Origin of the sequence: Bacillus sp. CDB3, assembly GCF_002081505.1 — a bacterium.
In the GTDB taxonomy this organism is placed as follows: Bacteria; Bacillota; Bacilli; order Bacillales; family Bacillaceae_G; genus Bacillus_A; species Bacillus_A cereus_AT.
In genome coordinates, this window is the sequence record NZ_ALBR01000097.1 from 173,015 (window position 1) to 288,357 (window position 115,343).

Genomic DNA, 115,343 nt, shown 5'->3' on the forward strand with positions numbered 1-115,343 from the left:
ACGATGATCTAAGAAATGAAAACCGTTCGGTTTTCCATCTCTCATTAAAAATCCACTATCTGGATCCGTAGTGCTTATACGAGTTTTTTTAGTAGGGGTATCACTTTCCTTTCTAGGTTTTAATTCTTTTTTCCGTGTACCTCACGATCTTCGATTACCGCAGCTTCTAGTTCATCTATATAAAACTTTGCCTTTTCTTTTTTATATTTATGTACAAATTTATTTTTATTAGCATTGGCCTTAATATGTGTAGAATCTGTCATCAGTGCACGTCCTCCCACCATCCGGTTCTCCGTCGCTTGCCTCACAATCTCATCAAAAATTTCTTCGAAAATATTTGTATGAATAAAACGGGTACGGCGATTCCAACTGATTGTAGAATGATCTGGAATAGTATCTGATAGAGAAAACCCTAAAAACCAACGGTAGGCGATATTCGTTTTAATCTCCTTTTCCAATTGACGCTCAGAACGAATACCATAAAAATATCCAATAAACATCATTTTGAATAAAACGATAGGATGGATTGACGGACGTCCATTGTTTTCACAGTAATAAGGGCGTAACTTCTCCTCAATAAAATCAAAACGAATTGTCGCTTCAATCGCACGAAGGAAATGATCTTGTGGAACTAACTCTTCTACAGAAACAGATACACGTTCATCGCGATGATTTTTTAAAGCACCCATCATAAGAAATCTCTCCTTTTCCTCTTTTTTATCAGTGTTGACACATAAAAAGAGGTTCAGACACAAAAACAGGCTGTGGAGAAGACTTTCTCCACAGCCTGAAAAAAAGCATCTGTTAAGATGCTTTTTTTATTTATTCACAATGTTATTGTAGGATTTTACTGTCAGTATATAGTAAGCGAAATAAATCAATGTATATGCGAAAATGGTGGTTAAAACTGGAATGAAAATATCTATGCCGAGTATATTAGAAAGTGCATTTAAAACGATGATACTATGCAAGCAACCGATAGTAAGTGGCAAAACGAATATGAAAGCTATTTGTTTTGCAATCGATTTAAAAATGTTTTGCTTACTTACACCTAATTTACGTAAGATGATATATTTATCTTGATCTATAGTTGCTTCTGTTAATTGTTTAAAGTAAATGATGCTTCCAGTTGCGGCTAAAAAGACAAGCCCTAAAAATACACCAGCGAAGATGACTAATCCTGTGGCTTCCACAACACCTGTATAAGCGCTGTATTTAGATATTAAATTGATGTCTTTAGGAAGGAGTATTTGCAGTGCTTTTGTTAATTCCTTAGTATTTTTGTCATCGGATACTTTATATGCTTGTAGCATATAGGGTTCTTGTTTTTTTGTAATATCAGAAAAAACTTTGTCGGTCACTACGATAGTGAATTCATGTAATGAGTCATTTAGTATATTATCTTGAATTTTCCCTACAAATTGCAATGAATAATCATTACCTGAAAGATGCAGTTTTACTTTGCCATTTTTATATTCAGTTTGAAACGTATTACTTTTATTTGCATCAAGAGCAACCACTTCTACATTTTGAAGGGATACTTTTATATCCTTATTAGTTTTATCGGCTAGGGTATTGAATGTACTCTCCGATAATAAATTTAACTCTTTAGGATTTCTTTCAAAATCGACTGGCAAGATGCCATTCACCTGTAAGTCTGCTTTTATTTTTATTAAAGGGATAGCAATTTTCTCTTTTATTGTATGATTAGAGTTTCTTATTGTATTTTCAATTTGCTGATCTATATGTGAATCTGTTTTTACATACATAAAACTAAACGGTTCGGTTTTATCAATCATTACCTTATTTTTATAATACATACTATAAGAAGCACCGATTCCACACAGTGTGACTGCGCTTAATAGTGCAATGGCAGTTAGTGTTTTTGCGTTTGATTGAATGCGTGCTAATAGTTGAGATACACTAACCACATTAATCCCACGGTAATAGCGTGTTTTATTCTTCTGTAAGCCAAGTAATAAAAAAACGGTAAAAGAACGAAATATGAAATATGTACCGATTATAGAACCACCTAAAATAATACACATATTCCGTATCTTATGATCCAGCCAGATAGAAGAGAAGATAGGTTGAAGTGCGAACCAGTAAGAAGAGATAACAAAAATAATTCCTAATAAAGCAGTCCATATGGATCCTTTTGGAATGAGCTCGCCTTGTCTTTCAGCCTGAAGTAATTCAATCAATTTGAACTTATAAATTATGCTATAACCGTGAAAAGATGTTATTAAAATAATAACGGTAAATACGAGTATGGTATGCATTATTGCTTCTAGAGAAATAGAAAACGAAATAGCAGTTGATAATTGCATTACTTTTAAAAGTAACATTGAAAACACCTTTGAGAGTAAAGCTCCGATGCTCATTCCTATAATGAGTGCAATAATTCCTATGGTGAGATTTTCATAAAATAACATGGCACCAATTTGACGTTTTGGAACACCTAGTAAGGAATATAATGCAATTTCTTTTTTTCTTTTCTTTGTGAAAAATGAATTTGAATACCCAATGAATATTGCTACAAAAATGATTAGAATAACAGAAGAGGCTTTAAAAACATCTGCAATCCCTTTGGCTGTACTCGTTTGTTCTACGATATAGTCGTTATATTGTAAGGATACAAAAATAAAATAAATGATAATACTAAGTATCATAGATGCAAAGTATAGTACATAATTTTTAAGATTTCTTTGCAAGTTTTTTTGGATGATGCTAAATGGTGTCATGCCCGCTACCTCCAAGAGCAGAAAGAATACGTAATAGTTTTTGGGAAAACTCTTCTTGTGGCATCTCGCCCTTTACAAGTTCTGTGAAAAGTTTTCCATCTTTAATAAAGAGGATGCGTTTGCAATAACTTGCTACAAAGGGATCATGCGTAACCATCAAAATGGTGGCAAGTTGTTTTTTATTTAACGCTTGTAGGCTGTGTAGTAAATCAGCTGCTGATTTAGAGTCTAGTGCACCTGTAGGTTCATCAGCTAAAATTAATTTTGGTTTTCCTATAATAGCTCTCGCTGCTGCAGTACGCTGCTGTTGTCCACCAGAAATTTGATACGGATATTTATTTAGCAGTTCTTGAATGCCAAACATTGTTGCAACTTCATCTACACGTGCATCGATTTCTTGTGCATTCATATTTCTTAAAGCAAGTGGTAGAAGTATATTATCCTTTATCGTTAACGTATCAAGTAAATTGTAGTCCTGAAAAATAAAGCCTAATGTGTCACTACGGAATGCAGTAAGTTGTTCATCTTTCATTTTTATAATATTTTTTCCAGCAACAATAATTTCTCCTGTGGTTGGTATATCAATTGTCGATAATATATTTAATAAAGTAGATTTTCCAGATCCAGATGGACCCATTATGCCAACGAATTCACCTTCAAAAATTGTGAGATCAATATCATGGAGGGCAGTAAATATGCTACCTCTATTACTAAAGACCTTCCTTACGTGTTTTGCTTGTAATACGGGGTTCAATATGGATCCTCCTCTATTGTATGATAAGCTTATTGTATGGTAATTTTATACCCTAAACCATAGGACAACCTTACAAATTATAATTCAAACCTTACAAACTTGTAAGGTTAAAATAGTGCTAGGAGGCAAACTTTTTATGAAAGTTTTATTAGTTGAAGATGAACCAACCATTCGTGAAACAGTGGCCGATGAGTTAGGGAAATGGGGATTTGAAGTATGGGCGAGTACAAACTTTGAACATATTCTAAACGATTTTTTGGCTCAATCTCCGCAACTTGTTTTACTTGATATTAACCTTCCTTATTTTGATGGATTTTATTGGTGTAGAAAAATTCGTGAAGTATCGAAAGTACCAATTATTTTCTTGTCATCTCGTGATAATCCTATGGATATGGTAATGGCCATGAATATGGGGGGAGATGATTTTGTACAGAAACCATTTTATACAGATGTTTTAGTTGCTAAAATTCAGGCTCTTATGAGACGTACATATTCTTATACACAAACTGAAACAAATGTTGTTGAATATGAAGGTGTCCTATTAAATTTACAGAGCGGAGAAGTAACCTATCATAATCAAATATTGGAATTAACAAAAAATGAGTTTAAAATTTTACAGATATTAATGCAGAATATAGGATCGATTGTAAGTCGTGATAATATCATGCGTAAACTCTGGGAAAATGAAAGTTTTGTTGATGATAATACATTAACAGTAAACGTTGCTCGTGTAAGGAAGAAGCTTGCTGAACTTGGAAAAGAGGAATTTATACATACGAAGAAAGGGCAAGGTTACATTATTACATGAGTATTTTTCGTTACATAAAAGAACGTCGTTATTTTATGCTTCTGTACTTTTTGATTATGTTATTTATTTCGACCATGATTTATTTAAGTGAGGGATTAAGTAATACAAAAGCAAATCTTTTGTATATCAATGTTGTAAGTGCAATTTTTATTCTTATCTACCTTATAATCGGGTATTTTTATCATAAAAGATTTTATAAAGAACTTCATATTGCTCTTCATTTAGAGCAGGATACAGTTATTGCAATCCCAAGCCCACATACATATGAACAGGAACTATATACAGATATATTAAAAAAACTGTACTTAGAGCAACAGGAGCAAATGTACGTATTGCATGAGGAAAAAAAAGAATATCATGATTTTATTATGTCGTGGATTCATGAAGTTAAAATACCGATTGCTGCTAGTCAACTATTGATGCGCAGTGGCAAACCGGCGGATATTTTAATTGATAAATTAGAGGATGAGTTAGGAAAAATAGATCACTTTGTTGAACAAGCTTTATATTATTCACGGCTTGATTCCTTCTCAAAAGATTATTTCATTCAAGAAGTTTCTCTAGAGGCGATTACGGGAGCTAGTATGAAAAAATATGCTAAGGCATTTATTTCAAAGCGAATTCAATTTGAACGAACAAACTTGCAACTTCTAGTAGAGAGTGATACAAAATGGCTATCTTTTATTGTTGATCAGATTGTAGCAAATGCATTGAAGTATACTGATTCGCATGGAGAAATTAAGTTTATTGGAGAGGAAAGCGAAAATGAAAAGCGCCTCATTATTCAAGATAATGGTATTGGTATTAAGCTAGAGGATATTGGGCGTGTATTTGAGCGTGGTTTTACAGGAGCGAATGGGAGAGTTCATACGAAATCAACAGGATTAGGATTATATTTAGCGAAACGTCTGTCTCGCAAATTAGGGCATAATATTTCTATCGAATCGAAAGAGAATGAATATACAAAAGTGACAATACACTTTCCTAAAGGGAATCAATATCATACAATCGCGAAAGCATAACAAAAGCACTTATCCATAGAATAAGTGCTTTCTTTTATTTAGTATGAGCAAAGGTTAATATGGAACTTTGTGCAAAGTTATGGTTCTAAAAATAGAATGTATCTAATTCTTCGGTTCTTTCAATTCCATTCTCAATACATCTTGTGTGTTATCCCCTAACGATCACAATTTTATCTAAAATAAACAACAACAAAATGACTTCTACACAAGTATTTATAAGTAGAAAAATAGAAAGACTACCGTTTTTTATTTTGTGGTTTTATAAAATGCTTAAGTTGATGGGGATGGCGCGGTACCCCTGAGACAGAAAATGAAGAAATAGTTATTGATGATAAGCAGGTAGATACTATAGCTGCCCCTTAATGATTAAATAATATTTATTTAAATCTTCATATATTTTGTGTTTTTATCCATATCTATTGTAAGATTATATAGAGTTCGCCTAATAAGCTGTTATAATGGCTTTTTTTAGGGATTTAATATTTATAAATCTTAAATTATTTTTTGGGGATAATTTTTTATCTAACTAAGTTATATTGAAGTAGAGGTGAACCATCGGTGAAGCAGGTGTTAGTAATTAAGAATGAACGGTCTTTTGCAAAGAAAATCATAAGCGGTCTAACGCAAGAAGGCTATTTCATTTTAAAACTTCACAATGAAAACCAAGGTTTAAATATAATATATGAACAAGATTGGGATATTATCATATTGGATTGGGATTCATTAAGTATATCGGGACCAGAAATTTGCAGACAAATACGACTTGTTAAAACGACACCGATAATTATTGTGACCGACAATATTTCTAGCGAGGATTGCATAGCAGGGTTACAAGCAGGAGCAGATGATTATATAAGAAAACCATTTGTGAAAGAAGAATTAGTAGCAAGGGTTCAAGCGATTTTAAGGAGAAGTGACTGTATCCAGCAAAATGAGACAAACTTTTTTCAGTTTAAAGATCTTTTTGTTGATGCATCTAGCCATATTGTGAAAAAAGGTGGTAAAAATCTCTCGCTTACGAAGCGCGAGTACGATTTACTTGTATTTTTAATTAAGAATAAAAATACAATATTGAGCCGTGAAATGCTTTTGAATCAGGTTTGGGGATATAACGTAGTAGTCAATCCAAATGTAGTAGACTTATATATTGGGTATGTAAGAAAAAAGTTAAAGTGCGAGAAGAAAGACAGATATATTGAAACGATACATGGCAGAGGTTATTCAATGGTTGAATGATAAAAATAAGATAATAGGTAAAGTACAGTTTGTCATAATAGAAAAAACGAGTAAACTATTTCATACAGTTTTACTCGTTTTTTCTATTAAACCTGATAATCAAATAGTATCTGTGAAATATTAAAAGACGGAAACTATAAAAAGAAGATTGCTACCAGGCAATAGATTATGAAAAAATTAGCTATTAATGGGCATTTTTTTGCAGTAGAAATCATGGTTTATAAGGTGCCCAATCTATTGATTAGTACGTGTGGGGGATGATTCTGGTGCGCATTAGATGAGACTGTATCTAATTTATGTTTAATTTTATTAACTCACACCATTCACAAGATTTTCACATAATTAATGACTATACTTATTAACAGGATGTCCAAATGAAAATGATTATCAATAGCAATTTAGATGCATAAAGGTTACTATCTAATTTAATCTATGGACGTTATCATTTTCGAACTAAATTACATTATAAGGAGTATACGTATGAAAAAAACTATGCTTTTAAAATTAGTAAGTATTCTAGCAATTTTCACTTTAATGTTAGTAGCTTGCTCAGATTCAAGTAAGGAAACTTCGAAAGCTACTAAAGATAATAGTAGTGATAAGCCAAAAACGGTTGAAATCACTGATGCACATGGAACTGTTAAAGTCCCTGTAAATCCAAAGAATGTAGTTGCTTTGGATAATAGAACTTTTGAAACTTTATCTGATTGGGGAATTAAATTAGCGGCTGCTCCAAAGGATATCATGCCTGCAGATTCAGCATATAAAAAGGATGAAAAAGTTCAAAATATTGGAAATCACCGTGAACCAAATCTTGAAATTATTGCAGCGGCAAACCCAGATCTTGTAATCGTTGGTCAAAGATTTGCTGGTCATTACGAAGAAATCAAAAAATTAGTACCAAATGCAGCTGTTATTGATCTTAATGTTGATGTTTCTGAGAAAGCTACTAAGCCTGGCGAAAACTTAGTAAAAGGACTTAAAGATTCTACAATTTCTTTAGGAAAAATCTTTGATAAAGATAAAGAAGCTAAAAAATTAGTAGCTGATTTTGATAAATCTATTGAAAACGCAAAATCTGCTTATAACGGAAAAGATAAAGTTATGAGTGTTATCGTTACTGGTGGGAATATTGGTTTTGCTGCTCCACATTCTGGTCGTGTTTGGGGACCAATGTATGAAATTTTCGGTTGGGTTCCAGCATTAGAAGTTTCTAATTCTACTGCAGGTCATAAAGGTGACGACGTTTCTGTTGAAGCTATTGCACAAACAAATCCTGATTGGATTTTCGTATTAGATCGTGATGCTGCAACATCTGATGCAGCTACTTCAGCTCCAGCTAAGGATGTTATTTCTAAATCACCTGCTCTTCAAAACACAACGGCTGTTTCTAAAAACCAGGTTATTTATGCACCAGAAGATACTTACACAAATGAATCAATTCAAACTTATATAGAGTTATTTGGAAATATTGCAAAAACTTTAGCTAAGTAGTGTAAAGGAGTACGAAGCAGTGTCAAAAAATATAATTTCTAGGGTTGAGAATATTTCTCAACCCCAGTTTTATAATCACAATAAATTATGGACAAAACCTTTTATAATAGCGATTATAATTGTTATAATTTTAGGGATTATATCACTGTTTACTGGAGTTTATGATATACGTGGACAAGAGGACGGAATGGAGATGTTTTTCATAACTCGTGTTCCGAGAACAGTTGCATTAATGCTTACTGGAGCTGCAATGGCGATGGCAGGGCTCGTAATGCAACTCATTACACAGAATCGCTTTGTTGAACCTACTACAACAGGGACTATTGAATGGTCAGGCTTAGGCCTGCTTTTTGTATATTTACTATTTCCTGCCCCGACTTTAGTTCAAAGAATGACTGGTGCAATCATTTTTTCTTTTATAGGAACTATGATTTTCTTTCTATTTTTAAGAAGAGTTAAGCTTCGTTCGTCTTTAATCGTCCCGATTATTGGATTGATGCTTGGAGCAGTTATTTCTGCAGTGTCTACTTTTTTGGGACTCCTTTTTCAAAAGACGCAAAGTATTGAAACTTGGTTTGTAGGTTCATTTGCTAACGTTCAGGTTGGAAGATATGAATATTTATGGCTGATTGTTATCATTACTTTGCTTATTTTTATGTATGCGAATAGATTGACTTTAGCTGGACTAGGAGAAGATGTCGCAACAAGCCTTGGAGTTAATTACAATAGAATTGTTCTTTTTGGGACTGGCCTTATCTCTGTTGCAGTTGGAATTGTTGCAGCTGTTATTGGACACTTACCTTTCTTGGGATTAATTGTGCCAAATATCGTTTCAATGTTTAGAGGTGATGATCTTAGGAGTAATTTACCTTGGGTTTGTGTAATCGGAATGGGGACAATAACTGCCTGTGACATCATTTCTCGAACAATTATCAAGCCTTTTGAAGTACCTGTTTCTTTAATACTTGCAACAGTGGGAGCAGTCGTGTTTATTACTATTTTATTGAGGCAAAGAAAACCAAGGAGGCTACGATGATCACATTAGAATATAAAAATAAAGAAAATGTCGAAATCGATTCTAGCCTTCATAATGAAAATAGATCAGCTAGTGCTTTTCGTTCTAAGAAGGAAGCAAGACGTTATTGGATTTTACTGATAACATTGATTGCTTTAGGCCTTCTTTCTTCATATGGACTTTTAGTTTATAACAATCCAGTTCCGATAGATTCACCTTCTTTTATCCCAGTTGTTAAGAGAAGGATAGTAGCTATTGTTGCAATGATTATTGCTGCAGTTTGCCATAGCTTGTCGACAGTTGCTTTCCAATCTATTACGAATAATAAGATTATTACTCCTTCGCTTTTAGGTTTCGAATCACTTTATTCAGCAATTCAAACGAGTACAATATTCTTCTTTGGTGCTAGTGCATTGATAAATTTTAATGGAATTGGATCATTTTTATTTCAAGTCGTTGTTATGGTCTTTATGAGTTTGATACTTTATGGATGGTTACTTTCCGGTAAATACGGGAATTTACAACTTATGCTTTTAGTTGGAATTATTATTGGTACCGGGCTAAATTCTGTGTCAACTTTCATGAGGAAACTACTTGCACCTTCAGAATTTGATATTTTACAAGCGAGATTATTTGGTTCTGTTAATCATGCAGATTCTGCATATTTTCCTATTGTAATTCCTATGATCATAATTGTAGCAGTATTAATTTTTGCTCATTCTAAGAATTTGAATGTTTTGTCACTAGGAAAGGATGTTGCTACTTCTTTTGGAGTTAAATATCAACCTAGTGTAATTTATACGCTTGTATTAGTAGCTATTTTAATGTCCATCTCAACGGCTCTAATTGGGCCACTTACTTTCTACGGCTTTTTAGTAGCAACTTTGAGTTATCAGGCGGCGTCAACGTATGATCATAGATATATTTTTCCAATGGCTTTTGCAATAGGATTTTTAATAATGACGAGTGCATACTTTTTAATGTATCATGTATTCCATGCTCAAGGTGTGGTTTCAGTTATTATTGAATTATTTGGTGGAATAATATTCTTAACTATAGTTTTAAGGAAGAGGGCTTTATGATAAAAATTGATAATGTTAAAAAGTTCTATACTGACAAGGTAAAAATAGGACCTTTGGATATTGAAATACCAAAAGCAGGCTTTACTTCTTTAATTGGACCAAATGGCGCTGGAAAGTCAACGACACTTTTGATGATTGGAAGACTCCTAGATATGGATGAAGGTCAAATTCAGGTAGCAAATATGGATGTTTCTGAATCCAAATCAAAAGACTTAGCAAAAGTTTTGACTATATTGCGACAAGAAAATCATTTTGTAACTAGGCTTACTGTTAGACAATTAGTTGGATTTGGGCGCTTTCCTTATTCAAAGGGAAGATTAACTAAAGAGGATGAAGTTATTATTTCTAAATATATCGATTTTTTAGATTTAACTAATTTAGAGAATAGATATTTAGATGAGCTTTCTGGTGGTCAAAGACAAAGGGCATATGTAGCGATGGTATTGTGCCAAGAGACTGAATATGTACTTTTGGACGAGCCTCTGAACAACCTTGATGTTGCTCGTTCTGTTCAAATGATGGAGCATTTGAGACGTGCGGCTAATGAATTTGGAAGAACAATTCTGACTGTTATGCATGACATAAATTTTGCAGCCAAATACTCTGATAAAATTTGTGCTATGAAAGATGGACAAATTGCTGCTTTTGGAACAGTAGAAGAGGTTATGGACCCGAAAATTTTGACAGATATTTTTGAAACAAAAATAGAAATTATCAATGGTCCTTATGGTCCAATCGCTGTTTATTAGTTACAAAATGTAAAAAATGAGTATGCGAAAAAAATACTGTAGCTTGCGTAAATCATGCCAGCTACTCTAGTTGGAGTTGCTGTCTGTATTTTATAGGCGGCAGCTTTTTTTAATGCGATTGCCCATGATAACTCTTAATGTTTCTGGCTGTTGGTAACAGTCCCACAGGTATTTCATTACTTCAAGTTCTGCGACGCTTTGAACGCTCGGATGGTGACTGTAGGGGAATTATTATCTTTTGGTGGGGTTATCGCTCACAATCTAACACAATTATGTTAGACAAAGTAGGTTTCGTCCGTTCTCATATAAGAAATTGTGATGTAGCTGATGGTAATGATCTAATAGTGTTCAGAATATAAGGGTGGTATTGTTCGAATTGTAAAGCTATCTTTAAAGTGGCACATGAATTTGCTTTAAAAGATTATGCACTTCTTATTAGTGACACTTGTACAAATATGCAGTTGAAGAAATTTCTTCACGTTCAATCGAGTACGACTGTCAATAGACTCCTCCAAACAATGAGCATCCCCCACACTGGGGAAAACAAAGGACGAATATATGATTTAACTTCGTTTCAATTATAATTTTGCTATAATAAATAAGTATTTACGTGAAGGAGAGTGTGAAATGAAGTTTAATATTGATCATTATATAGCTAGCGTTTTACAGTGGATATTGAATATAGCGTTAATCATATTATCCATTGTTTTATCTATCTTTTTAATTAATGAGACGATTACTTTTATTCAATACATATTTTCAGCGAAGAAGTATACATCGTATAAATTAGTTGAAAGTATCATCGTCTATTTCTTGTACTTCGAGTTCATTGCATTAATTATTAAGTATTTTAAATCGAATTATCATTTCCCATTACGCTATTTTATTTATATCGGAATTACGGCTTTAATTCGATTAATTATTGTATCGCATGAGGAACCGATGGAGACTTTATTATATGCGGGATCTATTCTTGTTTTAGTTATTGCTTTATACATATCAAATATGAGAGATTTGAGAAAAGAGTAATAGTGCAGACATCAGTTTGCACTCCTTTTTCATCTTGACCTTCAAGTTACTTGAAAGTTTACAATGTAAATAGGGCGTTTGAAATCGAAAAAAATTGAGAAATTAAGTGAAGAGGTTATTTTACTTGGAGGTTATAGAAATGAGTCAGGAATTAAAGTTACGTCCTTTAGAACGGGAAGATTTAAAGTTTGTACACGAACTTAATAATAACGCACATATTATGTCTTATTGGTTTGAAGAGCCGTATGAGGCATTTGTAGAACTGCAGGATTTATACGACAAACATATACACGATCAAAGTGAACGCCGATTTATTGTGGAGAAAGATAATGAGATGGTTGGATTAGTTGAGTTAGTAGAAATCGATTATATTCATCGTAGAACGGAATTCCAAATTATTATTGATCCGAGTTATCAAGGGCACGGATATGCAGCTGATGCGACGCGCTTAGCGATGGATTATGCCTTTTCCGTATTAAATATGCATAAGATTTATTTAGTGGTTGATAAGGAAAATGAAAAAGCTGTACATGTTTATAAAAAGGTTGGATTTGTCGTTGAAGGTGAACTGCAAGATGAATTTTTCGTTGACGGTTCTTATCATAATGCGATAAGAATGTGTATGTTCCAAAAGACATACTTCGGAGTGAAAAGGTTATAGACGAAACAGTGTCTATAGCTTTTTTTGTGAGATAAACAATAATCTTTTATCGAAAAACGATAAAAGATTATTGACTTGTGATACTTTCGGGCGTATTATGATGGTAATGAGATTAGTGAAAAATAAGGATGGAATTGAAGGAGAATATACGATGAAAAATAAATATGTAGTGGCTATTTCTTTCATGATTTTAGCGATTATTTCTTTAACTATACATGCTTCAAACAGTAAAGTAGGAGCGAATGGATTTCTTGAAGAACCTTTCTTTTTCCTAGTACCGGTAAGTTATGTATTGTTCTTTAGTGGTATTGGTGTATTACTATTTGGGTTTATTACTTCAAAGCTGAAAAAAAGTAATAGATAAAGTGAAGTTCTAAAAAATGGGATGATGTTTGGCCCCCAGTCCTATACCAACCGGGACAAAACACTCACTATGAAATAGAAACATACCATATGGAAGAAAAATAAAAAGTGAGCTGAATAATGATGAACCATTATTTTTACTATGGAAGACAAGTAGGACCAGCTATTACATTGGCCGGGGCTCAGATGACGATTCAGGCAGTGCATCAGGCTATTCAAATGCAACAACAAGCACAAGTAGCGCAAATGATGCAGAGCCAGTATATGTCGTATTCACAGCTTCCTGTGCAAAGTATACATTATGATGTGTATCCAGCTGGTTTATTTTCAATTCCATATGGGGCAACATACTTTTTATGAAAGAAAGCGACCGATAAGAGTCGCTTTCTTTTTTATATTCCGCCTAATTTCATCCCAAGGAATGCGAATGTGATACCGATTATATAAGTAGCACTTAAGTATAGGAGTAGTATGCCGAATTTTTTATGCTTAAAAAGCTGAACAGATTCTAATTTAAACGTTGAAAATGTAGTGAAGGCCCCCATAAATCCTGTGCCTAATAATAGTTGCCAGCTTGTAGTTATCCCTGTTCCAATTATATATCCGAGTAAAAATGCTCCTGTTATATTAATGAGGAATGTAGCAATTGGAAATGAAGTTTTATTTCTTTCTTTAAACCAATTACTAATTGCAAATCGTGTAATAGCACCGAAGAAGCCTCCTGTTGCTACTAATAAAGCATTAATCATGATGGTTCACCTTCCTCAAGGTGTTTTTGTAGTAAAAAATCTCCAAGTTTATAGCCAAGCCCAGACATAATTAGACCGCCTAGCATACTGCATGATACATATAAAAATGCGGTACCAAAATGTGAATGATTAATTAATTGTATAGTTTCGACGCTGAATGTTGAAAAGGTTGTAAATGAACCGATAAACCCTGTTCCAATCCCTGTAATAACTTCGGAAGATAAGATGTTTAACCGGGCGATATAGGTGGTCAACAAAGCGAGTAAGAAACAGCCAATTAAGTTAATTGTTAATGTAGCAAGTGGTAATGAATGATGCCAAAGCGTATCGATAGTAAAACCTAAATAATAACGGGAAAGAGCTCCTAATATACCGGCTATGCCAACAATAATATATTTCAATTTCTTCACCTCTCTAATAGTTTACTCAAAAAAAATAGACTCCTACCAGTAGTTGTACTGGTAGGAGTCATTAGCTACATAGCAGTTATGGCGAACTCCATCGCCTATAAGTTCTATTTACAGTGTACTAAATATTATTTTGGATTACCAATAAATATGTTAATGAAAAGTTCAGAAAGTAGGATCTGTTATATTCTCTGAAGGTGTAATTTCTCTGTTGTGGGTTGTAATTACATTACAGTCTTGCTTTCGTAAATGTTATGATTGAATTTCAAGATAATTGCAGTGAGGGATACAACGATTATTTGTTAGCTAAATATAATGATAACAAGTTTTCTTTATGGTAAAATATTTCTTGTGTCTTTAATTTATCTTCATTTAACTGAAAATACAGAAAAATAAAACGTTATTTAATAAAAAGGGGTCATGTGTGTTGAAGAAATTTTTAAAAATAGTATTAATCTTTATTTTAATAATAGCTGGTATTCTAGGTGGCTTTTTAGCTTATATGACACTTACAAAAGAACAGCCAGCAAATGTTTTAGACGTAAAGGTTGAAAACAATAAAGAGCGTGTACTGCAGCCAGGAAATGAATTTAAAGTTACAACATTTAATATTGGATACGCTGGATTAGATAAGGACCAAGACTTCTTTATGGACGGAGGAAAGGGTTCGGGTTCGAGTAGTAAAGAACAGACTGAAGTAAACTTAAAGAAGATGCTTTCATTTTTACAAAATGAGAATAGTGATTTTACGCTATTGCAAGAAGTTGATATAAAATCCCACCGATCATTTGATGTAAATGAACATGAGTTTTTGAAAAAAGGATTACCTGATTATGCTTCGTCATTTGGGAAGAACTACGATACTAAGTGGGTTCCTGTCCCAGTCACAAAGCCGATGGGATATGCTGAGGGCGGATTAAGTACATTTTCTAAATACACAGTTCAAACAGCAACGCGGTTCCAACTACCAGGAATAGAGCCTTGGCCGAAGCGTTTATTCGATTTAGATCGTGCGATTGTTGAACATAAAATCCCTGTTGATAATGGGAAGTATGTTAGGCTCGTAAACATACATTTATCTGCTTATGATGAGGGCGGCAAAATTAGAAAGCAACAAGCAGAGTATTTAAAAGAATATATGAACAAGTGTTATCAAAACGGTGATTACGTAATATTAGGTGGAGATTGGAACCAGTTACTTTCTAATGTCCAACTAAGTAATCCTAAGTTTGTGAAAGAGCGTCCTGAATGGCTAGTAGAGTTACCGAAGGGCTTCGCAGATGGAGGATTCCAATGGGCTGTAGATCCATCTGTTATGACGGTAAGGGATGATGTGAAGAAATATGTGGAAGGTGAAAACTTTGTCACTATTATTGATGGCTTTATCGTTTCGCCGAATGTTGAAATTGTAAATGTACAAGGGAAAGACTTAAAGTTTGAAAACAGTGATCATAACCCAGTTAGTGCGGTATTTAAGTTGAAGTAATTGATACATGGGGCTTCATAGAATATCTTCTAACCGGTGAAGTTGTCGTTATAAGATATTCTAGAAAAATAATATCACCTAAAAAGAGCACAAATAATGTGCTCTTTTTATACTTGGTAGGAATTTAATTGCTTTTCTCCGCGTTTTCTGCCAAGCTTAAGGAGAAAAATACTTCGAAGAAAGAAATATATAGGTGACGCATATGATTGAAGTTAAGACTTCTGAACTTAGTGATGGAGAATTTAATAGAGGTGTATTTGCAACTCGTGATATTAAAAAGGGTGAGTTGATACACTCAGCACCAGTTATCTCTTATCCGAATGAACAGCATGAACACATTGAGAAAACGTTACTTGCTGACTACGCATTTGAGTATGGGGTAAATCATACGGCATTCCTTTTAGGATACGGCATGTTATTTAATCATTCATATAAGCCGAATGCAACGTATGATATTGTCTTTGAGAATCATACGTTTAACTTCTTTGCTTACAAAGATATAAAAGCGGGAGAAGAGATTCTAATCAATTATAATGGTGAAGTTGATGATGATGAGCTGTTATGGTTTGATAAGGAAAAAGAAGAGAACGAAAAATAAGTTAAAAAGTATAGAAAGGGCACATTCTGTTGGATGTGCTCTTTTGTATGGAATAAAAAGTATCGGGGATTATCTAATAAGTGAAGGGAGGGGGAAGGTGGACGAAATAAAATTAGTTAAAAAGGAAATGAAAGGGATGCTCTTACGTAGGTAAGAGCATCTTTTTTATTGAAGAAAATAAAGTAAAGATTACAAAAAAATACCACTTTATTTTCGTGTGGTATAGTAAGATATTGAAGGATATTACTTTGTAAAACCTATATATTTTACAAATTGTTGTCTATATGGTTACATGTCGAGTTTAGTAGTCCATTTGGGTTGCTTTATTATGCGATATATATTTTAATATGAGTGGCACCTCTTATAATTTAAGAGGTTTATAGGTGTCTCGAATTGATTTTAGGTACACTGTATCCACCACTTTAGTTTTTGATTTGTATTGTATTTTTTATGTGGGGATATTATGGGCCCGTTGCTAGCGGGATAAAAAGATTATAGAAATAGAGGAATCGTAAAATGAATATGCAAGAGGTTTATAAATATTTAAGTACGGTATTGCCTGAAGGTCATGTAAAGAAAGATGAAATGCTAAAAAATCATACGCACATTAAAGTGGGTGGGAAAGCAGATGTATTTGTTGCGCCTACTAATTATGATGAGATTCAAGAAGTGATAAAGTATGCTAACCAATATAATATTCCAGTTACGTTTTTAGGAAACGGATCGAATGTTATTATTAAAGACGGTGGTCTTCGCGGGATTACAGTAAGTTTAATTCATATTACAGGTGTTACTGTGACAGGAACGACGATTGTAGCTGGTTGTGGTGCAGCAATTATTGATGTGTCACGAATTGCGTTAGAACATGCTCTAACAGGACTTGAGTTTGCTTGTGGTATTCCAGGTTCAGTTGGTGGAGCGTTATATATGAATGCTGGTGCATATGGCGGTGAAGTAGCTTATGTATTAACAGAAGCAGTTGTAATGACAGGTGATGGAGAGCTATGCACTTTAACGAAAGACGAATTTGAATTTGGATATCGTAAGAGTGTGTTTGCGAACAATCATTATATTATTCTTGAAGCGAAGTTTGAACTTGAAGAAGGTGTACGTGAAGAGATTAAGGAAAAAATGGATGATTTAACGTTTAAGCGTGAATCAAAACAACCGTTAGAGTATCCTTCATGTGGTAGTGTATTTAAGCGACCACCAAATAATTTTGCAGGTAAGCTTATTCAAGAATCAGGACTGCAAGGTAAGCGAATTGGCGGAGTGGAAGTTTCTTTAAAACATGCTGGATTTATGGTGAATGTTGATAACGGGACTGCACAAGATTATATCGATTTAATTCATTTCGTACAAAAAACTGTTGAAGAAAAATTCGGTGTGAAATTAGAGCGAGAAGTAAGGATTATTGGAGAAGATCTACAATAATCTTTGAATAAAAAGCGTATAAAGTATGAATTATTTCGAAATAATATTTGGGTATTGTTGACATTTTGTTTTCAATTCAATATAATGGCTAATAATTTAACAAATAATATACGTTGAAAGAGCCCAGTAGCAGTTTGTCACTGTTATCAAAGAGAGCTAGGGGTTGCTGGAACCTAGCACAAACAAACTTGTGAATTACACTCTGGAGTATCTTAGGTAATGCTAAGCGGAGTAGCAATCGATATTATTGCTAAGAGTGGTATGAATAGCTATGCTATTTATGCAAACTGGGTGGTAACACGGTGAATAATCGTCCCTATGTCATAGACATAGGGACTTTTTGTTTTTTAAAAAATAAAGGGGATGACAAAAGATGAATATCATTGATGAATTAGAATGGCGCGGTGCTGTGAATCAACAGACAGATGAAGAAGGTTTACGTAAACTAGTAGAAGAGAAAAAGATTTCACTATACTGCGGAGTGGATCCGACTGGTGATAGTATGCATATCGGACATTTGATTCCGTTTATGATGATGAAGAGATTCCAATTAGCTGGTCATCATCCTGTTATTTTAATTGGCGGGGCAACAGGAACAATTGGTGATCCGAGTGGACGTCAATCAGAGCGTCAACTGCAAACGTTAGAAGTAGTCCAGCATAATGTGGATGCGTTAACAGCACAAATGAAAAAGCTATTTGATTTCGGCGGCAATAGCGAAGTGAAGATGGTAAATAACTATGACTGGACACATGAGATAAACATAATCGAATTTTTACGTGATTACGGCAAAAACTTTAGCATAAATAGCATGTTAGCAAAAGATATTGTAGCAAGTCGTTTAGATACTGGAATTTCTTTCACAGAGTTCACGTACCAAATCTTGCAAGCGATGGATTTCCATCATTTATACACAAAAGAAGATGTTCAACTGCAAATTGGTGGTAGTGACCAATGGGGAAATATTACGAGTGGTTTAGATTTAATTCGTAAGTTAGAAGGTCATGAAGCGAAAGTATTCGGATTAACGATTCCATTATTATTAAAATCAGATGGTACGAAGTTTGGTAAATCGGCAGGTGGTGCTGTTTGGCTTGATCCGGAAAAGACAACACCGTTTGAATTTTACCAGTTCTGGGTGAATACAGATGATCGTGATGTAATTAAATACTTAAAATACTTTACGTTCTTAATGAAAGAGCGCATTGATGAATTGGCAGTGAAGGTAGAAACAGAGCCTCATAAACGTGAAGCACAAAAAGTATTAGCGGAAGAAATGACGAAATTCGTTCACGGGGAAGAGGCATTTTCGCAAGCAGTGAAAATTACAGCAGCATTATTTAGCGGAGATATTAAATCGTTAACAGCTGATGAAATTGAGCAAGGCTTTAAAGAGATGCCGACATTTGAGTCTTCAAAAGAGACGAAAAATATCGTAGAGTGGCTAGTTGATTTAGGGATTGAACCATCTAGAAGACAAGCACGTGAAGACATTAATAATGGAGCTATATCTATGAATGGTGAAAAGGTAACGGATGTAGCTACGGATGTTACTGTAGAAAATTCATTTGATGGACGATTTATTATTATTCGTAAAGGGAAGAAGAACTACAGCTTAGTGAAATTTGGAAAATAGTTTTTGTGAAAGAGTGGAAGTAGGGAAGATATCTACTTACACTCTTTTCATATACACAATTTCGACATAAAAGAGTCAGTATATTTTGATAATTAAAGAGGGTTATATGATTCTTCTGCCGAATAAATAAATTAGAGAAAATTACGGATAAAGTTGAACCAATCGGGCGTTTACGAGCAGCCAGACTCCCACCTAACTTCTTTGCTCCAGCCGAAATTGTGAGGTGGGAGTTTTACTGCCCGCAAATAGCGGGATAAAAATAGCCCGAACCATGCAGGGCATGATTCGGGCTTATATTCAGATTAGTAAGCTAAGCTGAATAGACCTTTAATGTGTGATAAGTAACGAACGTTACTTGCTTCTTTCATTAATGATGCTGGTAGGCCTTTAAGCGGAGTATTGCTTGCTCCGATTGTAGCAACAGCATCTTTACGTCCTAGACTAGCAAGTGTTCCAGAGTTTACAGGTGCGAACTCCTCGAATGCTTTGCCTTCTAGTGCTGCGTATAAGTTGTATCCAATTAACTCACCCATTTGCCAAGCGATCTGTGCAGTTGGTGGGTATGGACGACCGTCTTCAGCAAAGACAACAGCGCTGTCTCCAGCAACGAATACGTCTTTGTGAGAAGTAGATTGTAGGTGTGCATCAACTGTTGCACGGCCACGGTTTACTTCAAGACCTGATTCACCGATTAATGGGTTACCTTGTACGCCGCCTGTCCAAACGAATGTGTTAGCAACAAGTTTTTGACCGTCTTTTAAGTCGATTTCATTGCCAGCAACATTTGTTACAGGAAGACCTGTTAAGAATGTAACACCGCGTGCTTCTAGGCTAGTAGTTGCACGTTCGATTAAGTGGTCTGGTAATACTGGAAGGATTTTTGGACCTGCTTCAACAAGAAGAAGTTTAACTTCTTTTGGATTTACGCCGTGGCTTTTTGCAAGTTTAGGCATAATGTCAGCAAGCTCACCAACTAGCTCAACGCCAGTTAATCCGCCACCACCGATTACGATTGTAGCATCAGCTTCGTTTTTCGTTTTAGCGTATTCACGAATACGGTCTTCAACGTGTTTGTAGATTTTGTTTGCATCAGCAGCAGATTTTAATACCATGCTGTTTTCTTCTAGTCCTGGAATACCAAAGTAAGCAGTTTTACTTCCTAAAGCAACTACAAGTGCATCGTAAGATAGAGTAGTGCCACCAGCTAGTTTGATTTCTTTGCTATCAACTGAGAATGACTCAACTGTTGCAATTTTAAGATCGATATCTTTACCTTTGAAAAGCTTTGTAAGTGGCATTGCAATTGCTTGCTCAGCTACGTTACCAGCTGCAAGGCGGTGTAGTTCAGTGATGATTTGGTGCGTTGGGTATTGGTTAATCACTGTAACTTGTGCTTCTGATTTGCTGTAATATTTACGTACGTTTAAAGCGGCAAGAAGACCGCCATAACCAGCGCCTAAGATGACAATTTGTTTTGACATAGTATGATATCCCCCGTCTTTACTAATTGTTGTTATAAGTTAAATTATTTATTGTTACGTTCTGCACTAATTTGAAGATATGCGTTCACAAAGCGGAACATTTTTTGTGCTTGTGGGTCTTTTAATAATTTTAACAGACCGAATAGGCCGATAACTTCGTTGCTTTCGTCAGCACGATCTTTCGCTTCGATTGCAGTTGCAGCCATGCTTTTCACTGTATCTTTTACAGGTTCTACAAGCTCTGTGATTGCACCAACAGTGTCGCTTTTTAATACTTCATCAGTAGCAACAGTTTGAGCGAAGTCATAAGACTTAGTTAAAATGTTAACAAGCTCAGTTAATTTTGGAAGCTGTTCTACTAGTGTTGTTAATGATTCTTGTACCTCAGGTTTTAACAACTGATCAAGTACATCAAGTTGTCCTTGGCTAGCAGAAATTTGTACAGTTTCTTGTTCTGGCTTTGTTTGAGTCATAGTTTCTGGCATCTCCAATTCTCCTTTACGATAGCAATACTCTTATTTTTTATAAGTAAGATAGTAAACGTTTACGAAACTTTATACAAAGTTTCACAAAACACAATAAAATGCCTTTAAATTTATGACAGCAAGTAAGCTGCAAACATAAATCTAAAACCATAACGTCTTACTTATTATTTATGAACTGTCCGATACATGGCTTGTCCGCATAATGGAAAAGCTCCGTTACCGGAAAGTGTATATAATATATATCCTATATTATATACTATATACACCTATGTTAACATAAAAATGATTCCTAATTATTTGATATTGAGCGTATAACCTAGTACTGACAAGGTATGAAAGCGTATAAAATATTTTGTTTCAGTTAGAAATGTACATATATATATAGAAAAAAAGGAAAAAATGAACAAATTCATGTTCATTTTTTCCTTTTTCCTATTATTCGCCTTCTGCAATTAACATCGATGTGTTACCGTCTTTTTCAAGATGGCATTCGCCCCAAGTGCAAAGAGAGTCAAGAATCGATTCTAAAGACCAACCGTAGTCGGTAAGAGAATATTCTACTTTTGGTGGGACTTGATTGTATACTTTTCTTTGAATAACCCCGTCGTCTTCTAATTCACGTAATTGCTGGGTTAACATTTTTTGTGTAATACCAGGCATTAAACGTTTTAGTTCACTCGTTCTTTTAGTACCTTTTTGTAAGTGGCAAAGAATCACGACTTTCCATTTTCCCCCGATAACCTCTAAAGTTGCCTCTACAGGAATATTGTATTTCTTCATATGAAACCCTCCTTTTGTGAGTAAAGTAAGCTAAATCATACAAATGTTACTTTTTAGTACCTATAGCACTTTAAAGTACGTACTTTTTATCATGTTAAATATGTTTCATAATAGCACATGTGAGAAGCAAATGAGTAGTACGGTACCGAAAAGTGACTATGTTACTTTTTAGTGCCTATCGTACTTTAAAGTGCGTTCTTCAAAAAAAGAATGAAACCATTCATAATAGCATTTGTAGAGATTAAATATATTTTTTAGAAGATAAAAGGGCCTTTTTATCGCACTATTATGATTGGATTTCTTGTAATAAGGAGGAATTCAATTGAGTTCATATACAGTACCATCTTCCGAAGTTCAGACGAATCGAAGAAGTATGTTTGCTTTATTAGCACTAGCAATTAGTGCGTTTGGAATTGGGACAACTGAGTTTATTAGTGTCGGTTTATTACCATCCATTTCAAAAGATTTAAATGTTTCGGTGACAACAGCGGGTTTAACTGTTTCCCTATATGCGTTAGGGGCAGCGGTAGGAGCTCCTGTCTTAACAGCGTTAACGGCTAGTATGTCGAGAAAGACATTATTAATGTGGATTATGGTTATTTTCATTATTGGTAATGGCATTGCGGCAGTAGCAACAAGTTTCACTATATTAATTATCGCAAGGATTGTATCTGCATTTGCACATGGTGTGTTTATGTCGATAGGATCTACAATTGCAGCAGCAATCGTACCAGAGAATAAACGTGCTAGCGCCATTGCGATTATGTTTACTGGATTAACAGTTGCGACTATTACAGGTGTGCCAATTGGAACGTTTATCGGTCAACAATTTGGCTGGAGAGCGTCATTTATGGTGATTGTTGTAATTGGAATTATTGCTTTTATCTCAAACAGCATACTGGTCCCATCTAATTTGAAAAATGGTGTACCTGTATCGTTTCGTGATCAATTTAAACTAATTAAAAATGGAAGACTGTTACTTGTTTTTATTATTACTGCACTAGGATACGGTGGAACATTCGTAACATTTACGTACTTATCACCGTTATTACAAGAAGTAACAGGATTTGAAGCAAGTACCGTTACCATCATTTTATTAGTGTATGGAATCGCCATTGCGATAGGGAATATGGTTGGCGGAAAATTATCGAATCATAATCCGATTCGAGCGCTATTTTACATGTTCTTTATCCAAGCGATTATATTATTTGTTTTAACATTTACAGCGCCATTTAAAGTAGCTGGATTAATCACAATTATTTTCATGGGACTATTCGCATTTATGAATGTTCCGGGGCTACAAGTATATGTAGTTATATTGGCAGAGCGCTTTGTTCCAAGTGCGGTTGATGTTGCTTCAGCAATTAACATTGCCGCATTTAATGCAGGGATTGCTCTAGGTTCTTATATAGGTGGCCTTGTAACGAATTCGTTAGGATTAATCCATACTGCTTGGGTAGGTGGCATTATGGTAGTAGGTGCTGTTATTTTAACAGCGTGGAGTATGACATTAGAAAAAAGAGATCAAGTAAAATAAAGTGAAACTTTAATCAGTGGGGGTGTTCTTCCACCAATGATTATTAGTTGAACCAATCGGGCGTTTACGGGCAGTTTATCTCCCACCTAACGTCTTTGCTTCAGCTGAATTTTAAAGTGGGAATTTTACTGCCCGTTAATGCGGGATAAAAGGAGAGAAAATAAAATGAAAAACTTACAAAGTAAAGCAGTATTAAATAATGGTGTAGAAATGCCTTGGTTCGGTTTAGGTGTATTTAAAGTAGAAGAAGGACCAGAACTTGTGGAAGCTGTGAAATCGGCGATTAAAGCAGGATACCGCAGTATCGATACAGCTGCTATTTACGGAAATGAAAAAGCTGTAGGTGAAGGAATTCGTGCAGGTATCGAAGCAACTGGTATTTCAAGAGAAGATTTATTCATCACTTCAAAAGTATGGAACGCAGACCAAGGATATGAAGCAACAATTGCTGCATACGAAGAAAGCTTAAAGAAATTAGAACTAGATTATTTAGATCTATATCTTGTTCACTGGCCTGTAGAAGGAAAATATAAAGATACATGGAGAGCGCTAGAAACACTTTATAAAGAAGAGCGCGTACGTGCAATTGGTGTAAGTAACTTCCAAATCCATCACTTACAAGATGTAATGAAGGATGCAGAAATTAAACCAATGATTAACCAAGTAGAATACCACCCTCGTTTAACGCAAAAAGAATTACAAGCTTTCTGTAAAGAACAAGGTATTCAAATGGAAGCATGGTCACCACTAATGCAAGGTCAATTATTAGATAACGAAACATTACAAGAAATTGCTAATAAATACGGTAAGACAACAGCTCAAGTTATTTTACGTTGGGATCTTCAAAATGAAGTTGTAACGATTCCGAAATCAACGAAAGAGCACCGAATTATTGCAAACGCTGATGTATTTAACTTTGAATTAACAAAAGAAGATATGGAAAAGATCGATGCATTAAACCAAAATCACCGCGTTGGTCCAGATCCTGATAACTTCGATTTCTAAGATTAAAGTAAAGAGGGAAGAGTGCAAACAGTTTGCACTCTTTTTTTTGTTTTGTTTATGCATAAAAAAAATTTCTAACTAAATAATAAACAGGAGTAAATTTGTTATTTTATAAGGGGTTGTAAAAATGAATATAAAGCAATCGTTTAAACTATTAGCTACTGTTTTGAGTGTTTTATTTGTATTTGCGAACTTATTATTCCCACTTCAAAAAGCATTCGCAGAAGTTATGGATCATACGAAGTATGAAATGGATTGGAGTTATAGTAGGTCGAAGAAGAAACCAATTCGAACTGAGCTTATTAAAACAGCGGATGGCAAAATTGCCTTTTGCTTAAATGTAGATTTGAAATCTCCAAGCGGTCAAGACTTACCGGAAATGGGGAAAGTGGATATTAACGTGTACCGTGTACTATTAAATGGATATCCACAAAAAAGCCCACAAGAATTGGGAGTAACTGATTGGAGAGATGCACATTACGCAACGCAGCTTGCGGTTTGGAATGCGTTAAAACAAATTGATATTAACGATTTAGATTTCCGTAATAAAAATGTAGAGAAGGTAACGAAAGATATAGTTGCAAAAGCAAGCGCTAGTGAGGAAATGCAAGAAATTACGATGAGTGTAACACCTACAGAAGAACAAGAAGCAGTATTAAAAGATGAGTTTTTTGAAACTGGTTTATATACAGTGCAAACAAACGCGAAAAGTGGAACATATAAAGTGCAGGCAACAGGTGCACCACAGGGCGTGAAGTTTGTAAATGAAAAAGGCGAAGCAAAAACTGAATTTAATGTAGGAGAAAAATTCCGCATTTTAATTCCGAAACAAACGCCATCGGGTGGATTTAGCTTTAAAGTATCAGGAAATTTAACGAAGTTACAAGGAATTGCACATAAAGGAACACCAACGATTCAAAATGCGGTTGTATTACTTGAGCGTAGTGAAGAAAAAACGAGTCCAGAGTTAGCGGTAAGTTGGAAAAAATCAGAAGGACCACAGACACCAAATAAACCGTATACTCCAAACGAACCACATAAGCCGAATCAATATAAAAGATAAGAAAAAGCATTGGTATTTTGAACTGTACCCCGAATCATGGATACTAAAACAAGCCCCATGATTCGGGGAGTTGTATTTTCTTATAATAAAACCAGCGATAGAAATGAGTGGAATTATTTTTAATAAAATCGAAATGAACTAACTAGAGAAAAGTAAAAAATATATTAAAAGAGTCCGAATGTTTGATTAGTGGTTCTGATGTAAAAACTACTAAATACGTGAATAACATTGTGGAACAAAATCATCTTTTTATTAAGAAATACGTAAGCTCTATGCTGAGGGACAAATATCATTCCAAACAGCAACCGCTATATTGAGAGGTGTGGAAGTCATGCATAGGAATCAATCGGCCCAAAATCTGAAAACATTCATTCGCCAAGTGTTTGGACTTATAACATAAAATACGATTCTGTTCGGAATCTACTATCATCTGTATTCCTATTCAGATATTTGCATTTTAATAGGATATTTAAAATTGATAGGGATTTTGAGGATAAAATATACTCCTACGCATATCACACATTATATGGACAAAGGATACTAAGGAAAATAGAAAAATAGAATAGATTAAGTCTATAGAACAGCGTAAAGGCAGTTAAGTTATAAGGAGTAAAAACCTTAATTTAACTGTTTTTTTTGTTAACTGTAAGTAATTTAAATTTCTAAATATTGATAGAACCTTGATTTTTAATTGATAAAATCTGTGTATGAAATAGAGAGGGAGTTGTTAGAAATGAAAAATCAAAGCATTTTACAAATTAATCAACTAACCAAAAAATATAAAAGGGATACTGTTTTAAATGAATTAACGATAAATGTACGTAGGAATACCATTTATGGTTTATTAGGACCTAATGGAGCAGGGAAATCTACTACACTAAAAATAATTTCAGGTCTAATTAATCCAACATCTGGGGAAGTAATTTTTGATGGGCATACATGGAGTAGGGATGATTTAGCTCATATAGGATCTTTAATAGAAAATGCCCCTCTATATGGAAATTTAACGGCAAAAGAAAATTTAGAGGTCTTAACAATTATTCTAGGCCTACCAAAAGAACGAATCCAAGAAGTTCTTGAGATTGTTGGTCTTACAAATACAGGAGATAAAAAAGTAAAGAATTTTTCTATGGGGATGAAGCAACGACTTGGTATTGCTTTAGCAATATTAAATAATCCTAAGTTATTAATATTAGACGAGCCTACAAATGGATTAGATCCTATTGGTATTCAGGAATTAAGACAACTTATCAGTTCTTTTCCTAAACAAGGTATTACAGTTCTATTATCTAGTCACATGTTATCTGAAGTAAAACATTTAGCTGATGATATAGGTATTATAAGTAATGGAATTTTAGGATATGAAGGAAAATGCGACTCGCATGAAGATTTAGAAATACTATTTACAGATATTGTGAGGAAAAATAGAAATCAATAGGGGGATTTTAAATGAATGTATATGTCAAATCGGAAATAATAAAAACAAAACGAACAAATGTAAGGAAAATGGTGTTAGTTATTCCTTTATTATGTTCCTTTATTGCAATTGCTTTTGGTTTCCTAGGAGGCCCTGATATTTTAAGGTTTAGCGTAGAAACAATTATTAATCATTGGGGAATATTATGGCTTTCAGTGTTCATCGCACTTACTGCAGGGCTTCTGGATAATCTAGAGAAAAAATCGACGAGATTTAAAACGATAATTGGCTCACCAATAGATTTGAAAAAAAAAGAAATGAGTAGAGTTTTATTTTTATCATGGTTAGCGTTCCTAGCTTCTGTTTGTTTAATAGTTATAATAAGCATTGCTAGTTTACTTATACAGACAAGTCCGTATTTAGTTTCATTGCTTTCTTGTACTTTGGCAGTATTATTGACATTAATAACTTCACTATGGCAAATTCCGTTTTGTTTATGGCTTTCACGCAAAACCAACCTTTTCTTAACCTTGCTTATTAATTGTATGCTTAATCTAAATTTAGGAACACTGTATGCACCAACTGAACATTGGTGGTTAGTTCCCTGGGCATGGCCTTTGAGGTTAGAGATGCCTTTAACTCATCTTCATTCAAATGGTATTCCTCTACCAGAAAACAGTGGATTATTGAGTAATTCTGTGATACCAATTGCTATCGTGTTAAGTCTTTTATTCTTTTGTTTCATTACATTTTTAACATCAAAATCTTTTGAGAAACAAGAGGTGAAATAAAATGTCCCAATATTTCAGATGTTTGTTGGCAGAATTTAAGAAAAGAAATCGGAGCTTATTTTTGTTGCTGCATCTAGTTATTCCTTTAACTTTATCAGGAATTTGGATGACGTATATATCAGCAAGAAAGGATCTAGTAAATCCGCAGTTTATTTATGTAACCTTCTTTGAATTACTTGGCATAGGAACACCACTTATCATATCAATTATTTGCGGAGTTGTTTCGGATTCTGAAGATGAAGCAGGGAACTTTCAAAATATGTTTGGATTAACCAAAAATAAAACTATCACTTTTATCAGTCAAATAAGTATGATGATCCTTTCTTATTTCTTTGCTATACTTTTAGCGATTTCGACCTATACGTTAGCTTTGAAGTATTTAGTTGGAGTGGATGAAATTAATTTTTCTCTCTACTTTTTGAATGGTCTTATATTCACTCTTTGTAGTATTTTCCTATATTTTTTCTATCAAGTTATTGGTTATAAATATGGGATAGGGATGTGTAGTATAGGTGGTTTTGCAGGATTAATTATAGCAGCGCTGTCTGTAACTTCAATAGGAGATAAAGTATGGATGTTTTTACCTTGGGCGTGGCCAAACCGTTTCAGCCTATATCTATTTGGTCATTCAGAAATTAGCCAATCAACAATAACAGATAACTATATAAATTCTACAAGTATATTAAAGGGATGTGTATCCTCAGTGATTTTTACCATTATAATAATAAGTATTTTTTGGTTTAAAAATTGGTATGGAAGAAAAGCTAATGATTAAAACGATGACAAATTAAATTTTAATATTGAGAAGGTGCTAGAGTATGGCTAAGATCTTAACTATTGATGATGATGTTGCGATCTTAAGGTTAATAAAAAAGCGTTAGAATTAAAGAAACACGAAGTTACAGCTCTTGAAAGTTTAAATGATATTACCTTAGAGGAAATAAATAAATTTAATCTTATCCTACTAGATGTAATGATGCCGGGAGAAGATGGCTTTCAAATATGTAAAAAATTAAGACCGTTGATTGACATACCAATCATATTTATGACAGCAAAAAGTGATGAAAGTTCAATTATCAAGGGGTTAGCTATTGGAGGGGATGATTACATCCTAAAACCCTTTAGTATCCATGAAGTTAATGCTCGTATTGAGGCACATTTACGTAGGGAAAGGCGACCAAGGAGAGATAGTAATAGTACATTTATTGATGGTGATATTTTAATCGATTTAGAAGCGAAAAAAATCATGGTTCAAGGGGAAGAAGTGAATTTTACAAAGACACAGTATAGTATATGTGAACTGTTGGCTTTCAACAAAGGCAAGACATTCTCAAAAGAATATATTTATGAATCAATTTATTCAATAGAAAGTGAATCTCAAATTTCAACTATTATTGAACATATTAGAGTAATTAGAAAAAAATTTGCTCAATTTAATGTATCTCCTATAAGTACAGTTTGGGGAGTAGGCTATATATGGGGATGAAAAAAACGTTATCCGTTTATTTTTTTAAATGGATTGTGAAAATAGTTTTTGTGGGTTTAATTATTATATTATTAAACGTAAATATTGTAACAATAGGGATTAATAATAATTTTTTTCTGCCTGCAAATGCGCCGATAAAACAATCAGAAAAAATCAAGAGCATAATTGAGAATTCAGAAAATATTAATCCTGATATTATCCCGCCGGAATTAGATTATGCAATTTTTAGTAAAAATACAAACGAAATTGTTAAAAGTAATTTGAGTCCTAGTAATATGGAAGAAGTAAAAAAAGTTTTTCGTTATACAGATAATGGGAAATCGAGCTCTTATTTAAGATATGATAGTAAAAATGAAATAATCCTGATACATTATACGTTAAAAGTTCAATTTACAAATTTAAAATTAAGAAAGTCAATTCCTAATCCAGGAGTGATATTATCAGTTTTGGCTATTATTTTATATTGTGTTTATTTTATTATCAATATTAGAAAGTTTAGCAGAGTGATTATCCAAGAAAATCAAAAACTTATAAGCGTAACTGAAAAAATAAAAGAAAGAGATCTTAATTTTGAATTTCCAGAAGTTAAATTTACTGAGTATAAGGATGTTATGGGAGCGATGCAGAGTTTATCTGAAGCTTTAGTAAAATCAGTACAAAGTGAAATCGAAAGTAAAAGGTCAAAGGCAGAGCAAATTAGTTATTTGATACATGATATAAAGATTCCGCTAACTATTGTAAAAGGTAATATTGAACTTTTAGAAATATCAATGAATGATGATTTAGAAGAAAATTTTTGTGATATTATGAGTGCTATAAAACAAATAGAATTATACATTCAGGAAGTAATAGATATAAATCTCAACAAGAAAGAAATACTATTAAGTAAAGAGGAAGTTTCTGTTATTGAATTTACAAGTTTAATTGAAGATGAAGTGAAATATTTCGTGAATAATAACATAAGCGTAGAAAATAAAACCGTGAAAGGGACAAGTCTTTTTTTAGATGTTCATTTAGTTATTAGAGCAATAAATAATATACTCATAAATGGGGTTGAAAGAACTCCCAAAAATGAGACAGTAAAATTTATAATTAAGCAAGAAAAAGAAACAATTCAATTTATCATAATTGATGGCGGACCAGGATTTTCAGAAGGAGCATTACAAAAGGGAACTGAATTATTTTATACAGAAAATTACGGACGTACTAATAATAGTCATTATGGGCTAGGGTTAACATTTACAGAAAAAGTTATAAAGCAGCATAATGGAAAGATTAAGCTTAGTAATAATAAAAATCATTCTGGAGAAGTGTTAATAGAATTACCTGTATTAAATAAAGCCTAACCTTTTTTAGAGGATATGGTACGCAGACTACTTTAGACATAGGATATATTGATCGTATTATTCTACAAAAGGTATGTAATCAGTATGAAACGTATATTTGATTAAGGAGAGCCTGTCACGAAAGAAAACTGTCTTTTGGAGACGGGTTTTTTACTTTAAAATAACATCAAATGATAAAAGTTGGACATTATAATATTAGGAGTAATCTTATAGAAATGTAATATTAACCTAAACGAAAAAATATGCATAATTCATTTATAAAGTTAAAGATTAAGTGAGGGATAATTAATTATTTTAAAATATTATATAAATGACAAAATCTTAACGTTGCGATTAATAGATTAAATTCACAAGATTGTAACATTCTTCTGATTGAAAAGGCTATCAAACAAAGTGTAAAGCGTGTACAATTCAGTTGGAAAAACTACCTATAGATGGTCATACATGAAGAAAATGTAAGATTCTATTGCTATTTTTATTTTGAGATGTATAGATGACAATACTGAAAGGTATCTTTTATTATTCTCTTTTTATGTACGAAGAGAACTCATCACAAGTAGAGAGAAGTGAGGAGGCAGAATACATAAAAATTTTACAATGTAAGAAAGCGAATACATGGGGAGAAATGCGGTAGTAATTGATATAGGTGAGCGAGGTGTTAGTCTATTCTTTAAATTTTTTTATAAAAATAATAGGATTTTACATTAAATGAATGTATAGGATGGTTTGTCTAAAAACAGGACAGGGGACACAGATTATGTCAAAGAAAAAGAGTAGGGTATTAGTAGCTGGTATATGCATATCTACACTATTATCGCCAGTAGCTTTCGGAGCATCGAAAGGATATGCGGCACCTTTGGAAGAGGTTAAAGGTGGGAAATTAGAAGAGGTTCAAGAGAATAAGTTTGAGCAGAGAGTATTTCAGTTGCCGGGGAAAGGTAGCGTAGATGCAGAACATGAGCGCTTAAGAGGAACTTGGAAATTTTCTGCCAATGAGCCGACTGGAATTTATGCGGCGCCAAATGAAGAGATTACAATTGATATAAAAGGAACGCAGTCTATTCAAGCTTTCATAGGAACGAGATCTTATGATGAAAAGGATCCAGAAGAGTTTGATTTAAAACCAGGGAAAAACGTTATTTCATCTCCAAGAGGCGGTATTTTATATTTTTATAATATGAATAATGAAGGGGAAGTAACAGCTTCAGTTACGAATGGTGGTAACCACTTTCCTTTGTTTATTTTAGGTAAGCATACGAAAAAAGATTGGGATGAAATGTTAAAAAAATATAAGGATCCTTATGCAGTTGAATTAAAAGGTGAGAGAAGCTTAATTACTACTACTTACAATTCTGTGCAGAAATATATGAAGAATACGGATCCAACAGATTTAATGAAATTGCATGATAAGATTATTCGTTTGGAAAATGCAGTGGCAGGATTATATGAGGACGGTGCTGGGGGGGCAAAATCTCCAACTCATTATGTTCAGTTTGTTGAAAAACGGAAGCCTGCTGAAGGGAACTTTATGTTTGCGACACATTATCATACAGGGTATATTCCAACTGCAATGAATAGAGTTTTAGATTTAGAAGTACTTGAGAAGGATGGCTGGGGACCGTGGCATGAAGTTGGTCATTTACATCAGCAAGAACCATGGAAATGGTCTAAGGTAAGGGAAGTAACGGTCAATATTTATTCTTTAGTGGTGCAAAAGGCATTAGGGAATGAATTAGAAATGGATGAGCACTATAAAAAGTCATTTGAGTATTTAGAGAGACCTATAGAAGAAAGAATAATTGATGAATTTGATCCTCTTACAATGTTTTGGCAATTGCATGTAGTTTACGGAGAACATTTTTATCCGAGATTGCATCAAGCTTATCGTATGTTACCTAAGGAGGAAGTGCCTACTTCTGATGAAGAGAAAAAGCAAATGTTTGTTTATATGACATCAAAAGTGGCAGGACAAAATTTAATTCCTTTCTTTGAAGAATGGGGATTGACTCCGAATGATGAGACTAGAGCAAAAATAGAAAAATTAAATTTACCTAAATTAGAAAAAGAAATATGGAAAGCTACAGATAGTAATGATATTCGTGAAAAGCAAGTTGCGCCGTATGAAATTCCATATGGTGAAGCATCTAATGTGGTGCAAGATCTTGTGGTAGGTACGGATTTTGATGAGAATTTAGCAAGTAAACTTGTTCAAAATTTAGGTGAGAATGTAAAAGTAACAGGTAAGATTATATGGCCTAAATTAGAAAATGGAAAACAGGAAGTATTAGTAGAGATTGAGGATAATAAAGGGATTAAGAATGTAATAACTGTTCCAGTCAATGCTCGTTATGGGGATGCTATGGTAGTTAAAGGTTTTGGTAATGAATTGAATTCTGTTATAACGCTTCTTCATAATGAAAAGAAAATTGATGTTGATTTCAGTGTTAATGCGTTCCATCATCGATTTAAAAATGAAAAATATGTAGAGATTACAGTATACGATAAAGAAGGTAATGAAAAGAAAAATATTTCTGTAGAGGGACAAGAAAGTTCAAAAAAAATTGCTACGCAATTGAAAGAGAGTGAATTCCAATATGGAGATATCGTGAAAGTATTTCATGCGGAACCGGATCGTTTTAGTTGGTATCAAAATGACAAGCTGGTAAATCCTGCAGAGAATAGAAATAAAAAAGAAAAGTTTTTCAAAATCACTCCACAAGGGTTTGAATTAAAAAATAGTTTGCACGAAGTAATAGCATTGCCACAAACAGTAGTAGTCGGAGCAGATGCTGAAAAATTAGATGCAAAAAACTTTGTCCAAGTAAAAGATGGAGAAGTGGTTGGATTTGTGGAGAAGCCAACTACAACGAAAATCGGAAAACAAACAGTAAAAGTAGAAACGAAAGATCGTTTTGGAAATAAGCAAGTAACAGAAGTACCATTAGAAGTGATTTATGGAGATAGTTTAGTATTTAAAGGACTTAATCACGGTACGGATATTAAATCGATTGTAACAATGCAACACGATCAGAAAAAGTTTAGTGCGACAGCTGATTCGAATCAAGCGCATTATTATTTTAAAGAAGAGACATATTTTGAATTTACATTATTAGATCAAGAGGGAAATGAGAAAAAGAAAGCAACTGTAAAAGGTGTTGAAAATGCGGAAGAATTCGCAAAATCGATTAATGGTTTAGAGTTCGAGTATGGTGACGTTGTTAAAGTATATCATGCAGAATCAAATCGCTTTAATTGGTACCAAAACAATAACTTTATTGATCAAGGTAAGGCGAAGGTAGAAAAAGAATTACTTTTCAAGGTAACAGAACAGGGATTTGAAAGAATGGAATCCTTACAAGAAGTAAAAGCGGTACCGCAAAAAGTAGTAATCGGAACAAACAGTGAGACATTAGATGCGAAAAAATTTGTTGAAGTAAAAGATGGAGAAGTAATTGGTTTTGTAGAAAAACCAGATACATCAAAAATCGGCGAACAAAAAGTAAAAGTAGAAACGAAAGACCGTTTTGGAAATAAAAAAGTGACGGAAGTTTCGTTAGCGGTAACGTATGGAGATAGTTTACTTGTATATGGATTGAACTATAACGATGGGAACCTGAAGTCGATCGTAACGCTACATCATGATACGAAAAAATTTAGTGCAACAGATACAAAGAATTTAATTCACGATTACTTTAAAGACGAGAAATATTTTGAATTCACACTGTACGATCAAGAAGGAAGAGAGAAGAAAAATGTAGCGGTAAAAGGCATGGAGAATACGAAAGCTTTTGCTAAGGAAGTAAATGGACTAGCATTTGAGTATGGAGATGTGGTGAAAGTATATCATGCAGAATCTTCTCGCTTACATTGGTATCAAAAAGATGTATATGTGGGAGAAGGGAAAAATAAAGAAATACAGGAACTAGTCTTCAAAATTACTGAAAACGGATTTGAAAGGTTAGAAGGGGAACAAACAATAAAAGTGAATCCGCAAAAAGTAGTAATCGGAACAAATAATGAAACATTAGATGCGAAGAAGTTTGTTGAAGTGAAAGATGGAGAAGTAATCGGTTTTGTAGAAAAACCAGATACATCAAAAATCGGTAAGCAAACAGTAAAAGTAGAAACGAAAGATCGTTTTGGGAATAAGAAAGTGACAGAAGTTCCGGTAGAAGTAACATATGGAGACAGTTTAGTATTTAAAGGGCTTAATCATGGTACGGATATTAAATCGATTGTAACAATACAACACAATCAGAAAAAGTTTAGTGCGACAGCTGATTTGAATCAAGTACATTATTATTTTAAAGAAGAGATGTATTTTGAGTTTACACTACTAGATCGAAATGGGATTGAGAAAAAGAAAGTTGCTGTAAAAGGTGTTGAAGATGCAGGAGAATTTGCAAAAGTGATTAATGGGTTAGGATTCGAGTACGGTGACGTTGTTAAGGTGTATCACGCAGAATCAGATCGCTTTAATTGGTATCAAAAGGATAACTTTATCGGTCAGGGTAAAGCGAAAATAGAGACAAATTTATTCTTCAACATAACAGAAAAAGGCTTTGAAAGAACAGAAGGTATGAAAGAAGTAAAAGCTTAAAAGTAATAAAAAGCTCGTAAAACATAACGTTTTACGAGCTTTTTTTATTATTCAGCTTCAGAAACAACTGTGAAGCGTTCGTTTACGTGTTTTGGATTTTCGATTTCATCAAGTGCTGCTACTGCGAAGTCTTCGTAACTTACGTAGCTATCACCTTTTGAGTTAACAAGAAGGTTGTCTTTGCCAGCTTTATAAGAGCCAGTGCGTTTTCCTAATGCGAATAGTGCAGAAGGGCTGATGAATGTCCAAGTGATATCGTTTGTTTGCTTTAGAATTTCTAAGTTTTTACCTTGATTTTGAGCTGTTGCAAGGTATTCGTTAGGGAAACCTGGTGTATCAAATACACGTGTTGTTTTCTCTTCGTCTACAAATAAGCTACCAGCTCCGCCAACTACAAGTAATTTTGTATTAGGTGCACCTTTCACAGCTTCAATAAGTACGTTTCCTGCATCTACGTGAAGATGTTCTTGACCTGCTGGAGCACCAAATGCATTTACAATTACATCAAATACTTGTAGGTCGTTAGATGTAAGAGCGAATACATCTTTCTCTAAAACTTTTACATTTTCTTCTGTAATTTTTGCAGCGTTTCTTACGATTGCAGTTACTTCATGTCCACGATCTAATGCTTCTTTTAAAATACGACTTCCAGCTTTACCAGTTGCTCCGATAATTCCGATTTTCATAATAAATCCCTCCAAAGTGTTTGTTAAAGTGTATATCTGAAATGAATGAATGTAATGTAATTGGGTTTGTTACAACCTGATGTAACCATTATAGTTACAGTTATATATTTTTGTCAATGGTGTTGTTTATGAAATTATTTTTTGTTTTAGTATGCACAGCTACTGAAAGTGGAGTCATAAAAGAACAATGTATTCATGTGAAGCGACCTAATATTTGGAAGTTGCTAGATGTCGAAAAATGTTGATTTTTGAATATTTTTTGAATATAATTCGGTTTATGGATAAAAGGAGGGGGATAATTGTATGAATATGTTAGAACAATTCGTTTCATCAACGAATACAATTCTTTGGTCATATATTCTTATTGCAATGTTAATTGGTTTAGGGCTTTATTTTTCTATTAAATTAAAATTTGTACAAATTACTCATTTAGGGGAAATGATTCGATTAATGAGTGATGGGTTAACTGGTAAGACACGTAAAAAAGGAAGTGTATCGTCATTCCAAGCGTTCTGTATGAGTTCAGCAGCTCGTATTGGTATCGGGAACTTAGCGGGGGTAGCGCTAGCTATTTCTATGGGAGGACCTGGAGCTGTATTTTGGATGTGGGTTATTGCGATTATTGGGGCGTCTTCAAGTTTCGTAGAAAGTACGCTTGCGCAAATTTATAAAATAAAAGATGGCAGTGGCTTCCGTGGTGGTCCTGCTTATTATATGGAAAAAGGTTTAAATAAACGTTGGATGGGAATTTGGTTCTCTATCCTTATTACAATTAGTTACGGTTTAATTTTCAACTCAGTACAAGCAAATACAGTTACATTAGCATTTAAAAATGCATTTGGTATTGAGCGTTATGTTGTAGGGATTGTACTTGCGGTATTAGTTGCGGTTATTATTTTTGGTGGTGTGAAAAGTATTGCGCGTATGTCAGAAATGATTGTTCCGCCGATGGCAATTGTTTATATTGCAGTAGCTATTTTCGTTGTTATTAAAAATTATTATTTAATACCGGATATGTTTACAGAAATCTTTAAAGGTGCATTCGGTTTAGATTCAGCTGTAGGTGGCGGTATTGGTGCTGCAATGAAGTTTGGTATTCAGCGCGGATTATTTGCGAATGAAGCAGGTATGGGTAGTGCACCGAATGCGGCTGCAACAGCGGATGTAACACATCCAGCTAAACAAGGATTTATTCAAACGATTGGAGTATTAGTAGATACATTTTTAGTATGTACATCAACAGCATTTATCGTACTATGTTCTGGTGCATATAAAGCAACGAATTTAGAAGGTATTGAATTAACACAAAATGCATTAAGTTCACAAATCGGTTCGTGGGCAAGTAGCTTCTTAGCGATTATCATTTTCCTATTTGCTTTCAGCTCACTTCTAGGAAACTACTATTATGGTGAAACGAATATTGAATTCATTAAACAAAGTAAAACTTGGTTAACAATTTACCGTATTGCGGTAGTGGGAATGGTATTATTCGGTTCTGTTGCGACGCTTCAAGTTGTATGGAATATGGCAGATTTATTTATGGGTCTAATGGTAATTACAAACTTAATTGCGATTACACTTCTTGGGCGATTCGCGTATGCAGCATTAGCGGACTATGTGAAACAAAAGAAACAAGGGAAAGATCCAGTATTCAGTGCAGATTCTATCCCTGGTTTAACGAACACAGAGTGTTGGGATAAGCCGGCGGTAACTGATAAAGAAAAAGCAGTATAATAAAAAACGAGCATCGAGACGAATTCGATGCTCGTTTTTTTGTTGTGATTAATGATATTAAGGCTAAAAGACGATTGATATAATGTCTATAAAAAATGCGGATGTTATAATTGTTAACATTACCATGTTATGAAACCTAACATGTTTTTGTCGAAAATTCTTGATTACTAAAAGTTTTTAGAATATAATTTTCTTATTGTTAGGAAGAGGGGGCAATACAAGTATGGATTTTTTAGCTAAGGTAATTGGGGATGTGAATAATGTCCTTTGGTCATATATCATTATTGCGATGTTAATTGGATTAGGACTTTACTTTTCGTTTCGTGTGAAATTTGTCCAAATTCGTTACTTCGGAGAAATGATTCGCCTACTTGGGGACGGGGCAAGTTCAAAGACAAGAAAAGCGCAAAAAGAAAAAAGTGGTGTATCATCATTCCAAGCATTTTGTATGAGTACAGCTTCTCGTGTAGGGACTGGTAACTTAGCTGGTGTAGCTATTGCAATCTCAGCGGGTGGTCCAGGTGCTGTATTTTGGATGTGGTTAATCGCGGTAATTGGGGGTGCCTCTGCATTTGTAGAGAGCACATTAGCGCAAATTTATAAAGTGAAAGATGGGAATGCATTCCGTGGTGGCCCAGCGTATTATATGGAAAAAGGATTGAAAAAACGTTGGCTAGGGGTTGTCTTCTCTGTTTTAATAACAGTGAGTTTCGGATTAATTTTCAATGCCGTGCAGTCAAACACAGTAGCGGCGGCTTTTGATGGAGCATTTAACACAGATGGTAAGTTTGTAGGTCTGTTTATGGCTGGTTTACTTGCAATCATTATTTTTGGTGGGGTTAAGCGAATTGCTCGTGCAGTTGAAATGATTGTTCCAGTAATGGCAATTATATATGTAGCAGTTGCATTATTCGTTGTTGTAACAAACATTACGGCAATTCCGTATGTATTTAAAGAAATTTTCTTACATGCTTTCGGAATTAAAGAAGTAGTAGGCGGGGGATTAGGAGCTGCGATTTTACTAGGGGTAAAACGTGGATTATTCTCAAATGAAGCTGGTATGGGTAGTGCGCCGAATGCAGCTGCGACTGCAAACGTAACGCACCCAGTTAAACAAGGTTTCATTCAAACTTTAGGGGTATTTACAGATACATTATTAATTTGTAGTTGTACAGCATTTATTATTTTATTATCAGATGTGCCTGGAGCGGCTGATTTAAACGGAATTCAATTAACTCAACAAGCATTAAGTCAACATATCGGACCGTGGGCTTCTATATTTGTAGCAGTTGCAATTTTCCTATTTGCATTTAGTTCATTAGTAGGTAACTACTACTATGGTGAAACAAATATTGAGTTTTTAAATGGAAGTAAAGTTTTACTAAATGTTTATCGTATTGCTGTACTTGGTATGGTTATGTTAGGTTCTGTAGCAACAATTCAAATTGTTTGGGACTTAGCAGATTTATTCATGGGTATTATGGCTGTCATTAACTTAATTGCGATTGTATTCCTTTCTAAGTATGCTTTTGCAGCATTATCAGATTACGTAAAGCAAAAGAAACAAGGAAAAGATCCAGTCTTTTATGCGGAGTCTATTCCAGGTTTAAACAATACAGAGTGCTGGGACAAGCCAGTAGTAGCAGACAAAGAAAAAGCTGTATAATAAAGTGAAACTTTAATCAGTGGAGTTTTACTGTTCGGCAAATAGCGGGATAAAAGGTTGAACGAGCATCAGAGAAATTTGATGCTCGTTTTTTTGTAGTAATAAATGAGGGGAAGAGGGAAAAGACGAACATTAACGAGGGTTTTATAATAAAATGTAATTTTTTTAAGAAAATTGCGGATGTGAGTTGTAATTTGTGTTAGAATGGAAAATGGCTTTGAGACAAGAGATTTTATGGTTTTTCATATCCGATGGAAGGTTTTGAAGGGGAAATGGAAAGTTCGGATTATTTCTTGTTTTAAGTAGTCAGACGTTCAACGTTAATGAAGAGTTAAATGGAGGATTTTATTAATGAAGTTTGTTATGTTTCTTGTAGGATTACTTGTTGTATTCGTACTCGGTTTTCTTATAAGTTCTGATCGTAAGAAGATTAAGTATAAACCAATCGCGATTATGCTTGTTATTCAGCTAGCGTTAACGTATTTCTTATTAAATACGCCAATTGGTTATATTTTAGTAAAAGGAATTTCAGATGGATTTGGAGCGCTTCTTGGATATGCGGAATCTGGAATCGTTTTCGTATTTGGTGGTCTTGTTAATAAAGGAGAGGTTTCATTCTTCTTAACAGCTTTATTACCAATCGTATTCTTTGCCGTTTTAATTGGAATTCTGCAACACTTTAAAATTTTACCGATATTTATTCGTGCCATTGGTACTTTGCTAAGTAAAGTAAATGGTTTAGGGAAATTAGAATCATATAATGCAGTAGCGGCTGCAATTGTTGGACAAGCAGAAGTATTTATTACAGTAAAAGATCAGTTAAGTAAAATCCCAAAACATCGTTTATATACACTATGTGCATCTTCAATGTCGACAGTATCGATGTCGATTGTTGGTTCTTATATGAAAATGATTGAGCCAAAATATGTAGTAACAGCACTTGTATTAAATTTATTTAGTGGTTTCATTATTATTCATATTATTAATCCGTACGATATTACGGAAGAAGAAGATACACTGAAGTTAGAAAATAAGAAAAAGCAGTCATTCTTTGAAATGTTAAGCGAATATATTATGCTTGGTTTCACGATTGCGATTACGGTAGCAGCAATGTTACTTGGTTTCGTAGCGTTAATTACAGCAATCAATAGCTTGTTTGATTCAATGTTCGGTATTACATTCCAAGCTATTTTAGGTTATATTTTCTCTCCATTAGCATTCGTAATGGGTATCCCGCAATCAGAAATGGTAACTGCGGGACAAATCATGGCAACAAAATTAGTATCGAACGAATTTGTTGCGATGCTTGATCTAGGAAAAGTAGCTGGTGAATTATCAGCTCGTACAGTAGGTATTCTTTCTGTATTCCTTGTATCATTTGCAAACTTCTCATCTATCGGAATTATCGCAGGTGCAACGAAAGGGATTGATGAAAACCAATCAAACGTTGTTTCATCATTCGGATTACGACTTGTATACGGTGCGACATTAGTAAGTCTTTTATCGGCGATTATCGTTGGTGTTATGTTATAAAGTGAAACTTTAATCAGTGGGGGACTTTATCCCCCGCTGATTATTAGTTGAACCAATCGGGTTTTTACGGGCAGTTAATCACCCACCTAACTTCTTTGGTTTCTCTGAATTTTAAGGTGGGGTCTTACTGCCCGTTAAAGCGGGGTAAAAAAGGATGGTCCTAGTTCATAGCTAGGGCTATTTTTTATGGTTAAATTACATAAAAAAACCAATTAATTAGGAATATATTAACATATAAAAATCTTTTAAAATTTATATTGCATTTCGCCTAGATAACGCTTACAATTTGATTTGTAGGTGGTATCAATTTCAGACTTTCAAGTATGGTAGGAGAGAAGAGGCTACCTTTTATAAATTGCAATTTATGTAAACGCTTACTGATTTTAGATAACAGTTGAATAATATTTAGGGGTTTTAAATTTTTTAACATCAATGGTCAGACGTCATTCGTTATACGTTATACGACCGATAACTCGTGGGAGAAGTGGAGGATTCACATATGAAAATAGTAATGTTTCTAGTCGGTTTACTTGTAGTGTTTGTACTAGGTTTCCTTATCAGTTCAGATCGTAAGAAAATTAAATATAAACCAATTGCACTTATGCTTGTCATTCAATTGGTACTTGCGTATTTCTTACTAAATACAAAGATCGGATTTGTATTAGTAAAAGGGATTGCAGATGGATTTGGCGCTATTTTAAAATTTGCGGAAGCAGGGGTTAATTTCGTATTTGGTGGTCTAGCAAATGATGGACAAGCACCATTCTTCTTAACAGTATTATTACCAATTATTTTCTTAGCAGTACTAATTGGGATCTTACAACACATTAAAGTTTTACCGATTATCATTCGTGCAGTCGGTTTCCTATTAAGTAAAATTAACGGCTTAGGAAAACTAGAATCATATAATGCAGTAGCAGCTGCAATTGTTGGTCAAGGTGAAGTATTCATTACGGTAAAAGATCAACTAAGCAAATTACCGAAAAATCGTTTATACACACTTTGTGCATCTTCAATGTCAACAGTATCGATGTCAATCGTTGGTTCTTATATGAAAATGATTGATCCAAAATATGTAGTAACAGCACTTGTACTAAACTTATTCAGTGGATTCATTATCGTTCATATCATTAATCCATATGATGTGAAAGAAGAAGACGATATTTTAGAATTACAAGAAGATAAAAAGCAAACATTCTTTGAAATGTTAGGCGAATATATTATGCTTGGTTTCTCTATCGCTGTAACAGTAGCGGCGATGTTAATCGGTTTCGTAGCATTAATTACAGCAATTAACGGTGTATTCGATTCAATTTTCGGAATCACATTCCAAAGTATTTTAGGATATGTCTTCTCACCATTAGCATTCGTAATGGGTATTCCAACATCAGAAATGCTAACAGCAGGACAAATTATGGCAACGAAATTAGTAACGAACGAGTTTGTTGCAATGCTTGACCTTGGAAAAGTAGCTGGTGAGTTATCAGCTCGTACAGTAGGTATTTTATCTATCTTCCTTGTATCATTTGCGAACTTCTCGTCTATCGGAATTATCGCAGGTGCAACGAAGAGTATCGATGGCAAACAAGCAAACGTTGTATCTTCATTCGGATTAAAACTTGTATACGGTGCAACGTTAGTAAGTATATTATCAGCGATTATCGTTGGGGTTATGCTTTAGTAAATAGTAAAGAAGTCGTTTATCTCTCGCCTAGAGGGATAAACGACTTTTTTTGTTTTGGTATGATACATATAATAGTGCAGCGAGGGGGAATTAGGTTGAAAGAACGGGATGTTTTAAGGGAGCTTGATGAGGTTATAGAGAACATTGATCATTTAACTGGAGAAGATGCTAGGGCGTTTTTGAAATTCATACATGGATATTTAAGCATAGTAGAAGAAGGGGATGGGACTTTTACTCATAGTGACTTTGTTGAAAAAGTTTCAAGCCTTTATAAGAAGGATTTGGCTAAGGTTATTGAGCTTAGAGAAGAAATAAAAAAATCACCTTAATCCATTCATTAAGGTGATTAAAAGTATTATTCAGCTGGAGGCGTAAATGTACGTTTCTCCAATTCAGCATCTAACATAAATAGTGCGTTTGAATCGCTTGTAATACGTTTTAATTTTTGGATGATGCTATCGAATGAAGCTTCTTCTTCTACTTGCTCATCAACGAACCATTTTAAGAATGTAATTGTTGCGTGCTCACGCTCATCCCAAGCGATATCAGATAAGTTGTAAATACGCTTCGTTACTTCACGCTCGTGCTCAAGTGCAACTTCAAAAGCGTTCAGTACAGATTCATATTCGTTATTCGGATTATCAAAGCCAGTAATAATAGCTCGCTCGCCGCGGTCATTAATGTAGTTGTAAAGCTTCATTGCGTGGAAACGCTCTTCTTCAGCTTGTACAAGGAAAAAGTTAGCGAATCCATCATAGCTCTCAGCTGTACAGTAAGCAGCCATTGCCATATAAGCGTGGGCAGAGTAAAATTCAAAGTTCATTTGATCGTTTAGTGCGTCGTGCAATTTTTTAGATAACATAAAATCCCCCTTATTATTGTGACAAGAATATTATATCATAATTGATAATATTCTCATTTAGATGTTTCGAACCTTTTCGAAAGCTTTGTGACGTGTGCTTCCATAATGTCTTGTAAATCTAAATCATATTTTTGTGAAAGAATAATAAGATTAGATAGTACATCACCAAGTTCTTCTTTTAGTTCTTGTTTTAACTCTTCTTCTGTTTTCGCGTCTTCATCAGGGCGATCACGGCCAATTTCAATAGCGCGAACAACTCGTGAAACTTCCCCAACTTCCTCTGTTAAGAAATTTAAGCGAATAAAGGAATTATACTGTGACCAGCTTCGTTTTTCGTAAAATTCCTCCACCCATCTTTGAAATGCGACGATATCCATTTCTTCCTCATCCCTTCAATATGTTGTACAATATTCATTGTATCATAACAATATATAGTTTCGGGGTGTAGGAATGAGAAAGATTTGTGTGTTTGCAGGTTCGAATTTAGGGGAGAGAACAGAGTTCAAAGAGCAGGCAATTGAATTAGGAAAAATGTTTGTTGAGAACGACTATGAGCTCGTATACGGTGGTTCATGCGTTGGATTAATGGGAGAAGTAGCAAATGAAGTTCTTCGCTTAGGTGGACGTGTAACAGGTGTTATGCCACGCGGTCTATTCCGAGGAGAGATTGTGCATACAGGATTAACAGAACTAATTGAAGTAGAAACGATGCATGAGCGCAAGGCGAAAATGGCAGAGCTTGCGGATGCTTTCATTGCATTACCAGGTGGATACGGAACGTTTGAAGAGCTATTTGAAGTTGTCTGTTGGTCACAAATTGGTATACATAATAAGCCGGTTGGTTTATTGAACATAAAAGACTTTTACGGACCAATTTTGCAAATGGTTGAACGTGCAGCAGAAGAAGGCTTTATGAATCCATCAAATAAAGAGTTGATCGTTTCAGCTGAGACGGCAGATAAACTAATTCATGAAATCCAAAATTATGAGCGTCCTGTTTTGGGGACTAAGTGGAAGCAATTATCATAGTATATTTTTATAGTGATTTATAGAAACACATGTCTTTTTAATCGTCAAAAGGTATGTGTTTTTAATTTAGTTAAATATATTAATGTCGAGATGTAATGTTTTTTTGAAAAGGAGAAATAGATGGAGGAGTTTATATATTTACGTCCTGTTTTTAAAAGTATTTTAGCAGCGTCTATTCTTGTTATGCTAATTGTTTTAAGGCAGAAGAAAGAGTTGATTAATGAATTTTCGCTTTGGTTTATTTCGGTTATATGTATTGGTGTTTCTGCGATAACACTTGTTATGCTAGGGTTTATTGCTGATGAATATAGTTTAGGTGGCGATGTGCAGTCTTCTAATATGTTTATTGGGATTGTTTTGATCAGTGGTCTAAATTTCGTTATTTACTATAGACGGAAATAAAAAGGAAGGCATTCCATATTACTTTGGAATGCCTTTATCATTTTGATTACTTTGTTTTTTATACAGGTACCAGCCACCCCAGCCGCCACCAATCGCTACAACAACGAGGAACGCATAGTCTTTAACCTCGACACGTATATTGAAAATATTAGCTATGAGTAAGAGAATCCCAACTGTGATTAATGCAAAAAATGCTCTAATTAAGTAGTCTTTCAACTGAACCACTCCCGTCATTTAAGTAGTAAATGATGAATTTGGAAAAGCTTTTTGGATCTATTTTACTAAAGGGTGTTTCCTATATTTTAACATAAAGTGAAACTTTAATCAGTGGGGGGGCATCCCCCATTGATTATTAGCCCACACCAATCGGGCTTTTATGGGCAGTTGATCCACCGCCTATCTTCTTTGCTTTCGCTGAATTTTGAGGTGGGGATCTTACTGCCCGTTAATGCGGGATAAAAGAGATTGTAATATATTGATAAAAGTAGGGGAGAAGGGTGCTATTATTGTCGTGAATTGTCGGTAAATCGATATATTGGAAAAATCGCTGATATATTTGACGAAATCGCCGATATAATTGGAAAATCGCTGGTATAAATTTCATGTACTGATACGCACAACAACTCCATAGAAAAAAGCGACTCTGAACGAGCCGCTTCTGCTTTAACTTTATTATCCAGCTCCGGTGTCTAGAATGTTCGGTGGCTTCGCTTTTTCCTGCGAGGCAAAGAGCGCCTCTACGTCAAAAGCTCCATCCTCCTCACATTCTGAGCGAGCCACCTCCGCTTTAACTTTATTATCCAGCTCCAGCGGCTAGAATGTTCGGTGGCTTCGCTTTTTCCTGCGAGGCAAAGAGCGCCTCTACGTCAAAAGCTCCATCCCCCTCACATTCTGAGCAAGCCGCTTCCGCTTTAAAGTGATATCCAGCTCCAGCGGCTAGAATCTCCGGTTATTTCGCTCTCTCGCTCGAAGCAAAAAGCGCTTCAAGGTCGAGAGCTCCAATGTCCTGCGATTCTGAACGAGCCGTTTCCGCTTTTAATCTATTATTGATTCAAGAACGCACGTAGCATCCAAGCGTGTTTTTCTAGTTCTGTGTAGATACCTAGTAGTAGGTCAGATGTCATTTCGTCGTCAGATTCTTGAGCGATTTCCATACCTTTTTTCAGTTCGCCTAGCATCATTTCGTAGTCTTTCATGATTGCTTCGACCATCCCTTCTGCAGTTTCTCCGTAAGCTGCTTCTTGGATAGAAGATAGTTCTAAGTATTCTTTCATTGTTGCTACTGGTTTGCCGCCAATTGCTAAAATGCGTTCTGCAATTTCATCGATGTGAGTAGCTGATTCTGTGTAAAGCTCTTCAAATTTCTCATGTAATGTGAAGAATTGAGGTCCTTTTACGTACCAATGGAAGTTGTGTAGTTTTGTGAATAAAACGCTCCAGTTTGCTACTTGTTTGTTTAATGCTTCGATTACTTGTTTGTTCATTATGATCAATCTCCTTTTGAGTTGTTATGTTATACCAATTACTAATTTATAATTATTATAATCTAGTAATTTGTATAAATCAACCCTTTTGCTGGAATTAATTTGAACAAATTATGAACTGTTGTAAATAAAAATCCCTATTACTGTGAAGTAATAGGGATTTTATTTAAGATATGGCTCTTGTTCTGAACGAGCCGCTTCCGCTTTAAGAGATATCCAGCTCCAGCGGCTAGAATCTCCGGCCATTTCGCTCTCTCGCTCGAAGCAAAAAGCGCTTCAAGGTGGAGAGCTCCAATGTCCTGCGATTCTGAACGAGCCGCTTCCGCTTTTAATCGTTATACAGCTTTTTTATTCTCTTCTACATCCTGTCCATCCCAGCACTCTGTATTCTGTAAGCCAGGGATAGAACTTGCAACGAAAACAGGATCTTTTCCTTGTTTCTTTTGCTTTATATAGTCTACTAATGCCGCATAGGCGAACTTGCTAAGGAATGAGATGGCAATTAAGTTTGTAAATACCATTAGTCCCATAAAGAAATCAGCTAAACTCCAAACCGTTTGAAGGGCAGCGATAGATCCGAAGAACACCATTCCGACAACTGCAACACGATAAATCAGTAACCATGTTTTGCTTTCTTTAATGAATGCGATATTTGTTTCACCATAATAGTAGTTTCCTAGTAAAGAACTGAAAGCGAATAGGAAAATAATAATCGCTAAGAAAGTACTTGCCCACGGTCCAATTTGTGAACTTAATGCTTGTTGTGTTAATTCAATACCTTCTAAATTGGATCCTTTGTAAAGTCCAGAGCATAATACGATAAACGCTGTTGATGTACATACTAAGAATGTATCTACGAAAACACCTAATGCTTGAACAAGTCCTTGTTTTACAGGGTGAGATACATCTGATGTTGCTGCTGCATTAGGAGAGCTACCCATACCTGCTTCTGTTGCGAATAAACCGCGCTGAATTCCGAATTTGATTGCTGCTCCAATACCACCAGCGATAGCTTGGTCTAAACCAAATGCGCTGTTAAATATTTCTGTAAAAATGCTTGGTAACATATTGAAGTTGTTAATAACGACAAAAATAGCCACACCAATATAAACAATCGCCATTGGAGGAACAATCATTTCTGTAATACGTGAAATGCTCTTGATACCACCAAAAATAATAACTGCAACTAGTAAAGCTAGTAGAGCTCCTACGATCGTTCGCTCTAATCCAAAAGCATTTTCAAACGCTATTGTTACTGTATTTGCTTGTACTGAATTGAAAATTAATCCGTACGCAACTGTAATGAGAAGTGAAAACCAAATCCCCATCCAACGTTTATTTAAACCTTTTTCCATATAGTAGGCAGGGCCACCACGGAAACCACGACCATCTTTTACTTTATAAATTTGCGCGAGCGTACACTCTACAAAACTAGTAGCTGCTCCGAGAATCGCGATAAACCACATCCAAAATATTGCACCAGGTCCTCCCATTGAAATTGCTAGTGCTACACCAGCTAAGTTCCCGATACCGATACGTGCTGCTGCACTTAAGCAAAATGCTTGGAATGGAGAGATGCTATCTTTCTTTTTTTCTTTTCGATTAAATCCTTTACTAATTAAACTGACCATCTCACGGAAATGAGTAATTTGGACAAATTTTAATTTGAAAGAGAAATAAAGACCGAAGCCGATTAACATTGCAATAAGAATATATGACCATAAAATATTATTCGTTACCTCAAGGAATCTGCTAAAGATATCAACCATATAATACACTTCCTTTTTTTCGTAATAAGAAAATTATATGCAAAAAATATACCGGAATCAATTTTTCTAAAAAATTATGTTACTTAAATGCTTTTTATGTTATGATTATGTTACATCGTAATATTTTTAGAATTATTTACATTTTAAAAAACTAAATTTAAAGCGAAAAAGAGGGGATAATTTGAAAGAAGAATCTTTATTGAAAGTAAGTCTTAAGAGTTTGAAAATGAGAAGTAATTTATTTTTCATCATTACATCTTTAAGTATCTTTTTAGGAGCCACTTATTATTACAATAAAAGATTTCCAAATCATAGGTATCCTGAATGGTTAGAATTTCTAAAATTGATTGGATGAATAAAAGACAGAAAAACAGAAAATTTAAATAAAAATTGTTGAGGAGGAGCTAAATATGAATATTAGAGAAAGCGAACTTCCAGGTATTGGTTATAAGTTTCAGATTGTTACGAAAGGTAACGAAAAAATGGTGATTGTCATTCATGATGATGGGCGTAGAGAAATGTATCATTTTGATTCAGATCATGAAGAAAGTCTATCAAGTATTTCACTACGTGACTCAGAGGCAAGACAAATTGCAGCAATATTAGGTGGAATGGTATATAAGCCTAGGGCATTAGAAAATGTTGAAATGGTTTTTGAAGGTTTAGCGATTGAGTGGTTCAAAGTGGAAAATAACGCTCCAGCAATCGGAAAAACAATTGGCGATCTTGAAATAAGAAAAACATATAGCGTAACGATCATTGCAGTTATGAAAAAGAATATGAAAAAGCTATTTAATCCAGGACCAGAAACAGTAATTGAAGAAGGAGATATGCTTGTAGTTTCGGGTGAGAGAGAAGAAATTAAAAAAATTATTAATGAGTTACTTTCGAATAGGGGGACTGACTAGATGGATACTTTAATTTTTGAAGTTGGTACAGCTTTAGTTTTAGTAGCAATTGCGGCAGTAATCGCTGGAAAGTTTAAATTCTCAGTAATTCCTTTTCTAATCGTTCTTGGTATGTTAGTAGGACCGCATGCGCCGACAATAGGTGTTATCGATCTCAAATTTATTGAAAGTGCAAGTGTAATTTCCTTCCTTGGAAGGATTGGAGTTCTGTTCCTTCTTTTCTATCTAGGATTAGAGTTTTCGATGAAAAAACTAATTAAATCTGGACGTTCGATTGCGATTGGCGGAACGATTTATATTTTAATTAACTTTTCACTTGGATTATTATACGGGTTTATAATGGGATTCCCGTTACTTGAAATCTTAATTATTGCGGGTATTATTACGATTTCTTCTAGTGCTATCGTTGCAAAAGTATTAGTTGATTTAAGAAGAACTGGTAATAATGAAACCGAATTAATTTTAGGAATTATTATGTTTGAAGATATATTCCTTGCTGTATATTTATCAGTCGTCTCAGGTTTAGTCCTTGGGGATCACGCTTCCTTCTTAGGTGCTCTCACTTCGATTGGGATTGCTTTAGGATACATGCTTCTATTCTTTATTGTGGCTAGAAAAGCTACTCCGTTATTAAATAAATTGCTCAATATTAGTTCTGATGAAATCTTTATTATTGTAGTATTTGCTTCGTTGTTCTTTATCGCTGGTTTTTCAGAAACAATTCACGTTGCAGAAGCAATTGGAGCACTTCTTTTAGGCTTAGTTTTCTCTGAGACAGAGCATAGTGACAGAATTGAACATCTCGTTGTTCCATTTAGAGACTTTTTCGGAGCTATTTTCTTCTTCAGTTTCGGATTAAGTATCGATCCGTTTTCATTAGGCGGGGCGATATGGTTAACGTTAGGTGCTGTACTTCTTACAATCATCGGAAACTTTGTAGCAGGGATGATTGCAGGACGACAAGCTGGATTATCTCATAAAGCGTCAACAAATATTGGATTAACAATCGTTTCAAGAGGAGAATTCTCCATCATTATGGCTAATATCGGTATCGCCGGTGGTTTAATGTCAGTACTGAAACCATTCTCAGCACTATACGTGCTTATACTATCGATCTTAGGTCCACTTCTGACGAAAGAGTCAAAGAATGTATATAAATTTTTAAATAAAATCTTTAAGTGGGATACGAAGACTAGATAAATTTAAAAAAATAAAAGTACAAGATATTTACTGCTTGTACTTTTATTTTTTGCAATGAAAACAGTAAAGAGAGGTAAATGATGTTAGGAGAGTTGATTCATTCAGTTTTAGTTTTTCTAGAAGGACTTGGTTATTGGGGAATTATGCTTGGATTAATGCTAGAGGTTATCCCAAGTGAAATCGTATTATCTTATGCAGGTTATTTAGTATCAACAGGAAGCATTACATTTTGGGGCGCTGTCGCGTTCGGTACAATTGGTGGTGTAATCGCACAACTATTCATTTATTGGATCGGTCGATACGGAGGAAGACCTGTTCTTGAGCGATATGGAAAATATATTTTAATTCAAAAGAAACATATTGATTATGCTGAAGCGTGGTTTAATCGTTACGGAACTGGTGTTATTTTTACAGCGCGTTTTATTCCTGTTGTGCGTCATGCTATTTCGATACCAGCGGGTATTGCGAAAATGTCACATGCTAAGTTTATTACGCTAACTACACTAGCTGTTATTCCATGGTCAATTGTATTTGTATATTTAGGTTTTAAATTAGGATCAGAGTGGGAAAGTATTAATAAAGTAGCTGGGCCATATGTGAAATATTTTGCGCTTGCTGCTATTGTTTGTGCAATTGGTTATTTTATATTAAAAAAAATGATGAAAAAAAAGTGATTACGGAAAAAGAATCTATGCTGACATAGATTCTTTTTTATTGTCATTTTTTAAAGAGTGAAAGAGTATGTTTAATATTTTACATATTGTGGCATACATATAGGAAAAGGGATTTTGGGAAGGGGATTATAGAAAAATGGAACTCCAGTTTCAAAATGTATATCAACAAGTTGAGAATTGGTATGTGTTGGATTCGGAGCTTCCTTGGGATGTCAAAAAGTTAAGAAATGATTTGTTTTCTCTTATTGAAGTAAGTGCAACGCCAGTTATTTTTTGTGATACGTGTGATGCGAATCATGTACTTTTATCATTAGGAGAAGAAGAAGAGGAGTTTTTATTCCCGGTAGGTGGTTTTTATCATAAAGAAAAACAATTAATTTTCGTCTGTATGTGGGAAGAGTATGAGCAAGTGCTCAAAACGCTATTGCATGAATTCAGGCATGCGATGCAGCATAAGGACGATGTACTATATGTTGGACATGAACGATACGAAGAAAGATGGATCGAGAAAGATGCGAGGCATTTCGCGGAGAGGAAGCTAGATGAATATAAAAATAGAAATTTAATCTGAAGCATAGTGGAGAAAGGTCGCTGTGCTTTTATTTTGTCGCTAATTAAAAATAAGTAGTTGACCTTTATTAAGTTTAGTTCTAAACTAATAGTATCAAATGAGCGAGGTGATGGAATGAAAGCAGAGGAAAGACTTGGATTACTATTATGGTTTCGTTTATCACGCTTTTATAATAGAAGTATTCGTGAGACGAATCAGCATTTGAAAAAGTGGAATGTATCTGCTGCTCAGTTTGATGTATTAGTTCAAGTTGGAGGACACGATCGTTTAACGCAGCAAGAGCTTGGAAATAAGTTATTTGTTACGAAAGGAAATGTTACTCAACTTTTAAATAAGATGGAGCAACTCGATTGGATTCAGCGTGAACAAGAAGGTACAACGAAATATATTTCGTTAACAGAAGAGGGAAAAGTTCTATATGAAGAAATAGTCCCGCCGCAAGAAACATTTCAAGCAGAACAATTTGATAAGTTAAATAGAGAAGAACAAAAACAATTATTAGAATTACTGAAGAAGTTGCAGTGATAAAAATTAAAAATAATTATCTCGATTTCGAGATAATATGAGGTGAAGGATATGTTTAGAAAAGTTGATCATAAAAATATGGGAAGAGCAAATCACGGGTGGTTAAATACACATTTTCATTTTTCTTTTGCAAATTATTATAATCCAAACAATATGAATTTTGGAGCAGTACGTGTTATGAATGATGATTTAATAGCGGCACAAACTGGTTTTGATATGCATCCGCATCGTGATATGGAGATTATCTCTTACGTTATAGATGGTGAATTGACACATGAAGATAGTATGGGGAACCGAGGGACAATTGAGCGTGGGCATGTTCAATATATGAGTGCAGGTACTGGTGTATTTCACAGTGAGCATAACTTAGGAAGTGAAACATTACGTTTATTGCAAATTTGGATTTTACCGGACCGTGATGGTCATAAACCGAACTATGGTGAGTTTAAATTTGATTGGAGTAAACGTGAAAATGAGTGGTTCCATATGGTATCTCCTTCTGATGGAGATGCACCAATTCATATTCACCAAGATGCAAATTTATATTCTTTATCATTAGAGGCTGGTAAAGAAATTCATTTTCCTGTTCAAGAAGGACGTCAATTATACCTTGTACAAATTGAAGGTAGTGGCGTTGTGAATGGTGAAACACTCGTAGCGCGTGATGCAGCGGAGGCTGTAGAAGAGGATGTTCACATTCAAGCAAAAGAGAAATCTCACTATTTAGCAATTGAAATGAAAATACAATAAAGTGAAACTTTAATCAGTGGAGAGGTATTCATCCCACACCAATCGGGCTTTTACGGGCAGTTAGTTAATGCGGGATAAAACAAGATTTTAATTTGTGGTGATTTTTCAGTATATGAATAACGGGATGAAAAGTTAGAGGAAAGAGGACATCGAAAAAAGATGTCCTCTTTTTTATACGTTGAATTATCAGAAAAAACTTTCTCAATTTTTGGAAACAGGTATTAGGAGGAATGTTCAGAATTCTATAAAGGTGTCAAAAACTTTTAGGGGAATGGGGAGTGTTAGATTGAAAAAGCAAGTAGTTTCATCAGCATTAGCGTTATCCGTTGTTATTGGGGGATTTGGGGCATTTGGAGCAACAAAAACACAAGCGGAAGAGCAAAAAATCCAGTATCACCAAGAGTTTAAAACGCCAGCTTACATAGGTGAAGAATGGAAAGCACCGGAAGGACTAGATAAAAAAGAGACGGTCTTTCAATATTTAGAGAGCAAAAAAGATATGTTTAAACTAGCGGGAAACATTGACAAACATTTCAATGTCGTTGGGGAAGAAAAAGATGCTGAATCTGGTACGACACATGTGAAGTTAGTTGAGAAACATAATAACATTCCTGTGTATGGTTCAGACCAAACGGTTACGCTAGATAAAGAGAATAATGTAAAGGCATTCTTCGGGCAAGTTATTCCGAATTTAGAGGATAAAAATATTCCTGCATCTGCAAGTATTAGTGCGGAACAAGCAGAAACGATTGCCAAAGCTAATATTGAGAAAGAGATTGGTAAAGTAAAGAATTATGATGGTGTGAAAAAAGATTTATATGTGTATGAAAAAGATGGTCAATATTATCTTGCATATCTTGTAAAAGCATCGGTTTCAAAACCAGCCCCAGGATATTGGCATTACTTTGTTGATGCAACAAATGGAAATGTTATTGAGAAATATAATGCGGTAGATAATATTACTGGATTTGGTTACGGAGTATTAGGCGCTAGACAATCATTTGAAATTGCTCAAGATAAGAAAACAGGAGCGTTCAACTTATTTGATGGTACACGAGGACAAGGTGTCCATACATTTGATGCAGAGAATATGGATGAAAACTGGTTTAATTTATTCTCACAAATTCTTGGATATACAGGAGAAGAAATTGCAAGTAAATCTAAGTTCTTCGAAGATAAAGCGGCAGTTGATGCGCATGTGAATGCAGGTAAAGTATATGATTACTACAAAAAGACATTTAACCGTAACTCTTTCGATGATAAAGGTGCGAAACTTATTTCTACTGTTCACGTAGGTGAATCTTGGAATAACGCAGCTTGGAACGGTATTCAGATGATGTATGGTGATGGCGATGGCAAGACATTCATTCCATTATCTGCTGGACTTGATGTTATCGGTCACGAATTAACGCATGCTGTAACTGAGCATACAGCAAACCTTGTATATAAAAATGAATCAGGTGCGTTAAATGAATCGTTATCTGACATTATGGGTGTCATGGTTGAGAAGAAGAGCTGGGATTTAGGTGCTGATATTTATACACCTGGTAAGCCTGGTGATGCACTTCGTTCTCTGAAAGATCCAGCATCTATTCCAAATCCATTAAAACCTGGTGAAGGTTACCCAGATCATTACAATAAACGTTATACTGGAACAGCTGATAATGGCGGCGTTCATATTAACAGTAGTATTAATAATAAGGCAGCGTATTTAGTATCTGATGGCGGCACTCATTACGGTGTGAAAGTAACTGGAGTAGGCCGTGAAGCAACAGAAAAAATTTATTACCGTGCTCTTACTAAATATTTAACTGCAAACTCTGACTTTAAAATGATGCGTCAAGCAGCACTTCAATCAGCAGAAGATTTATACGGTAAAAACTCTAAAGCTGTACAAGCTGTAACAAAAGCTTATGACGCTGTAGGAGTAAAATAATAAGAGAAAAAAGACCTGACTGGATTGTCAGGTCTTTTCCTTATTTAATCACGAACACCTAATGCGATTTTTGCCATTCGTGACATACGTTCTTTTGTCCACGGTGGATTCCATACAACATTTACTTCTATTTCATTTACTTCAGGTACGTTCGTTGATAATACTTTCTTAACGTCGGATACGATTTGGCCAGCCATTGGACAACCGATAGAAGTCATCGTCATTGTAATGACAGCATTATTATTTTCATCCGCTGTAACGTCATAAACTAATCCGAGATTGATAATATCAACACCTAATTCAGGGTCAATAACAGCTTCTAAGTTGGCATATAACTTTTCTTCAAATGCTTGTTGTGACATGTGTAGCACCCCCTAAGTATTAATGATATCGATTCTCATTATAACGGATATGCGTATAAAGTGCAGGAAATGAGCTCAAAAAAATATTCCTCCCTGAGAAACAAAAATTATAGCGGATAATGGAAAAGGGCAGATGAGTACAAGTGAATGTTATTAAAATATATACATTTATATATCAAAAATTCTTAAATAAAAATAAGAAATCCTATTGTAATTTGAAATAACATCATGTATACTTCTAATTAGTTGATAACGATTATCACTATCAACTAAAACATTACTCTTCGTTATGTTGGTCATACCCCTTTTTGACGACGTAAGTCAGAGACAAAATGTTGAAATATCTTGTGTCCTATTCTACAGAATTATGGTAATCTCCAACCTCAACTTATATGCGTAAGCATGCAAAAAAGGATCCTATCCGTGAAGGGATCCTTTTTTGCATGTTGTCGCAATTAATGTATATAGACCGGGTATACGTTCTTCAATTCCTTCCGGTGAAGTAGAAGGGAAGACCCACCTTTGATGAGATCCGTGTTCTTCAATTAGTTTTTCAATTTTAAAATTCTCTTCCGCGAGCGTTGTAATAATTTCTCCTAACGTCCAGCGACGGATGGTTGTTTTCGGTAAAGCCTCTTTCTGCGTTTCTGTAAGAAGAGTGCTGTAAGCAACGTCATCTTCAATAAGTTCTTCATCGAAATAATTTCCATTTGCTCGAAATGATGGATGATCTACTCCTAATAATTTTGTATAAACGGGATGATAGTCACGCAGTATAAATGTCCCATCTTGTTTTAGTAAGTGAGAGATTATATGAAAGAGTGGCTTTAAGTCTAAGAAGTAATGGAGCACGCCAAGTTCCAGTAACACGATATCAAATGATTGAGATAGATTTAAATCTAGTACATCGGAAACGATATACTGAATAGAGACGCCAGCAGCCGCGGCTAGTTCGGTTGCATATTTTTCATTACTTGCTGAAATGTCTACAACGGTTACATCGGCTCCTAAAAGAGCAAGAGCAACTGCTTTGTTACCTTTTGATCCGAGTAAATTAATAATACGCTTTCCTTTTGGAGATTGTATGTAAGGTAAATAGTAGGAGACTTCATGAACAGGATCTTGCATGAGCTTTTTTGCATATTCTGTCGGTGTGCCGTGACGATTCGTCCAAGCTTCATAAGCAGCTGCATTCCAACTTTTTTCATTTATCGTGCTTAGTTGTTTTTGATTCAATTTTATCACTCCTTTTGTGGACTTATAGTTATTCGGTGAGTGAGTAGGATTTCCTGTTTTTTTGAAAAAAGTTTGATTTTTCTGGTATTAAGTCGTAAAATACGTGTTATACATAAAAGCGTTGAAAAGGAAAAGTAGAATGGAACCATTCTTTCCAGAGAGCTTCGGTAGCTGAGAAGAAGCAAGAATATTCATTTGAACAATGGCCTTTGAGCTTCGTCCTGAACTTATCAAATGATAATAGTAGGCGGCGACGAGAGTTGGTTCTCGTTATCAAAACCACAGTATAAGAGCATGAATAGCTCCGTACTTGTTAAGGTTAGTTATGTGAATGACTGACGAAATAAGGTGGTACCGCGACTGTTTATACAGCCCCGCCCTTATCTTTTTTAAGATAAGGGCGGGGCTTTTTATATTTTAAAGGAGGAATATAAGATGAGTATTTTTATTGGAGGCGCTTGGCCGTATGCAAATGGTTCGTTACACCTTGGACATATTGCTAGTTTGTTACCTGGAGATATTTTAGCACGTTATTACCGGACAAAAGGTGAGAATGTGTTGTATGTTTCGGGAAGTGATTGTAATGGAACACCAATTACAATTAGAGCAAAACAAGAAGGTGTGACGGTGAAAGAAATTGCTGATAAGTATCATGAAGAATTTAGTCAATGTTTTTATAAACTTGGTTTTACGTATGATTGCTATACACGTACAGATAGTGAGCATCATCATGAAACTGTTCAAAAAGTCTTTTTGCGTTTATTAGAAGAAGGCTATATTTATAAAAAAGTAGTTGAACAAGCTTATTGTGAAACGTGTACGCAATTTTTACCAGATCGTTATGTAGAAGGCGTTTGCCCTCATTGCCATGAAGCAGCAAGAGGAGATCAATGCGATGCTTGTTCAGCCATCTTAGATCCACTCGATTTGTTAGAAAAGAAATGTAAGTTATGCGGTAGTACGCCATCAGTACAGGAAACAGAGCATTTCTATTTTGCATTGCATAAATTTCAGCAGCAAATTAAAGCGGCTGTAGAAATTGCAAAGCAGAAAGGAACATGGCGCGACAATGCAATTCAATTAACAGAGAGATATTTAAAGGAAGGATTACAAGATAGGGCAGTATCACGTGATTTACCAATTGGGGTACCAATTCCGGTGGAAGGATATGAAGATAAGAAAATTTACGTATGGATTGAAGCGGTGACAGGATATTATTCAGCGAGTAAACACTGGGCTGAAGAAACAGAGAAAGCTGATCAAGAGTTTTGGGATAGAGATGCGAAAACATATTATGTACATGGTAAGGATAATATTCCGTTTCATTCAATCATTTGGCCAGCGGTATTACTTGGAATAGGAGAAGAAGCGATCCCGCGTCATATCGTTTCGAATGAGTATTTAACAGTAGAAAAAAGAAAGTTATCGACAAGTAAAAACTGGGCAGTATGGGTACCTGATATATTGGAACGCTATAATCCAGATTCTATTCGTTACTTTTTAACAGTGAATGCACCAGAAAATCGTGATACTGATTTTTCATGGCGTGAATTTATATACAGTCATAATAGTGAATTGTTAGGTGCATATGGGAACCTTGTGAACCGAACATTAAAGTTTATTGAAAAGTATTATGATGGCATTGTGCCGAAGGGAATTATTAATGTAGAGCTGAAGGAGAAGATAGAAGGATTATATAAAAATGTAGGGGAATTGATTGAGCAAGCAAAATTTAAGGTGGCATTAGAGACAATATTTGATGCAGTACGTTTTGCAAATAAATACTTTGATGAACAGCGGCCTTGGAAACAAAGAGATGATGCCCCAGCTTCATGTGAAGAAACGATTTATAATTGTGTTTATCTTATCGCTAATTTTGCAAATCTCCTTGAACCGTTTTTACCATTTTCAAGTGAGAAAGTTAGAAACACATTGTCGATTGTTAAACGAAATTGGGAACCTCAAAATACGTTACCGAATAGAATTGATAGCGTGCAGCCATTATTTGAACGAATTGATGTAAAACAAATTGAGCATGAGATAGAGAAGTTATATGGAGCGGTAAAGTGAGGTATAGAAAAAAGACCTTTCAAGTAAATGAAAGGTCTTTTTCTATGCACTATGCACACGATTATGTTTTTTTTCTTTCCTAGCAGTAAGCAGTTGTGGTGTGAAAATACCGAGTAATATAAACACAATTCCTATCCACTGCATGAGCGATACAACTTCATGAACAAGTGTAATAGAAGCGATAATTGCTGTTGGTAATTCAGCTGCACCTAATATTGTACCAAGCCCCGTTCCGACTTTCGGTACACCAATTGAAAAACAAATGACAGGTACAATAACTCCAAACAGTCCAAGGAAGAAAGCATATTTCCATAGGCCTGCTTGTAAAGCGCCGTCCGTTAAAAAGGTAGGCGGGAAAAATAAACATACAATAAGAGTAGCACTGGTTGTCATAAGAAAGCTTTTCGTATAAGGCGGAACATCTGTAGCGACGCGCCCGCTTGCAAATACATAGAATGAGAAAGAGACGGCAGCTAATAGCCCGAAGATAATACCTTTCGTCGAAAAGTTTTGTCCAAGTCCTTCAAATACTCCACCAGCAAACAATGTACCAGTAAACAAAATAATAATAGATATAACTTTTTCACGGCTTGGGAATATTCGGTTGGCAATCGCTTCGATGACTACACCAATCCAAGTGAACTGAAAGAGTAAAACGACAGCGATAGAGGCTGGCAGTTCTTCTACCGAAATAGCATAGAAAATACCTGTCATACTCATGGTTGTGCCAACTGTTAGTAACGAAAAGAATTGTTTTTTTGATACTTTATGACGTGAAAAGAAAAGGACGAGTAAAAGTAGGCCAATCCACCCGAAGACATATTGTCCTCCTAGTAGTTGGTGTGCTGAAAATCCGTCGATGAATCCGAGTTTAAAAATAGTTGAAAGTACGCCGTAGCTACAAGCGCCGAATAAAACTAATAATGAATACTTAAATTTCTCCATGAGAAACCCTCCTTATATAAAGTGAAACTTTAATCAGTGGGGGTTTTGTTTATCCTTCACTGATTATTAGCCCGCACTAATCGGGATAAATAAAAAACGCCCGTTATCCTAATAAGGACAACGGGCGAACGAAACAGAGTAAGAGACTCTACAAAATTCCGCCACTCATACGAAGTATGAGTTTGGGTTATGAAATTATAGTAGTAGTTTACATTGCTTTTGGAAAGACAATTGAGCATTTTACACCTTGAGGTGTGTTTTGTATTCCATAAGGAAACTGATGTTTATCTAGTATTTGTTTTACAATATATAATCCAAGACCGCTACCTTGTACTAAACCGTTGTTTCCAGGATTAGCGCGATAGAAAGGTTCAAATAAATGAGCGAGTTTGTCCTCATCAATTTGTGAACCTGTATTTAAAACCTCTAATGCGTAACCGTTCGGTTTTTCATAAAGCTTTATATATACATGCTGATGATCGATTGTATATTGAATTGCATTTGAAATAATATTAAAAATAGCAGTTTGAATAAATTTAGAATCAGCTAAAATTTTTACATCTTGTTTAATGTTAGATTGAACAGTTAATTGCTTTACAGATATAAAATAATCTACTTTCCTCATAACGTCCTCAATGATGTTAGATAGTGAAATAACTTCTAAATTCGGTTTGAATTGAGGATTTTGTATTTTGGATAATTCTGACATCTTTTCCGTTAATATGTTAATATCTTGCATCATCTCGTAGGATCGTTTTAGATATTTGTCTCTATCTTTGTATGCACCGATTCCGTGAATCATGCCATCTAGTTGTCCCATAACGGCTGCGATAGGTGTTTTTAATTCATGGGATACCATAGACATAAATTCTTTACGAGATTGTTCTAATTGTTGTTCTTTCTTGAGCTCATTTCGTAAATCTTTATTTGTTTCATGTAGATTCTTCACAATAGTTGGGACTTGTGAAGCCGCTACTTGCAAGTTGAAATCTGTTTGATCTGTATTTTTGTTAGGTGATTGTTTACCTGAAAAGTCCAGATTTATAATATCTTTTAAAGTATCACTCATATATTGAAAAGGTTTGGCAATTAGTTTGGCATAAATTAAAGAACCGAGCAGAGATAATGCAAGCATTGTTGCAGCAATATTTGGAGCTAATTGTTGCAAGGTATCTGCTAAACTTGGACTATCATGTGCTTCATTTGTTTTCTTTGCTGCATTTTGTGTATGTAAGGAAGTAGTGTTAGCGGCTGTTTGTTCCGCCTTAGTATGTAATTCAGTTTTGTTACTTTCCCCCGAAAGATTTGCTGCATTTTCTTTTGCAGTTGCAGTTTGGCTAGGTTGCAAAAGATGATTAATAGCTGTAGAGAGTGTTTTGAAATCTATAATAGATGACTGGAAGTTTGAGATGCTACCCTCTGAAACAACTTTATTTTCTTCTCTTTTATTTTGTTCATTTTTCGTAACTGAATCCGCATGTTCCGCAGTTTGAGTTTCAGGTTTTTTCGCATAATGCTCTTTATCATAGTTTAAAGCTAGAAAATAAATAATTTGATACAGGCAAAGTGATAAAAGAACACAAAACAATAAGGTTTTGATGAAAATATTTTTGGTGATGTTGTCCTTACTATGCTTCGATTTTGTAGCCAATGCCTTTCACCGTTTTAATATAAGGGATCCCCAATTTTTTTCTTAAATTTTTAATATGTGTATCTATAACTCTTACATCACCATAATGTTCATAGCCCCATACCTTATTTAACAAATCACTTCTTGATAATACTTTTCCTCGATTTTGTAACAAAGTATATATAATCTCAAATTCTTTAGTTGTTAGTTCAATTTGATTGCCATGAACATAAGCCGCATATGCTGTAGAATTTAACATCAATTCATGGAATTGTAGTATAGTTGCAGTTTCGGCTTCCTTCGTTGTTGTCCTTCTTAATACAGCTTCTACGCGTTTAATAAATACCGTGTAATGGAACGGTTTCGTAATATAATCATCAACGCCCAACTCAAACCCTTTAATTTCACTTTCTTCATTATGTAAGCCTGTTAACATAATGATTGGTACATCAGACTGGCCTCGTATAATTTTACAAATACTATAACCATCTATATCTGGTAACATTACATCGAGGAGGACAAGGTCGTATGAATTTTTTTGGAAAAGAAGAATTCCTTCCGTTCCAGCGCCAACCACATCAACGGTGAAATTTTGGGCAGTTAAAAATTCACGAATAAGTTCTTGTATATCTGGGTTGTCTTCAATCACCAGTATATGCGTCATAGTAACACCTCCTAAATAACGCTTTTATTGCAATATTCAAATTCTTCATTTTTGGATGACTCAAGTTATATATACATATAATAAGCCCCCGCTATAAAGTAATCATAAAAGTAGCAAGGGGAATTGTTTATTGGAACTGAATATTTCAGAATCACAGTAGTTTTATTATAGTGTGCAATGTATAATTTTAATATCCGTGTTTATAAATGTTTCGATGCTATTTAGTGCAGTCTACTTTCATTATATATGCAAGTATAGTTGTTTCGCTACTGTAAATGAATAAATAAAATAAGCCAAGATATAAAATTCTTGGCTACATGTAAATCTGGTTCATAGGTTATTTTACAGTGACAGTGGCACGATCGTGGATGCGTTCAAATAACCAATGTATATCATTGTTATACATGCGAATGCAGCCAAGTGTTGTAGCTTTACCAATCGCTTGATTATTATTAGTGCCGTGAATTGCATATGTTGTTCCGTATGTTCCTGCCATATTTAATCCGAGCCAACGATCACCGAGTGGATTACGTGGATCGCCGCCTTTAATATGTCCTGTATAATAAGGACGGTTTTTAATTTTGTTTACAACTTGAAAAGTACCTGTTGGTGTAGGCGTTGCACCTTTGCCGGTAGCGACAGTGAAGCTTTTTATAAACTTTCCATTTTGATAGAAATCCATTTTATTTAATTTCGTGTCAACGATAAGCTGTTCGTTAGTTGAAGCTGCTTCTGCAGACATATATGGAACAGTTAAAAAACCTAACGATAACATTATAGTTACTAGTAATTTTTTCATTATATTCTCCTTTTACTATTTTAGTAGTATTATATACAACGAATTTGTAATCCGCGTAATGCTTGATGTACGTTTTCATTTAGTGATTCGAAAAAATTGGTAATTTTTGCATTATATTTGTTGTTTTTATCAATCAGTAATCTTTCATTTAGTAGAAGCTCGCCGTATAGTCCAAAGCTCTGTACTTGAATGTTCATTTCATCTTCTGTTTCAGAAATGATAGGTAAGAAATAATGAAAGGCTTTAGTTGGAATGATATAACTTTTTCCAATCATGCTTTCGTGATTAGAATTAATCCATTTTTTCGTGATAATCTTAATATTCTTTTTAGAAATGATAAAGGATAGCGTTGTAGATTTTGTTAAACTTACGTCAAATTCATTTGTTTCACATATGTGTAAGTTAAAAATCGTTTCATTTGGATGAGATTCAATATTGGTATTAATAAAATCGTGCATTTTATAAGCTTCCATTCCTATTCTCCTTTTTTCATTTTCAGAAAACGATCTATATTTATTCAATTTAATGTTTAGGTAATATAGTAGTAAAAGTATTCAACAAATTCCGATATAATCTTACAATACGTATATGAAGCTAATATGAAGTTTGTATGAGTTTGTTATGGTTTTTTATAGAGAACAAAATGAGGCGATTTCCGGATGCTAAAAACTGGATAAAATTTGTATATTAATGACACCTATCCAGTGTAATAGATAGGTGTCATCTCGTTTTAAAGCGATAATTTATATAATTAAGTAAAGAACAGAAAACTTTAGTGTGACCCTTACAAAAATGTAATAAAAATGTAAGCTATTGTGATAGTTATTTCGACAATTTTTTTATACAATAATAGTAAGAAGTTGTACGTGATTGAAAGGAGAGATGACATGGAATGGGTTCATGAATTATTTCAGCAATACGGGTATTATGTAGTGCTTGTAGGCTTGCTGTTAGAATATATTGCGCTTCCGTTTCCGGGAGAGCCAACATTAGCATATGCGGGATTTTTAGCACAGAAGGGTGATCTAAGTTTACCTATTTTAATTATCTTATCCTTTATTGGGACAAGTGTAGGAATGACGATTCAATACTTTTTAGGGAATAAGCTTGGTATGCCTTTTGTTCAAAAGTATGGGAAGTATGTATTTTTAACACAAAAAAAAATTGATTTAACGAGAATGTGGTTCGATAAATATGGATATTTCCTTATCTTTATCGGTTTCTTCATTCCTGGAGTACGTCATTTTACAGGATACTTTGCAGGTATCATTAACTTACCGTTTCGCCGTTTTGCGATTACAATTTATTCAGGTGCTTTATTCTGGGTATCATTCTTCTTAATCGGTGGCTACTGGTTAGGTGGTAACTTACATGATATTTTCGGATTATTGGAAGATCATATCGGCAAAATCATTTTCGGAGCCATTGTCATTGTAGCGATTACGTTAAGCGTTCGTTTCCGCAAGCAACTAAAACGAGTATTTGTACAAAACGCAAGTTAATATGGAATCCATTCTATGTCAGATTTTAGGGAGGCAGTGCAAAAGCACTGCCTTTTTATTTTATTTTCCAGTTTGCTTTTATCTTTCCCTTGATACCGTAACCGGTCACTACTATATAATATGCCCCTGTTTTGCTAGGGGAAAGTTCATACGTATCGTCGCTTAGGTCGGAAAGGGGTTCATATTTATTAAATTCACTAGAAAAGTAAGTGCTATAACCTTGGTAGGCGCTATTTTCAGTAATAAGGGAGTTTACGTTAACTTCAAGAGTTTCTCCTTTTTTTATATAAACAGGTATTTTATGTATGCCATTAAAATATGAGAAATCCGCCTCAAACGTGTTTTTTGTACTGTGCTCAACCCATTGTTCTTTTTGGGTAAAATCAATAGCGCATATTGCAATGAATAAAATAGGAATGATAATAGCGGTCATATATCGAAACCATTTTGATTTATTTGCTATACATGTACATAAATAAAAGAAAAGTGAAAAAATTGCCCCTACAGATCCAATTATGAAAGTTAGAATAATATCGCCGCCATTGTATATATGAAATGGAAGAAAGAATAAGTAACCAGATAGAATATAAAGCAAAACTTTTCTTGGCGTGCTATTATGTTTTGAATTTAATTTGTCAATTACAAGCGAGCATAAAATCGCGTAGAAGAAAAGAAGATAAAACCAAAAATTATATAAAAATCCAGTTAAGTATGCGGAAGTTTTAAAGAGGTTCATATCACTTCCTATAAAGAAAAATAATGAAAAAGAAAAAAAGAGAGAACAGGCCGCTGAAAATTTAATAATAGCGTAAGAAAAGACCGCTTTTTTATCCATGAGACACCTCAATTATGTAGTTCTTAAAAATTATTATATACGTTATATCTAGTATAATATATATGTGTTTTTGACATGTATCCACGTCAAAATGACAATGATAATTGACATTTAACAGGATATTATTTACAATTTTAATTAAATAAAAGAAAAAGAGGTAAAATATGAAGCTTCAAAATCGGGTGAGAGAATTTCGAGCAAAGCATCGTTTATCACAAGGTGAGTTAGGTAAAGCGATTGGCTCATCACGGCAAACCATTAGTTTAATTGAGCGTGGGGATTATGCGCCATCTATTGTGTTATCGCTAAAAATCGCACAAATTTTTGGAGCGCCGGTGGAGGAGATATTTATGTTAGTGGAGGGGGAAGATGGAGATGGGGAGTAAGGGGAATGGGAAAATGACGGCTATATTGAAGTTGTTAGTAGGAGCAATTTTTGGTGGGTTTATAGGGTATGCAGTAGGAGATATTGCAACAGCGGGTACTAGCAAAGTATCTCCTGTTATTAGCGTTGTTATGATGAGTGTATTTGGCATAGCGGTTATGTATTATATTTGGAAGCGTACAAGAGAGCTCGCACAAACGAAAGATGAAGAGGAAAATGTTAAGGGACGAAGATTAGGAATAGTACTTATTTATCTTCGAGTAATGGAAATTGTTATTCCATCATGGTTTGTTTGCTCAGTTATTGCTTTTTATCGAACGTATACAGGTGAGGGAAACTTGTTCTTTGTTAGTGTAAGTATTGTGGCATCTACAGTGTGCTTTATTGCTATAACTTGGTTAGGATTTGTAATGAGGAAAAAGTATAACAATCTATATCCAGAACAGAGTGTCACGTATTCTCAGTCAATGGAAATGTGGGCAAAGAATGCAGATGAAGGGCAAAAGCAAATCGTTCATGAAGCGGGATATAAGGCATATCAATATACAAATATGACACTTGTTTGTGCGTGGTTTGCGGCGATTGCGTATGCACTTTTAGATGGAAAAGACTTCTTTATGGTCATTATGATTTCGTTCGTTTGGGTATTACATGTTGGGACATATATGTATGAAATGCATAAAAAGATGATTTATTAAGGGGAGAGAAACGGTGGATATTTTAAGAAGACCTGCTTTTTCATTATTAGTTGCCTTCATTTGCTCCGCTTTATACGGATTCATTCGAATAGAAAAAGTACAGCAAATTTTAGAAATATGGGCCTTTTTCGGGATTGCATTGCTAGTGTTAGCTATTCATGAATTAGGGCATGTAATATTCGGTTTGATGGGCGGTTTGAAATTTAAGTTTATGACAGTAGGACCTATTACTGTTCAAAAAGAAAAGGGGAAAATACGAATTCGAGAAAATAAAATGTGGATGTATGTAGGTGGCGTTGCAATGTTAGTGCCGCCTTCCACACAAACACCGAACCTTTCAAAAAAATGGGCATGGATGACTTTAAGCGGACCGTTAACGAGTTTCGTATTTGGCATTGTATCAGGTTACATATATATGGTGAGTTATTACCACATGCTTTTATACTTTTCTGTGTTACACCTTGCAATCTTTGTCGTCACAGCAATTCCAATTAAGGGAACGCTATTAAGCGATGGCATGCAATTCCTCATTTTAATTAAAGATGATGAAAAGGCTAGGGAGCACTTATACACGATTCAAGTATCGAGTGAGTTATTTAGTTACAAAAGACCGAAAGATTGGGATGAGAGATTAGTAGAAATTAGTGAAGAAAAAATAAAAGAGGATAAAGATATTAGGGACATAATGAGTGGACTTATGCTCGTCTTTTATGCCCGAGCTGATCAAGAGGGAATGGAAAGGGCGATACCGTATGTAGAACAAATTGTTCAACTACCTGTAACGAAAGAAAATAAATATTTCGTTAGTAGTTTTCATAGTTGGTACCTTTTATATAAAGTACTGTATCAGAAGGAAATTCTTTCCCTGCAATACGCAAAGGAGCATGCAAAGGCAATTACAAGGCTGGACTTACATGGGTATTACCGTACGCAAGGAATTATCAAATATTTAGAGCAAGACATGGAAGCATGCCATATTTATATGAAGAAAGCGGATAAAGAATTGAAGACTGCTGAGAAGAGTGAAATGGGATATTTACAATTGGATAGAGAGTGGTTCGAGCAGCTACAGGAGAGGGTATCTTACGATGGATGAGGTATCCTCTTTTTTCTATGTCGCCTTATGCCGTTCCATAAAAAGTCTGGGGCGAGTAAAATAAGATAAGAAGAGCAAATCTTGGAGGAATTCTAGATGGGAATTTTAACGATTATTTTAATAGTCTTGCTCATTTATGCTGTTTTTAAAGTAGCGTATGTAGCATTAAAAATAATCGCGATCTTATTAGTTATCTTTTTAATCGTAGAGTTCGGCAGTAAGTTGCTTGGGGGATAGGGTATGTTGTGCGTTTTGAGTTTCGAAGCGTCGATATAATGAAATAAATATTAAGTAGGGTATGTGGAAAAGAAGTTGCCGTGGGGGTAACTTCTTTTTATTTGTTTATAAATTGTTTATTTTTACCGTCTATTCTAGTAGCAAGGAGGCGATAAAAATGAAAAAAGAGGTTTTAGAAGTAAGAGATGTGACGAAAAGAGTGAAGGGAAGAACGTTGTTAAGTCACATGTCTTTTTCTGTTTATAAAAATGAAATTTGTGGTTTTGTTGGGCCAAATGGTTCAGGGAAGACAACTCTTATTCGAACAATTATGGGGTTAATTCGACCAAATGAAGGGGAAATCTTAATTAATGGAATTAGCGTACAAAAAAATCGAAAAGAGGCTCTTCAGCATGTAGGTGCAATTGTAGAAGCTCCAATTTTCTTTCCTTATATGTCAGGACGAAAAAACTTACGGAATTTAGGTAGGATTACGTTACGTACTGGTGGAGAAGTTCTTGAAAAAAAAGTTCAGCAAGTATTAGAAATCGTCGGTTTAGAAAACCGTGCGGACGATAAAGTTGGTACGTATTCATTAGGGATGAAGCAGCGTTTAGGGATTGCACAGGCCCTTCTTGGCGATCCAAATTTTATTATTTTGGATGAACCGTCGAATGGATTAGATCCAGTTGGAATTAAGCAACTTCGTAAAATTGTACTCGACTTACAGCGTGAGAAGGGAATAACTTTTTTCATTTCTAGTCATTTAATTCGTGAATTGGAGCTTATGTGTGATTCATGGGTCATGATTCGTGAAGGATCACTAATATGGCGGGGAACGACGGAAGAGTTACAAGGAAGTGATAAAGAATTAGAAGATATTTTCGTGGAGATGATGAGCTCATGATGATGTTAGTACGTTCTGAATGGGAGCGGCTTTGGGCAAAGAAAGTAACATGGCTTTGTTTTTTGATGATACCGGTGATGTTACTTGGGGCTGCGAAGTACTATTTGAAACATAATCAAGAGGTAGAAAGGACAGCAGTTGATTATACATATGCGAATTCATTCCCCGTACTTGCATTATCTGAAATGCTTATGAGTATATGTAATCTTGTTTTACTCGTTTTGATTGTCCTTGTGTTTGCTCAAGAGTATCATAGCGGTCAAATTCGGATGGTAATACAAAGGTCATACACGTATTCTGAGGTTCTTATTGCGAAAATAATTACGATATTAGCAGTAAGTTTGCTATTTATAGGTGCCTATTTTATTTGTAGTTATTGTATTGGCTATATTTTCTTTGACCATGAACCAAATATTCTTTTGTTTTATTTCACAGAAAAAATGAATGCACTTGGCGTTTTCTTATACTGTATTTCTTATTATGGAATTGCTTATCTTACTTTAATAGCGATGGCTAGCATATTAATTATGCTATCGGTTGTAAGTAAATCGACAACAAGTGCAACACTACTTGGTATGGGATTTATTATATTTTCTTTTGGATACCCAGCCATGGCGTTAGTGATAGGGAAATCACCGGCTTTTCTTTATATTAATTATTCTTCTTTAATTAAATTACAACATGAAGGAATTGCTATATCTTTATCTGGTAGTTCAAGAATGATTCTTTTTGGATCTGTAATTTTACTTATATACATTGTTATTTGTAATGCTGTAACAGTTTATTGGATAGGAAAAAAAGATAATTTTGTGTGAGGTGTGAAGAATGAGACAAATACTTATAAGTGAATTTGAACGGATTTTTGATAGAAAGAAGACGAAAGTATTAATTGTTATTTTTGTACTGCTACTTATTTTACACAGTGTATGGGTTCATACTTTTGGAGTTGCTATTTATGATACAAAAGGGACAGAAGCAATCTTAAGTAATTTAAATTTTCCTGTTGCAGTTACAAGAGAATGGTATTTTACTCTATTCTTATTAATTTTTCCAATCTTATTTATTGATAGCTTTAATAGTGAAATTTCATCTGGCGCATATCGTCTTGTCATGATCCGTCCGGTAAGTAGGTGGGAATTATTATTGGCAAAATGGATGACTCAAATGAGTATCGTAAGTTTGTTTTTGTTAATGGCATTTATAGAGAGTTATATATATGGAACATTTTTTATAAGGCACGCAGAGGAGACATTCTTTTTGGATAAACAAGTCATTTATGGGACGGGTGCCTCTATTTTATATACTGTAAAATATTATTTAATACTATGGTTTATTGCAAGTGCTTTAACAATGTTGAGTAGTTTTGTAAGTCTTTGGTTTCAAAACGCTATCATTACGTATTTTATGATAGTCGGTTTATTAGTAGCTAGTTTGTATGTGAGTGAAGAAATAAGTTATTTTGTAATTGGAAGCGAATCGATTCTAAGAATATTAAGTGAAGGGAAAGGAACATTTTACCTAATAAATGGTACAATTTTAGGAGGATGTGCAATAGTGGCTATGTTTAGTTGGTGTAAAAAAGATGTATTTAATTAGGAGGGATTTACCGTGGCAGACAAAATATTACTTGTAGATGACGAACCGGATATTCTTACATTTATTGAAGATAGTCTTGTCATGGAAGGGTATGAAGTAAGAAGTGCATTAAGTGGTGAAGAAGCTTTAAAAAAATTAGATAGTAGCGTGGATCTCATTATTTTAGATGTTATGCTGCCGGATATGAATGGATTTAAAGTGTGCGAGAAGATGAGAGAGTCTTATGCATGCCCAATATTATTTTTAAGTGCGGATAGTAGTGAACGCTCTCGTATAGAAGGTTTATTGATTGGTGGAGACGATTATATTAATAAGCCGTTTAGTTTAAAAGAGTTGAAAGCTAGAATTGTTGCTAATTTGCGCCGTACGACAGAATTGCAAATGATGGGGCAAAAGAATTTACTGCGTTATGGCGATTTAGTAATAGATTTGCAGAGCTATGAAATACTATTAGGTAAAGAAAAAATTCACTTTACAAAAAAGGAGTATGAAGTTGTGAAAATGTTAGCACTTCATGCTGGCCAAGTTTTGACGAAAGAGCAGATGTTTGAAAAGATTTGGGGATATGATAGTGAAAGTGATGTCTCTACTGTAGTTGAGCATATAAAGAAAATTAGAACAAAGCTTAGTGTATATGATAGAGAATATACATATATTCAAACTGTGTGGGGAATTGGATATAAGTGGAGTGTACAGAATTGATGCAAAGGTTAAGGATTAAACAACAGCTAGTAATTGGCTTTTTAATAGTTTTAATTGGTAGTTTAATACTGACAGTTTTAACGGCAGCTAGTGGTTGGTATTGGCTAACGAAGAGTGGAAAAGTATTTCCTGCAAATTATTATGAACAAAAAATTCCTATGATAAAAGAATATGCAAAAGATAAAGGAGCCCTATTGTTAAATGAGAAAGAGGGAAATGAATTAGAGAAAATTATCCCTAAAGAGGGAATTAAATATCAAATTGTTAATAGGCAAGGAGATATTGCTTATGGTACATATAAAAAGAAATTAATAACAGATGAGAGACCAATTTTGAGTGTTATTAATACGAATATTCATGAGGAAGATGATGATACTGAAGTTACGACATATCTGCCTTTAGTGGATAAGACTGGGGATCTACAGGGAGCGATAGGACTTAATTATCATTTGACAATGTCTACTGCTTCGGCAGTTGATTCCTTGTTTGTAATCTTATTTTTAGCTTCGCCCTTTATATACATTACAATTTTATCTTATATTGTTTCAAACCGAATGGGAAAAAGAATAAAGAAACCACTCGCTGAATTATCAGAGGCTTCAAAAAGAATTCAAGAGCAGGATTTAGATTTTCATTTAGAATACAACGCGAAAAATGAAATTGGTGAGTTAGTCGGTTCGTTTGAAAATATGCGCGCAGCATTAGCAACTAGTTTATCACGGCAATGGGAGTTAGAAGAAGAAAGAAGAGAATATATTAGAGCTATTTCTCATGATTTGAAAACGCCGCTAACGATTGTACAAGGTCATACAGAAGGTTTGCAAAGTGGCTTATGGAAAAATGAAGACTTGTTACATCGGTATTTACAAACGATTGAACGAAATACAAACAGAATGACAAAACTTCTTGAGGAGTTCCAAACAGTAAATGAGTTAGAAAGTTTCTCGTTTCAATTACGTTTAAATAAAGTGCATATAACCCCATTCTTTCTTAAAAAACTAGAAGAATATGAATGTATAGCTAGGAAAAAAGAGATTGAGTGGGACGTTACCTTTGAAAATAATGAGGGTGTACAAAGCTTAGTATTTGATCAAGAGCGGATCAGTCAAGTAATGGATAATATCGTGATGAATGCAGTTCGGTTTACGCCGGTGTCAGGGAAGATGCTTGTTAAAGTATGTGCTTGGCATGGCGCAATAGAGTTTCATGTATATGATTCAGGACTTGGTTTTCAAGAAGGGGATTTGAAGAAAGTATTGCAGCGTTTTTATCAGGGAGATCAGTCGCGTTCAGGAAGCAAGGAGCATTTTGGGCTCGGGTTATATATTGCCAAGACAATTGTTGAGAAGCATGGCGGCATAATACAGGTAGAAAATAGCAAGGTGCGAGGTGGGGCACATGTTTCATTTCGAATTCCGAGTGGGGTATCCAAAAGTAGTCAGTAAAAATAAAAAAGCTGGAAGAATATCTTCCAGCTTAAGAGTTGCTTTCAATTTGCTGACCATTTTCTTTTTCGTGATCTTGTAGTAAGTTGAATACATCTGCTAGGCAGAATGCAATGAACCAAGTCCAAAGACCGTGGAAGAAAGCTGAGCTTAATTGAAGTGGTAATGTATAGTTTGTCATTGAGTAGGAAATACATCCGCCAACGATTCCGATCATTGTTAATAACATTGTTTTTTGAGCATTTTCATCTGGATTGAAGAGGAAGAAAATGTAGCCGCCTAGAATTGAAGCGCTTACAAGAGTTTCGATTCCATTAAAAATGATGTTCTCTCCAAGCTGAGTGTTTGTCCAGAAGCAAATCACACCGCCGATAATGGCAAACAGGATAGCTATTGTATATCGTATATATTGATTCATATGTTCATCTCCCTATGTAATAAGATGATTTGGAAGTCAAAAAGGTAGGTATAATTGAAGTGGATTTTAGTTGTACGCATCTTTTTATAAAAAGATCAGTGAAGAATAACTAAGATGATCGGTTTTTTAAACCGTTACGTGTATGATGTCTGAAATATACCCGACTTCTCGTTTCTTTTTGTTTATAATAATAAGAGAAACTTCCAAGTCTATATACTCTTTTTTGTAAGTCTACTTTTATTATAACATATTTAGCGCCACAATAATAGAATTATCTGATTTTGTAATAAGTGTAAAAAATAAAAAGCGCAAGGAATTGTAGTTCCTTGCGCTTTTTTATATACGTTTGAAACGGCCGACAATTTCAACTGTTTCAGTAATGTTCATAAATGCTTTATTATCCACTTGGCGAATAATACGTTTCATTTCGCCTAACTCGTAGCGAGTTACGACAGTGTAAATCATTTTTTTCTTATGGTTTGTATAGCCGCCGACAGCATCTACCATTGTTACGCCACGTATGCCGTGATGTAGCAGTGAGCTTTTTATTTCCTCACCTTTTTCTGTAATTGTCATTATCGTTAATTTAATATGTTTTGTATGCACGGCATCAATTACTTTGCTGACCACAAACCGACTAATTAACGTATAAAGCGTAATATCCCATCCGAAAATAAATCCTGCTGCAACAAGTAAGATTAAGTTGAATCCAAAGATGATTGCTCCAATTGAAACATCGCGATGTTTCGCTACAATCAATCCAACAACATCAAAACCACCTGTTGAAGAAGCAAATCGGAATATGATTCCTGAGGCAGCACCGCAGATGACACCACCGAATACAGAAGACAGTAAAATATCGTCTGAAACTTGGTGTACTGGGATAATGTTCATCGCTAAAGATGATACAGCTACAAAGTATGCCGTTAAAAAGGTTGTCTTCTTTCCTAAGTAAAAGTGACTTAAAATAAGAAGCGGAATGTTTAGTAAAAAGATAAGTGCTCCGATATTGTAGTGCATTAAATAACCGATAATCATCCCTACACCAGCGAATCCACCGCTAATCATATTATGCGGGATAAAAAACATATTCATAGAAATTGCATACAAAATAGAAGCTATAAAAATAACAACCAACTGTATAATGAATTCTAAATGAAATGTTTTAGCTGCTGGGAAGGATAAAAAGGCGGTGTCGGGAACGTAATCGGCGTCTCCTAGTTGACCCATAGTATGTTTCATCTCCATATTCATTTTTGATTACAAGAAGAGAATAAAGCTTTTTTCAAAAACTGGCAATAGTTTTATTATAATGCAAAAATTTTATAAATTTCTAAAAAATTAAACCTATTCAAAGATACGTGTGAATATAATAAAGAAAGCGAATACATTAGTTTTATAGCATAATTTTTTGAGAAAATATGCAAAATTCTTTTTTGAAAATAAAAGGAAATAGAGAATGTTTGTTGAATGTGCTAAAATGACTTTATTAAGGATGTGAAGCGATGGAATTTTTATTGCAGGATGCACTTCTGTATATATCGTTTGTAACGACAGCGCTTTGTGTATTAGAAGTCTTTTTTCTTGCTAACGTTTCTCGTTTCGTACGTCAGCAAGCATCGAGCGGTAGACAGAGAGCTTTTAAACTAGTTGATACGTGTGAAGAGGGTATCGGAAATGTACCGCTTTTCTCTATTTTTTATAAATATGGAATGATTCGCTCTGTCCGTAGACAAGAATCAAGTGGAGAGAGTGACGAGGTAGGTCCGTATACACCAATGTTTCGCTAATTAATTACGAAACATTGGAGGAATGAACATGTTAAAATCATACCGAGCTGCGCTCATTAGTTTATCATTATTACTTGTTTTTGTTTTATCTGGCTGTAGTAATGCAGGCACAATAGATTCACATAGTACGGGAATTTGGAACCATTATTTCGTATATCCAATATCGTATATGATTCAATTTGTTGCTCATCATATATCTGGTGGAAGCTTTGGGATTGCTATCATTGTCATTACGCTTGTTGTTCGTTCAGCACTGATTCCATTAGCTGTTTCGCAATATCGTAGTCAGATGAAAATGAAAAAAATGCAACCTGAATTACAGAAGCTGAAAAAGAAACACGGTGATGTGGGTAAAGATCTTGAAAAACAAAAGCAGTATCAAAAAGAAATGTCAGAACTAATGAAATCAGGCGGTTGGAATCCGTTAGCTGGTTGCTGGCCAATCTTTATACAAATGCCGATTTTCTCTGCTTTGTATTATGCGATTAGCCGAACTGAAGAGATTCGTACATCTTCATTTTTATGGGTGAACTTAGGACATGCAGATCCATATCATATATTACCGATTATTGCAGCGTTAACGACATTTATCCAGATGAAGGTGTTCCAATCAAATATAACGCCAGGAGAGCAAGTACAGATGCTGAAAATACAGCAAATAATGATGCCGGCGATGATTTTATTTATGGGAATTGCGGCACCGTCAGGACTTGTATTGTATTGGATTACAGGTAACTTATTTACAATGACACAAACAATTGTATTAAGGAAAGTAATGGAACGTGAAGAATTACAATTACAAAAAGCTTAGATAAACGCCGCTCGTGATGAGCGGTGTTTTTTTGTTAAGTCGTTAAGGGAATTTTAAGAAATCAACATTACTATAGGCATTGTATACGAAAGTGTACATGCTTTAAAAATGTGAAGGAGGAAATTTCCTATGAAGAAGAAAACAGTTGGATATTTAGCAATTGCAGGTGCTTTATCATTTGGAATTATAGGAGGAGTGGGTGTACCAGCATTTGCGGCAACGAATACTCCAGCAGCGGATCAACCTACAAAAACGGTGAAAAAAGATTTAGATGCCGCTACAAAACAAAAAGTAAAAACGATTATGGATGATACAAAGAAACAATTAGAGGAACTAGGTGTAAAGTTTCCAGAGAAAGAGAAACGTAAAGATATGTTTGCGAATCTAGATGAGGCAACAAAAGAAAAAGCGAAGTCGATTCTAGAACAAGAAAAATCCGGGAAACTAACTCGTGAACAGGCAAAAGAGGAATTGGCAAAACTAGGTGTGAAATCCCCAGAAAAGGGTAAGCACAAGGATATGTTTGCAGGGTTAGATGAACAGGCGAAAGAAAAAGCGAAGTCGATTTTAGAGCAAGAAAAATCCGGGAAACTAACTCGTGAACAAGCAAAAGAGGAATTGACAAAACTAGGTGTGAAATTCCCAGAGAAGGGTAAGCACAAGGATATGTTTGCAGGGTTAGATGAGGCAACAAAGGAAAAAGCGAAGTCGATTTTAGAGCAAGAGAAATCTGGGAAATTAACGCATGGGCAAGCAAAAGAAGAATTAACAAAATTAGGTGTGAAACTTCCAGAGAAAGAGAAGCATGAAGACATCTTCGCGAACTTAGATGCAGCAACAAAAGAAAAAGCGAAAGCGATTCTAGAAAATGAAAAGAAACAACTAGCAGAATTAAATGTGGATCTTCCGCACCATAAGTTTTTTATGAAAAATGAAGATAAATAATTGAACTATGTCGTATCTTCCGTGTGGGCAACCGAAAGATACGTATGCGAGGAGGCTGTTTTTGGAACAGCCTCCTTTTAGTATTTGGAGTGCTATCGTTGTCCCTTTTGTCGAATTATCGATATAATTTCATTTACGACCTTATGGCGTTCGTGGAAGAGGAGATTAGAGAAATAAAGTAGCTTCTGTTATAATATAAGGAGAGAAATATTTCTTATGTTATATAAAAAATATATTGATTTTTTCTAACAATTCAATATAATGGGAAATAACTACAAAATTCGACATCAAGAAGTGATGATGAGGACATGATCAATTTTTTACGATTCTCAGAGAGGGAAGCCTTTGGCTGTGAGCTTCCTAATACGGGAAAATCGATTACCCCCTCTGAACTGCAGCAGTGAACGGATATCTAGTAATTGCTTGCCGGCAAAAACCGTTATTTAGACTTGAGAAATTGGTGAAGTGTGTCACTTTGCGAATTGAAACAAGGGTGGAACCACGAATACAACACTCGTCCCTTTTTTAGGGAGGAGTGTTTTTTTATTTCATTTTTGCATCACACTAGAATTGGAAGGAGGATACGCAGCATGCATCATGATGAGAAAAACAAAATTGGTTTAACAGTGGCACTTTCTATCGTAGTAGGAACTATTATTGGGTCTGGTGTGTTTATGAAACCAGGGAGCGTATTAGATTACTCAGGGAGTTCTAATATGGCTATTTGGGCTTGGGTAATTGGTGGTCTGTTGACGTTAGCAAGTGGTTTAACAGTAGCCGAAATTGGAGCGCAAATTCCGAAAAATGGTGGGTTGTATACGTATTTAGAGGAGATCTACGGAAGTTTTTGGGGGTATTTATCTGGCTGGATGCAAACAATTGTTTATGGACCAGCTATTATTGGAACATTAGGTTTGTATTTTAGTTCTTTAATGATTAATTTTTTCTATTTAGATAAAGTATGGAATTTACCAATCGCAATTGGAACAGTTGTGTTTCTAGGCGTTATAAATAGTATGGGAACAAAATATGGGGGGATCGTCCAAACGGTTACGACGGTTGGGAAGATGATACCAATCTTTTTAATTGTTGTGTTAGGGTTTTGGAAAGGGAATAGTGATATCTTTAACGTAGTTGTGCCGATATCAGAAAATCAAAGTATCGGGATGGCAATTTTGGCAACTTTATTTGCTTATGATGGTTGGATTTTACTCGCTTCTATTGGCGGAGAAATGAAGAACCCAACAAAATTATTACCGAAGGCAATGACAGTTGGGATTTTAATTGTAACAGCTGCTTACGTATTAATTAACTTAGCGTTATTAAATGTATTACCAGCAGCGAAAATTGTGGACCTTGGAGAAAATGCAACAGCGACAGCTGCGGGCATGTTACTTGGAGAATATGGCGGGAAAATTATTAGTATCGGTATTATCATTTCTATTTTCGGCTGTTTAAATGGAAAGATTTTAACGTTCCCACGTATTCCGATGTCGATGGCAGAGCGTGGACACCTTCCGTTTTCTAAGTTTATTGCAAAGGAAAGCCCAAGATTTAAAACACCAGCAAATGCGATTACTGTTGAAATCATATTAGGAATTATTTTAATGCTTATTAGTGATCCGAATAAGCTATCTGAGATTTCCGTATTCATTATTTATATTTTCTACGTAATGACGTTTATTGGTGTCTTCATTTTAAGAAGACGTAACAAGGATAAAGAGCGTGCATATAGTGTACCGTTATTCCCGATTGTACCAATCGTTGCGATTTTAGGGTCATTGTTTGTACTTGGAAGTGCGATTATTAACGATCCGGTAAGTTGTTTCTTATCGATTGGAATGGTATTTACTGGACTTCCGGTGTATTGGTACTTGAATAGGAAGAAAGAAACTGGAGTTTAATATTTGAGGGGCAGGCGTATTATACGCCTGCTTTTTTTGCTGTAAAAAAATTGTACTTGCCTCCACTTTCTATTTTGGTTACTATAGTCGTAGTAACCAAAATAGAAAGTGTGGGGAAAGACTTGAATTTTCGTGTATATATTTTAGCTATTGCGGCTTTCGTAGTCGGAACGGTTGAGCTAATTATAGGAGGAACGCTTGATTTAGTTGCCAATGATTTAGGTGTGTCGATTAGTGCAGCTGGTCAGCTTATTACAATATTTTCAGTAGTATTCGCTCTATCAGGGCCAGTTTTATTAGCAGTAACAGGTAAGTTTGAAAGAAAGAAATTGTATGTTGTGGCATTATCAATTTTCTTAATTGGAAATATCGTTTCGGCATTTAGTGTGAATTATGGGATGTTAATGTTCTCGAGAGTAATTTGTGCAGCGAGTGGATCGCTTATTATTGCACTATCGGTAACACTTGCTTCTAGTGTAGTAGAACCGCATTTTCGTGCGCGTGCAATTGGAATCATTTTCATGGGGATTAGCGGATCACTCGTACTTGGAGTACCGCTAGGTCTTGTGCTCGGAAATGCATACGGATGGCGTGCGCCATTTGTATTAATTTCGATATTAACAGTTATGGCAATTGCTTGTATTTCATTGTTCTTAACGAAAGTACCACCGACATCGGTACTATCAATAAAAGAACAAATTGCTACTTTAAAAGATAAAAAAATTGTAAGTGCACAGTTAACATCATTTTTGTTTTTAACGGGGCATTTAACATTGTATGCATATTTAACACCGTTTTTAAAAGACGTAATGCATGTTGAAGCAAACTGGATCAGTGTGTTTTACTTTATTTTCGGAATCGCAGCAGTAATTGGAGGCGGACTTGGAGGCTGGCTTGCTGATAAATGGGGATCGAAGAAAAGTATTATCTCGATTATTATCGTATTTGCATGTGCTATCTTCCTATTGCCACTAATGACATTCTCATTCCCGCTCTTTATCATTATGATGGGGCTTTGGAGTATGCTGAGCTGGGCGATTTCACCAGCGCAACAAAATTATTTAATTGAAATTGCACCGGAATCAGCTGGTATTCAGCAAGGTTTAAATAACTCTGCACTTCATCTAGGAATTGCGCTCGGTTCAACAGTGGGCGGAGTTGTTATTGAGAAATCATCTGTTATATATAACGCTTGGGTAGGTGGCGGTTTTATTATATTGGCGCTACTTTGTGCGATTTTCTCAATTACGAGAGGACGCTCGAATCAGTTTGCGAAAGAAGAATCTATCGTTTGATAGGTTCTTTTTTTATTTGTAAAAAATTGCAGGGGTTAGTAGAGAAATGGAGAAGGGAGTATATAGCGAGGTGATGGTATATGGATTATTCAATTATTGGTTTTATATTCACAGTGCTTCCGTTATTTGTGGTTGTTTTTGTTTTTAGATGGATTCGTTTCATCTATCAAAATTCTGAGAAACAAGTAGAACAAAATGAGAAGATTATTGAACTTTTGATGGAGATAAAAGAGCAAAATGAAAAAGAGTCTAGGTGAAGAACTAGACTCTTTTTTGCGTTTTAATTACTTAATACCTTAACTTCATTAACAAGTTCTTAATTTCCTCATCTTCCATAAAGAGATCATGGTGCTTCTGGGTAATCTTCGCAAGTGCAACATCATGATAGAAGAACTCCGTAAAGAACTTCACGAAAGGTTGTGACATTGTTTTCATCGCTTGCCATGATTCTTGCTCTACACCAGCAAATAAAATTTCACGATCGTCAACGATGAGTAGTAAGTACCGCTCTAATGCGTTAGGCTCTTCAGTTGGGATTAGAAAATGCATGTTTTCTAAGTCTGTTTCTACTTTTCCAACTATGAGGGACTCGATTCGGACGCCTTGTTTTGCTTTTTGTTCTAGTAAAGGAAGATATTCTAAAAGGGTATCATTCCATGCAGAGATGCGTATAGATTCTTTCGCATCTTCTACAAGTTGCCTACTTTGTACTTTAATAGAAGACTGCATTTTTAAACTCCAAACGCGGTCATCTGTAAATGACTTTTTAGAAATATTATTTTCAAGTTCTTTAATATTAGATTGGAATTCTGTCGTTAATTTTTCAATTGCTAGCTTGAGTGGTAATGCTGTATACAACTTTTTCTTTTCTGAAACAGAATCCATTACCATCCCTTTATTAACTAGGCGTGCTAACACTTCGTATATTTTTGCTTTTGGAACACCTGAATGTTTAACGATAGTTGTTGCATCTAATGGTTCGATGCTTGATACGACAACTTCATAGGCCTGGCTTTCATATTGTGAGAAACCGAATTTTTGTAGCATAGTTCCCTCCGAACGAATGAGATTATATGTTAAGGATAATGAACTATTTGTTTTTGCACAAGTGTTGAGAAGTTTACGTTTAAAAATTGCGGTAGTATTTTCGGTGCTTATTTCTATGATGTTTGTAATATTAGGTACAGCTGTTTCTGAAGAGGTTAATGCAGCGACTGAGTCACAAGTTAATCATTTAGAAAAAGTGGCTCATACGATGGAAAGTTTGACAGAGAATATGCAGGACTTAGGAAGATTGGTTGAGCAGTTTAAAGTAGAAGAAAACATATTAGTAAAGTGATGAGGATTTCGGTAAAATAGAAGATGGATATATAAGAAGCAGTTATAGGAGGTAAGTTACTATGGCAATTGTTGACGTATCGATTATTCCAGTAGGAACAGGTAATCCGAGTGTTAGTGAATATGTAGCAGAAGTACAAAAGGTGCTAGAGAAAAATGCTGATCGTGTGAAGTATCAATTAACACCGATGAATACAGTAATTGAAGGAGATCTTCCTGTCATTCTAGAAGTAATTCAACAAATGCATGAAGTTCCATATACGAAAGGTGCACAGCGCGTTGCGACAACAATTCGTATCGATGATCGTCGTGATAAAGTAAGCACAATGGAGAAGAAATTAAACTCTGTTCGATCAAAATTATAAGAAAAAGCAGCGATCTTCGCTGCTTTTTTCATATAGGAGGAAATGAGATGAGTGAAAAATTTAACGAGCAATTTGACGGATTGTTAGAGAAATACACGGAGCTATTACTTGGAGAGAGCAACGAAGAGCGAAAAGAGCAGGTGCAAAAATGGGCGCTTTATTCTTATATGGCTAAGACGATGCCAGCTTTAGTGAAGCATTGGAATGAGACGTATCCAGATGCGAAAGAAGAGATGGTACAGTTAATTACGAATATTAAAAAGCTGAATGATGAGAAGCGAAATGAGAAGTAAAAAAGCTTGAGATAATGTTACCTCAAATTTTCTATATTAATATCCTTATATAATTTACATGGAATATAAAGGGTTTTATAAGCATGTCGAATATTTTCGACATGCTTATTTTTTGCCTAGTAAACCCGTTTTTTATAAATGTCGAAAAATATTTCCGGCATATTTGTAAGCGAGAATATGGGGTTTTAAATGTTTTTATAGTATTTTATAAATTATCTAAATAATTATTTGTATCAAATAATTTTAAACAATGATATAATTCCGAAGAGGGGTAAAAAACAGATAAAGTACAGTCATAGGGGTGAATTACATGGAACAATTAATGCGAAATTCGTTTCTTTTCTTATCTAAAAATAAAGCGCTAACAAAACTGGCTAAAAAGTACGGTTTGCGCTTTGGTGCAGGTCGCTTCGTCGCAGGGGAGACGATTGAATTAGCGACAGCTGCAATTCAACAATTAAATAAGCAAGGTCTTTGTGTAACAATCGATTATTTAGGTGAATTCGTTGATAATGAAGCAGAAGCAAATGAAATGGCTACCCAATCGATTGAAGCGATTCGTGCAATTGGAAGAGAAGGTCTTGATTCGCAACTTTCTTTAAAAATGACTTCTATGGGATTAGATATCTCTGATGAAATTGTAATGAATAATATGCGCCGTATTTTAGAAGCTGCAAAAGAAAACGGTGTGTTTGTTACAATTGATATGGAAGACTATACGCGTTGTGGAAAAACAATCGATATCTTTAAACAATTAAAATCTGAATACGATAATATTGGTACAGTTATTCAAGCTTATTTATATCGTACAGAAAAAGATATTGAAGATTTAAATGCTTATAATCCTAATTTACGTCTTGTAAAAGGGGCTTATAAGGAACCTGAAGAAGTAGCGTTCCCAGACAAGAAAGATGTAGATGACAATTATAAAAAAATTATTAAAATGCACTTATTAAATGGAAATTATACTGCAATTGCTTCACATGACGAAGCGATTATTGAATATACGAAAAAACTTGCCGAAGAACACAATATTTCAAGGGATCAATTTGAATTCCAAATGCTATTTGGTATTCGTACAGAGCGTCAACTTGAGCTAGTAAAAGAAGGCTATAAAATGCGTGTTTACGTACCGTATGGAAACGACTGGTATGGTTACTTCATGCGCCGTCTAGCAGAGCGTCCAGCGAACGTTGCGTTCGTATTAAAAGGTATGATCAAAAAATAACCAAGGAGAAAATTCTCCTTGGTTATTTTAATTGCTGAAATGCATAGTGTGCCATTTTCTTCGTATCAGGGTATAGCTGTGTACGAGTAGAAGATAATACGACATTGATGACACGTTTACCGTCTTTTTCATCAACAGTTACGACTGTATATTTTCCGAGTGCAGATAAACCGCTTTTACTTCCAATTGCATATGGATCGTCATATAGTTCTTCTCGTCCATAGTTTGCGATTTTTGGAGAGCGCTCTGAAGTATGTAGTGTTGTATGTATTGAATTCATATATTCTAAAACAATCGGATACTTCAAGGCTTCTTTCGTAATAATAGCAATGTCATAAGGTGATACTTTATTTCCAAGTGCATCAGCACCGCTTGCGTTTTTGAAAGTTGCATGCTTCGTCCCAAGTTCCTTCGCTCTAGCATTCATCATTTTCACAAACTCATTTTTTGATCCTGCGATATGTTCTGCAATTGACTCAGCGATCGGGTCTGCACTAATGATGAGCATAAGTTTTAATGCCTCATCACGTTTTAATTTTTCACCAGCACGAAGCTTAATCTTCTTACTTTGACTTTCTGTTTTAATTGCGTTTTCTGTAACTGTAATTTCTTCATCTTCTTTTACATTCTCAAGTAAGAGAAGAGTTGTCATCATTTTGGCTATACTAGCCGGATAAGAGCGCTCATCCTCGCGTTTTCCATACAAAATTTCACCTGTGTCTGCATCGATTGTAATTCCATATTGCCCAGTAATACTAGGTTGATCCGCTCTTACGGCTTGTTGTCTGTGAGCATAAGAGAAGAAAATCATCCCTGTAAACAGTGTAGCAATCATTACAATCATAACTATTGTTCGTTTCATTATAATTCCCTCTTTTGTTCCAAATAAATTGGGCAGAAAAAGCAGCCATTAATCATTATGCCACGTTCTCTGCCCAAAAATATAGCGTTATTTTTCGCCCATATTATGCTTCTTATATTGTTGGTTATTACCTTGACGCCCTTTTTCAACACCGTGATTATGCGGACCTGCATTTCCAGTTACGCTTGCTGCGCTAATTCCAGCTTTCGAAGGGTTCTTCTTAAGTTTTGCCATATAAATTCCTCCAGTTTCGTCAGATTATAAAAAAGGAAAAGTGCATTTTAATGAAGAAAATACACATGTATAGCATAGCCAAATGAAAGAAAAATATTTATTTCAGAAAATTTTATCAATAAATATATTGCGAAAATTCAAACTGTATCATATATTTATTAGTAGAGGCTCACTCATTGATTGCGACTTATGTCGAAAAATTGAATGAGCATTCATTCAAGAATAGGGGGAGAAATGGATGTTCCAAATTAAAAAGGCTGCTGTTCTAGGTTCAGGCGTAATGGGTTCAGGAATTGCGGCACACTTAGCTAATATTGGTATTCCGACATTATTGCTTGATATTGTACCACCTGCGCTTACGAAAGAAGAAGAAGCGAAGGGACTTACATTAGAACATAAAAGTGTGAGAAATCGTTTTAGTAATACGGCTGTGCAAAAACTATTAAAGCAAAAACCAGCTCCTCTGACAGTGAAAGGAAATCTAGCACTGATTGAAGCAGGTAACTTAGAAGATGATCTTGAGCGTCTAGCTGATGTAGATTGGATTATTGAAGTAGTAGTTGAAAACTTAGATATAAAGAAGAAACTATTTGAAAAAGTAGATGCTGTTCGTAAACCTGGCTCAATTGTGAGCTCAAATACATCAGGCATTTCCGTTGAAAAAATGGCAGAGGGTCGTTCAGGCGACTTCCAGAAACACTTCTTAGGCACACACTTTTTTAACCCACCACGATATTTAAAACTTCTAGAGGTAATACCGACGAAAGAAACTGATCCACAAGTATTAAGCTTCATGAAATTATTTGGCGAAGACGTTCTTGGAAAAGGCGTTGTTATCGCAAAAGATACACCAAACTTTATTGGAAACCGCATCGGTACGTATGGCTTGCTTGTAACATTACAAGAAATGATTAAGCGCGGCTATAGCGTTGGAGAAGTTGACTCTGTAACAGGTCCATTAATTGGCCGTCCGAAGAGCGCAACATTCCGTACATTAGATGTTGTTGGTTTAGATACATTCGTACACGTTGCAAATAACGTATATGAAAACGTACAAGAAGAAGAGCGTGATGTATTTAAAGTACCAGCTTTCATGCATGACATGCTTGATAAAAAATGGCTTGGAAGCAAAACAGGTCAAGGATTCTTCTTAAAACAAGGAAAAGAAATTTTAGAATTAAATCCTGAAACGATGGAATACGAAGCGCGTAAAAAATTAAAAGCTGCATCCGTAGAGTTAAGTAAACAAGAAAAAGGATTAGCGAATAAATTGAAAGCGCTTGTATACGCGAAAGACCGCGCAGGAGAGTTGTTATGGAACATTATCACACCGACTCTTTTATACTCTGCAAAACTTCATAAAGAAATTGCGGACGATATCGTTGCAATTGACCAAGCGATGAAGTGGGGCTTCGGATGGGAGCAAGGGCCATTTGAAATTTGGGATGCAATCGGCGTTGAAAAATCCATTCAAAAGATGGAAGAAAACGGCGTAGTTGTTCCGACATGGGTGAAAGAAATGTTAGAGAAAGGTTTCACTACTTTCTATAAACATGATAACGGCGATAGTTACTATTACGATAATGGTGAATATAAGCTAATCGAACGTAACAAAAAAGCAATCTCTCTTAAGCAGTTAAAAGAGAAAAACGGCGTATTAAAGAAAAATAGCGGAGCGAGCTTAATTGATTTAGGCGACGGTATCCTTTGCTTAGAATTCCATTCGAAGAGCAATGCAATCGGTATGGATATTACGCAAATGATTAACTACGCTGTTGATGAAGTAGAGAAGAATTATAAAGGTCTTGTTATCGGAAACCAATCGAAGAACTTCTGCGTTGGTGCGAACCTTGCAATGATCTTAATGGAAGCACAAGACGACAACTACTTTGAAATTGAGTGGGTTGTGAAAAACTTCCAAGATGCAATGACGAAAATTAAGTACTCTTCTAAGCCAGTTGTAGCAGCACCATATGGTATGACGCTTGGCGGCGGTACAGAAGTTTGCTTACCAGCTGCTAGCATTCAAGCTTCTAGCGAGACTTATATGGGCTTAGTAGAAGTAGGTGTTGGCTTAATCCCTGGCGGAGGCGGTAATAAAGAGCTATACATTAAACACTTAAATAAAATGCCAAACGGTGTAGAGTTTGATCTGCAAAAAGTTGCGAATAAAGTATTCGAATCTGTAGCGATGGGGAAAGTTTCTACATCAGCACAAGAAGCTGTATCGAACAACTTCTTAGGCGATAAAGACGGTATTAGTGTGAATGGTGATCACTTACTATATGATGCGAAACAAAAAGCACTTTCTTTATATGAAGCAGGTTATAAAGCACCTATCCGCAAAAAAATACCAGTTGTTGGTGAGACAGGATATGCAACGCTTGTACTTGGTGCAGAAGCAATGCACTTATCAGGTTACATTTCTGAACATGATCTGCACATTGCGAAGAAACTTGCATATGTCATTGCGGGCGGAAAAGTGCCGTACGGAACAGAAGTTGATGAGCAGTATTTATTAGATGTAGAACGTGAAGCATTTATTAGCTTAGTAAGTGAGATGAAATCACAAGCAAGAATGCAGCACATGCTTGTAAAAGGAAAGCCATTACGTAACTAATAACGAGGGGAGATATCGTTCATGAGAGAAGCTGTCATTGTTGCGGGAGCAAGAACACCAATTGGAAAAGCAAAGAGGGGTTCATTAAAAACAGTTCGTCCTGACGATCTAGGGGCGTTAGTAGTAAAAGAAACGTTAAAGCGTGCGAATTATGAAGGACCAATCGATGATTTAATTTTCGGTTGTGCGATGCCAGAAGCAGAGCAAGGTTTAAATATGGCTCGTAATATCGGTGGGCTAGCAGGACTTTCTTACGATGTTCCAGCTATTACAATTAACCGTTACTGTTCTTCAGGGTTACAAAGTATCGCTTACGGAGCAGAGCGCATTATGCTTGGACACTCTGAAGCTGTATTATCAGGCGGAGCGGAATCAATGAGTTTAGTTCCAATGATGGGACACGTTGTTCGTCCGAATAGTCGCCTTGTAGAAGCAGCACCAGAATATTATATGGGTATGGGACATACAGCAGAGCAAGTTGCTGTGAAATATGGAATTTCTCGTGAAGAGCAAGATGCATTTGCAGTAAGAAGTCATCAACGTGCTGCGAAAGCATTAGCTGCAGGGAACTTTGCTGATGAAACAGTATCTGTAGATGTAACATTACGTACTGTTGGTTCAAACAACAAACTGCAAGAAGAAACAATCATTTTCGCACAAGACGAAGGTGTAAGAGCAGAGACAACATTAGATATTTTAGGTAAATTACGTCCAGCATTTAACGTTCGCGGTTCTGTAACAGCTGGTAACTCTTCACAAATGAGTGACGGTGCAGCATCTGTACTATTAATGGATCGTGAAAAAGCAGTGAGCGATGGCATGAAGCCACTTGCAAAATTCCGTTCATTTGCAGTAGCTGGAGTACCACCAGAAGTAATGGGAATCGGTCCAATCGCTGCAATTCCGAAAGCGTTAAAATTAGCTGGCTTAGAGCTATCTGATATCGGTCTATTCGAACTAAACGAAGCATTCGCTTCTCAATCGATCCAAGTTATTCGTGAACTTGGTTTAGATGAGGAAAAAGTAAACGTAAACGGCGGTGCAATCGCACTTGGACATCCACTTGGCTGTACAGGAGCAAAACTAACACTATCTCTTATTCACGAAATGAAACGCCGCAACCAACAATTCGGTATCGTAACAATGTGTATTGGCGGCGGAATGGGAGCAGCGGGAGTGTTTGAATTACTATAAAAAAAGTGTAAGCGGCTCGCTCAGAACGAGAAAACGCTAATACAAAGAATGGAAGCAACAAAGGTTTATAAAAAATAAATGGGAGAGCCAGCTTCTTTCAAAAAGAAAGAAGCGGCTTATGAAAATATAAAGGAGGAAATTTTCATGGAAAAAACAGTAGGAAGTGCGGTTAAAGGCGGTAGCTTTTTAGTAGATGAGATTACGATTGATCAAGTGTTTACGCCAGAAGATTTTTCATCTGAGCATAAAATGATTGCAAAAACGACAGAGGACTTTATCGTAAATGAAGTTCTTCCGGAGCTTGAATATTTAGAGCAACACGAGTTTGATCGTTCTGTTCGTCTTTTAAAAGAAGCTGGCGAACTTGGTTTACTAGGCGCTGACGTACCAGAAGAGTACGGCGGAATTGGCCTTGATAAAGTAAGCTCAGCGTTAATCGCAGAGAAATTCTCTCGCGCTGGTGGCTTTGCAATTACTCACGGTGCTCACGTAGGTATCGGATCGTTACCAATCGTATTATTCGGTAACGAAGAGCAAAAGAAAAAATATTTACCACTACTTGCAACTGGTGAAAAATTAGCTGCATATGCATTAACTGAGCCAGGTTCAGGATCTGACGCATTAGGTGCAAAAACAACTGCACGTTTAAATGCTGAAGGTACACATTACGTATTAAATGGTGAAAAACAATGGATTACAAACTCTGCATTCGCTGATGTATTTGTTGTATATGCAAAAATAGATGGTGAGCATTTCTCAGCATTTATCGTAGAGAAAGAGTATCCAGGCGTATCTACAAGCCCAGAAGAAAAGAAAATGGGTATTAAATGTTCTTCAACTCGTACGTTAATTTTAGAAGATGCATTAGTACCGAAAGAAAACTTACTTGGTGAAATCGGTAAAGGTCATATTATCGCATTCAACATTTTAAATATCGGTCGTTATAAATTAGGTGTTGGTACAGTTGGATCTGCGAAACGTGCAGTAGAAATTTCAGCACAATATGCAAACCAACGTCAACAGTTCAAACAACCAATCGCTCGCTTCCCATTAATTCAAGAGAAACTTGCGAATATGGCAGCGAAAACATATGCAGCTGAAAGCTCTGTATATCGTACAGTAGGTTTATTCGAAAGCCGCATGAGCACATTATCTGAAGAGGAAGTAAAAGACGGTAAAGCAGTAGCAGCTTCTATCGCTGAATATGCAATCGAGTGTTCTTTAAATAAAGTATTTGGTTCTGAAGTACTAGATTATACAGTAGATGAAGGTGTTCAAATTCACGGTGGTTACGGATTTATGGCAGAGTACGAGATTGAAAGAATGTACCGCGATTCTCGTATTAACCGTATTTTCGAAGGAACGAACGAAATTAACCGCCTAATCGTACCAGGTACGTTCTTACGTAAAGCGATGAAAGGTGAATTACCACTTCTTCAAAAAGCACAAAAATTACAAGAAGAGTTAATGATGATGATGCCAGAAGAAGTAGGCGATGAGCCATTAGCACTTCAAAAATATTTAGTAACTAACGCGAAGAAAATCGGTTTAATGGTAGCTGGATTAGCTGCTCAAAAATACGGTAAAGCATTAGATAAAGAGCAAGAAATTCTTGTGAATATCGCTGACATCGTAAGTAACCTATATGCAATGGAATCAGCTGTTCTTCGTACAGAAAAAGCAATTAAAACAACTGGTCTTGAAAAGAATAAACAAAAAGTGTTATACACTGAAGTATTCTGCCAAGAAGCATTCAACGAAATCGAAGCAGATGCGAAAGAAACACTTATCGCAGTTGAAAATGGCGACATGCTGCGCATGATGTTATCATCATTACGCAAATTAACACGCCACACGCCACTTAACGTAATTCCGAAGAAACGTGAAATCGCTGCGAAAATTTTAGAAGATGAGCGTTACACAGTTTAATACCTTTAAAGAACAGTAGTCGTTTATACGACTACTGTTCTTTTTTTTTGAAAAAATGAAATTTTTAGTGACATAAAACTAATGGCATTAGTATAATAAAACTAATAGCATTAGTTTTTTCGGAAAGGGAGCTGGAAATATGAGAATGATACATGAAAAAACGGTATATCAATTGTCATTTTTGCCAAGAGTGTTTCCTGTGAATTGTTACTTTGTGGAGGAAGAAGATGGTTTAACTTTAATTGATGCGGCTTTGCCATATAGCGCAAAAGGTATTTTACAGGCGGCTGAGAAAATAGGGAAACCAATTACTAATATTGTATTAACACATGCGCATGATGATCACATCGGTGCGTTAGACGCATTAAAAGAAGTACTTCCTGATGTTCCAGTTTATATTTCTAAGCGGGACGCAAGGTTGTTAGAAGGAGATACAACATTACAAAGGGATGAACCAAATGTGCCGATAAAAGGCGGTGTACCTAAAAAAGTGAAAACGAGGCCGGATGTTTTATTGGAAGATGGCGCCCGAATTGGATCGCTTCTTGCGATTATGACACCGGGACATACGCCAGGTTCCATGTCGTTTCTTGATGTGCGAAATAAAGCTCTTATTGCCGGGGATGCATTCCAAACAAGAGGAGGTATGGCTGTTTCGGGACAAATGAAATTTTGGTTTCCGTTTCCTGCGATGGCAACGTGGAGCAAAGAAATAGCATTACAAAGTGCAGAGAAGCTAAGAGAATATGAGCCTTCCTTGCTTGCGGCAGGACATGGAAAAATGATAAAAGATCCAGACGCTGTCATAAAACTTGCTATTAAGGAAGCTAAGCGGAATATAGAAAGTATGAAAGAAGGTTAATTTATGTCACCGAGAATCGGACTTACATTACAAAAAATTGTAGAAACAGCGGCAGAAATTGCAGATGAAAATGGGATACAAGAAGTAACATTAGCATCATTAGCGCAAAGGTTGGGGATACGTTCGCCCTCTCTATATAATCATGTGAAAGGGCTACAAGATGTACGGAAAAATCTTGGTATTTACGGAATAAAACAGCTGCATAACAGACTGGAAGAAGCGGCCTCGGATAAACGTATGGATGAAGCAATTCATGCTTTAGGAGAAGCGTATGTAGCATTCGTACGCAAACATCCTGGACTGTATGAAGCAACCTTTTTACGAGATGAAGAAGTAAGAAAAGCAGGTGACGGAATTGTAAAGCTTTGTCTTCAGATTTTACAACAATACGGCTTAGAAGGAGAGAATGCACTTCATGCGACACGTGGATTCAGAAGTATTTGTCATGGATTTGCGTCGATTGAACAGCAGGGGGGATTTGGTTTGCCGCTAGATTTAGATACAAGTTTACATTTATTATTGGAAACGTTTATTAAAGGATTACATGTAATGAGAGATTGAATAAGAGGAAACCTTAGAAGTGATTCTAAGGTTTTTTAGTGCATATAATCCCAAAAGAACAGAATACTAAATCTTGAATGAACAAAGAAAGGTAGGAGTATTCTATGCAAAACTTAACAGAGCTTGAAGTTGAAAATTTGCGTCATTTAATTGGTGGTCATGCGACGATTATTAACAAATTGGACCAGTATGCACAGGCTTGTACAGATCCAGAGTTGAAACAAATGCTACAAAAGGATGCGCAAGATGCGCGAAATACAAAACAGCAATTAATGACTTTCTTAGGATAGGAGGAAGCGGAAGATGAATGAAAAAGATATGGTAAATGATTATTTAGCAGGATTAAATGCAAGTTTAACAAGTTATGCAAATTATATTTCTCAGTCTGATAATGAACAGTTACATCAAACGTTAATTCAAATTCGTAATCAGGATGAAGAGCGCCAACGTAATATGTATGAATACGCAAAGCAAAAAAGCTATTATAAGCCAGCAGCACCTGCTAATCCGATGATTGTGCAGCAACTAAAAAGCCAATTAAGTGCGGAATAATAGGATGAAAAGACGAGCGAACGGAGTCGCTCGTCTTTTTTTATTTTGCATATGTCAATAAATATATAATAAATATTTTTCCAGTTGTAACAAATATGACGAAAATTGAATATAACAATTCACAAAAAGGACAAGAGTTTGTTCAATAATTCACAAAGTATCCATGGTTTCTATCGTGGGAATCTCTATAATGAAGAGTGTAAAGAACAAAAAATAGATTACATGATCAATTAGGAGAGATTGCTATGAATAGAAACACAAGAAAAATTGCAATTATCGGTACTGGATTAGTTGGATCAAGTTGTGCGTATTCCATTGTAAACCAAGGAATTTGCGAAGAATTATTATTAATTGATATAAATCATGAACGTGCAGTTGGGGAAGCGATGGATTTATCACACTGCATTAACTTTACAAATACAAGAACAAAAGTATATGCAGGAAACTATGAAGACTGCAAAGATATGGACATTGTCATTATTACAGCAGGACCAGCGCCGAAGCCTGGACAAAGTCGTTTAGACACTTTAGGAGCAAGCGCTAAGATTATGGAGAGTGTTGTGAATGGCGTAATGGAAAGTGGATTTGATGGTATTTTCTTACTTGCGTCGAACCCAGTTGATATTATTACATATCAAGTTTGGAAATTATCTGGTTTACCTAGAAATCGCGTAATCGGTACAGGTACATCATTAGATTCTTCCCGCTTAAGAACAATTTTATCTGAAATGTTACATGTAGATCCTCGTAGTATCCATGGATACTCATTAGGGGAACATGGGGATTCTCAAATGGTTGCTTGGTCACATGTAGCTGTTGGAGGAAAGCCAATTTTGCAAATCTTAGAAGAGCAAAAAGAACGTTTCGGTGAAATAGATTTAGATGAAATCGTTGAGAAGACTGCAAAAGCAGGGTGGGAAATTTATAAACGAAAAGGTACTACTTATTATGGAATCGGAAATTCTCTAGCGTATATTGCTAGTTCAATCTTTAATGATGATCACCGTGTAATTGCTGTATCGGCTATTTTAGATGGTGAGTATGGTGAATATGACATTTGTACAGGAGTACCAGCAATTATTACTAGAGACGGTGTAAGAGAAGTTGTAGAACTAAACTTATCAGAAGATGAAGAAATCCGCTTTGCAAAATCAAACGATGTTTTACGCGATTATATGAAAACAATTGGTTACTAAATTATAGGAGAAGGTGAAACAAATGAAGGAATATATAATGTCTCGTGTGTTTAAAGCATCTGCCGGAATAGCACAAGGTATTTTCGTATCCCTTGGAATTGGTTTACTAATCGAAAATATAGGAAGAATTGTTGATATCCCATTACTTATTACAATCGGAGTTGTTGCAAAATCACTTATGGCACCAGCTATTGGAGCAGGGATTGCATTCATGCTCGGTGCAAACGGACTCGTAATCTTTTCGGCGATGGTAGCTGGAGCGATTGGTGCTGGATCCATTTCAATTACTGAAGCTGGTCTTATCATTAAAACAGGTGAACCAATCGGTGCACTATTAACAGCGACTTTAGCTGTGTATATTGGTAAACGATTAAGTGGAAAAACTGCTTTAGATATGATGCTCGTTCCATTTGCAGCCATATTAGGTTCTGGTTTAGTCGGTATTTGGTTAGCCCAAAATATTAGCCCGGTTTTAAATACAGTTGGAGCATTCATTAAAGATAGTTCAGCTGGTAGCCCATTTATCGCTTCTATCGTGATTGCTGTAGTTTGGGGACTATTACTTATCTCTCCAGCTTCATCAGCTGCTTTAGCGATAGCACTTAGCTTAGATGGTGTTGCAGGAGGTGCAGCTCTTGCTGGATGTGTTGCTCAGTTTATCGGATTCTCTGTTATCTCAGCGAAAGAAAATAATTTAGGTGGCATATTAGCTCAGGCACTTTGTACTCCGAAAGTACAGTTGCCGAACATTACTAAAAATCCAATGATTCTCGTCCCAACTGTCGTCGCCAGTGCTATAGTGGGCCCAGTATCAGCATTAATTTTCCAACTGGAAGCAGGAAAAGAAATTGCAGGTCTTGGATTAAGTTCTCTTATCGCACCAATTAATTTAATTTCCAGCCAAGGATGGGAAGTTGTCCCAGCGATGATAATCACTTATATCATTATCCCAGTAGCTGTTTCTTATATACTTTACATTGCTCTTAAAAAAGCAGGTCGTATTCACTCAGGTGATATGACTGTACCGCAATCTTAATTTGAAAATCTCCTTAATAATAGAGAAAAGCAGACTGAAGAAGCCACAGTCTGCTTTTTTACATTTTATGATTTTGTTTTACTGGAACGCGTACTGTTTCTTTTGCTAATAATAGCTGAACACCGAAGTATAGTATGCTTGCGAGTGTCATTCCAGAAATAGCATCTACAAAAGCATGTTGCTTTGTAAATAGTGTTGATAAAATAATAAGCGTGCCGAAGAACGTAAGGATGTAATACTCAAAAGCATGTTGTTCTCTACGTCTAAAGGCAGCTAACATAATTACAAAGGTGGTAAGGACATGAATGCTTGGGAAACAGTTTACTGGTTGATCAATACTATAAATATAGCGGACTAGTTCGGAAAATACGTCCGTTCCAACGACTGTTGGACGTGGTACAGTTGTCTGCCAAAAATAATAAATAGAAAAACAAGCAAGTTTTCCAAGAATAACACTACTTAAAGTGACATAATATTGCTTTCGATCAGCAAAACAGTAATAAATAAGTGCGCCGTATAAGTAAGGAAACCAAAGTAAATAAGGAATAATAAATGCTTTCACAAATGGAATCCAATCATCTACTACAGTTGTGACATCCACTGCGTGTACAGTAGATTTATTTAATACATCGTAAAGGGGACTTACGAGTACGAGTAGAAGTATATAACTTAACGGAAGAAAAGATGAGAGTTTAAAATTCTTCATGATAAGCTCCTATGTTTTAGTAATGTAAGTAAATTCAATTGATTATAATATAGAAAATCCAATTGGGCTATCGATTTCACTTACATTTTCTTGAATTTACCTTACACTTTTGTCACTTGACTTAAAAGAGGGAGAGGGTGCTAAATGAAGCGTTCATTTTATTTCTTATTTTTTATATTGTTATGCCTAGTGGCTACTGGGTGTGCAAAGGATAAAGAAGGAGAGAAATTAGAATACAACGGGAGAGCACTCGTAATTGGAGTTATTGGTGAAAAGCCGAAAGATACGTTTAGAAATATAAAGTTTGAAAACGTGAAGTTAGAGGAGATGAAGGAGAAATCAGCAAAGGTTGATGGTTTTCTCGTCATGAAAGAATATTTTCAAGAAGCATCAAAGGAACAGTATACGGACTTATTTTTATCGTTAAAGAAGCCAGTGTTTTTTATCGGTTTAAAGGATAGACCATATTTGATTTTTACTGAAAAAGATTTAGATTATGATAATGCGCCAAGGGATAGAGCGATGATGTATACGCAAGGGTTTGTAAATATGGGAAGCTCTGAAGGACAATACTGGGGTATGGGGTTATATAATGACACTGTTTCCGATCAAAGTATTCATAATATGTATATCATAGTATTTCAAACAATTTCAGACTATTTGAGTAGATAACGAAGGAGCCTGTAAACGAGGCTTCTTATTTTTATTTTAAATAAACGTTTGTTTAAGGTGTATGTTCGGCACGAAAGGTTCTATGTATTTCAAAGGCTAATGTAGAAAAATCGGAAATTAAATAAACGTTTGTTTAAGATATATGTTCGGTATGAAAAAATATATGTATTTCAAAGGTTGAGGTAGAAAAATCGGAAATTAATCAAACGTTTGTTTAAGATATATGTTCGGCATGGGATGAGAAAAAATTTTTAAAAAAATTATATATTTATTTTTTCTTGATAAATGGCGGAAAAATAAGAAAAATTAGCAGGATTATTAAAAATTATCACGAAATAAGTAAAAGTTTAGCGAATAATCGTTTGAAATAATAAAACGTTTTCTATATGATAAAGGTAAAGGTTAGTAAAAAAGTAGGTGAATTTATGACAGTAACATTTTATTCATATCCAAAGTGTGGCACATGTCAAAAAGCAAAAAAATGGTTTGAGGCAAACGATGTAGCATATGAGATGATTCATATTGTTGAAAATCCACCGTCAAAAGAAGATTTACGTAATTTACATGAGAAAAGTGAATTGCCATTAAAAAAATTCTTTAATACAAGTGGAATGCGTTACCGCGAACTTGGTTTAAAAGATAAGTTAAAGGATGCAAGCGAAGACGAAATGTACGAGCTTTTAGCATCTGATGGCATGTTAATTAAACGTCCAATTGTAACAAATGGAACGAGTGTAACACTTGGTTTTAACGAAGAGCAGTTTGAAAGTGTGTGGAAAAAGTACCAATAAGGTATTTTTACATAATTAATACATTCACTGGAGGTACAGTCATGAGCATTCCAAATAATTTACGTTACTCTGAAGAACACGAATGGGTAAAAACAGAAGGTAATGCGGTTGTTATCGGTATTACTCATTTTGCGCAAGGTGAGTTAGGCGATATCGTATTCGTTGAACTTCCTGAAGTAGGTGCAACAATCCAAGCTGACGAGCCATTCGGAAGCGTAGAATCTGTTAAAACAGTTTCTGAATTATACGCACCTGTAAGTGGTAAAGTTGTAGCAGTAAACGAAGAATTAAGTGACCAACCAGAACTTGTTAACGAATCTCCATACGAGGGTGCATGGATGGTTAAAGTTGAACTTTCTGATGCAAGCCAAGTTGAGAAGTTATTAACTGCAGAAAAATATGCAGAAATGACAAACCAAGACTAATTATAGTCGACTAAAGGACAGCCTTTGTGCTGTCCTTTTTTATGTTGTGTTACATAATGAATTTGAAAGCACATATATATTAGTTATCATATAGGAGAAGATTTTTGAAAAACTTTTTCGCAGATGTTTCATGTTGATTGAGTGGGTTTCGCTTCTTCCTGCGAGGCAAAAAGCACCTCGAGTTCAGGGGTTCGGGTGCCCTCTTGTTCTGGTCAAGCCGCTTGCGCTTTTCATTGTCCAGCTCCACCTCCTAGCCCTTCATGTCTAAGAACCTTCCGCACGAGAAGACAAAAAGCGTCTTCTGTGCGAAAGAACCTTAGCCAACAGGGCTAAACAGTCGGTTCCGCTTTTCTTTTGCAAAAATAAACAGGAAACAACATGAAAATAACGAATATACTATATACTAAGTTAAAGGTTGTATAGTATATGGTGATCGGGTGATGACATATGATTTATGTGGAAAAAGTCATTATTGTAGAAGGTAAGTCAGACAGAAGAAAGATTGAATCTATTATTCGTGAACCGGTGGAAATTGTTTGTACAAATGGTACAATTGGTTTGTCGAAAATGGATGAGCTCATTGATCAATTTTTTGATAAGGACGTATATGTGCTAGTGGATGCTGATGATGCAGGGGAAAAGTTAAGGAAACAATTTCGAAAAGAATTTCCGCAAGCAGAGCATATTTATATTGATCGCTCGTATCGCGAGGTGGCGACTGCGCCTTCTTCACATTTAGCAAATGTATTATGGGGAGCTGACATTGACGTTTATACAGAATATTTACGGTAAGGAATGATAGAAGTGATTGACTGGACAGGTACCGAAGCTACAGCCCTAATAGAAAACGAAGAAAAAACAGTGCTATATGTATATACACCAATGTGTGGAACATGCCAATTAGCAAAAAAGATGTTAACGGTTGTCGAGATGACGATTGAAGATTTGAAAATTGGAATGTTAGATTTAAATTATGCTCCGCATTTAGCGAAAGAGTATGGAATCGAAAGTGTACCGTGTTTACTTATTTTTGAAAATGGGACACTAATGAAGAAGATATATGCATTTCATTCGGTTGAATATTTATATATGGAATTAAAGTAGGCGGCAAAGTTTTTTGCCGCCTCGACATATTTCTTGGGAAATATGTCGACATGCAGGATAGGTACAGTATTTGTCGAGCGAAAGTAACAGGATTGCTCTTTAGTAAGAGGGAATGGTATGTAATAGAAAGTGATATGAAGGATGTGATTTAGGGTGGAATTATATTCTTTGCTGCAATCATTTGTAAATTACGCTAATGGTCAATATCATTTAGAACCGCTTTTAAGGCAAGGAGAAAGAACTGTTAATTTTCGTTTTGGAGATGAATGCTGTTCATTACAAATTTCAAGGGATTATATTGAACTTTTGAAAGAGGAAAGAGGAACAGAACAAATCGTGTGTTTAGGGGAAGAGGATGTAAAACGTTTGGTGAGTGGAAATATAAGGTTGCAGACGTTAATGAGCGATGGGCGTGTGCAATATTCGGGAACGTATCGAACGATGTTGTTAATTGAATCAATGTTTCATATATGTAAGCCGATGTCAGTGGGTGCTTAAAAGTCTGAAGTTTCTTTTTTTGCAAAAATTTCTGTTGACATGGTGTATGGATATTGATACAATTCAATTCATAAAATATAGACAATTTCATAAATTTCAAATCAGACGAAAATTTAATCTGATTTCTCTTATCAAGAGAGGTGGAGGGACTGTGCCCTGTGAAGCCCGGCAACCGTCAACTTATGTTGAAATGGTGCCAATTCCTGCAAAGCAAATGCTTTGAGAGATGAGAGAGAGGGATAATGTTGTTATATACGCATATAAACCTTTCTGCTTCTCTAAAGCGGAAAGGTTTTTTTGTTGTTTGAATGTGGAGGACATTCAAATAATAAGAGGAGCTATAACGATGGACTACACGCATCAAAAATAAAAAAATTGCGGAGTCTATCCAAACAAAAAAGGGGTGAACATCATGATCTTATTAGAAAATGTAAAGAAAATATATAAGGCAAAAAGCGGTGATGTCACTGCTGTAGATAACGCCAACTTACAAATAGAGAAAGGCGAAATATTTGGTGTTATCGGATATAGTGGCGCTGGGAAAAGTTCTTTAATTAGATTGTTTAATCAGTTAGAGAAACCAACTTCTGGCCAAATTACAATTGCAAATCGTGTCATTTCAGCAATTACAGGAAGTGAACTTCGTAAGGCAAGGCAAGAAATTGGAATGATTTTTCAGCACTTCAACTTACTTTGGTCACGAACTGTACGCGAAAATATCGCATTTCCACTTGAGATTGCAGGGGTTGATAAGGAGAAGAGAAGAAAACGTGTTGATGAGTTAATTCATCTCGTTGGATTAGAAGGAAGAGGAGACGCGTATCCATCCCAGTTAAGTGGTGGACAAAAGCAGCGCGTTGGGATTGCCAGAGCGTTAGCTAACAACCCACAAGTGCTTTTATGTGACGAAGCAACGTCAGCACTTGATCCGGAAACGACAGATCAAATTTTAGATTTACTACTCGATATTAATAAGCGTCTCGGTTTAACAATTGTATTGATTACACATGAGATGCACGTAATTCGAAAGATTTGTAATCGTGTTGCGGTAATGGAGAAAGGGAAAATCGTAGAAACAGGTCCAGTACTTGACGTATTCCGTAATCCACAGCAAGACATTACGAAACGCTTTGTACAGCAGTTAACAGATTCTGAAGATACAAACGAAACAATTGAAAGTTTAATTGAAAAATATCCAGATGGAAAAGTAATTCGCTTGCAGTTTGTCGGTGAGGCTGTAGAAAGACCAGTACTCCAAAGATTAATGCAACGCAGTGATATAGAAGTTAGCATTTTGCAAGGAAATATCGCACAAACGAATAACGGTTCTTACGGAAGTTTAGTTGTTCATTTAAATGGTGAGGAAACAGCGATCCAGCAAGCGATAGAAGGAATACATCAAGATCAAGTAGAGCTGGAGGTGATTGCACATGGATAAGTTACTCGCAAATGTTGATTGGAATCAAATGTTAGAAGCGACTGGTGAAACGTTATATATGACGGCAATTGCGGCGCTTGCCACATTTGTTTTAGGACTCATTTTAGGATTGTTACTCTTTATGACAGCGAAAGATAATTTATGGGAAAACAAAGCGGTTAATACAGGAATTGGAGCGTTCGTAAACATATTCCGTTCTATACCGTTCATCATTTTAATCATTTTATTAATTCCATTCACAAAGATTATCCTTGGAACAATTCTCGGGGCGAGTGCAGCATTGCCAGCTTTAATTATTGGAGCGGCACCATTTTACGCGAGAATGGTTGAAATCGCACTTCGCGAGATTGATAAAGGTGTAATTGAAGCTTCAAAAGCGATGGGAGCAAAAACAAGCACAATTATTTTGAAGGTGTTAATTCCAGAATCGTTACCAGCGTTAGTATCTGGTATTACGGTTACGACAATTGCTTTAGTAGGATATACAGCAATGGCAGGAGTTGTTGGTGCTGGTGGTCTTGGGACACTTGCTTACTTAGAAGGATTCCAGCGTGGGAATAACGATGTAACAATCGTCGCAACAATTTGTGTATTGCTAGTTGTATTTTTCATTCAATGGATTGGTGATAGTGTAACGACTCGAATAGATAAAAGATAATGAAAACAGGGGGCATTTAAAATGAAAAAATTATTACTTACAGCACTTATTTCAACTTCAATTTTTGGTTTAGCTGCTTGTGGCGCGAAAGATAAAGATGAAAAGAAACTAGTTGTTGGGGCTTCTAACGTACCGCATGCGGTTATTTTAGAAAAGGCAAAGCCATTACTTGAGAAAAAAGGAATTGAGTTAGAAATTAAAAAATTCCAAGACTACGTGTTGCCAAATAAATCGTTAGCAGATAAAGAATTAGATGCTAACTACTTCCAGCATATTCCGTATTTAGAAAAAGAAATTAAAGATAAAAAATATGACTTTGAAGTAGCTGGGAAAATTCATTTAGAGCCGATTGGTGTGTACTCTCAAAAATATAAGAGCTTAAAAGAACTTCCAGACGGGGCAACAATTATTATGAGTAATTCTGTTGCTGACCATGGACGTGGCTTAGCAATTTTACAAAAAGAAGGCATTTTAAAAATTAAAGACGGAGTAGATCCAGTTAAAGCGACTACAAAAGATATTGCGGATAATCCGAAAAATCTAAAATTCAAAACGGATATCGAGCCTGGTTTATTACCACAAGTGTATAACAATAAAGAAGGCGATGCTGTTTTAATTAACTCTAACTATGCAATTGATGCGAAATTAAATCCAGAAAAAGATGCAATTGCAATTGAAGGAAATGATTCTCCATACGCAAACGTAGTAGCTGTTCGTAAAGGTGATAAAGATAAGAAAGAGATCAAGGCTCTTATAGAAGTATTACATTCTAAAGAAATTGAAGACTTTATTAATAAAGAATATAAAGGAGCGGTTGTTCCTGTAAAAGAATAATTGCTGAAAAGGGCTGGTGTATGCCAGCCCTTTTTATAACTACATAACTATAGGGGAGAAGGGGATATCATATGAAAAAAATTATACTGTCAGTTGTTACAGCACTGTCTGTATTTACATTAGCTGCCTGCGGGGGTAAAGAGGAGAATAAGCTCGTTGTTGGAGCTTCTAACGTGCCGCACGCTGTTATTTTAGAGAAAGCACAACCGATATTAGAGAAAAAAGGCATTAAATTAGAGATTAAAAAGTTCCAGGACTATGTTCTGCCGAATAAAGCGTTAGCGGATAAAGAAATTGATGCGAACTATTTCCAGCACATTCCGTATTTAGATAAAGAAATTCAAGAAAAAGGATATAAAATTGTAAATGCAGGAAAAATTCATTTAGAGCCAATGGGCATTTATTCTAAGAAATATAAAAGCTTAAAAGATCTTCCAGATGGAGGAACGGTTATTATGAGTAATAACGTAGCTGAGCGTGGCCGTATGCTAGCTTTATTACAAAAAGGCGGCGTTATTAAATTAAAAGACGGTGTAGATGTTGTTAAAGCGACAGTAAAAGATGTTGTAGAGAACCCGAAAAATTTAAAGTTTAAAACAGATGTAGAACCTGGACTTTCACCGAAGTTGTACGAAAACAACGAAGGTGATGCTTTATTTATTAATTCAAACTACGCAATTGATGCGAAATTAAATCCAACAAAGGATGCAATTGCAATTGAAGGATCAGACTCTCCTTATGCAAATATTATTGCAGTTCGTAAAGGTGACGAGAAGAAAAAAGAAATTAAAGAGTTAGTAGAAGTGCTACATTCAAAAGAAATTCAGGACTTTATTAATAAAGAATATAAAGGTGCTGTACTTCCAGTAAATGAATAAGTGCAGGAAAGGACTGGAAAATTACCAGTCCTTTTTTCTTTATATAAATAAGAAGAAAGGTGTATCATATAAGGATGCAAGGGAAATACTTATATACATTTGTGAAAAAATTGTTACATTTTTTCATCGTTTGCGATATCATTTTATTTGATATAAGATTAGAATGAGAATAAAATGAGAATATGAACGTTTTAGTAATTTTTAAAATGTATATATAGGATTAATGGAGGTATTGAGATGGCTGGTTCTACATTAACGGTTAAAGACTTACATGTATCAATTGATGGAAAAGAAATTTTAAAAGGTGTAAACCTTGAAGTAAAAGGTGGAGAAATCCACGCAATTATGGGACCTAACGGAACAGGTAAATCAACTTTATCTTCTGCCATTATGGGTCACCCAAAGTATGAAGTAACAGAAGGTAGCATCATCATCGACGGTGAAGATGTATTAGAAATGGAAGTAGACGAGCGCGCGCAAGCAGGTCTATTCTTAGCAATGCAATATCCAAGTGAAATTAGCGGAGTAACAAACGCTGACTTCTTACGTTCTGCAATTAATGCACGTCGTGAAGAAGGCGATGAAATTTCTCTTATGAAATTTATCCGTACATTAGATAAAAACATGGAATTCCTAGAAATGGATCCAGAAATGGCACAACGTTACTTAAACGAAGGTTTCTCTGGCGGTGAGAAAAAACGTAACGAAATTCTTCAATTAATGATGATTGAGCCAAAAATCGCAATCTTAGATGAAATCGACTCTGGTCTTGATATCGATGCGTTAAAAGTTGTATCTAAAGGTATTAACCAAATGCGTGGCGAAGAGTTCGGTTGCCTAATGATTACGCATTACCAACGTTTATTAAACTACATCACTCCAGATTTCGTTCACGTTATGATGAACGGTCGTATCGTTAAATCTGGTGGCCCTGAGCTTGCACAACGTCTAGAAGCTGAAGGTTACGACTGGATTAAAAAAGAATTAGGTATTGAAGACGAAACAACAGAGCAAGAAGCGTAAGAGAGGAGCATAAACATGACAATCGGTACATTACCTTTCGATCAAGAAACAATCCGTCAACGCGCAAGCGAAGTAAACGAAGCTGCTTGGTTGACTGAGTTCCGCTTACAAGCTCTTGCACAAGCAACTGAACTTCCAATGCCAACGCCTGATAAAACGAAAATTGAAAAATGGGACTTTATCGGAAAAGGCGACGCTGCTAAGCAAGAGCCTGTAAGTTCTTTAACAGAGCTTCCAGAAGCAGTGAAAAACTTAATCGATGAAAATAACAGCGTATTAGTGCAACGTACTGGTACAACTGCGTTCGTTTCTTTAGCAGACGAAGCAAAAGAAAAAGGTGTTATTTTTACAGACATCGTAACAGCTGCAACAGAGCATGCTGAACTATTACAAAAGTATTTAATGAAAGACGGCGTGAAGGTAGACGAGCATCGTTTAACTGCACTTCATGCTGCATTAATCAACGGCGGTGCATTCGTATATGTTCCGAAAAACGTTGTTCTTGAAACTCCACTTCAAGCTGTATTCTTAGTAGACGGCGAAGAAGCTAACGTATATAACCACGTATTATTCGTAGCTGATGCGAACAGTACTGCAACTTATGTAGAAAACTACGTTGCAAATGAAAATGCTAAAGGTATTGCAAATATCGTAGCAGAAGTAATCGTGGAACAAGGCGCACAAGTGAAATTCGGTGCGGTTGATCTATTAGCAAAAGACGTAACAACTTACGTTAACCGCCGCGGTATTGTAGGACGCGACGGCCGCATTGATTGGGCTCTAGGCCTTATGAATGACGGAAACACAATTTCAGAGAACGTTACAAACTTAATGGGCGACGGTTCATATGCTGATACGAAAACAGTAACAATTGGCCGTGGTAACCAAACACAAAACTTTACAACTAAAGTTGTTCACTTCGGTAAACACTCTGAAGGTTGGATTTTAAAACACGGTGTACAAAAAGATAGTGCAACATCTATCTTTAACGGAATTGGTAAGATTGAACACGGTGCATCTAAATCAAATGCACAACAATCTTCTCGCGTTCTTATGTTAGATGAGAAAGCTCGTGGGGATGCAAACCCAATTCTTTTAATCGACGAAGATGATGTAATGGCAGGTCACGCAGCTTCAGTAGGCCGCGTAGATCCGTACCAATTATACTACTTGATGAGCCGTGGTATTCCAAAACGCGAAGCAGAACGTTTAGTCATCCATGGATTCTTAGCACCTGTAGTTAATGAGCTTCCAATTGAAGGAGTAAAGGCACAGCTTGTTGAGGTAATTGAAAGGAAAGTTCGCTAATGAATATTCATGAAATACGCAAACAGTTTCCAATTCTTGATCAAAAAGTGAACGGCAAACAACTTGTTTATTTCGATAGTGCAGCAACTTCTCAAAAACCAATTCAAGTCATTGAAACGTTAGAACGTTACTATAAAGAATATAATTCTAACGTGCATCGCGGTGTTCATACGCTCGGTACGAAAGCTACCGACGCGTATGAAGGTGCACGCGAGAAAGTTCGCAAGTTTATTAACGCGAAATCAATGGAAGAGATTATTTTCACGCGCGGAACGACAACTGCATTAAATACAGTAGCGGCTAGCTATGGTCTTGAAAATGTAAAAGAAGGCGATGAAATCGTTATTTCTTACATGGAGCACCATAGTAACATCATTCCGTGGCAACAAGTTGCGAAGAAAACTGGTGCAACTTTAAAATACCTTCCGCTTCAACCAGACGGTACAATTTCTTTAGAAGATGTTCGTCAAACAGTTACACCGAATACAAAAATCGTTTCTATTATGCAAGTATCAAACGTACTTGGAACGATTAATCCTGTAAAAGAAATCGGAGCAATCGCACACGAAAATGGCGCAATTATGGTCGTTGACGGTGCACAAAGTACACCTCATATGAAAGTAGATGTACAAGATTTAAACTGTGATTTCTACGCATTATCTGCTCATAAGATGTGCGGACCTACAGGTATCGGCGTATTATATGGTAAAAAAGAATTGCTAAACAATATGGAGCCAATTGAATTTGGCGGTGAAATGATTGATTTCGTAGATTTACAAGAATCTACTTGGAAAGAGCTTCCGTGGAAGTTCGAAGCAGGTACACCGATTATCGGTAATGCAATCGGACTTGGTGCGGCAATTGATTTCTTAGAAGAAATCGGTCTTCATAATATTGAAAAGCATGAGCATGAATTAGCGCAATACGCTTTAGAAAGACTATCAGAAGTAGATGGCGTTACAATTTATGGTCCAAAGCATCGCGCTGGTCTTGTTACATTTAATATTGAAGACGTACATCCTCACGATGTAGCGACAGTATTAGATGTAGAAGGCATTGCGGTTCGCGCAGGACACCACTGTGCACAACCGCTTATGAAGTGGCTAAAAGCTTCTTCAACAGCACGTGCGAGCTTCTATTTATATAATACAAAAGAAGAAATTGATACATTTGTTGAATCGCTAATCAAGACAAAGGAGTATTTCACAAATGTCATTTAATAATTTAGATACGTTATATCGTCAAGTTATTATGGATCATTATAAAAATCCTCGTAACCATGGCGTGTTAGAAGATAGTGTTACAGTAAACTTGAACAATCCAACTTGCGGCGACCGTATTCAACTTACGATGAAGGTAGAAGAGGGTATTGTACAAGAGGCGAAGTTTGAAGGAGAAGGATGTTCTATCTCAATGTCTTCAGCTTCGATGATGACACAAGCAGTAAAAGGAAAGAAAATTGAAGAAGCACTTCAGCTTTCGAAAATTTTCTCTGACATGATGCTAGGAAAAGAGTACGATGACAGCATTGATTTAGGAGATATTGAAGCATTACAAGGCGTATGCAAGTTCCCTGCACGTATTAAATGTGCAACATTAGCGTGGAAAGCGTTAGAAAAGGGCTTAAACGAAGATAAGTAATGTTAAAGGTTCCTAAAAACGAGGTTATCTAAGGAGGGACACACCAACATGGCGAAGCAACTGCCAGATATCGGCGATTATAAATATGGTTTCAAAGACAAAGACGTTTCGATTTTCCGTGCTGGACGCGGTTTAACAAAAGAAATCGTAGAAGAGATTTCACGTATGAAAGAAGAACCACAGTGGATGTTAGACTTCCGTTTAAAATCACTGGATAAGTTCTATGAAATGCCAATGCCACAATGGGGCGGCGACTTAAACGACTTAGATTTCGATGAAATTACGTACTACGTAAAACCATCTGAGAAATCTGAGAAGTCTTGGGATGAAGTACCTGAGGAAATTAAAGCAACATTTGATAAATTAGGTATCCCAGAAGCTGAGCAAAAATATTTAGCTGGTGTATCTGCACAGTACGAATCTGAAGTTGTATACCACAACATGAAAGAAGACCTAGAAGCTCTAGGAATCGTCTTCAAAGATACAGATAGCGCATTAAAAGAGAACGAAGATATTTTCCGTGAGCATTTCGGAAAAGTAATCCCACCAACAGACAACAAATTCTCTGCATTAAACTCTGCAGTTTGGTCTGGTGGATCATTCATCTACGTTCCAAAAGGTATTAAAGTTGATACACCACTTCAAGCGTATTTCCGTATTAACTCTGAAAATATGGGACAATTCGAGCGTACGCTTATTATCGTAGACGAAGGAGCACACGTACACTACGTAGAAGGTTGTACAGCACCTGTTTACACGACTAACTCACTTCACAGTGCGGTAGTAGAAATCATCATTAAAAAAGATGCATATTGCCGTTACACAACAATCCAAAACTGGGCGAACAACGTATACAACCTAGTTACAAAACGTGCGGTTTGTGAAGAAAACGCAACGATGGAATGGATTGACGGTAACATCGGATCTAAATTAACGATGAAATACCCAGCAGTTATCTTAAAAGGCGAAGGCGCTCGTGGTTTAACATTATCTATCGCGATTGCTGGTAAAGGCCAACACCAAGATGCTGGTGCGAAAATGATTCACTTAGCACCAAACACGTCTTCAACAATCGTTTCTAAATCGATTGCGAAGCATGGTGGTAAAGTAACTTACCGTGGTATCGTACAATTCGGACCAAAAGCGAAAAACTCTCGCTCTAACATCGAGTGTGACACGTTAATCATGGATAACCAATCTACATCTGATACAATTCCTTACAACGAAATCAAAAACGATTACGTTTCACTTGAGCATGAAGCGAAAGTATCGAAAGTATCAGAAGAACAATTATTCTACCTAATGAGCCGCGGTATTTCTGAGCAAGAAGCTACAGAAATGATCGTAATGGGCTTCATCGAGCCATTCACTCGCGAGCTTCCAATGGAATACGCAGTTGAAATGAACCGCCTAATCAAGTTTGAGATGGAAGGTTCTATTGGTTAATAGATAAAGTGGAAGCGCCCTGCTATGCGGGGCGCTTTTTTATGTTGTGCTGGGTTCGAATCAGGTCAGGCTTGGGATACCTGGGCGGATGTTCAGCTGAATATATCAGCGATTTTTCAAATATATCGATGACAACTCAGAATATATCAGCGATTTTTCAAATATATCGATGACAACTCAGAATATATCGGCGATTATTTCAATATATCGACGCTTCGACAAGGAATATCGATTTATCAATAAATTACGAAAGAAAGAACAGGTCGTATACCTCGAACCTAAATCGTATCCATCTTATCCACAGATTAGAAAAAATAAAGTTTTCCATATTAAAAGGGCAATCTTTGGCTTTTTCTTATAATGCGAGTACAATGTAAAATAGCAAGAAAAGACGAAAAGTATTTACAGGATTATTGCGTACGTATAGCGTAAATGGCAGTAAGGAACTGAGAGGAGGTTTTTTCTCTGAATATAAATAAAGAAACAATCATCCACCTTTATCATACAAACGATATACATAGTCATTTTGAAAATTGGCCGCAAATTTCTCGGTTTGTACAAGGGGAGAAAAAGCGAAGACAGGAAGCGGGAGCGACTGTTTTAACTGTGGATATTGGCGATCATGTGGATCGTTTTCATAGTATTTCGGAAGCAACAAATGGACTTGGTAATACGAAGCTTTTAAATGAGGCGTTATATGATTATGTAACGATCGGAAATAATGAAGGAATTACGTTAGCGAAGGCGCATTTGAATCGTCTATATGATGATGCTGGATTTGAGGTGCTCGTCGCGAATTTATTTGAAAAAGAAGGTGTACGTCCGGCGTGGGCGAAGCCTTATAAATTACATACAACGACAGATGGGATTACGATTGCCTTTATTGGATTAACGGTAGCATATCCAGAGTTTTATCATATGTTAGACTGGCATATTGAAGATCCGCTTATTCATTTGGAATCCATTTTAGAAGAAGTGAAAGATGAGGCGCATATTACGGTTGTCCTGTCTCACCTTGGAAAAAGCATGGATGAATATATGGCGGAGCATTATGATATAGATGTTATTTTAGGTGCACATACGCATCATTTATTTGAGCGTGGTGTTCTTATGAATAATACTTTGCTTTGTTGTTGTGAAAAGTGGGGGCGTTACGTTGGGCACGTTCAGCTTACTGTGGATAAAGAGACGAAGAAGCTGTTGAAAAAGGACGGTAGAGCGATTAAGACAGAACGTTTAGGTGCTTATAGCGAACCGTTATCCACAATTGAAGTGTTGCAGGAAGAAAGTAAACATATTATGGCAGAGCCTGTCGTTCATTTAAAAGAAGCATTACGGGTCGATTGGTTTCATGAGACATCATTTTCGTACATGTTAGCAAATGCGCTGAAAACGTGGTGCGGTGCAGAGATTGGAATGGTAAACGCTGGTGTACTTCTTGAAGGGTTAGAAGAAGGTGTTGTGACGCGCGGAGATATTCACAGAATTTGTCCACATCCAATTAATCCGTGTCTATTAAAAGTACCGGGGAAAACGTTAAGAGAAGTTATTTTGAAAGCGCGCCGTCCGAATATGGAGAATCTTGAGGTGAAAGGATTCGGGTTCCGAGGAAAAGTAATGGGGAAGATGATTTACGCTGGTGTAGAAGTCATTCCAGATACGATTCCAGGGAATAAAATTTTACTAGAAGATGTATTGATTAACGGGGAATCGCTGGAATTAGACCGGATATATACGGTAGGAACAATTGATATGTTTACATTCGGATACTTATACCCAGAGCTATCCACACTTTCTGACAAACAGTATTATATGCCAGAACTACTTAGAGATGTGTTAACAGACGTGTTGATAACTCATACATCTTCCGTCAAACTATAGGCTAGTTAACTTGTAACACTCATTTTTCTCTTGTCATACAGATAAGAAAGAGAGGAGTGTGAACTATGGTTAATGTGGAGCTGATTATAATTGATAACTATACGTTTATTGCGGTTAGCGTCAAACTTCCAAAAACAAATTTGCTAGCTGTAATGAGCGATAAAGGATATATTATGTGCGGTGCATTAGATGTAGGTCTTTTAAATGAGAAGTTAGGTGATCGAGGAATTATTGCTGGCCGTGCGGTTGGTGTAAGAACGATTGAACAACTTCTTGAAGCACCGCTGGAATCAGTAACAATTGAAGCCGAAGCTTTAGGCATTACGGCCGGCACAATCGGAAAAGATGCACTATTAAAAATGAGATAAGCATATATCGTCCCTCTTTCTTGCATAGAAATAATATAAGAAGGAGGGTTTTCTTATGAGCATATTTCGTTCGAAAAATTCGCGGTTTCGAAGGGGACCGATTTCCTTTCGGTATATACTGCTTATTTCGTTTATCATTTTTATCGTAATGGTAGTTCAAGGATTATGGATTGTAAATAAAAGTATTCAACCAACGTTAATTAAGTATGGGGAAACAGAGACGCATAAAATGGCGACAGCAGTTATGACGAAAGCGGTAAAAGACCGAATTAATGAAGGGTTTGATGTAGATTCATTAATGAAAGTACAAACGGATAGGAACGGGAAAGTATCTACAATTGATTTAAATACAAAACAAGTAAATGAAATATTAACATCGACGACTGAATACATAGAGAAATATTTACAACAAGTAGAAAAAGGGGATACGAAAGCACTTGGTATTTTTGAAGAGAATGGGGTATCTATGTCAGTTCCTTTTGGACGCATAACCGATAATGCGCTTCTTGGTAATATAGGACCAAATATTCCGATTAATTTTACGCCAATTGGCCATGTGAATACGGATATTAAACAGTTAGTTGAGCCGCAAGGAATTAATAACACAGCGATCAAAATTATTATGGAAGTGGAAGTGACGTTACAAGTTATGATTCCGTTACGCACGAAGGAAATTACGGTGAAGCAAAATATTCCGATTGCGACGCGCATTGTTCAAGGTGAAGTGCCTACTTATTACGGAAGCGGAAGTGTTGTTGTACCAGATAAAAAGAAAACGGATAGTTAGCGAATATAAAGTGAAACTTTAATCAGTGGGGGGCTTCGTCCCCCACCGAACTTCTTTGCTTTCGCTGAATTTTGAGGTAGGGGTCTTACTGCCCGGCAAATAGCGGGATAAAAAATAACCGTAGCGAATCGCTACGGTTATTTTTTTGTATTTGCTCGTTCTTTTCGTTCCCAAAGGCTTAAATGCATGTATGGATCGAAAGCCCATTCTGTGTAGCCATTGTCTTTATACATGCCGAAATGTAAGTGGGGCGGGAATTTTCCAGCTGTGCCAGGAGGACCGTAACCAGTACTACCGACAAATCCGATTACTTTTCCTGGCTCGACAATTTGTCCGAGCTGTATTTCTTTAGAGAACCCGCCTAAATGAGCGTAATAGTGATAATTATTATGAAGGTCACGAATACCAATACGCCATCCGCCAAGACGATTCCATCCTTTTGTTTCAATGACGCCATAGCAAGTGGATCTTACGGGTACGCCATATCCGGCAAAGATATCGGTTCCTTCATGAATTCGTCTCCCGCCAAAACTTCTTCCAGCTCCAAAAGTACTACGGTAGCTATTGTCACTGTGGATTGGGAGAGGGAAAGCATTTCCTTCTAAATTAATACGTCCATAATGTTTATAAATTCGGGCGTATTCTGTAATTAATTCAACTGTTTTTGCACGTCTATAATATTCCCAAAGCATAATGTTAATATGGTCTTCTGACGTTCCTTGTTTCTTTAAAATAGTTGCTGCTGTATGCAGTAAATCACGGTCGTTATTTGCATTTGCAAATCCATCTTTGTCACCATCTAAACCCAACCCGCCAAATAGAGAAATCGTATGGGGGAGAGTATCGTTACTATTAACGGGTCCAGCCCATATTTCTGGTTTGAAATAAAGGGAAATGATGGCATCTGGTTTTTTCGGAATATCTTTTCTTACGCTCCGTATATTTCTTTCATATTGATCCATTGCAGCTAAGTAATACCACGGAATGCCTGAAGATTGCTCGGTTTCTTTATATAGTGCCATGCGCTTTTCATATATGCTTTGCTGATTATCTTCACCGTAAGCGATGTTTTGGTGGAGAAGAAAGCAAATTGAAAGCAAAAGAGAAATTTTTCGAAGCATGAAATAGACTCCTTTCACAACATCACTCTTTTTAGTGTGGGATATACGGAGTATTTCATTATAGGGAACGATTGGAAAAAATCTTAGAATCTTCATTTGAGCAAATCGCTTTCATACGTTAGAATAGATATGTTACATTGAAAGAAGCGAACACGGTAAACTATTTCATATTGTGCGGAGTTGATAACCATGACAAAACAAACAGAATATAAGCGCAAGCCCGAATGGTTGAAAATTAAGTTAAACACGAATGAAAACTATACAGGCTTAAAGAAAATGATGCGTTCTAAGAATCTTCATACGGTTTGTGAAGAAGCGAAATGTCCGAATATTCATGAATGCTGGGCTGTAAGGAAAACAGCAACATTTATGATCTTAGGTGCGGTTTGTACACGTGCTTGTCGTTTTTGTGCGGTTAAAACAGGCTTGCCAACTGAGCTTGATTTACAAGAACCAGAACGCGTAGCAGACTCTGTAGTACAAATGGGCTTAAAACACGTTGTTATAACAGCGGTTGCACGTGATGATTTAAAGGACGGCGGAGCAGCTGTTTTCGCTGAAACAGTACGCGCTGTACGTCGTAAAAATCCATTCACGTCTATCGAAGTATTACCATCTGATATGGGTGGGGTAGAAGAAAACTTAAAAATGTTAATGGATGCAAAACCAGATATTTTGAACCATAACATTGAAACAGTACGTCGATTATCTAACCGAGTTCGCGCTAGAGCAAAATATGACCGTTCATTAGAGTTTTTACGTCGAGCAAAAGAAATGCAGCCTGATATTCCAACTAAATCGAGCATTATGGTGGGCTTAGGAGAAACAAGAGAAGATTTAATTGAAGCAATGGATGACTTACGTGCAAACAATGTGGATATTTTAACTCTTGGACAATATCTACAACCATCTAAGAAGCATTTACCAGTTCTTAAATATTATCCACCAGCAGAATTTGCAGAGCTTAAAGAAATTGCACTTAGCAAAGGATTTAGCCACTGTGAAGCTGGTCCACTTGTACGTTCTTCTTATCATGCGGACGAGCAAGTACGTTCTGCAAAAGAAAAAACAGCAGAAGTGAAATAGTGAAAAAAGAGAGCTAATGATTAGCTCTCTTTTTTCTTATACTCTAAAACTGTATTTTGACACGTTGATAAAATTCTTTTTAATTCCTCTGTGGATAATTCAATTGTAAATTCAGGTACACCGGGTGTAATTAAAATTTTATTGTAAGTATAAATTGAACTGTCCACAATAATCGTTACATCTTGTGAATAACCGAAAGGAGCTACACATCCTGGAGTACAGCCAGTCTCTTCTCTTAGCTCGTCAGGAGAACAGAGAGATAAGCTCTCTCCTGTTATTTCTTTCATCTCTCCTCGGTTGAGACGAGTTCCCTCTAACGTAAAGAATACGTAGTACTCCCCGGATTTTGATTTTAAAAATAGGCTTTTACTTGGAGTACCTTGTAAGCCGAGCCTTTCACGAACGATGCGATCTGTCTCATAATCGAGTACTGGTTCGTGTTCAAATTTTTCATAAGAAGCATTTGTTTTATGTAGTAAAGAAAGTACGTCTTCGTACATATTGCATGATACCCCTCTCTATGTTTTACTGCAGCCCTACCATATCTTCTCGCAGTGTCAACTGAATGTATTGGAAAGGGATATTACTTGGATGGCGCTTTCCATAATCGTTTTATGATAGATTGTTCATCGAGTGTAATTTCATAAATATCAGGATTAGTTAATTTTTTCCATTCATCAAAGCCAATAGTATGATCAAAGTGCTTTAAAATTAATGTGAGTAAGTTGCCGTGTGTAACGAGTAATGTTGTGTCATGCTCTAGTTTTAAAACTTCCTGAATAAGTGAGATGGCACGGTCTGTTGCTTGTTTTGTTGACTCTCCGCCCGAAAAGGCAATATCTATGTTTGTAAAAGTGGATTCTAGTTTTTGCATCCAATCATCCATTGGAACGTTGCTTAATATGCGCTCTGCTAACCGTTCATCTTCTTGAATAGGTAAATTAGCTTGGAGTGCATAGGGCCGAATAGAATCGATAGCGCGGACAAAAGGGCTTGAAATAATATGACCTATTTGTAGATTATTTTCTATGAGGAATGTAGCAAGGTTGTTTGCTTGGTCTCTTCCTACGTTTGTTAATTCGGCATTACGCTCTTGTCCAGTTGCTGAACAATGTCGTATTATAATAATTTTCTTCATATTTCATCCCCATCTTTCAAGTTGACGATATATACTTCGACAAGTATGGAAATAATTCCTTTTTCTTGGAAAGGGCATAGTGATCTAAGTATGTGGAAAAGTAATGTGGATAATAAAAAATTGAGGTACAATTATGAAAAAAATGATATGCATTGTATTCAGTATTTGTTTTCTCGTACAATTGTCCACAACATATGCACAATCAAATCAAGAATTAGAATACCCGAGCAATCAAAACAAATCGTTTGTGAATGAAAATCTATTTTATGAACAGTTAGATAAGAAGGTCTATAAGGAATACAAAAATGCGGCGTATAGTGTTCGAAAGAAAATTTTATGGAAAGAAGTACAAGATGCAGAATTTACCTTCCGACAAAAAACAGCTGTCGGCTGTTGTAGTAGAGTGGTGATTCAAGATTCGTTTGTTCATCCAGATCGCCAAGTTTATTTTTTTGGTTCCTTTTCTCAAGATGAAGTAGATGAGTTTCATAAGTACATCGTTATAGATGCAGAAACAAAGAGGGAGTTGCGAGGGGGGGAAAGTTATCATCACTGCGACAATCTATATAAAAAATAACCCACCAATTGGTGGGTTATTTTTTACTCTGGTACACTCACTAATTTCTCTTTCATTTTACGAATAAGAATGAAACCACCAATCGCGAAGAGAAGAGTAATTCCTTCTGCGACAAAGATGTTAATCATTTTTGTTTGATAAAGTGCTGCGAAAAAGTCTACAAGTGCGTGGAATAGTATAGCGTATACGAGGAAAATGTATTTCTTTTGTTTTACCGCGTATACGACAAGCATTGTGAAGGCAATTTGCAGCACTAATGCCATAATTCTTTCTAAGCTACCAAGTAAGTATAAATAGGCAGGTTGCTCTATTAACAAGTCCTTGATATGGCTCAACTGTGGGTATTGTTCAACCATTTGAGCGAAGCTACCATTGTTAATAGATGTTGCAAAGGTAAGAGTTTGAAGCCCAGCGAATCCGCCGACTAAAATCGATTCAATACCGCCGTGCCCAATTCCGTACGCAAGACCGTCTGTATAATCTCGATATTTTTTCAGTAAGTAGTAAAAGGCAACGAAACGACCTAGTTCTTCAAAAATACCAGCAGTTAGTCCGCCGGAAATCGAAAAGATAAATGGGTTCTTTAAAAAATCAGCTGTTGTGGGATTACCACGCATGAATAATTGGAATGGTGTTTCGAGAATTTGGGTAAACCCGATAAAGATAAGGACACCAACGCCAACTATTTTCAAATTAATATTATATTTCTTACGGAAATAAACGAGTACAATAATTGGGACCAGAATCGAAACAACGAGTTGAAATATGATGCTGGCAATTACAGTATTTGAAACCATACTTTCACCGCTTTCTAATGTATGTACATATATATTATGCATGAAATGTAGGAGAATGTGGAGAGATGAATCTTTCAAAAAACAAATGAATTTCTTGTTGACTCTAACGTTGCGTCATACTTTATCGTATGTACTAAGGGGGAGATACGCATGACAATGAGGGTAAAAGAAGTAGCTAATTTAGTTGGAATTAGTGTGCGCACACTGCATCATTACGATGAAATTGGGTTGTTAACCCCAGATGAGACGACAGAGTCTGGATATCGTCTGTATTCCAATGAAAATTTAGAAACATTGCAGCAAATTTTATTTTTTAAAGAGCTTGGCTTCCCTTTAAAGAAGATTAAGGAAATTATCATGAGTCCTTCATTCGACCGTGAAGAGGCATTACAGCTTCATAAGAAAATGCTTCTTGAAAAGCGGGCTAGATTGGATAAAGTGATAGCGACGATTAATAAAACAATTCAGCATACAAAAGGAGAGATTGAAATGACGAACAAAGAAAAATTTGAAGGATTTGATTTTAGTCATAACCCGTACGAAGAAGAAGCACGTGAACGATGGGGAGATGAGGCTGTAGATAAAGCGAATAAAACAGCGAAGGGTATGTCTACAGAGAGACAGGAGGAGTTTAATAATATTTACAGAAAGCTAGCAACACTTCGAAATGGAGCCCCTGATTCTAAAGAGGCGCAAGAAGCAATTGGAGTCTGGTACGATTACTTGCAAAACTTTGGTGAATATTCATTAGAAGCTTTTAAGGGGCTCGGTCAAATGTATGTTGCTGATGAGCGTTTTACGAAAAATATTGATAAGTTTGGTGAAGGTTTAGCGCAGTTTATGTGTGATGCGATGGAGGTTTATGCAGATCGGAAGAAATAGTACAAAAGGTGGAGGTTTTTTCCACCTTTTATTTTTTAATCATATCATTTAAAGTTTGATCCCCGGTATTGTTCAAATGAGGATTGTTGCTC

General features: G+C 35.6%; 121 protein-coding genes, 2 pseudogenes, 2 riboswitches and 3 other annotated features (2 of these 128 running past the window's edge). Of the genes and pseudogenes, 90 read left to right on the forward strand and 33 right to left on the reverse strand.

The genetic code is table 11. The annotated features are described in order from the left end of the window. The 3 genes and pseudogenes from CDB3_RS25030 to CDB3_RS25040 form a co-directional block, all read right to left on the reverse strand. Positions 1–692 (reverse strand): annotated as a pseudogene (locus CDB3_RS25030) (IS1182 family transposase); it reaches 749 nt to the left of the window's first position. Positions 693–818: 126 nt separating this feature from the next. Continuing rightward, complete coding sequence (locus CDB3_RS25035) at positions 819–2,744, reverse strand: FtsX-like permease family protein (protein ID WP_128856337.1); 1,926 nt, start codon at positions 2,742–2,744, stop codon at positions 819–821. Beyond that, entirely contained in the window at positions 2,731–3,498 is a 768-nt protein-coding gene (locus tag CDB3_RS25040) for an ABC transporter ATP-binding protein (protein WP_128856338.1), read from the reverse strand. The genes CDB3_RS25035 and CDB3_RS25040 overlap by 14 nt, the downstream gene beginning before the upstream one ends. A gap of 136 nt (positions 3,499–3,634) precedes the next feature. Here CDB3_RS25040 and CDB3_RS25045 point away from each other — a divergent pair, with 136 nt between their 5' ends. From CDB3_RS25045 to CDB3_RS25100, 12 genes and pseudogenes are all read left to right on the forward strand, one after another. Then, positions 3,635–4,306, forward strand: coding sequence for a response regulator transcription factor (locus CDB3_RS25045; RefSeq protein WP_128856339.1), 672 nt, complete (start codon positions 3,635–3,637; stop codon positions 4,304–4,306). Then, a complete protein-coding gene (locus CDB3_RS25050) occupies positions 4,303–5,328 on the forward strand; it encodes a sensor histidine kinase (RefSeq protein ID WP_128856340.1) in 1,026 nt (341 codons plus the stop codon). The genes CDB3_RS25045 and CDB3_RS25050 overlap by 4 nt, the downstream gene beginning before the upstream one ends. 558 nt (positions 5,329–5,886) lie before the next feature. Beyond that, positions 5,887–6,564 (forward strand): response regulator transcription factor, encoded by a 678-nt coding sequence (locus CDB3_RS25055; protein ID WP_128856341.1) that lies wholly within the window; start codon positions 5,887–5,889, stop codon positions 6,562–6,564. Positions 6,565–7,044: 480 nt separating this feature from the next. Further along, positions 7,045–8,058: a siderophore ABC transporter substrate-binding protein gene (locus CDB3_RS25060; RefSeq protein WP_128856342.1), complete on the forward strand. Its 1,014-nt coding sequence runs from the start codon at positions 7,045–7,047 to the stop codon at positions 8,056–8,058. Positions 8,059–8,077: 19 nt separating this feature from the next. Beyond that, positions 8,078–9,094, forward strand: coding sequence for an ABC transporter permease (locus tag CDB3_RS25065; RefSeq protein WP_128856343.1), 1,017 nt, complete (start codon positions 8,078–8,080; stop codon positions 9,092–9,094). Next, entirely contained in the window at positions 9,091–10,155 is a 1,065-nt protein-coding gene (locus CDB3_RS25070; RefSeq protein ID WP_128856344.1) for an iron chelate uptake ABC transporter family permease subunit, read from the forward strand. Before CDB3_RS25065 ends, CDB3_RS25070 begins: the two co-directional genes overlap by 4 nt. Further along, positions 10,152–10,904: an iron ABC transporter ATP-binding protein gene (locus tag CDB3_RS25075; protein WP_097832329.1), complete on the forward strand. Its 753-nt coding sequence runs from the start codon at positions 10,152–10,154 to the stop codon at positions 10,902–10,904. Before CDB3_RS25070 ends, CDB3_RS25075 begins: the two co-directional genes overlap by 4 nt. A gap of 359 nt (positions 10,905–11,263) precedes the next feature. Then, a pseudogene (locus tag CDB3_RS32595) lies at positions 11,264–11,488 on the forward strand (nuclease-related domain-containing protein); the annotation flags it as partial. Positions 11,489–11,531: 43 nt separating this feature from the next. Then, positions 11,532–11,933 carry a phosphate-starvation-inducible protein PsiE gene (gene psiE, locus CDB3_RS25085; protein WP_046960054.1) on the forward strand — a complete coding sequence of 134 codons (402 nt, stop codon included), beginning with the start codon at positions 11,532–11,534 and terminating at the stop codon, positions 11,931–11,933. Between the two features lie 139 nt (positions 11,934–12,072). Beyond that, entirely contained in the window at positions 12,073–12,594 is a 522-nt protein-coding gene (gene speG / locus CDB3_RS25090) for a spermidine N1-acetyltransferase (protein WP_128856345.1), read from the forward strand. A 97-nt stretch (positions 12,595–12,691) separates the two neighbouring features. After that, complete coding sequence (locus CDB3_RS25095) at positions 12,692–12,958, forward strand: DUF3955 domain-containing protein (protein ID WP_372708558.1); 267 nt, start codon at positions 12,692–12,694, stop codon at positions 12,956–12,958. Positions 12,959–13,077: 119 nt separating this feature from the next. After that, positions 13,078–13,317 carry a DUF3947 family protein gene (locus CDB3_RS25100; protein WP_070145419.1) on the forward strand — a complete coding sequence of 80 codons (240 nt, stop codon included), beginning with the start codon at positions 13,078–13,080 and terminating at the stop codon, positions 13,315–13,317. A gap of 32 nt (positions 13,318–13,349) precedes the next feature. Here CDB3_RS25100 and crcB (CDB3_RS25105) read toward each other — a convergent pair whose 3' ends face one another. Both crcB (CDB3_RS25105) and crcB (CDB3_RS25110) read right to left on the reverse strand, forming a co-directional pair. After that, a complete protein-coding gene (gene crcB, locus CDB3_RS25105; RefSeq protein ID WP_128856346.1) occupies positions 13,350–13,706 on the reverse strand; it encodes a fluoride efflux transporter CrcB in 357 nt (118 codons plus the stop codon). Beyond that, positions 13,703–14,107 (reverse strand): fluoride efflux transporter CrcB, encoded by a 405-nt coding sequence (gene crcB / locus CDB3_RS25110; protein ID WP_128856456.1) that lies wholly within the window; start codon positions 14,105–14,107, stop codon positions 13,703–13,705. Before crcB (CDB3_RS25110) ends, crcB (CDB3_RS25105) begins: the two co-directional genes overlap by 4 nt. A 54-nt stretch (positions 14,108–14,161) precedes the next feature. After that, a riboswitch (Fluoride riboswitch) is annotated at positions 14,162–14,221 on the reverse strand. Positions 14,222–14,540: 319 nt separating this feature from the next. On the opposite strand from crcB (CDB3_RS25110), the gene CDB3_RS25115 reads away from it, so the two are divergent. The 4 genes from CDB3_RS25115 to tyrS all read left to right on the forward strand — a co-directional run bounded on the left by CDB3_RS25115 (position 14,541) and on the right by tyrS (position 19,267). After that, positions 14,541–15,599 (forward strand): endonuclease/exonuclease/phosphatase family protein, encoded by a 1,059-nt coding sequence (locus CDB3_RS25115; protein WP_128856347.1) that lies wholly within the window; start codon positions 14,541–14,543, stop codon positions 15,597–15,599. A 202-nt stretch (positions 15,600–15,801) separates the two neighbouring features. Next, positions 15,802–16,197, forward strand: a complete 396-nt coding sequence (locus tag CDB3_RS25120) for an SET domain-containing protein (protein ID WP_000573656.1) — start codon at positions 15,802–15,804, stop codon at positions 16,195–16,197. Between the two features lie 516 nt (positions 16,198–16,713). Beyond that, entirely contained in the window at positions 16,714–17,631 is a 918-nt protein-coding gene (murB, locus tag CDB3_RS25125) for a UDP-N-acetylmuramate dehydrogenase (protein WP_097832313.1), read from the forward strand. A gap of 104 nt (positions 17,632–17,735) precedes the next feature. Continuing rightward, positions 17,736–17,952: a binding site (T-box leader), on the forward strand. 52 nt (positions 17,953–18,004) lie between these two features. Further along, complete coding sequence (gene tyrS / locus CDB3_RS25130; RefSeq protein WP_128856348.1) at positions 18,005–19,267, forward strand: tyrosine--tRNA ligase; 1,263 nt, start codon at positions 18,005–18,007, stop codon at positions 19,265–19,267. A gap of 302 nt (positions 19,268–19,569) precedes the next feature. Here tyrS and CDB3_RS25135 read toward each other — a convergent pair whose 3' ends face one another. The 3 genes from CDB3_RS25135 to CDB3_RS25145 form a co-directional block, all read right to left on the reverse strand. After that, positions 19,570–20,748: an NAD(P)/FAD-dependent oxidoreductase gene (locus CDB3_RS25135; RefSeq protein WP_000043193.1), complete on the reverse strand. Its 1,179-nt coding sequence runs from the start codon at positions 20,746–20,748 to the stop codon at positions 19,570–19,572. 44 nt (positions 20,749–20,792) lie between these two features. Beyond that, complete coding sequence (locus CDB3_RS25140) at positions 20,793–21,233, reverse strand: DUF1641 domain-containing protein (protein ID WP_001115309.1); 441 nt, start codon at positions 21,231–21,233, stop codon at positions 20,793–20,795. A 435-nt stretch (positions 21,234–21,668) separates the two neighbouring features. Further along, positions 21,669–22,013, reverse strand: coding sequence for a winged helix-turn-helix transcriptional regulator (locus tag CDB3_RS25145; protein ID WP_128856349.1), 345 nt, complete (start codon positions 22,011–22,013; stop codon positions 21,669–21,671). Positions 22,014–22,386: 373 nt separating this feature from the next. On the opposite strand from CDB3_RS25145, the gene CDB3_RS25150 reads away from it, so the two are divergent. From CDB3_RS25150 to CDB3_RS25190, 9 genes are all read left to right on the forward strand, one after another. Then, complete coding sequence (locus CDB3_RS25150) at positions 22,387–23,550, forward strand: MFS transporter (protein WP_179139759.1); 1,164 nt, start codon at positions 22,387–22,389, stop codon at positions 23,548–23,550. Between the two features lie 165 nt (positions 23,551–23,715). Further along, complete coding sequence (locus CDB3_RS25155) at positions 23,716–24,555, forward strand: aldo/keto reductase (RefSeq protein ID WP_128856351.1); 840 nt, start codon at positions 23,716–23,718, stop codon at positions 24,553–24,555. A 127-nt stretch (positions 24,556–24,682) separates the two neighbouring features. Then, positions 24,683–25,618 (forward strand): thioester domain-containing protein, encoded by a 936-nt coding sequence (locus CDB3_RS25160; RefSeq protein WP_128856352.1) that lies wholly within the window; start codon positions 24,683–24,685, stop codon positions 25,616–25,618. Positions 25,619–26,351: 733 nt separating this feature from the next. Continuing rightward, entirely contained in the window at positions 26,352–27,056 is a 705-nt protein-coding gene (locus tag CDB3_RS25165) for a lantibiotic protection ABC transporter ATP-binding protein (RefSeq protein WP_128856353.1), read from the forward strand. Between the two features lie 11 nt (positions 27,057–27,067). After that, positions 27,068–27,826: a lantibiotic immunity ABC transporter MutE/EpiE family permease subunit gene (locus CDB3_RS25170; RefSeq protein ID WP_128856354.1), complete on the forward strand. Its 759-nt coding sequence runs from the start codon at positions 27,068–27,070 to the stop codon at positions 27,824–27,826. A gap of 1 nt (position 27,827) precedes the next feature. Continuing rightward, positions 27,828–28,601, forward strand: coding sequence for a lantibiotic immunity ABC transporter MutG family permease subunit (locus tag CDB3_RS25175; RefSeq protein ID WP_128856355.1), 774 nt, complete (start codon positions 27,828–27,830; stop codon positions 28,599–28,601). Positions 28,602–28,751: 150 nt separating this feature from the next. Next, on the forward strand, positions 28,752–29,312 hold the full coding sequence (locus tag CDB3_RS25180) for a response regulator transcription factor (RefSeq protein ID WP_256869945.1): 561 nt from the start codon (positions 28,752–28,754) through the stop codon (positions 29,310–29,312). Next, positions 29,303–30,658 (forward strand): sensor histidine kinase, encoded by a 1,356-nt coding sequence (locus CDB3_RS25185; protein ID WP_128856356.1) that lies wholly within the window; start codon positions 29,303–29,305, stop codon positions 30,656–30,658. The genes CDB3_RS25180 and CDB3_RS25185 overlap by 10 nt, the downstream gene beginning before the upstream one ends. A gap of 757 nt (positions 30,659–31,415) precedes the next feature. After that, positions 31,416–35,258: a putative mucin/carbohydrate-binding domain-containing protein gene (locus CDB3_RS25190; protein ID WP_128856357.1), complete on the forward strand. Its 3,843-nt coding sequence runs from the start codon at positions 31,416–31,418 to the stop codon at positions 35,256–35,258. A 47-nt stretch (positions 35,259–35,305) separates the two neighbouring features. Here CDB3_RS25190 and CDB3_RS25195 read toward each other — a convergent pair whose 3' ends face one another. Further along, entirely contained in the window at positions 35,306–35,944 is a 639-nt protein-coding gene (locus CDB3_RS25195; RefSeq protein ID WP_128856358.1) for an NAD(P)-dependent oxidoreductase, read from the reverse strand. 303 nt (positions 35,945–36,247) lie between these two features. On the opposite strand from CDB3_RS25195, the gene CDB3_RS25200 reads away from it, so the two are divergent. The 5 genes from CDB3_RS25200 to CDB3_RS25220 all read left to right on the forward strand — a co-directional run bounded on the left by CDB3_RS25200 (position 36,248) and on the right by CDB3_RS25220 (position 42,890). Next, complete coding sequence (locus CDB3_RS25200; protein ID WP_128856359.1) at positions 36,248–37,678, forward strand: alanine/glycine:cation symporter family protein; 1,431 nt, start codon at positions 36,248–36,250, stop codon at positions 37,676–37,678. 223 nt (positions 37,679–37,901) lie between these two features. After that, the gene (locus CDB3_RS25205) at positions 37,902–39,344 is read left to right on the forward strand and encodes an alanine/glycine:cation symporter family protein (protein ID WP_128856360.1); all 1,443 of its coding nucleotides are present in this window, start codon (positions 37,902–37,904) and stop codon (positions 39,342–39,344) included. A 351-nt stretch (positions 39,345–39,695) separates the two neighbouring features. Continuing rightward, the gene (locus CDB3_RS25210) at positions 39,696–40,877 is read left to right on the forward strand and encodes a NupC/NupG family nucleoside CNT transporter (RefSeq protein ID WP_128856361.1); all 1,182 of its coding nucleotides are present in this window, start codon (positions 39,696–39,698) and stop codon (positions 40,875–40,877) included. Positions 40,878–41,376: 499 nt separating this feature from the next. Continuing rightward, positions 41,377–42,558 carry a NupC/NupG family nucleoside CNT transporter gene (locus CDB3_RS25215; protein ID WP_128856362.1) on the forward strand — a complete coding sequence of 394 codons (1,182 nt, stop codon included), beginning with the start codon at positions 41,377–41,379 and terminating at the stop codon, positions 42,556–42,558. A gap of 98 nt (positions 42,559–42,656) precedes the next feature. Continuing rightward, complete coding sequence (locus CDB3_RS25220; RefSeq protein WP_128856363.1) at positions 42,657–42,890, forward strand: hypothetical protein; 234 nt, start codon at positions 42,657–42,659, stop codon at positions 42,888–42,890. A 26-nt stretch (positions 42,891–42,916) separates the two neighbouring features. On the opposite strand, the gene CDB3_RS25225 is transcribed toward CDB3_RS25220, so the two are convergent. Further along, positions 42,917–43,423, reverse strand: coding sequence for a ferritin (locus CDB3_RS25225; RefSeq protein WP_000949392.1), 507 nt, complete (start codon positions 43,421–43,423; stop codon positions 42,917–42,919). 53 nt (positions 43,424–43,476) lie between these two features. Further along, entirely contained in the window at positions 43,477–43,800 is a 324-nt protein-coding gene (locus tag CDB3_RS25230) for a MazG nucleotide pyrophosphohydrolase domain-containing protein (protein WP_000355762.1), read from the reverse strand. A 73-nt stretch (positions 43,801–43,873) separates the two neighbouring features. Between CDB3_RS25230 and CDB3_RS25235 the strand changes: the two genes are divergently transcribed. Together CDB3_RS25235 and CDB3_RS25240 are read left to right on the forward strand one after the other, a co-directional pair. After that, positions 43,874–44,452, forward strand: coding sequence for an LOG family protein (locus CDB3_RS25235; RefSeq protein ID WP_098362029.1), 579 nt, complete (start codon positions 43,874–43,876; stop codon positions 44,450–44,452). 120 nt (positions 44,453–44,572) lie between these two features. Then, positions 44,573–44,854, forward strand: a complete 282-nt coding sequence (locus CDB3_RS25240; protein WP_128856364.1) for a hypothetical protein — start codon at positions 44,573–44,575, stop codon at positions 44,852–44,854. A gap of 18 nt (positions 44,855–44,872) precedes the next feature. Here the strand turns inward: CDB3_RS25240 and CDB3_RS25245 are convergent, their stop codons facing one another. The 3 genes from CDB3_RS25245 to CDB3_RS25255 all read right to left on the reverse strand — a co-directional run bounded on the left by CDB3_RS25245 (position 44,873) and on the right by CDB3_RS25255 (position 48,107). Beyond that, positions 44,873–45,070: a hypothetical protein gene (locus CDB3_RS25245; protein WP_000656312.1), complete on the reverse strand. Its 198-nt coding sequence runs from the start codon at positions 45,068–45,070 to the stop codon at positions 44,873–44,875. 827 nt (positions 45,071–45,897) lie between these two features. Then, a complete protein-coding gene (locus CDB3_RS25250; RefSeq protein WP_097832142.1) occupies positions 45,898–46,338 on the reverse strand; it encodes a Dps family protein in 441 nt (146 codons plus the stop codon). A gap of 335 nt (positions 46,339–46,673) precedes the next feature. After that, positions 46,674–48,107 carry an alanine/glycine:cation symporter family protein gene (locus CDB3_RS25255; RefSeq protein WP_128856365.1) on the reverse strand — a complete coding sequence of 478 codons (1,434 nt, stop codon included), beginning with the start codon at positions 48,105–48,107 and terminating at the stop codon, positions 46,674–46,676. Between the two features lie 410 nt (positions 48,108–48,517). On the opposite strand from CDB3_RS25255, the gene CDB3_RS25260 reads away from it, so the two are divergent. The 7 genes from CDB3_RS25260 to CDB3_RS25290 all read left to right on the forward strand — a co-directional run bounded on the left by CDB3_RS25260 (position 48,518) and on the right by CDB3_RS25290 (position 54,671). Beyond that, complete coding sequence (locus CDB3_RS25260) at positions 48,518–49,015, forward strand: cation:proton antiporter regulatory subunit (RefSeq protein WP_128856366.1); 498 nt, start codon at positions 48,518–48,520, stop codon at positions 49,013–49,015. Then, positions 49,016–50,215, forward strand: coding sequence for a cation:proton antiporter (locus tag CDB3_RS25265; protein WP_016135973.1), 1,200 nt, complete (start codon positions 49,016–49,018; stop codon positions 50,213–50,215). A gap of 80 nt (positions 50,216–50,295) precedes the next feature. Beyond that, the gene (gene uptA / locus CDB3_RS25270; protein ID WP_002112738.1) at positions 50,296–50,889 is read left to right on the forward strand and encodes an undecaprenyl phosphate transporter UptA; all 594 of its coding nucleotides are present in this window, start codon (positions 50,296–50,298) and stop codon (positions 50,887–50,889) included. Between the two features lie 136 nt (positions 50,890–51,025). Further along, positions 51,026–51,460, forward strand: a complete 435-nt coding sequence (locus CDB3_RS25275) for a DUF3920 family protein (RefSeq protein ID WP_002159954.1) — start codon at positions 51,026–51,028, stop codon at positions 51,458–51,460. 114 nt (positions 51,461–51,574) lie between these two features. Continuing rightward, on the forward strand, positions 51,575–51,985 hold the full coding sequence (locus CDB3_RS25280) for a MarR family winged helix-turn-helix transcriptional regulator (protein WP_000642652.1): 411 nt from the start codon (positions 51,575–51,577) through the stop codon (positions 51,983–51,985). Between the two features lie 51 nt (positions 51,986–52,036). Further along, positions 52,037–52,735 (forward strand): pirin family protein, encoded by a 699-nt coding sequence (locus CDB3_RS25285; protein ID WP_128856367.1) that lies wholly within the window; start codon positions 52,037–52,039, stop codon positions 52,733–52,735. Positions 52,736–53,021: 286 nt separating this feature from the next. After that, complete coding sequence (locus CDB3_RS25290) at positions 53,022–54,671, forward strand: M4 family metallopeptidase (RefSeq protein WP_128856368.1); 1,650 nt, start codon at positions 53,022–53,024, stop codon at positions 54,669–54,671. Positions 54,672–54,715: 44 nt separating this feature from the next. Here CDB3_RS25290 and CDB3_RS25295 read toward each other — a convergent pair whose 3' ends face one another. Both CDB3_RS25295 and CDB3_RS25300 read right to left on the reverse strand, forming a co-directional pair. Continuing rightward, positions 54,716–55,033 (reverse strand): metal-sulfur cluster assembly factor, encoded by a 318-nt coding sequence (locus tag CDB3_RS25295; protein ID WP_070145396.1) that lies wholly within the window; start codon positions 55,031–55,033, stop codon positions 54,716–54,718. A 417-nt stretch (positions 55,034–55,450) separates the two neighbouring features. Then, positions 55,451–56,269, reverse strand: coding sequence for a class I SAM-dependent methyltransferase (locus CDB3_RS25300; RefSeq protein ID WP_128856369.1), 819 nt, complete (start codon positions 56,267–56,269; stop codon positions 55,451–55,453). A gap of 112 nt (positions 56,270–56,381) precedes the next feature. Continuing rightward, positions 56,382–56,654: a binding site (T-box leader), on the forward strand. A gap of 50 nt (positions 56,655–56,704) precedes the next feature. Between CDB3_RS25300 and metG the strand changes: the two genes are divergently transcribed. Further along, on the forward strand, positions 56,705–58,339 hold the full coding sequence (metG, locus tag CDB3_RS25305; protein ID WP_128856370.1) for a methionine--tRNA ligase: 1,635 nt from the start codon (positions 56,705–56,707) through the stop codon (positions 58,337–58,339). Between the two features lie 42 nt (positions 58,340–58,381). On the opposite strand, the gene CDB3_RS25310 is transcribed toward metG, so the two are convergent. The 5 genes from CDB3_RS25310 to CDB3_RS25330 all read right to left on the reverse strand — a co-directional run bounded on the left by CDB3_RS25310 (position 58,382) and on the right by CDB3_RS25330 (position 62,850). Next, positions 58,382–59,284 carry an EamA family transporter gene (locus CDB3_RS25310; RefSeq protein ID WP_128856371.1) on the reverse strand — a complete coding sequence of 301 codons (903 nt, stop codon included), beginning with the start codon at positions 59,282–59,284 and terminating at the stop codon, positions 58,382–58,384. Between the two features lie 208 nt (positions 59,285–59,492). Further along, a complete protein-coding gene (locus CDB3_RS25315; RefSeq protein WP_128856372.1) occupies positions 59,493–60,935 on the reverse strand; it encodes a sensor histidine kinase in 1,443 nt (480 codons plus the stop codon). After that, positions 60,913–61,578, reverse strand: coding sequence for a response regulator transcription factor (locus CDB3_RS25320; protein WP_128856373.1), 666 nt, complete (start codon positions 61,576–61,578; stop codon positions 60,913–60,915). The genes CDB3_RS25315 and CDB3_RS25320 overlap by 23 nt, the downstream gene beginning before the upstream one ends. A 337-nt stretch (positions 61,579–61,915) precedes the next feature. Next, entirely contained in the window at positions 61,916–62,377 is a 462-nt protein-coding gene (locus tag CDB3_RS25325; RefSeq protein WP_128856374.1) for a L,D-transpeptidase, read from the reverse strand. Between the two features lie 29 nt (positions 62,378–62,406). Continuing rightward, positions 62,407–62,850, reverse strand: coding sequence for a DUF3978 family protein (locus CDB3_RS25330; RefSeq protein WP_128856375.1), 444 nt, complete (start codon positions 62,848–62,850; stop codon positions 62,407–62,409). 414 nt (positions 62,851–63,264) lie between these two features. On the opposite strand from CDB3_RS25330, the gene CDB3_RS25335 reads away from it, so the two are divergent. Next, positions 63,265–63,879, forward strand: a complete 615-nt coding sequence (locus CDB3_RS25335; RefSeq protein WP_128856376.1) for a DedA family protein — start codon at positions 63,265–63,267, stop codon at positions 63,877–63,879. Positions 63,880–63,934: 55 nt separating this feature from the next. Here CDB3_RS25335 and CDB3_RS25340 read toward each other — a convergent pair whose 3' ends face one another. Then, positions 63,935–64,714: a hypothetical protein gene (locus CDB3_RS25340; protein ID WP_128856377.1), complete on the reverse strand. Its 780-nt coding sequence runs from the start codon at positions 64,712–64,714 to the stop codon at positions 63,935–63,937. A gap of 164 nt (positions 64,715–64,878) precedes the next feature. Between CDB3_RS25340 and CDB3_RS25345 the strand changes: the two genes are divergently transcribed. The 9 genes from CDB3_RS25345 (at position 64,879) to CDB3_RS25385 (ending at position 71,759) form a co-directional block, all read left to right on the forward strand. Next, the gene (locus CDB3_RS25345) at positions 64,879–65,100 is read left to right on the forward strand and encodes a helix-turn-helix transcriptional regulator (RefSeq protein ID WP_000776149.1); all 222 of its coding nucleotides are present in this window, start codon (positions 64,879–64,881) and stop codon (positions 65,098–65,100) included. After that, entirely contained in the window at positions 65,084–65,797 is a 714-nt protein-coding gene (locus CDB3_RS25350) for a DUF3169 family protein (protein WP_128856378.1), read from the forward strand. Before CDB3_RS25345 ends, CDB3_RS25350 begins: the two co-directional genes overlap by 17 nt. Positions 65,798–65,810: 13 nt before the next feature. Then, positions 65,811–66,893, forward strand: a complete 1,083-nt coding sequence (locus CDB3_RS25355; protein WP_128856379.1) for a M50 family metallopeptidase — start codon at positions 65,811–65,813, stop codon at positions 66,891–66,893. A gap of 96 nt (positions 66,894–66,989) precedes the next feature. Beyond that, positions 66,990–67,130, forward strand: a complete 141-nt coding sequence (locus tag CDB3_RS25360; protein WP_128856380.1) for a DUF3985 family protein — start codon at positions 66,990–66,992, stop codon at positions 67,128–67,130. A 157-nt stretch (positions 67,131–67,287) separates the two neighbouring features. Beyond that, on the forward strand, positions 67,288–68,016 hold the full coding sequence (locus tag CDB3_RS25365; protein WP_097832159.1) for an ABC transporter ATP-binding protein: 729 nt from the start codon (positions 67,288–67,290) through the stop codon (positions 68,014–68,016). After that, positions 68,013–68,831 (forward strand): DUF2705 family protein, encoded by an 819-nt coding sequence (locus CDB3_RS25370; RefSeq protein WP_128856381.1) that lies wholly within the window; start codon positions 68,013–68,015, stop codon positions 68,829–68,831. The genes CDB3_RS25365 and CDB3_RS25370 overlap by 4 nt, the downstream gene beginning before the upstream one ends. A gap of 10 nt (positions 68,832–68,841) precedes the next feature. Next, positions 68,842–69,612 (forward strand): ABC transporter permease, encoded by a 771-nt coding sequence (locus tag CDB3_RS25375; protein ID WP_128856382.1) that lies wholly within the window; start codon positions 68,842–68,844, stop codon positions 69,610–69,612. 12 nt (positions 69,613–69,624) lie between these two features. Beyond that, positions 69,625–70,314 carry a response regulator transcription factor gene (locus CDB3_RS25380; protein ID WP_128856383.1) on the forward strand — a complete coding sequence of 230 codons (690 nt, stop codon included), beginning with the start codon at positions 69,625–69,627 and terminating at the stop codon, positions 70,312–70,314. After that, entirely contained in the window at positions 70,314–71,759 is a 1,446-nt protein-coding gene (locus CDB3_RS25385; protein WP_128856457.1) for a sensor histidine kinase, read from the forward strand. The genes CDB3_RS25380 and CDB3_RS25385 overlap by 1 nt, the downstream gene beginning before the upstream one ends. Positions 71,760–71,790: 31 nt before the next feature. Here the strand turns inward: CDB3_RS25385 and CDB3_RS25390 are convergent, their stop codons facing one another. Together CDB3_RS25390 and CDB3_RS25395 are read right to left on the reverse strand one after the other, a co-directional pair. After that, the gene (locus tag CDB3_RS25390; protein ID WP_128856384.1) at positions 71,791–72,177 is read right to left on the reverse strand and encodes a DUF3938 domain-containing protein; all 387 of its coding nucleotides are present in this window, start codon (positions 72,175–72,177) and stop codon (positions 71,791–71,793) included. A gap of 336 nt (positions 72,178–72,513) precedes the next feature. Further along, the gene (locus tag CDB3_RS25395; protein ID WP_000530031.1) at positions 72,514–73,407 is read right to left on the reverse strand and encodes a YitT family protein; all 894 of its coding nucleotides are present in this window, start codon (positions 73,405–73,407) and stop codon (positions 72,514–72,516) included. A 275-nt stretch (positions 73,408–73,682) separates the two neighbouring features. Here CDB3_RS25395 and CDB3_RS25400 point away from each other — a divergent pair, with 275 nt between their 5' ends. From CDB3_RS25400 to CDB3_RS31850, 6 genes are all read left to right on the forward strand, one after another. Continuing rightward, positions 73,683–73,967, forward strand: a complete 285-nt coding sequence (locus CDB3_RS25400; RefSeq protein ID WP_002174090.1) for a hypothetical protein — start codon at positions 73,683–73,685, stop codon at positions 73,965–73,967. Between the two features lie 28 nt (positions 73,968–73,995). Next, positions 73,996–74,778 (forward strand): membrane protein insertase YidC, encoded by a 783-nt coding sequence (locus CDB3_RS25405; RefSeq protein ID WP_097832165.1) that lies wholly within the window; start codon positions 73,996–73,998, stop codon positions 74,776–74,778. 129 nt (positions 74,779–74,907) lie between these two features. After that, positions 74,908–75,723 carry a hypothetical protein gene (locus tag CDB3_RS25410; protein WP_128856385.1) on the forward strand — a complete coding sequence of 272 codons (816 nt, stop codon included), beginning with the start codon at positions 74,908–74,910 and terminating at the stop codon, positions 75,721–75,723. Between the two features lie 288 nt (positions 75,724–76,011). Then, positions 76,012–76,248 (forward strand) — a binding site (T-box leader). Positions 76,249–76,313: 65 nt separating this feature from the next. Continuing rightward, entirely contained in the window at positions 76,314–77,627 is a 1,314-nt protein-coding gene (locus tag CDB3_RS25415; RefSeq protein ID WP_128856386.1) for an APC family permease, read from the forward strand. After that, positions 77,627–78,922, forward strand: a complete 1,296-nt coding sequence (locus CDB3_RS25420; RefSeq protein WP_128856387.1) for an MFS transporter — start codon at positions 77,627–77,629, stop codon at positions 78,920–78,922. Before CDB3_RS25415 ends, CDB3_RS25420 begins: the two co-directional genes overlap by 1 nt. Before the next feature lie 80 nt (positions 78,923–79,002). Next, a complete protein-coding gene (locus CDB3_RS31850) occupies positions 79,003–79,179 on the forward strand; it encodes a hypothetical protein (protein ID WP_179139756.1) in 177 nt (58 codons plus the stop codon). Between the two features lie 31 nt (positions 79,180–79,210). Here the strand turns inward: CDB3_RS31850 and CDB3_RS25425 are convergent, their stop codons facing one another. Next, positions 79,211–79,969, reverse strand: a complete 759-nt coding sequence (locus tag CDB3_RS25425; RefSeq protein WP_128856388.1) for a TrmB family transcriptional regulator — start codon at positions 79,967–79,969, stop codon at positions 79,211–79,213. Positions 79,970–80,084: 115 nt separating this feature from the next. Here CDB3_RS25425 and CDB3_RS31855 point away from each other — a divergent pair, with 115 nt between their 5' ends. The 4 genes from CDB3_RS31855 (at position 80,085) to CDB3_RS25445 (ending at position 82,146) form a co-directional block, all read left to right on the forward strand. Next, the gene (locus tag CDB3_RS31855) at positions 80,085–80,261 is read left to right on the forward strand and encodes a hypothetical protein (RefSeq protein WP_179139753.1); all 177 of its coding nucleotides are present in this window, start codon (positions 80,085–80,087) and stop codon (positions 80,259–80,261) included. A gap of 61 nt (positions 80,262–80,322) precedes the next feature. Next, a complete protein-coding gene (locus CDB3_RS25435; protein WP_001018862.1) occupies positions 80,323–80,625 on the forward strand; it encodes an MTH1187 family thiamine-binding protein in 303 nt (100 codons plus the stop codon). Positions 80,626–80,672: 47 nt separating this feature from the next. Beyond that, positions 80,673–80,918, forward strand: coding sequence for a YusU family protein (locus tag CDB3_RS25440; protein ID WP_001290599.1), 246 nt, complete (start codon positions 80,673–80,675; stop codon positions 80,916–80,918). Between the two features lie 310 nt (positions 80,919–81,228). Continuing rightward, entirely contained in the window at positions 81,229–82,146 is a 918-nt protein-coding gene (locus CDB3_RS25445) for a proline dehydrogenase family protein (protein ID WP_002174080.1), read from the forward strand. A 22-nt stretch (positions 82,147–82,168) separates the two neighbouring features. Here the strand turns inward: CDB3_RS25445 and CDB3_RS25450 are convergent, their stop codons facing one another. Both CDB3_RS25450 and CDB3_RS25455 read right to left on the reverse strand, forming a co-directional pair. Continuing rightward, positions 82,169–83,008: a D-alanyl-D-alanine carboxypeptidase family protein gene (locus CDB3_RS25450; protein WP_128856390.1), complete on the reverse strand. Its 840-nt coding sequence runs from the start codon at positions 83,006–83,008 to the stop codon at positions 82,169–82,171. 87 nt (positions 83,009–83,095) lie between these two features. After that, complete coding sequence (locus CDB3_RS25455) at positions 83,096–83,242, reverse strand: YuzL family protein (protein WP_001096344.1); 147 nt, start codon at positions 83,240–83,242, stop codon at positions 83,096–83,098. Between the two features lie 238 nt (positions 83,243–83,480). Here CDB3_RS25455 and CDB3_RS25460 point away from each other — a divergent pair, with 238 nt between their 5' ends. From CDB3_RS25460 to CDB3_RS25500, 9 genes are all read left to right on the forward strand, one after another. Beyond that, positions 83,481–85,862: a 3-hydroxyacyl-CoA dehydrogenase/enoyl-CoA hydratase family protein gene (locus CDB3_RS25460; RefSeq protein WP_128856391.1), complete on the forward strand. Its 2,382-nt coding sequence runs from the start codon at positions 83,481–83,483 to the stop codon at positions 85,860–85,862. Between the two features lie 21 nt (positions 85,863–85,883). After that, entirely contained in the window at positions 85,884–87,056 is a 1,173-nt protein-coding gene (locus CDB3_RS25465; RefSeq protein ID WP_001206343.1) for an acetyl-CoA C-acetyltransferase, read from the forward strand. A gap of 144 nt (positions 87,057–87,200) precedes the next feature. Then, the gene (locus CDB3_RS25470) at positions 87,201–88,985 is read left to right on the forward strand and encodes an acyl-CoA dehydrogenase FadE (protein ID WP_088008554.1); all 1,785 of its coding nucleotides are present in this window, start codon (positions 87,201–87,203) and stop codon (positions 88,983–88,985) included. A 139-nt stretch (positions 88,986–89,124) separates the two neighbouring features. Then, positions 89,125–89,847: an MBL fold metallo-hydrolase gene (locus CDB3_RS25475; protein ID WP_128856392.1), complete on the forward strand. Its 723-nt coding sequence runs from the start codon at positions 89,125–89,127 to the stop codon at positions 89,845–89,847. Between the two features lie 3 nt (positions 89,848–89,850). Next, positions 89,851–90,408: a TetR/AcrR family transcriptional regulator gene (locus CDB3_RS25480; RefSeq protein WP_128856393.1), complete on the forward strand. Its 558-nt coding sequence runs from the start codon at positions 89,851–89,853 to the stop codon at positions 90,406–90,408. A gap of 104 nt (positions 90,409–90,512) precedes the next feature. Further along, positions 90,513–90,698: a hypothetical protein gene (locus CDB3_RS25485; RefSeq protein ID WP_002112687.1), complete on the forward strand. Its 186-nt coding sequence runs from the start codon at positions 90,513–90,515 to the stop codon at positions 90,696–90,698. Positions 90,699–90,711: 13 nt separating this feature from the next. Continuing rightward, a complete protein-coding gene (locus tag CDB3_RS25490) occupies positions 90,712–90,960 on the forward strand; it encodes a spore coat protein (protein WP_001002990.1) in 249 nt (82 codons plus the stop codon). Between the two features lie 245 nt (positions 90,961–91,205). Next, positions 91,206–92,156 (forward strand): L-lactate dehydrogenase, encoded by a 951-nt coding sequence (locus CDB3_RS25495; RefSeq protein WP_483861152.1) that lies wholly within the window; start codon positions 91,206–91,208, stop codon positions 92,154–92,156. A 22-nt stretch (positions 92,157–92,178) separates the two neighbouring features. Beyond that, complete coding sequence (locus CDB3_RS25500) at positions 92,179–93,192, forward strand: PTS sugar transporter subunit IIC (protein WP_002112681.1); 1,014 nt, start codon at positions 92,179–92,181, stop codon at positions 93,190–93,192. A gap of 58 nt (positions 93,193–93,250) precedes the next feature. Here CDB3_RS25500 and CDB3_RS25505 read toward each other — a convergent pair whose 3' ends face one another. After that, a complete protein-coding gene (locus CDB3_RS25505) occupies positions 93,251–93,898 on the reverse strand; it encodes a phosphatase PAP2 family protein (RefSeq protein WP_128856394.1) in 648 nt (215 codons plus the stop codon). 144 nt (positions 93,899–94,042) lie between these two features. Between CDB3_RS25505 and CDB3_RS25510 the strand changes: the two genes are divergently transcribed. The 18 genes from CDB3_RS25510 to yunB all read left to right on the forward strand — a co-directional run bounded on the left by CDB3_RS25510 (position 94,043) and on the right by yunB (position 109,650). Further along, positions 94,043–94,570 (forward strand): hypothetical protein, encoded by a 528-nt coding sequence (locus tag CDB3_RS25510; protein WP_128856395.1) that lies wholly within the window; start codon positions 94,043–94,045, stop codon positions 94,568–94,570. Between the two features lie 425 nt (positions 94,571–94,995). Next, entirely contained in the window at positions 94,996–95,361 is a 366-nt protein-coding gene (locus CDB3_RS25515) for an arsenate reductase family protein (RefSeq protein ID WP_000218970.1), read from the forward strand. 41 nt (positions 95,362–95,402) lie between these two features. After that, positions 95,403–95,786 (forward strand): glycine cleavage system protein GcvH, encoded by a 384-nt coding sequence (gcvH, locus tag CDB3_RS25520; RefSeq protein WP_000026895.1) that lies wholly within the window; start codon positions 95,403–95,405, stop codon positions 95,784–95,786. A gap of 447 nt (positions 95,787–96,233) precedes the next feature. After that, positions 96,234–96,578, forward strand: coding sequence for a toprim domain-containing protein (locus CDB3_RS25525; RefSeq protein WP_000640865.1), 345 nt, complete (start codon positions 96,234–96,236; stop codon positions 96,576–96,578). A gap of 3 nt (positions 96,579–96,581) precedes the next feature. Further along, positions 96,582–96,890, forward strand: coding sequence for a thioredoxin family protein (locus CDB3_RS25530; protein WP_098499429.1), 309 nt, complete (start codon positions 96,582–96,584; stop codon positions 96,888–96,890). 153 nt (positions 96,891–97,043) lie between these two features. Next, positions 97,044–97,388, forward strand: coding sequence for a hypothetical protein (locus CDB3_RS25535; protein WP_128856396.1), 345 nt, complete (start codon positions 97,044–97,046; stop codon positions 97,386–97,388). Between the two features lie 125 nt (positions 97,389–97,513). After that, positions 97,514–97,621, forward strand: a riboswitch (SAM riboswitch). A 179-nt stretch (positions 97,622–97,800) separates the two neighbouring features. Further along, positions 97,801–98,826, forward strand: a complete 1,026-nt coding sequence (locus tag CDB3_RS25540) for a methionine ABC transporter ATP-binding protein (protein ID WP_128856397.1) — start codon at positions 97,801–97,803, stop codon at positions 98,824–98,826. After that, a complete protein-coding gene (locus tag CDB3_RS25545) occupies positions 98,819–99,484 on the forward strand; it encodes a methionine ABC transporter permease (RefSeq protein ID WP_128856398.1) in 666 nt (221 codons plus the stop codon). Before CDB3_RS25540 ends, CDB3_RS25545 begins: the two co-directional genes overlap by 8 nt. 21 nt (positions 99,485–99,505) lie before the next feature. Next, positions 99,506–100,318: a methionine ABC transporter substrate-binding lipoprotein MetQ gene (gene metQ, locus CDB3_RS25550; RefSeq protein WP_128856399.1), complete on the forward strand. Its 813-nt coding sequence runs from the start codon at positions 99,506–99,508 to the stop codon at positions 100,316–100,318. 71 nt (positions 100,319–100,389) lie between these two features. Then, positions 100,390–101,196 carry a methionine ABC transporter substrate-binding lipoprotein MetQ gene (metQ, locus tag CDB3_RS25555; protein WP_088079620.1) on the forward strand — a complete coding sequence of 269 codons (807 nt, stop codon included), beginning with the start codon at positions 100,390–100,392 and terminating at the stop codon, positions 101,194–101,196. Between the two features lie 237 nt (positions 101,197–101,433). Next, entirely contained in the window at positions 101,434–102,219 is a 786-nt protein-coding gene (gene sufC / locus CDB3_RS25560; RefSeq protein ID WP_000929163.1) for a Fe-S cluster assembly ATPase SufC, read from the forward strand. 15 nt (positions 102,220–102,234) lie between these two features. After that, positions 102,235–103,527 (forward strand): Fe-S cluster assembly protein SufD, encoded by a 1,293-nt coding sequence (gene sufD / locus CDB3_RS25565; RefSeq protein WP_000152176.1) that lies wholly within the window; start codon positions 102,235–102,237, stop codon positions 103,525–103,527. Beyond that, the gene (sufS, locus tag CDB3_RS25570; protein WP_001020769.1) at positions 103,527–104,747 is read left to right on the forward strand and encodes a cysteine desulfurase SufS; all 1,221 of its coding nucleotides are present in this window, start codon (positions 103,527–103,529) and stop codon (positions 104,745–104,747) included. The genes sufD and sufS overlap by 1 nt, the downstream gene beginning before the upstream one ends. Next, positions 104,737–105,168: a Fe-S cluster assembly sulfur transfer protein SufU gene (sufU, locus tag CDB3_RS25575; RefSeq protein ID WP_000009523.1), complete on the forward strand. Its 432-nt coding sequence runs from the start codon at positions 104,737–104,739 to the stop codon at positions 105,166–105,168. The genes sufS and sufU overlap by 11 nt, the downstream gene beginning before the upstream one ends. A 48-nt stretch (positions 105,169–105,216) precedes the next feature. Further along, positions 105,217–106,614, forward strand: a complete 1,398-nt coding sequence (gene sufB, locus CDB3_RS25580; protein ID WP_001118829.1) for a Fe-S cluster assembly protein SufB — start codon at positions 105,217–105,219, stop codon at positions 106,612–106,614. Between the two features lie 489 nt (positions 106,615–107,103). Then, on the forward strand, positions 107,104–108,495 hold the full coding sequence (locus tag CDB3_RS25585) for a bifunctional metallophosphatase/5'-nucleotidase (RefSeq protein ID WP_128856400.1): 1,392 nt from the start codon (positions 107,104–107,106) through the stop codon (positions 108,493–108,495). A gap of 65 nt (positions 108,496–108,560) precedes the next feature. Further along, entirely contained in the window at positions 108,561–108,863 is a 303-nt protein-coding gene (locus tag CDB3_RS25590; protein WP_128856401.1) for a YunC family protein, read from the forward strand. Positions 108,864–108,918: 55 nt separating this feature from the next. Further along, complete coding sequence (gene yunB, locus CDB3_RS25595; RefSeq protein WP_128856402.1) at positions 108,919–109,650, forward strand: sporulation protein YunB; 732 nt, start codon at positions 108,919–108,921, stop codon at positions 109,648–109,650. 137 nt (positions 109,651–109,787) lie between these two features. Here the strand turns inward: yunB and CDB3_RS25600 are convergent, their stop codons facing one another. Further along, positions 109,788–110,771 carry a M23 family metallopeptidase gene (locus CDB3_RS25600; RefSeq protein WP_128856403.1) on the reverse strand — a complete coding sequence of 328 codons (984 nt, stop codon included), beginning with the start codon at positions 110,769–110,771 and terminating at the stop codon, positions 109,788–109,790. Positions 110,772–110,960: 189 nt separating this feature from the next. Between CDB3_RS25600 and lipA the strand changes: the two genes are divergently transcribed. Continuing rightward, positions 110,961–111,857: a lipoyl synthase gene (gene lipA / locus CDB3_RS25605; protein WP_128856404.1), complete on the forward strand. Its 897-nt coding sequence runs from the start codon at positions 110,961–110,963 to the stop codon at positions 111,855–111,857. 20 nt (positions 111,858–111,877) lie between these two features. Here the strand turns inward: lipA and CDB3_RS25610 are convergent, their stop codons facing one another. Further along, positions 111,878–112,357, reverse strand: coding sequence for a YbaK/EbsC family protein (locus CDB3_RS25610; protein WP_097832191.1), 480 nt, complete (start codon positions 112,355–112,357; stop codon positions 111,878–111,880). 83 nt (positions 112,358–112,440) lie between these two features. Further along, the gene (locus CDB3_RS25615) at positions 112,441–112,995 is read right to left on the reverse strand and encodes a histidine phosphatase family protein (RefSeq protein WP_128856405.1); all 555 of its coding nucleotides are present in this window, start codon (positions 112,993–112,995) and stop codon (positions 112,441–112,443) included. 133 nt (positions 112,996–113,128) lie between these two features. Here CDB3_RS25615 and CDB3_RS25620 point away from each other — a divergent pair, with 133 nt between their 5' ends. Next, positions 113,129–113,572 carry a hypothetical protein gene (locus tag CDB3_RS25620; protein ID WP_128856406.1) on the forward strand — a complete coding sequence of 148 codons (444 nt, stop codon included), beginning with the start codon at positions 113,129–113,131 and terminating at the stop codon, positions 113,570–113,572. A 23-nt stretch (positions 113,573–113,595) separates the two neighbouring features. On the opposite strand, the gene CDB3_RS25625 is transcribed toward CDB3_RS25620, so the two are convergent. After that, positions 113,596–114,411, reverse strand: coding sequence for a YhfC family intramembrane metalloprotease (locus CDB3_RS25625; RefSeq protein ID WP_128856407.1), 816 nt, complete (start codon positions 114,409–114,411; stop codon positions 113,596–113,598). Positions 114,412–114,519: 108 nt separating this feature from the next. Between CDB3_RS25625 and CDB3_RS25630 the strand changes: the two genes are divergently transcribed. Next, positions 114,520–115,251, forward strand: coding sequence for a MerR family transcriptional regulator (locus tag CDB3_RS25630; protein WP_128856408.1), 732 nt, complete (start codon positions 114,520–114,522; stop codon positions 115,249–115,251). A gap of 28 nt (positions 115,252–115,279) precedes the next feature. Here the strand turns inward: CDB3_RS25630 and CDB3_RS25635 are convergent, their stop codons facing one another. After that, positions 115,280–115,343: the 3' portion of a YhcN/YlaJ family sporulation lipoprotein gene (locus CDB3_RS25635; RefSeq protein WP_128856409.1), read on the reverse strand. It continues 515 nt past the right edge of the window; 64 of the gene's 579 nt are visible here — the last part of the coding sequence; its start codon lies off the right edge, out of view — the gene reads right to left on this strand; it ends in the stop codon at positions 115,280–115,282.

Bases quoted from the DNA above. Each gene is read 5' to 3' on its own strand.
- CDB3_RS25035 (WP_128856337.1), bottom strand. From the start codon at position 2,744: ATGACACCATTTAGCATCATCCAAAAAAACTTGCAAAGAAATCTTAAA.
- CDB3_RS25045 (WP_128856339.1), top strand. From the start codon at position 3,635: ATGAAAGTTTTATTAGTTGAAGATGAACCAACCATTCGTGAAACAGTG.
- CDB3_RS25050 (WP_128856340.1), top strand. From the start codon at position 4,303: ATGAGTATTTTTCGTTACATAAAAGAACGTCGTTATTTTATGCTTCTG.
- CDB3_RS25060 (WP_128856342.1), top strand. From the start codon at position 7,045: ATGAAAAAAACTATGCTTTTAAAATTAGTAAGTATTCTAGCAATTTTC.
- CDB3_RS25070 (WP_128856344.1), top strand. From the start codon at position 9,091: ATGATCACATTAGAATATAAAAATAAAGAAAATGTCGAAATCGATTCT.
- CDB3_RS25075 (WP_097832329.1), top strand. From the start codon at position 10,152: ATGATAAAAATTGATAATGTTAAAAAGTTCTATACTGACAAGGTAAAA.
- psiE (WP_046960054.1), top strand. From the start codon at position 11,532: ATGAAGTTTAATATTGATCATTATATAGCTAGCGTTTTACAGTGGATA.
- speG (WP_128856345.1), top strand. From the start codon at position 12,073: ATGAGTCAGGAATTAAAGTTACGTCCTTTAGAACGGGAAGATTTAAAG.
- CDB3_RS25095 (WP_372708558.1), top strand. From the start codon at position 12,692: ATGATGGTAATGAGATTAGTGAAAAATAAGGATGGAATTGAAGGAGAA.
- CDB3_RS25100 (WP_070145419.1), top strand. From the start codon at position 13,078: ATGATGAACCATTATTTTTACTATGGAAGACAAGTAGGACCAGCTATT.
- crcB (WP_128856346.1), bottom strand. From the start codon at position 13,706: ATGATTAATGCTTTATTAGTAGCAACAGGAGGCTTCTTCGGTGCTATT.
- CDB3_RS25120 (WP_000573656.1), top strand. From the start codon at position 15,802: ATGATTGAAGTTAAGACTTCTGAACTTAGTGATGGAGAATTTAATAGA.
- murB (WP_097832313.1), top strand. From the start codon at position 16,714: ATGAATATGCAAGAGGTTTATAAATATTTAAGTACGGTATTGCCTGAA.
- tyrS (WP_128856348.1), top strand. From the start codon at position 18,005: ATGAATATCATTGATGAATTAGAATGGCGCGGTGCTGTGAATCAACAG.
- CDB3_RS25135 (WP_000043193.1), bottom strand. From the start codon at position 20,748: ATGTCAAAACAAATTGTCATCTTAGGCGCTGGTTATGGCGGTCTTCTT.
- CDB3_RS25140 (WP_001115309.1), bottom strand. From the start codon at position 21,233: ATGCCAGAAACTATGACTCAAACAAAGCCAGAACAAGAAACTGTACAA.
- CDB3_RS25145 (WP_128856349.1), bottom strand. From the start codon at position 22,013: ATGAAGAAATACAATATTCCTGTAGAGGCAACTTTAGAGGTTATCGGG.
- CDB3_RS25150 (WP_179139759.1), top strand. From the start codon at position 22,387: ATGTTTGCTTTATTAGCACTAGCAATTAGTGCGTTTGGAATTGGGACA.
- CDB3_RS25155 (WP_128856351.1), top strand. From the start codon at position 23,716: ATGAAAAACTTACAAAGTAAAGCAGTATTAAATAATGGTGTAGAAATG.
- CDB3_RS25160 (WP_128856352.1), top strand. From the start codon at position 24,683: ATGAATATAAAGCAATCGTTTAAACTATTAGCTACTGTTTTGAGTGTT.
- CDB3_RS25165 (WP_128856353.1), top strand. From the start codon at position 26,352: ATGAAAAATCAAAGCATTTTACAAATTAATCAACTAACCAAAAAATAT.
- CDB3_RS25170 (WP_128856354.1), top strand. From the start codon at position 27,068: ATGAATGTATATGTCAAATCGGAAATAATAAAAACAAAACGAACAAAT.
- CDB3_RS25175 (WP_128856355.1), top strand. From the start codon at position 27,828: ATGTCCCAATATTTCAGATGTTTGTTGGCAGAATTTAAGAAAAGAAAT.
- CDB3_RS25185 (WP_128856356.1), top strand. From the start codon at position 29,303: ATGGGGATGAAAAAAACGTTATCCGTTTATTTTTTTAAATGGATTGTG.
- CDB3_RS25190 (WP_128856357.1), top strand. From the start codon at position 31,416: ATGTCAAAGAAAAAGAGTAGGGTATTAGTAGCTGGTATATGCATATCT.
- CDB3_RS25195 (WP_128856358.1), bottom strand. From the start codon at position 35,944: ATGAAAATCGGAATTATCGGAGCAACTGGTAAAGCTGGAAGTCGTATT.
- CDB3_RS25200 (WP_128856359.1), top strand. From the start codon at position 36,248: ATGAATATGTTAGAACAATTCGTTTCATCAACGAATACAATTCTTTGG.
- CDB3_RS25205 (WP_128856360.1), top strand. From the start codon at position 37,902: ATGGATTTTTTAGCTAAGGTAATTGGGGATGTGAATAATGTCCTTTGG.
- CDB3_RS25210 (WP_128856361.1), top strand. From the start codon at position 39,696: ATGAAGTTTGTTATGTTTCTTGTAGGATTACTTGTTGTATTCGTACTC.
- CDB3_RS25215 (WP_128856362.1), top strand. From the start codon at position 41,377: ATGAAAATAGTAATGTTTCTAGTCGGTTTACTTGTAGTGTTTGTACTA.
- CDB3_RS25225 (WP_000949392.1), bottom strand. From the start codon at position 43,423: ATGTTATCTAAAAAATTGCACGACGCACTAAACGATCAAATGAACTTT.
- CDB3_RS25230 (WP_000355762.1), bottom strand. From the start codon at position 43,800: ATGGATATCGTCGCATTTCAAAGATGGGTGGAGGAATTTTACGAAAAA.
- CDB3_RS25235 (WP_098362029.1), top strand. From the start codon at position 43,874: ATGAGAAAGATTTGTGTGTTTGCAGGTTCGAATTTAGGGGAGAGAACA.
- CDB3_RS25240 (WP_128856364.1), top strand. From the start codon at position 44,573: ATGGAGGAGTTTATATATTTACGTCCTGTTTTTAAAAGTATTTTAGCA.
- CDB3_RS25250 (WP_097832142.1), bottom strand. From the start codon at position 46,338: ATGAACAAACAAGTAATCGAAGCATTAAACAAACAAGTAGCAAACTGG.
- CDB3_RS25255 (WP_128856365.1), bottom strand. From the start codon at position 48,107: ATGGTTGATATCTTTAGCAGATTCCTTGAGGTAACGAATAATATTTTA.
- CDB3_RS25260 (WP_128856366.1), top strand. From the start codon at position 48,518: ATGAATATTAGAGAAAGCGAACTTCCAGGTATTGGTTATAAGTTTCAG.
- CDB3_RS25265 (WP_016135973.1), top strand. From the start codon at position 49,016: ATGGATACTTTAATTTTTGAAGTTGGTACAGCTTTAGTTTTAGTAGCA.
- uptA (WP_002112738.1), top strand. From the start codon at position 50,296: ATGTTAGGAGAGTTGATTCATTCAGTTTTAGTTTTTCTAGAAGGACTT.
- CDB3_RS25275 (WP_002159954.1), top strand. From the start codon at position 51,026: ATGGAACTCCAGTTTCAAAATGTATATCAACAAGTTGAGAATTGGTAT.
- CDB3_RS25280 (WP_000642652.1), top strand. From the start codon at position 51,575: ATGAAAGCAGAGGAAAGACTTGGATTACTATTATGGTTTCGTTTATCA.
- CDB3_RS25285 (WP_128856367.1), top strand. From the start codon at position 52,037: ATGTTTAGAAAAGTTGATCATAAAAATATGGGAAGAGCAAATCACGGG.
- CDB3_RS25295 (WP_070145396.1), bottom strand. From the start codon at position 55,033: ATGTCACAACAAGCATTTGAAGAAAAGTTATATGCCAACTTAGAAGCT.
- metG (WP_128856370.1), top strand. From the start codon at position 56,705: ATGAGTATTTTTATTGGAGGCGCTTGGCCGTATGCAAATGGTTCGTTA.
- CDB3_RS25310 (WP_128856371.1), bottom strand. From the start codon at position 59,284: ATGGAGAAATTTAAGTATTCATTATTAGTTTTATTCGGCGCTTGTAGC.
- CDB3_RS25320 (WP_128856373.1), bottom strand. From the start codon at position 61,578: ATGACGCATATACTGGTGATTGAAGACAACCCAGATATACAAGAACTT.
- CDB3_RS25325 (WP_128856374.1), bottom strand. From the start codon at position 62,377: ATGAAAAAATTACTAGTAACTATAATGTTATCGTTAGGTTTTTTAACT.
- CDB3_RS25330 (WP_128856375.1), bottom strand. From the start codon at position 62,850: ATGGAAGCTTATAAAATGCACGATTTTATTAATACCAATATTGAATCT.
- CDB3_RS25335 (WP_128856376.1), top strand. From the start codon at position 63,265: ATGGAATGGGTTCATGAATTATTTCAGCAATACGGGTATTATGTAGTG.
- CDB3_RS25340 (WP_128856377.1), bottom strand. From the start codon at position 64,714: ATGGATAAAAAAGCGGTCTTTTCTTACGCTATTATTAAATTTTCAGCG.
- CDB3_RS25345 (WP_000776149.1), top strand. From the start codon at position 64,879: ATGAAGCTTCAAAATCGGGTGAGAGAATTTCGAGCAAAGCATCGTTTA.
- CDB3_RS25350 (WP_128856378.1), top strand. From the start codon at position 65,084: ATGGAGATGGGGAGTAAGGGGAATGGGAAAATGACGGCTATATTGAAG.
- CDB3_RS25360 (WP_128856380.1), top strand. From the start codon at position 66,990: ATGGGAATTTTAACGATTATTTTAATAGTCTTGCTCATTTATGCTGTT.
- CDB3_RS25365 (WP_097832159.1), top strand. From the start codon at position 67,288: ATGAAAAAAGAGGTTTTAGAAGTAAGAGATGTGACGAAAAGAGTGAAG.
- CDB3_RS25370 (WP_128856381.1), top strand. From the start codon at position 68,013: ATGATGATGTTAGTACGTTCTGAATGGGAGCGGCTTTGGGCAAAGAAA.
- CDB3_RS25375 (WP_128856382.1), top strand. From the start codon at position 68,842: ATGAGACAAATACTTATAAGTGAATTTGAACGGATTTTTGATAGAAAG.
- CDB3_RS25385 (WP_128856457.1), top strand. From the start codon at position 70,314: ATGCAAAGGTTAAGGATTAAACAACAGCTAGTAATTGGCTTTTTAATA.
- CDB3_RS25390 (WP_128856384.1), bottom strand. From the start codon at position 72,177: ATGAATCAATATATACGATATACAATAGCTATCCTGTTTGCCATTATC.
- CDB3_RS25395 (WP_000530031.1), bottom strand. From the start codon at position 73,407: ATGGGTCAACTAGGAGACGCCGATTACGTTCCCGACACCGCCTTTTTA.
- CDB3_RS25400 (WP_002174090.1), top strand. From the start codon at position 73,683: ATGGAATTTTTATTGCAGGATGCACTTCTGTATATATCGTTTGTAACG.
- CDB3_RS25405 (WP_097832165.1), top strand. From the start codon at position 73,996: ATGTTAAAATCATACCGAGCTGCGCTCATTAGTTTATCATTATTACTT.
- CDB3_RS25410 (WP_128856385.1), top strand. From the start codon at position 74,908: ATGAAGAAGAAAACAGTTGGATATTTAGCAATTGCAGGTGCTTTATCA.
- CDB3_RS25415 (WP_128856386.1), top strand. From the start codon at position 76,314: ATGCATCATGATGAGAAAAACAAAATTGGTTTAACAGTGGCACTTTCT.
- CDB3_RS31850 (WP_179139756.1), top strand. From the start codon at position 79,003: ATGGATTATTCAATTATTGGTTTTATATTCACAGTGCTTCCGTTATTT.
- CDB3_RS25425 (WP_128856388.1), bottom strand. From the start codon at position 79,969: ATGCTACAAAAATTCGGTTTCTCACAATATGAAAGCCAGGCCTATGAA.
- CDB3_RS31855 (WP_179139753.1), top strand. From the start codon at position 80,085: ATGATGTTTGTAATATTAGGTACAGCTGTTTCTGAAGAGGTTAATGCA.
- CDB3_RS25435 (WP_001018862.1), top strand. From the start codon at position 80,323: ATGGCAATTGTTGACGTATCGATTATTCCAGTAGGAACAGGTAATCCG.
- CDB3_RS25440 (WP_001290599.1), top strand. From the start codon at position 80,673: ATGAGTGAAAAATTTAACGAGCAATTTGACGGATTGTTAGAGAAATAC.
- CDB3_RS25445 (WP_002174080.1), top strand. From the start codon at position 81,229: ATGGAACAATTAATGCGAAATTCGTTTCTTTTCTTATCTAAAAATAAA.
- CDB3_RS25450 (WP_128856390.1), bottom strand. From the start codon at position 83,008: ATGAAACGAACAATAGTTATGATTGTAATGATTGCTACACTGTTTACA.
- CDB3_RS25455 (WP_001096344.1), bottom strand. From the start codon at position 83,242: ATGGCAAAACTTAAGAAGAACCCTTCGAAAGCTGGAATTAGCGCAGCA.
- CDB3_RS25460 (WP_128856391.1), top strand. From the start codon at position 83,481: ATGTTCCAAATTAAAAAGGCTGCTGTTCTAGGTTCAGGCGTAATGGGT.
- CDB3_RS25465 (WP_001206343.1), top strand. From the start codon at position 85,884: ATGAGAGAAGCTGTCATTGTTGCGGGAGCAAGAACACCAATTGGAAAA.
- CDB3_RS25470 (WP_088008554.1), top strand. From the start codon at position 87,201: ATGGAAAAAACAGTAGGAAGTGCGGTTAAAGGCGGTAGCTTTTTAGTA.
- CDB3_RS25475 (WP_128856392.1), top strand. From the start codon at position 89,125: ATGAGAATGATACATGAAAAAACGGTATATCAATTGTCATTTTTGCCA.
- CDB3_RS25480 (WP_128856393.1), top strand. From the start codon at position 89,851: ATGTCACCGAGAATCGGACTTACATTACAAAAAATTGTAGAAACAGCG.
- CDB3_RS25485 (WP_002112687.1), top strand. From the start codon at position 90,513: ATGCAAAACTTAACAGAGCTTGAAGTTGAAAATTTGCGTCATTTAATT.
- CDB3_RS25490 (WP_001002990.1), top strand. From the start codon at position 90,712: ATGAATGAAAAAGATATGGTAAATGATTATTTAGCAGGATTAAATGCA.
- CDB3_RS25495 (WP_483861152.1), top strand. From the start codon at position 91,206: ATGAATAGAAACACAAGAAAAATTGCAATTATCGGTACTGGATTAGTT.
- CDB3_RS25500 (WP_002112681.1), top strand. From the start codon at position 92,179: ATGAAGGAATATATAATGTCTCGTGTGTTTAAAGCATCTGCCGGAATA.
- CDB3_RS25505 (WP_128856394.1), bottom strand. From the start codon at position 93,898: ATGAAGAATTTTAAACTCTCATCTTTTCTTCCGTTAAGTTATATACTT.
- CDB3_RS25510 (WP_128856395.1), top strand. From the start codon at position 94,043: ATGAAGCGTTCATTTTATTTCTTATTTTTTATATTGTTATGCCTAGTG.
- CDB3_RS25515 (WP_000218970.1), top strand. From the start codon at position 94,996: ATGACAGTAACATTTTATTCATATCCAAAGTGTGGCACATGTCAAAAA.
- gcvH (WP_000026895.1), top strand. From the start codon at position 95,403: ATGAGCATTCCAAATAATTTACGTTACTCTGAAGAACACGAATGGGTA.
- CDB3_RS25525 (WP_000640865.1), top strand. From the start codon at position 96,234: ATGATTTATGTGGAAAAAGTCATTATTGTAGAAGGTAAGTCAGACAGA.
- CDB3_RS25530 (WP_098499429.1), top strand. From the start codon at position 96,582: ATGATAGAAGTGATTGACTGGACAGGTACCGAAGCTACAGCCCTAATA.
- CDB3_RS25540 (WP_128856397.1), top strand. From the start codon at position 97,801: ATGATCTTATTAGAAAATGTAAAGAAAATATATAAGGCAAAAAGCGGT.
- CDB3_RS25545 (WP_128856398.1), top strand. From the start codon at position 98,819: ATGGATAAGTTACTCGCAAATGTTGATTGGAATCAAATGTTAGAAGCG.
- metQ (WP_128856399.1), top strand. From the start codon at position 99,506: ATGAAAAAATTATTACTTACAGCACTTATTTCAACTTCAATTTTTGGT.
- metQ (WP_088079620.1), top strand. From the start codon at position 100,390: ATGAAAAAAATTATACTGTCAGTTGTTACAGCACTGTCTGTATTTACA.
- sufC (WP_000929163.1), top strand. From the start codon at position 101,434: ATGGCTGGTTCTACATTAACGGTTAAAGACTTACATGTATCAATTGAT.
- sufD (WP_000152176.1), top strand. From the start codon at position 102,235: ATGACAATCGGTACATTACCTTTCGATCAAGAAACAATCCGTCAACGC.
- sufS (WP_001020769.1), top strand. From the start codon at position 103,527: ATGAATATTCATGAAATACGCAAACAGTTTCCAATTCTTGATCAAAAA.
- sufU (WP_000009523.1), top strand. From the start codon at position 104,737: ATGTCATTTAATAATTTAGATACGTTATATCGTCAAGTTATTATGGAT.
- sufB (WP_001118829.1), top strand. From the start codon at position 105,217: ATGGCGAAGCAACTGCCAGATATCGGCGATTATAAATATGGTTTCAAA.
- CDB3_RS25590 (WP_128856401.1), top strand. From the start codon at position 108,561: ATGGTTAATGTGGAGCTGATTATAATTGATAACTATACGTTTATTGCG.
- yunB (WP_128856402.1), top strand. From the start codon at position 108,919: ATGAGCATATTTCGTTCGAAAAATTCGCGGTTTCGAAGGGGACCGATT.
- CDB3_RS25600 (WP_128856403.1), bottom strand. From the start codon at position 110,771: ATGCTTCGAAAAATTTCTCTTTTGCTTTCAATTTGCTTTCTTCTCCAC.
- lipA (WP_128856404.1), top strand. From the start codon at position 110,961: ATGACAAAACAAACAGAATATAAGCGCAAGCCCGAATGGTTGAAAATT.
- CDB3_RS25610 (WP_097832191.1), bottom strand. From the start codon at position 112,357: ATGTACGAAGACGTACTTTCTTTACTACATAAAACAAATGCTTCTTAT.
- CDB3_RS25615 (WP_128856405.1), bottom strand. From the start codon at position 112,995: ATGAAGAAAATTATTATAATACGACATTGTTCAGCAACTGGACAAGAG.
- CDB3_RS25620 (WP_128856406.1), top strand. From the start codon at position 113,129: ATGAAAAAAATGATATGCATTGTATTCAGTATTTGTTTTCTCGTACAA.
- CDB3_RS25625 (WP_128856407.1), bottom strand. From the start codon at position 114,411: ATGCATAATATATATGTACATACATTAGAAAGCGGTGAAAGTATGGTT.
- CDB3_RS25630 (WP_128856408.1), top strand. From the start codon at position 114,520: ATGACAATGAGGGTAAAAGAAGTAGCTAATTTAGTTGGAATTAGTGTG.